Consider the following 114344-nt stretch of genomic DNA (forward strand, 5'->3'; position numbering starts at 1 on the left):
TTCCTCGCAACCGAAGTGGCGCGGCGCATGATCGCGCGCAAGCAGCCGGGCAACATCGTCAACATCGCCTCCGTGCTCGGCACCGGCGTCTTGAAGGCGCTCTCGCCTTACGCGATCTCCAAGGCCGGCATCATCCAGGCGACGAAAGCGATGGCGCTCGAGCTCGCTGGCCAGAACATCCGCATCAACGCGCTTGCGCCCGGCTATATCGATACCGAGATGAACCACGCCTTCTGGTCGACGCCGGCAGGCGAGCGCCTCGCCAAGCGCATCCCGCAACGCCGCGTCGGCGCCGAGTCCGATCTCGACGGCGCGATTCTGCTGCTGGCATCGAATGCGTCGCGCTACATGACGGGCAGCGTGGTGACCGTGGACGGCGGGTTCTTGCTGAGTTGAACGTGTCTTCGCCTCTTCCCGCGTGCGGAGAGGCCGGAATTTGCGAAAGCAAATTCCGGGTGAGGGCGAGCCTCCGCGATTCGAGACGGCGAGTACACGCGTCGCTCAATCCGCGTCGTCATTGCGAGCGTAGCGAAGCAATCCAGAATCCCACCGCGGAAAGACTCTGGATTGCTTCGCTGCGCTCGCAATGACGGAAAACGACTTAGCGCATCTCTCCACGGATCATATCCGCCGCCTTCTCCCCGATCATGATGGTCGGCGCATTGGTGTTGCCGCCGATCAGCGTCGGCATGATCGAGGCGTCGACGACGCGCAATCCTCCGATGCCATGCACCTTCAACGCCGGATCGACCACGGCCATCGCGTCGGTGCCCATCTTACAGGTGCCGACGGGGTGATAGACGGTGTCGACACGCGCGCGCAGAATGGCGCGGATGTCCTCGTCCGTCTTCACGTCGGATGTGAACATGTCCTTCTTCTGCAGCGCCCGCATCGCAGGTGTCTCCATCAGTCGCCGCGTCGTCTTGAAGCCGGCGACCATCGCCTCGAGATCCTCCGCCTCGCCCAGAAAGTTCGGGTCGATCATCGGCGCTGCGAGTGGATCGGCGCTCTTCAGCCAAATGCTGCCGCGGCTCTTCGGCCTGAGCAGACAGAAATGGCATGAGAAGCCCGCCTCCTTGTGCTTCTTGCGGCCGTGATCGTCGAGCATCGCGATGACGAAGTGGAACTGGATATCAGGCACGTCGAGATCAGGCCGGGTTTTCAGGAAGCCGCCGCATTCGGCGAAATTGGTGGTCATCACGCCGCGCCGCTCGCGGCGATATCGCTGGATACCGCGCAGCAGGGATGGCAACCGACTGATCGAGGCGTGAACGAAGTGCGGATAGTCGGAGGCGTAGACGAACACGAAGTCCGGATGGTCCTGCAGATTGCGCCCGACGCCCGGCAGGTGATGCACGACGTCGATGCCGTGGGCGGCAAGCGCATCGACATCGCCAATGCCCGACAGCATCAATAGCTGCGGCGACTGGAAGGCGCCGGCGGCGAGGATCACCTCGCGGCGGGCGCGCAGCTGCCTTGTCTGCCCGCCCTGCACATATTCGATGCCGACGGCGCGCCCTGCTTCGAACAGGATCTTCGTTGCCTGCGCTCCCGTCTCGACCCGCAGATTCGGCCGCTTGCCGAGATGAGGAGCCACATAAGCCCGCGCCGCGCTCCAGCGCTCGCCGCCCCGCTGGGTCACCTGGTAGCTGCCGAGCCCTTCATGGTCCTCGGCATTGAAGTCCTCGCGGATGCGGAACTGCGCCTCGCGCGCGGCCTGATGGAAGACGTCATGGATCGGATTGTCCGAGCGCAGCCGGTTGACATGCAGCGGGCCGCCCTTGCCGTGATATTCGCCGTCGAAATCGGCGTTGTCTTCCGAACGTTTGAAATAGGGCAGCACGTCCGCATACGACCAGCCGGCATTGCCGAGCGCGGCCCAATGGTCGTAATCCCATTTGTGGCCGCGGATATAGACCATGGCGTTGATCGCCGAGGACCCACCGAGGCCCTTGCCGCGCGGCTGATAGCCGATGCGGCCGTTCAATCCCTTCTGCGGCACGGTATCGAACGCCCAGTTGGCCGCGGCGTAGGGCAACGCGAGCCCGAATGGCGTCGTGATCCGCCAGGTGTCGTTGCGTCCCCCTGCATCGAGCAGCGCGACGGATGTGCCCGCATCCTCCGACAGCCGCCCCGCAACGGTGCAGCCGCCCGAGCCCGCGCCCACGACGACGAAATCGAATGTGTCGGTCAATGTTGTTTCCCCCCCGTTTACCGTCATTCTGGGGCGCGCGAAGCGCGAACCCGGAATCTCGAGGTTCGCTTCGCCTCCCGGAACGGCACCCCGGCGTTTTCGGCCTTAATCTTGTTGCCGCAGGCTGGCCGTTTGTGGAACTTCTGGCAAGAGCGCGCGGAACGGCGCGGAAACTCGTCCATCCCCCTGTCACAAAGTCGAAAAAAACGTTCCCGCAGCCCTTTCCAAAGGCAGCCCGCCTTGTTACATACCCCCCGCACCCGACGGGCATTGCCCGGGGGTCGCCTTCCAAGGAAGCCTTTGGGACGGAAGCGAAAAGCCAGCGCGGCCAGCGCCGGCCCTCAACCGACCGTCCCCAGGATTTAACCGAAGGCGCGCAAAGGTTTAACGCGGGGTGGAGCAGCCCGGTAGCTCGTCAGGCTCATAACCTGAAGGTCATAGGTTCAAATCCTATCCCCGCAACCAAATTCGGATTGACCGGATCCGAGACGGAAACGGCCCGCGTGAAGCGGGCCGTTTTTGTTTTGGCGATGGGATCGCCGCGCTACCTCGCCGCGGTCTGCCAGGCGAGTAGCCGCTGCTCGACCAGTGACATCGCAATCGACGTCAAATATCCGGTCGCACCGAGCAGGATGACGCCGGCGAAGAGGTCGGCGGACCGGAACGCGCGTGCCGAGAGCAGCACCCAGTGACCAAGGCCGTCGAGGCCGGCCAGGATCTCGCAGACCACCGAGAGGATCAGCGCAACCGTCAGGCTGAGCCGCATGCCCGCGAGAATATCCGGCAATGCCGAGGGCAGGGCGATCTTGGCGATGATTGCGGTGCGCGACATCTGCAGCGAGCGGGCGACCTCATAGAGCCGCGGCTCGACGGCGGCAAAGCCGTGAATGGTGGCGAGCATGATCGGCCAGATCGCGCCGAAGGCGATCACGAACAGCGCCATGCCTTGCGTCAGCCCGAGCATCGCGATCGCGACCGGGATGATCGCCGAGACCGGCAGGGGCCGCAAAAATTCCAGCGACGGCGCGACATAGGCGCGCATCATCCGGGACGAACCGATCAGCGCGCCAAGCGCAATGCCGGCGATCGAGGCGGCGAACCAGCCATAGGCCATGTGCTCCAGCGTGCCGATGAGCTTGCCCGCGAGATCGCCGCTGGAAAAGCCGCGCACCAAAGCGGCCCAGGCGCGGTCCGGACCGGGCAGGAACACCGGCGACACTAGCTTCAGATTGGCGACGAGTTGCCACGCCGCGATGAAGCCGGCTGCGACGAGGGCGCTTGCGACACGCCAGAGGATCGCGGTGCGCTTCATGGATTGTCTCCGGCGAGCGCGGCGCGGCCGAACAGACGGCGCTGGGCGGCGATCAACAGCATGTTCAGCGCGTAGCCGATCGCGCCGATCCAGACGAGATAGGCCAGCATCAGGTCGGCGCGCAGGGCCTGCTGTGCCAGCATGATGCCGGCACCCAAGCCGATCGGGTTGATGGCGATCTCGACGGTGACCGCGACGATCAGGGCGATCCCGGCCGACAGGCGGAAGGCGACGAAGATCCGCGGCAGTGCGGCCGGGATCACGATCTTCGCGATCCGTTGCGGCGCGCTCAGCCGCAAGGCCCGCGACACTTCCATCAATCGCGGCTCGATGCTGCGCACCGCGCTGCGGGTCATGATCAGCATCGGCCAGACGCAGGCGAACGCCACGATCACGATCTCCATGCGGTAGCCGAAGCCGAGCGCGATCAACGCAATCGGCAGCAGCGCGATCGAGGGAATCGGGCGAATCGCCTCGACCGTCACCTCCATCAGCCGGTCAAGCGGACGCGAAATGCCGAAGGCGATGCCGAGCGCAAGCCCGATGGCGCTGCCGATGGAAAGACCCGCGAAGGCAGCGAACAGCGTGTCGCGGGTCGCGATCGGGATCGAGAGATCGGCGAGCGCCGTGGCCAGCGCCGCGAGGATTGCGCTCGGCGGCGCCAGGCTGTCGCTTTGCAGATGGGTGAGGCGCGCCCAGAGCTCAAACGCCAGCACCAGCGCCAGCGGCAGCAGCAAGGGCTTGGTGCGATCGAGGCTCAATGCTCGGTCGCCTTGATGAAGTCGAACAATTGCCGGCGCAGCCGCAGGAATTCCGGATGCTCGCGGGTGGCAAGCTGGTCGCGCGGACGCGGCAGGTCGACGTCGAGTTCGATCCCGATCCGGCCCGGATGCGGCAAGAGGCCGATGACGCGGTCGCCGAGATAGATCGCCTCGTCGAGATCGTGGGTGACGAAGATCACGGTGGTCTCGCTCGCCTGCGTCAGCGACAGGACCTCGTCCTGCAAGCCCTGCCGCGTCATTGCATTCAGCGCACCGAACGGCTCGTCCATCAAGAGCGTGGTCGGCTCCTGCGCAAGGCAGCGCGCGATCTGCAGGCGCTGCTGCATGCCCCCGGACATTTCGGCCGGATATTTGTCGGCATGGCCGGGCAGTCCGACCTTGCGCAGCAGCGCCTCGATGCGCGCGCCGCGTTCGCGCGCCGGCACACGCGAGGCTTCCAGCGCCAGCGAGATGTTTCCGGCCGCGGTCCGCCACGGCAACAGCGCCTTGCCGTAATCCTGGAACACGATCGCGACCTCACGCCGCGGCTCGGTGATCTCTTCGCCGTCAAACGTCACCGCGCCGCTCGTGGGGCGATAGAGGCCTGCGGCGAGCCGCAGCGCCGTGGTCTTGCCGCAGCCGGAGGCGCCGACGATGCAGAGGAATTCGCCCGGCCGCACCTGGAGATCGAGGTTCTCGATGATGATCTTGCCGCCGAGCCGCAGCGTCGCGGCGTTGAACGCGATCAGCGGTTTCTGCGGCCGCGCGGCGCGCACCTCGCTGAGCCTTGCAACGACGCTCATGATTGCTCTCCGCCCACCTGCGGATAGACGAAATCGATGGTCGAGTGCAGATGCGCCGCCAGCATTTTTTGCGCGGCGGCCACGTCGCGGGCGAGCACGTGGTCGGCGAGCATCTGGTGACTGCGGATGAATCTCTCGCTGCTGTCGATGGCGCCCATCATCACGCGGCGATAGCGGTAGGCCTGGTCGTAGAGGTCGGAGTGGGCGGCCAGCATGCGCCGCGAGCCGCAGGCGGCGAGCAGCGCGGTGTGGAAGCCCTTGTGCAGCCGGTCGAACTCCGCCGCGCCCTCGCGGAATTCGTTGCCGGTGCGTTCGATGTGTCGGCGCATCTGGTGCAGCGCGCTGATGATGCCGGCCTCCCAGGCGGCATCGCCGTGGAGGATGGCGAGCCTGACAGCCTCGATCTCGACCGCGGTCCGCATGCAGGTGATGTCGGCGAGATCCTCGCGGCTGACCTCGGCGACCCGAAAGCCGCGCTGGCCGATGCCCACGATCAGGCCGCGCGACATCAATCGCGACAGGCCTTCACGCAGCGGCGTGGCGCCGATCTCGTAGCGCTGCACGAGGTCGACGATGCCGAGCCGCGATCCCGGCGCGAGATCTCCTGCCAGGATGTCCTGCTCGATGAGGTTTGCGGCACGTTCGCTCAAGGTGCCGGCTTCCGTCGGCAGGCGTTCGAGAGTGCGCTCGGGAGCTGGCATCGTCGATATCCCTTAGTTCAGCACCAGTTTCGCGGTGTCGAGCTTTGATTGCAGCATCTTCTGCGACGACATCACCTCGATCCACCAGCTGAGGTTTTGCGGCTTGAGGTTCGGCTCGGACTGGTTCGGCGGCGTTGCCTTGACCAGCTCGAGCGGCTGCTTGGTGAACTTGGCAATCGAGGCCGAGGCCTTCTCGCGGTCGCCGTTGACGATCGCGGCCGCCTCCGCGACGGCTTCGCGGAATTTCTTCACGGTGGCCACATTCTTCTCCGCCCAGTCGCGCGAGGCGGCATAGAAGATGATCGGATCGGTGCGGCCGAGCTCGGCACCGTAGCGCGCGCCGACCGAGCCGAGCCCCGCATTGCTCATGCGCGTGACGAACGGCTCGGCCGTGAGCACGGCATCAACGCCGCCCGACTTGATGATGTCGGCCATGGTGGGGAAGGTGACTTCGACGAAATTGACGCTTTTGGGATCGACGCCTTTTTCGACCAGCCATTTCACGAACAGCACATGGAGAAAGGCGTTCAGGCCGGGCGCGCCGACCTTCTTGCCGATGAAATCCTTGGGATCCTTGATGGTGATGCCGTTGCGGACGAAGGCGGCGATCGCGGTGTTCGAGGTCGGATTCATGACCGAGGCGCCGGCGATCGCGACCAGGTCGAGGCCGCCGTCGACGGCCTGGAGGAAGACGGTGGAGGTGGGGCCGCCGACCTGAATCGAGTTCGACAGGATCGCCGCCGGGATGTTGGAGTTGATCGCGATCGGCGTCATCTCGACTTGCAGCCCGTGCTTTTTGAAGATGCCTTCGTCGACCGCGACCATGGCCGAGGCGCAGTCGGAGGTCGCGGTGCAGCCAATCTGGATCTTGGCTTGGCCCAGCGCGGGTGCCGTCAGGCCAGCAGACATCCCGAGCACGAGGCCCGCCAACATCGTTCTGCTCGTTCGCCTCACTGCGCTCTCCCCGTTTTGTATTTTTCAGTCTTGTTTATCGATATTTTATCTGATCATATATTTGAAACGATGACAAGGGGTGCCCAAGGTGAAGCTCGCAACGTTCAGATCGGCCGGCCAGGAGAAGATCGGAGCCGTCCATAGCAATGACAGCCAGGTGCTTGACCTCGCCGCCGCGGCCGCACGGGACGGCGGAGCCGATCCGGCCTTCGGCTCGATGCTGGCGCTGATCGACGCGGGGCCCCGCGCGCTCGATCGGGCCCGGGCCCTGCTCGACAAGCACGGAAAGGACGCGACGCTGTCGGCGGCGGTCACCACCGTCGACATCCTCGCGCCGGTGCCGGAGCCGAGGCAAATGCGCGACGGCATGTCGTTCCCCTTGCACATCCTGCAAGCGCCGCGCGGGCAGCTGAAGCTCGCCGCGCGTGCCAAGGGCGACATGGCAGAGTTGGCGCGCATCGACGCCGAGCCGCTCGGCGAATTGCCCGAGGTCTATCGCAAGCAGCCGATCTTCTACATCACCAACCGCTTCAGCGTCCGCGGCACCAACACCACAGTGAAATGGCCGCGCTACAGCAAGGTGATGGACTACGAGCTCGAATTCGGGATCATGACCAAGAACAAGGGCGCGAACATTTCCGCCGCGAAAGCCAAGGATCACATCTTCGGCTACACCATCTTCAATGATTTCTCCGCGCGCGACGCCCAGCGCATCGAGATGGAGGGACGGCTCGGCCCTGCCAAGGGCAAGAGTTTTGACGGCGGCAACGTGATGGGGCCCTGGATCGTGACACCGGACGAGATCGGTGATCCCTACAAGCTGAAGATGGAAGCGCGCGTCAACGGCGAGACCCGCTCGAAAGGCGTGAGTGAGGGCATGCTGTTTTCGTTCGAGGAGATCATCGCGCACGTCTCCCAGGACGAGACGCTGATGCCCGGTGAATTCATCGGCTCCGGCACGGTCGGCAATGGCTGCGGCCTCGAGCTCGGCTGGTTTCTCGAGCATGGCGATACGATCGAGCTCGAGGTCGAGAAGATCGGCATTTTGAAGAATCGCGTCGAGCGGCAAGAAACCTGAAGGGGGCGTCTGAAGGCGCGCTTGAAGCGACGCCTGACTGCCGCCAACGAGAACAATCAACGAGGAAGCGCCATGACGAGCAAGCTGATCGACATCTCCGTCCCCCTCCAGAACGACGTGCCGGCCGACCCGCCTGGCAATCATCCGACGATCCAGTACATCAATCATCAGCAGGGCCTGCCGCGCATGCTGCAGTTCTTCGATGGACTGAAGGCCGAGGATCTGCCTGATGGCCAGGGCTGGGCGGTGGAGCAGGTCAGTCTCTCCACCCACAACGGCACGCATCTCGATGCGCCCTGGCATTTTCACCCGACCATGAATCGCGGCGAGCGGTCCTGGACCATCGACGAGGTGCCGTTGGAATGGTGCTTCCAGCCCGGCGTGAAGCTCGACTTCCGGCACTTGCCGGACGGCTATGTCGCAACGGCCAAAGACGTCGAGGCCGAGCTCAAGCGCATCGGCCACGAGCTGAAGCCGCTCGAGATCGTCGTGGTCAACACCAGCGCCGGCGCCAAATACGGCCGGCAGGACTACGTCACCTCGGGCTGCGGCATGGGCTATGAGGCAACCATGTACCTGCTCGAGCGTGGCGTGCGCCTGACCGGCACCGACGGCTGGAGTTGGGACGCGCCGTTCGTTCACACCGCGAAGAAATATGCCGAGACGAAAGACGCCAGCCTGATCTGGGAAGGCCACAAGGCCGGACGCCATATCGGCTATTGTCATCTCGAGAAGCTGCACAATCTCGAACAACTGCCGCCAACCGGCTTCAAGGTGTCATGCTTCCCCGTGAAGATCGAGCGAGCCTCGGCGGGATGGACGCGAGCGGTCGCGATTTTGGAGGGGTAGCTTCTGGAGGCCTGCGTTGGGCGCCAATCAATTGCGGTGACAGTGCACAAAAATTGGCCCGGATCAGCGCTTCAGATAGCGCTCTGCAATCAGCCGTTTCGCGCCTGGAAGACCGCAGAAGGCTGCACCTCGATCCGTCTGGCGATAGCGTCGGGCGCAGGCGCGACCCTGAAATAGATTCCGCAGCAAAAACAAAGTGATCTCTACTGTGCATGGGGTTGTTTTCGCACTCTTTGATGCGAAGCCCTCGCGCCTCACGTCAGAAACGCCCGAAACCGCCGCAGCGCGATCGCGAAGAAGACGCTGCCGATCACGGCGAGCGCGAGGAGCTGCGGCCAGACCGCCTCCAGGCCCGCGCCGCGAAACAGGATCGCCTGCGCCAGCATCACGAAATGCGTGTTGGGCGCGGCCAGCATGATGTCCTGGACGAATTGCGGCATGCTCTCGCGCGGCGTCATGCTGCCCGAGAGCGTCTGCAGCGGCAGCAGGGTCATCATCAGGAGCAATCCGAACTGCGGCATCGATCCGGCGACAGTGGCGAGGAAGATGCCCATGCTGGTGGTCGCAAACAGCTGCAGCGCCGCGCCAAGCAGGAACAGCGCGACCGAGCCGTCGATCGAGACCGCCAGCCATCCCTTGACGACGAAGACGATCGACAGCGCCGAGGCCGCCAGCACCACCAGCCCCATCGACCACACCTTGCTGACCATGATCTCCAGCGGCGTGACCGGCATCACCAGCAAATGCTCGATCGTGCCGTGCTCGCGCTCGCGGATCAGCGCCGCGCCCGTCAGGATGATCGAGAGCATGGTGATCGAGGTGATGAGCTCGTCGACGGCGCCGAACCAGGCTTTCTTCAGCTCCGGATTGAAGCGGGCCCGCAAGGTGAGCTCGATCGGCGCGGTCTGCGCATTGCGGGTCCGCGCCAGAAACTCTGCGATCTCCGCGCTGACGATCTGCTCGATATAGCCGCCGCCGTTGAACGCCTGCGAGATTCGCGTCGCGTCGATGTTGAGCTGAATCGCAGGCGACTTCCTTGCCAGCAGGTCGCGCTGGAATTCCGGCGGAATGTTCAGGGCAAAAGTGTCGAGCCCCGCGTCCATCCGCCGGTCCATCTCATATTGCGAGATCAGGCGCGGCTCGGAGAAGTAGGGCGGCGTGAATGCCAGCTCGATGCGGCTCGAAACCGGGGAGCGATCCTCATCGACGATGGCGATCGCGGCGCGGTTCAAGGTTTCCGGCAGCGCCTTGGCTCCGGCATAGATTGCGAGCGTGAAGGAATAGACGATGAGCCCGAGCAGCATGGGGTCGCGTACCAGGCCGCGCAATTCCTTGATGCCGAGCTGGATCACGTGGTCGAAGCGCATGGTCATCGAGCCTGTTTCTTCAGCAGCATCGCGCCGGCAATCACCAGGATGGGCACCATGACGCCGAGCGCCAGCAGATCGTTGTGGAGCGTGTCGAAGCCGAGACCCTTGGAGAAGGTACCGCGCGAGATCGTGACGAAATAGGTGGTGGGATAGAGCCGGCCGATCGCCGCTCCAAGGCCTTGGAGCGACGACACCGGATCGATCAGCCCGGAATATTGGATCGCGGGAATCAGCGTGATCAGCACGGTGCCGAACAGCGCGGCGATCTGGCTGTTCATGAAGGCCGAGATCACCAGTCCCATGCCGGTGGTGGCCGTGACGTAGAGCAGCGCGGCGAGCGCATAGGTCGCAAAGCTTCCGGTGAAGGGGACGCCGAAGACGGTGAGCGCGAAACCGACCAGGAGCAGGAAATTGGCGAATGCCAGCACGACGTAAGGCAACTGCGTTCCGAGCAGGAACTCCAGCCGCGTCACCGGCGTGACGTAGAAGTTGACGATCGAGCCCAGCTCCTTCTCGCGCACCACCGCGAGTGCGGCGAGCACGGCCGGAATCAGGACCAGCAGCAGCGGGATGATCCCGGGCGCCATCGCGACGACGCTGACGACGTCGGGATTGTAGCGGTAGCGTACCTGGAGCTGGTAGCTGCCGGCGATCGCCGCCTCGCCATAGAGCTCGCGGGCCTTCTGCGCGAGCCAGGTCGCGTGGATCGCCTGCGCGTAGGAGCGCAGCGTCTCGGCGCGCGTCGGGTTGGCGCCGTCGACCCAGGCGCCGATCTCGACATGGCGGCCGCGGCTGACGTCGCGGCCGAAGCCGGGCGGCAGCTCGATGGCAAGGCCGATCTCGCCAGCGCGCATGCGACGGTCGAGGTCGGCATAGTCGGTGATCGGTGCTTTCTCGGTGAAATAGCGCGAGCCCGCGATCTGAAGGCTGTAGTCGCGGCTAATCGCGCTGTCGTCACGGTCGAGCACGGCGAAGGTCAGATTCTCGACGTCCATGCTGATGCCGTAGCCGAGCACGAACAGCAGCAGCACGCTGCCGAGGATCGCGAGCGTGGCACGGATCGGATCACGCCGCAGCTCGAGCGTCTCGCGCCGGGAATAGGCGAGCATGCGGGTCAGATTGAAGGTCGCGCTGCGCCGCCGGGCCGGCGCGGGGGTTGCGGATGCAGGAGGCGGTGATGCGACCGCCGTCTGGCCGGCCGGCTCGGCCGTGTCCGCGATCGCCTCCTCCAGGCACGCGATGAAGGCCTGCTCCAGCGTGGCGGTGCCACGCGCGGCCGTGATCGCGGCGGGTGTGTCTGACATCAGCACCTTGCCGGCATGCATCAGCGAGATGCGGTCGCAGCGCTCCGCCTCGTTCATGAAGTGGGTCGAGACGAAGATGGTGACGTTGTCGTTGCGGGAGAGCTCGGCGAGGATCTGCCAGAAGCGGTCGCGCGCGACCGGATCGACGCCGGAGGTCGGCTCGTCGAGGATGAGGATGTCGGGCCCATGGATCATGGCGACCGCCAGCGACAGGCGCTGCCGCAGCCCCAGCGGCAGGGCACCGGGCAGGACGCCTGCGACCTCGGCGAGATCGAACCGGGCGATCATCTCGTCGATGCGCGCGGCGATCGTGTCCGGCGGCAGCTCGAACAGGCGCGCGTGCAGGTCGAGATTTTGCGCGACCGTGAGCTCGGAATAGAGCGAGAAGCCCTGCGACATGTAGCCGATGCGCCGCCGCACCGACATGTCGCGGGCGTCGATCGCCTTGCCGAACAGCTGCGCACTGCCCTCGCTCACCGGCAAGAGGCCGGTCAGCATCTTCATCGTCGTGGTCTTGCCGCAGCCGTTCGAGCCGAGAAAGCCGAAGATCTCGCCTTTCCTGATGCGGAAGCTGACGTCGTCGACGGCAACGAAGCCGTTGAACCGCCGGGTCAGGTGGTCGGCTTCGATCGCGATCTCGTCATGGTCCGCGCTGCGCGGCGGGATCACGACGCCAGTATGGTGGCTACGATTCTCCTTCGGCAGGAGACGGATAAAGGCCTCATCAAGCGTGCCGGCAACGGTCTGTCGCAGCAGCGCGGCGGGCGTTCCGGTCGCCAGCACCTGACCGCCGTTCATTGCGACGAGAAAATCGAACTGCGCGGCCTCTTCCATGTAGGCGGTCGAGACGATCACGCTCATGCCAGGCCGGGTCTTGCGGATCGAGCTGATCAACTCCCAGAACTGGCGGCGCGACAGCGGATCGACGCCGGTGGTCGGCTCGTCCAGGATCAACAGCTCGGGATCGTGGATCAGCGCGCAGCAGAGGCCGACCTTCTGCTTCATGCCGCCGGAGAGTTTTGCCGCCGGCCGATCGACAAAGGGGGTGAGCCCGGTGTCACGCAGCAGACCCGCGATCCGCCTGTGCCGCTCCGCCTTGTCATGTCCGAACAGGCGGCCGAAGAAGTCGATGTTCTCGAACACCGACAATGTCGGATACAGATTCTTGCCGAGCCCCTGCGGCATGTAGGCGATCTCGGGGCACACGTTGCGACGGTGGCGCGCGCTCGCCATGTCGCCGCCGAGCACGTGGACGCGGCCCTGCTGGATCGCGCGGGCACCAGCGATCAGCGAAAGCAGGCTCGATTTGCCGACGCCGTCGGGGCCGATCAGTCCGACCATGCAGCCGGCCGGCAGATCGAGCGTGATGGACTCGAGCGCCCGGGTCTTGCCGTAGCTCAGGCCCACGCCTTCCAGATGCACCACGCTGCCGCCGGCAGCCAGTGCTTCCGCTGCGGCTTGCGCACTCATCTCGTCAGCTTGATGGTGAGGTCGCCGGGCCATTGCGCGGCGGGATCGAGCCGCACATAGGCCATGCCAGGCAGGCCGGTCTTCACCTGCTCGATGTGCTGGCGCAGCAGGTCGGGCGCGATATGCGCCTTGATGCGGAACATCAGCTTCTGGCGCTCCTCCTCGGTCTCGACGGTCTTGGGCGTGAATTGCGCGACGTCGGCGACGAAAGTGGCCTTGGCGGGGATCACATATTGCGGGATGGCGTCGAGCACGAGGCGGACCTCGGCGCCGATCGCGACGCGGCCGGCATCGGCCGTCGGCAGGAAGAACGTCATGTAGACGTCGCCGAGATCGACCATGTTGAGGACACGGCCCCCGGCGGCGAGCACCTCGCCGGGCTGCGACACGCGATATTGCACGCGTCTATCGCGCGGCGCCTTCAGCACACTGTCGTTGAGGTCGGCGTTGATGCTTTCGATCGCGGCCTTTGCCGCGTCGACCGCGGCGCCGGCATCGATCACCATGGCGCGGGAGGAGCTGATCGCGGCTTCCGAGGCAGCGACCTGAGCCTGGGACGCGGCGAGCGCCGCTTTCGCCGTGGCGTTGGCGGAGCGGTCGTCATCCAGGACCTGCTGGGACACCGCACTCGTTCTGATCAATTGCTCGGAGCGGTCGAGCTTGCGGCTGGCGGTGTCGAGCTGGGCGATGCGCTGGTCGACCACGGCTTCGGCGGCCTTGCGCTCGGCCTCGCGCTGGTTCACCAGGCTCTTCGCGGTCTCGACATTGATCGTTGCGCGCTGCAGCTGCGCTTCGGCCTGGCGACGCTGCGCCTGCAGCTGCTCGGTGTCCATGCGGGCCAAAACCTGACCCGCGGTGACGAAATCGCCTTCGTTGACCAGGATCTCGCCGATCCGGCCGGGCGTCTTGGTGGCAATGTCGATCTCGACCGCCTCGATGCGGCCGTTGCCGCGGGCGAAGCCCGGTGGCAGCGCGCTCGAATCTCGGTGCTGCCAGTAGTAATAGCCGCCGCCGGCGAGCAGAATGGCGAGCGCGGCGACCACGCGACCGGGTGTAAAGTTCATCTGTTCATAACGCCGTGCGGCGGCGCCCATTGTTGAGACGTCAGCTCGGCCGCGGATCGTGCGGCTGGAGCGGCCTCAGCATTGCAGCGAATTTTGCATCGCAACTTGATGCAGATCAGACGCGGCGTGCTGCTGCCTCTATTTTGGGCCTGCGTCCAGTGCGCGGTGGCGGGCAGGATGGTCCGCTGACATCGGAGCTCGTCGCATCCGTCACGATCACGATCTATCGTGCTGCTTGGATAGCTCGATGACTGCGAGCGCGCTGGCCGAATTGACGCCGCCGGTCGCGCCGACTACGTTTTACGCAAACATCGCAAGCCTGCGAACGCAACGGCCTGGCCAACGCTCGCGCGGGCATCCAGGCAAATTCCACGGGGAAGAAATGACCGGCGACACCGCAGCCACCATCTCGAAAGCGCGCGAGCATTCCATCGGCGATCTCCTGCGCCGCTCCGCAGGCCGTGAGCCGAACAAGCTCGCGGTGAGCTGCGGCGATGTCAGCTGGAGCTTTGCCGAGATGGATGCGATCTGCAACCGGCTCGGCCGCGGCCTGCTCGGCCTCGGCGTTGGCAAGGGCGACCGCCTCGCCGTGCTCTCGCGCAACTCGCACGCCTTTGCTGCGCTACGCTTCGCGGCGGCGCGGATCGGCGCGGTGCTGGTGCCGATCAACTTCATGCTCAATCCGGACGAGATCAATTTCATCCTGAAGAGCTCCGGCGCCAAGCTGCTCGCGACCGGTCCCGATTTCGTCGGGCCGGCACGCGCGGCGAGCGCGAAGGATTGCGCGGTCGAGAAGATGATCTGGCTGCCGGGCGAGGATCCGGCCGCGGCGCCTGCCGACCTCACCACCTTCGATGATCTATTGCATCCCGACGGGTCGTTCCTGGACGCCTCGGTCGATAGCCGCGATCTCGCGCAGATCGTCTACACCTCGGGCACGGAATCGCTGCCCAAGGGCGCGATGCTGACCCATGAAGCCGTGATGTGGCAGTATGTCAGCTGCATCATCGATGGCGGCATGAGCGTGGACGACAAGTTCCTGCACGCTCTGCCGCTCTATCATTGTGCGCAGCTGGATGTGTTCCTGGGTCCGCAGGTCTATCTCGGCGCCTCCGGCGTGATCACGGGCAAGCCGACCGCCGACAACATCCTGGCGCTGATCCAGGCGCACAGGATCACCTCGTTCTTCGCGCCGCCGACGATCTGGATCGCGATGCTGCGCTCGCCGAACTTCGACAAGACTGATCTGTCGACGTTGCAGAAGGGGTATTACGGCGCCTCGATCATGCCGGTGGAGGTGCTGCTCGAATTGCAGCGCCGGCTGCCGGCCGTAAAGTTCTGGAATTTCTACGGCCAGACCGAGATCGCGCCGCTCGCGACCGTGCTGCGGCCGGAGGACCAGCTCCGCAAGGCCGGCTCCGCCGGCAAGCCCGTGCTCAATGTCGAGACGCGCGTGGTCAACACGGCGATGGAGGACGTCAAGGTCGGCGAGGTCGGCGAGATCGTGCATCGCTCGCCGCATCTGCTCTCCGGCTATTACAACGATCCGGTCAAGACCGCGGCGGCATTCACCGGCGGCTGGTTTCATTCCGGCGATCTCGCCACGGTCGACGAGGAAGGCCACATCACCGTGGTCGACCGCGTCAAGGATATGATCAAGACCGGCGGCGAGAACGTCGCGAGCCGCGAGGTCGAGGAGATGGTCTATCGCATCCCGGAGGTCTCCGAAGTCGCGGTCGTCGGCCTGCCCGATCCGCGCTGGATCGAGGCGGTGACCGCCATCGTCGTGGTCAAGACCGGGGCAAAGCTCGACGAAGAAACCGTCATCAGACATTGCGCCGGCCATATGGCCCACTTCAAGGTGCCCAAGCGCGTGATCTTCGTGGACGCCCTGCCGAAGAATCCGAGCGGCAAGCTGCTCAAGCGCGAGCTGCGCCAGCGCTTCGTCGGCGGCGAAACGCTCGACAAGGCGGTGCAGAAGAGCTTTGGGACGTAGCAGGCGCCGTTCCGGCACCGTCGCGGCGAACTCGCCTATTCGGCCTCGCCAGCCAGCTTCCTGACATCGTCGGGCGTCGCTCCGAAACGGCGGCGAAACGCGCGATGGAAGTAAGAGACGTCGTGAAATCCGGCGAGGTGCGCGATCTCGATGATCTTGCGGCTGCGCATCGCAGGATTTCGCAGCAGTCGTTCGGCGCGCAGCAATCGTTGCTCCAGCACGAAGCCGCTATAGGTGATGCCGGCCTTCTCGAACAGTAACTGGATCGTGCGCGCGCTGATGCGGTGCGTGGCTGCAAGGTCGGACAGCGACAATGCGGGGCTGTCCAGCTGCGCCAGGATGTCGGACTTGAGCGCTTCGAAGCGCGCCGCCGCAAGGCCGCGCAATTGAGCCTCTTCGGCGGCATCGCCGCGTGCGCCGAGCATCAGGACGGCGAGGTCGAACAGGTGCTGCGAGACCGCATCGAGCTCCGCCGGCGCGAGCTTGTCCGCGTGCGCATGCGCGAGATCGTAATATCGCAGGAACATCGATGTGATCGGGTTGGCGCCGGAGATCGACCCCGCGATCAGGTCCTCGGCATTCGGGCAGGCGCGCAGCAGGGCCTTTCGCGGCAGCAGCGCGGTCTGGAAATTACCATACGCCAGTTGCGTGATTTGGGCCCCCTTGATCGAGGGATCGCCGATCGTGATGTCGCCGGCGGCGACCTCCAGTGGCCGTTTCCCCATGGCCCCACGCAATGCCGAATTGGGCGACGTCGTGATCACCAACTCGTCGTTCGTTCCCAATGACACGAAGGACATCGGCGTGCCGAACGAGGCCGAGAGTCTGAGGCGGGGAAGAATGGCAGGCGCAATGGTTCGGTGAACGCGCCCTTCACCAACCGGCACGAAATCGACGTTCGCTACCTGACGGCAAAACTGCTCGCGCCATTGTTCATAGGCCGCACCGTTCGGGTCGCCATCGAATGAGAGCTGCGGCTGGGTCATCGATCGCCGGAACGCCTATTGCCGATTCATTGCGGTCCGCACTTTCGTCGGCGCGCCGGGGATGCGGCAACTAAAAAAGCGCCAGATTGCGCGAAAAACCACTCGCACCTACGCGCTGAGCCAGCGACGAGGTGCCGCAGCCTCCTTATTGGGCAATCGAGCACGCTGCGCCGCGACCGCCAGGCGCCGGAGAACCTCAATACTTCTTCACCGCCGCACTGAAGGCCAGCCACAGCGCGATCGACGCCAGGCCAAAGCCGCCGAGCAGCAGGAAGGTCGGCCCATAGCCGATCCATTGCGCGATCCAGCCGCCGAGAGCCGGGCTGAGGCTCGCGCCGACGCCCTGCACGGTGATCACGGCGCCCTGGCCGAGATTGATGCGGCCGGTGCCGTTGAGCGAGCGCGCGACCATGCCGGGGACGGCAACCGTCTGAAGCCCGGTGCCGATGCCGTCGAGCACCTGCATCGGCACGACGCCCCACCATCCCGTGACGAAGAAGGCGAGCACGCCCCGGATGGGCAGGAACATGAAGGAGACCAAGATGATCGGCCAGTAGTTGCGCTTGCTCGCGGCCTTCATCGCGATCAGCGAGGTCACGATCATCACGCCCTGTGCGATCACCACGGTGGTTGCGACGAAGCTCGGGCCGTTGGCCTGTCCCTCGGCGACCGCGGCAAGTCCGTACAGCGGCACGATCGCGGCATTGCCGAGGTGGAACAGCGCGAGGGCGAGAGCCAGCACGAGCAGCGCCTTGTGCTTCAGCAGCATCGTCATCGCATCCGGCGGTGCCTTAGAATCATCCTCCTTGCTGCCGCGCGCGGCGCGGTCGTCGATCGCCTTGGCTGGAATCATCATGACGCAGGCGATGGCGATGGCGCCGAACACGGCCGCCAGCGCGAACACGGCGACATAGCCGAACTTGTAGCCGAGATAGCCCGACAGCGCCGCGCCCACCATGTTGCCGGCGTGGTTGTACGCCTGGTTGCGGCCATTGAGTGCATTAAAGCCCTTCTGCTTGGCGATGCCGAGCGTGATGCCCGTGACCGCCGGCACGATTGCGGCGCTCGCCAGCGATTGCGCGACTTGCGAGAACGTCACCGCCCAGAAGTTTTGCGAGATCAGGATGATTGCAGACGCCGAGACGACGCAGATGCCGGGAATGATCACCCACAGCCGCTTGTTGCGGCTGGAATCGATGAAGCCGCCGATCGGAGTCGTGACCAGCATGCCCGCGACGTTGCCGATCGTCATTGCCGTGCCGATCAGGCCGGTCGCCCAGCCGCGTTCCTGAAGGAAGACCCCGACGAACGGCCCGATGCCCGACTGCATGTCGGCCATGAAGAAATTGAGCGCGAACAGGGGCCAGATGCGAGACGTTGAAGGGCGAGATGTCATCGAGACGCTGAACTTGATGCTGCCGATCGAATCGGATCTCGCATGATGCGGACTCGGCGGGCGGGTGCCCGGGCGGACCAGAACTTAACCTGCTCTCAACCCGTTGGTTCCGGTTGCTCTTGCGATCCGGCGAGTGCGACGTCATGTCTTGCAAGACTGGATCATGATGGATCAGCGCGATGCCCCTCTGGACCTGCGCAACCTGCGGCGCTCAATTCCCGGATAGCGGAAAACCCCCTGCGGCCTGTCCGATCTGCGAGGACGAGCGCCAGTTCGTCGGCTGGGACGGTCAAGCTTTCCTCACGCGCGAGGAGCTCGCGCGCAAGCACCGACTGGTGGGGCGCGACGATCTCGGCCTGACCGGGATCGGCATGGAGCCGAGCTTTGCCATCGGGCAGCGAGCGCTGCTGGTGCCCGACGGCGGCGGCTGCGTAATGTGGGACTGCGTTCCACTCGCGAGCGACGAGGCCATCCACCACGTCGCAGCACTCGGCGGCCTCAAGGCCATTGCAATCTCGCATCCGCATTATTATGGCGCGGCCGCCGACTGGAGCGACAGGTTCGGCGGCGTGCCGGTCTATCTGCATGCCGACGATCGCGCCTTCGTCACGCGGCCTCATCCGTCGATCGTGCACTGGACCGGCGACAGCCATCGCCTCTCCGGCGACGTGCTGCTGCTGCGCACCGGAGGCCACTTCGCCGGCGCCACCGTGCTGCATTATGCGCGTGGTGCGGACGGCAAGGGCGCGCTGCTCACGGGAGATATCGCGCAGGTGACGATGGACCGGCGCTTCGTCAGCTTCATGTATTCCTATCCGAACTACATGCCGCTCAACGCCGCCGCGGTGCGGCGGATTGCGTCAGCCGTCGAGCCGTTCGCCTTCGACCGGATCTATGGCGCCTGGTGGGGCCGCAACATCGCCAGCGGTGCCAAGGCGGCGTTTGCTGCGTCGGTCGCGCGCTATCTCGCGGCCATCGCCTGAGCCGGGTTGCGGACCGGATTTATCTTGCCGACCTCTAATTAGTGTACTATAAGTACATTATAAGGCCGGCCGCAAACGGCGCATCTGCGGGGGTCGGCATGATCGATGCATCGAGGAAGCCGTGAGGTCTAGCGGCCTCCGCGAGCGGGAGCTGGTTGCATGACGGCGCAGCGCGACTACGACATCTTCGAGGCTGGCGACGTCGCGCTCCAATCCGGGTCCGTGCTTTCCGCGCTGAAGCTCGCCTACAAGACCTACGGCACGCTGAGCCCGGCCAAAGACAACGTCATCCTCTATCCGACCTCGTTCAGCGCCCAGCACACCGACATTGAATGGCTGATCGGGCCCGACGGCGTGCTCGATCCCACGCACTACTTCATCATCATCCCGAACCTGTTCGGCAACGGCCTGTCGTCGTCGCCCTCGAACACGCCCGCGCCTTTCCCGGAAGTGAGCTATCACGATGCCGTCGCGGTCCAGCACCGGCTGCTCACCGAGCGCTTCGGCATCTCGAAGCTTGCGCTGGTCTATGGCTGGTCGATGGGCGGCATGCAGGCCTATCACTGGTCTGCGCTGCATCCGGACATGGTCGAGCGCGCCGCGGTCGTCTGCGGCAGCGCCCGCTGCGCACCCTACAACTACGTCTTCCTTGAAAGCGTGAAGGCCGCGCTCACGGCCGATCCCGCCTTCCGCGATGGTCGTTTCCTCGAAAAACCCGTCGCCGGCTACCGCGCCATGGGACGCGTCTATGCCGGCTGGGCGATGTCGCACGGCTTCTACCGCGACGAGCTCTGGCGCGAGGCCGGCTTCACTTCACTCGAGGATTATCTCGTCCGCGCCTGGGATGCGACCTTCGCGCGGCGCGATGCCAACGATCTTCTGGCGCAGATCGGCATCTGGCAGCGTGGCGACATCAGTCGGTGTGGGGCATTCGCCGGCGATCTCGATCGCGCGCTGGCGGCGATCAAGGCCCACATGCTGCTGATGCCGGGCGCGACCGACCGTTATTTCGACGTGCACGACAACGAGGACGAGCTCGGCAAGCTCGTCAACGCGAGATCGGCGGTGCTGCATCCGATCCCGTCGCTGCATGGCCATCGCGCCGGCAATCCCATCAACAATCCCCGCGACCAGGCCTTCATCAAGGCCGAGATCGCCGAGCTTCTCCGCAAGTAGGGCACGCAACCGACCATGAGCGACGCAACCATTCCGGACGCCGGCCATCGCCTGAAGCCCCTGACGCCCACCACGCTGCGCGAATTGTCGGTTCGCTCCAACATCAGAGGTGCGGTGCAGAGCCTCGGCCATTACAGCGTGATTGTGCTGGTGGGCGTGCTGATCTGGACGGTTTCGTCGAGCTGGGGCGCGCTCTGGGCGCTGCCGCTGATGGTGGTGCAGGGCTATGTCGTTGCCTTCCTGTTCATGGCGGTGCACGAGACCGCGCACAAGACGGCATTTAGGAGCCGGGGCCTCAATCTCGGCGTCGGCTATCTCTCGGCGTTCATCATCGGGCTGCCTTACGAATATTACTGTCTGTTTCACTGGGACCATCATCGCTTCACGCAGGACCCGGAAAGGGATCCCGAGCTGATCGTTGGCGTGAAGCCGACGTCCGACACCCAGCTTGCGCTCGCCTATAGCGGCCTGCTCCAGGTCGCCGGCCGTCTGCGGCTGATGCTCGGCCACGCGATCACCGGCAAGGTCGTCGTGCCATGGATTCCCGAGAGCAAGCGCAGCACCATCGTTGCCGAGGCGCGCGCCTATGTCGCGCTCTACGCCCTGCTGTTCGCGCTGTCGCTGTGGTTCTCTTCAGCGCTGCTGCTCTGGGTCTGGATCGTGCCGCTCGTGATCGGGCAGTTCTTCCTGCGGCCCTATCTCTACGCCGAGCATACCGGTTGCGACCGCACCCGCAGCGCCTTTCAGAACACCCGCACGACTTACACCGGTGCCATCGTCAAATGGTTCGCGTGGAACATGCCGTATCATGTCGAGCACCACGCTTATCCCTCGATCCCCTTTCACGCCCTGCCGAAGCTGAACGCGATCGTCGACGGCGAGATCGTCCATCGCGGCCGCGGCTACATCAGAACGACGCGCGAGACCTGGGCCTGGTTTCGCCGGCAGCGGCAGGCCGGCTAGCTCAACGCAAAACTCCGGCCGCGATGCGACCGGAGCTTTGTCGTGACATCGAGATATCAGTAGATCCCGTAGGCGCAGACGTTCACGACGCGCACGCGCAGGCCGTGACGGGTCCGGACCAGGCGCTCCTGATAGCAATTGCTGACGCCGGTGTTGAGGTAGATACCGCCAAAGCCCCAGCCGGGACCCCAGTGGTGATGACCATGATGGTGATGGAAGCCGCCGGCCGAGGCCGCGGTGGGGGCGAGAGCGGCAACGCCGAGCGTGCCGGCGGCGATCAGACCAAGTGCAAGCTTACGAAACATCTTCATTCTCCATTCGGCGCTAGGGCCATTGTTGCGTCCCTGCATTTCCGTCGAGACGAGACGCGATCGCGTTCATGGCAAGCGGGAAGAATCGTGTTTCAGGAATGTTTCGTCGGCTGCGGCAAAATGCGCCGCGATCAGGCTTTCCGCGCCGCGCGATAGCGCACGGCCATCGCCTGCGTCAGCTCGACCATCTTGTCGCGGAGATCGGCCGGTTCAAGGACTTCGGCTTCCGGGCCGAGCCGCAGCAGTTCGGCCGCGGCGTGCCACGATGTCTTTCCGACCGGCACGCGCGCAATGCGCCAGCCGTCTGCATCGGTTGTCTCCTCGAGCTGCGTGCGTGCCTTGACATAGGGCTGGCTGAGCGCGTCGAGCAGCTTCACGCCGAACGGCGACAGGCGGACGATCGCGACATTGGGGTGCATCTCCGCTTCGAGCCGCAGCGTCGCGGCCCGCCAATGGGCGGCGAGGTCGAAGCCGGCCGGACGATCGAAGCGGTCGCCGAGGGCTGTGCAGGCGAGCACGCGTGCGACGCGATAGGTGCGCACGCTGCCGTCGACTTGTCCTGCGAGATACCAGCTGCCGCCCTTCAGCACGAGGCCGAGCGGCGCGACGCGGCGCTGCTTCTCGGATCGCCAGCTCTGGTACCGAATCCTGATCAGCGTCCCGCGCAGCACCGCGCCGGCGATGGTGCGCAGGTGCTTCGGGTCTTCCGCTTCGCCGAACCAGCCGGGCGCGTCCAGGTGGAAACGCTCCTGCATCCGCCCGGCATCCTCACGCAAATTCGGGGGCAGTGCCGCCATCAGCTTGTTTTGGGCGGCGATCATCGCAGCATCGAGCCCGAGTGCGGCGGCTGGGCCCGGCAATCCCGCCAGGAACAACGCGCCCGCCTCGCTCTGCGACAGCCCGTTCAGCCGCACGCGATAGCCGTCGAGCAGCCGATAGCCGCCTTCCGCGCCGCGGTCGGCGTAAACGGGAACGCCGGACGCCGCGAGCGCGTCGATGTCCCGATAGATCGTGCGCACCGACACTTCGCAGGCCTCCGCCAGCTCGGGCGCGGTGACCTGTCCCCTGGCCTGGAGGGTGGTGAGGATCGACAGCATCCGACTCGCGCGCATGATCCCTTAGACCATACCTGACACAAGATGTCAGGTATGGTCCGCTACAAGCAGCGCCATCGCCAGCCGGCCAGATGGAGACTGCCATGACCGATCCAAACCGCATCACCCTGTTCTATTCGCCGCAGACGCGCGCCACCGGCACTCGCGTGCTGCTGGAGGAGCTGGCGGCACCTTACGATCTCCATGTCCTCAATATGAAGGCCGGCGATCAGCGCAAGCCCGCCTATCTCGCCCTCAACCCGCTCGGCAAGGTGCCGGCGATTCGCCACGGCGAGGCGCTGGTGACCGAGCAGGTCGCGATCACCATCTATCTCGCCGACCTGTTCCCGCAAGCGGGGCTGACCCCCGCCCTGAACGATCCGCTGCGCGGGCCTTATCTGCGCTGGATCGCCTATTATGGGTCGTCGTTCGAGCCTGCCTTGATCGACAAGTTCATGCAGCGAGAGCCGGCGCCGATCACGCAATCGCCCTATGCCGATTACGATACGATGCTGGGTGCGCTCGAGGCCCAGCTGGCGAACGGGCCCTATCTGCTCGGCGAGCGCATGACGGCGGCCGACGTATTGTGGGGCGTCGCGTTCAGCTGGACCATGATGTTCGGCATCGTGCCGAAGAAGGATGTCTTCGTCCGCTATGCGGAGCGCATGACAGCGCGGCCGGCGTTCCAGCGCATCAATGCCGCAGATGCGGAGATGGCGGCGCAGCATGCCGCCGCGGCGGGTGGATGAGAGGGCGTCAAAATCGCGGTGCCCGCTTGTCGGCGAACGCCTTGATGCCTTCCTTGATCTCGTCGCCGCGCATGCTGTCGCGGTGGCGCCGGTCGGCGGCGCCTTCATCGAGCTCGCCGCGGGCGAACTCGTTGATCGCGCGCTTCATGCCGCGCATCGCTTGGGGGGCGTTGCCGGCGAGGATCGCAGCGAGCGTGTCGACCTCCTCGTCCAGGAATTCCAGCGGCACCATTGTGGTGAGATAGCCGATGCGCAGCATCTCCGGGGCGTCGATCTTCTGCGCGGTGAGGAACAGCTTCTTCGCATTGTCGACGCCGAGGCGGGTCACGTAGCGTTTGATGCCGCTCGGGTAGTAGTGCAGCCCCAGCCGCGCCGCCGGCATGAACATTTCCGCGGTATCGACGCCGACGCGGAAATCGCAGGCGAGCGCGAGGTCGGTCGAGCCGCCATAGACGCCGCCATTGAGCCGGCAGATGGTCGGCACGCCGAGATCCTCGAGCCGGTTGACGACGGCCTCGAAGGCCGAGCCCGCGCTCTGCTGCTCGCCCGCGCTGACGGCGCGTTCCGCGACCGAATTGAGATCGTAGCCGGCGGAGAAGGCGCGCCCGGTTCCGGTCAGCACCAGCACGCGAATATCGGGATCGGCCTCGACCCGGTCGAACAGTCTCGTCAGCTCGTCGAGATCCTCCGCCTGCAGCCGGTTGAGATGTTTCGGCCGGTTGAGGCGGATGGTGGCGCGGGCGCCGATGATTTCGAGCAGGGGGCTAGATGCTGCGTCGGCTGTGTCCGACATTCTCGTCTCCGTTGTCGGCGCCAAAGTGCCCGCCCGGGCGGAGGCCGTCAACGACGGCGCCGGTCGTTTGCCGCGCCGCTGCAGCGGGCCTGCCGTCCACGCCGCCGTCCCTGGCGGGGTGCCTTACCTGAAATGTGGCGGCTCGTCGTAGCCGCGGCGGCTGCTGAAGAACAGCAGCACCATCAGTCCGACGCCGACAATGACGGAAAACCCCGCGCCCAGCGCCAGTGCCACATAGCCTTCCGTCGGGATCGGCTCACCTTCGACCGCCATTGCGGAATAGGCGAAGTAGCCGGCCGCCGCCAGCATTGCCAGAAGGAGGATGATGAGGAGTGCACGCATGCCGCGTTCTCCGGTTGCAACCGGAAACCAACGGTTGCGGGTGGGCAGGGTTCCAGACGACCGGCAGCGATCGGTCGGGAGCATAGCCTCACTCTCGTCTCGGACGCAGCGCAGCACCACAAGCGCGTTTACGCGCGTCTTCGACGCGCTGTGATGATGCGCTGCAGAGCCGGGGCCCATCGAGCAGCGGAAACTGCGGCTTCTGAGTCCCGGCTCAGCACCGCAACGCCTTCGGCATTGCGGCATGTCCGGGACACGAGCGTGGTGGGTGGGTTGCTCAATCCGGCGGGGTCAGGCGCTCTGGGCGGTCTTCACCACCACGACATTGCTATCGTCCGACGGAGCCGGGCCGGCATCGCGTACCGTCGTGTCGGCTTCGCCGGCATGACGTTTCAGATAGTCGCGGCGCATGCCGATCTCGTCACGGACGAATTCGTAGCCGAGCTTGAAGGTGTCGAGCCCGTCGGTACTGATCGTGCCGTCCCTGAGGCCGATGACGGCACCGCGCAAGATGGTCTCGAGCTCATCCTGGAGACATTCGAGCTGATCCAGCGAATGGGCGTGCTCGATCCGCTCGCCGATGTCGAGGATGGCGGTCGAGAGCTCGCTGGCCTTCTCCGGCGCGATGCGGGTGATCTTGGCGTAGATCGCGGCGAAGATCGACCCGATGACGCTGAGCGCCGCGACGCCCAGATACATCAGGTCGCTGTACTTATCCACGAACGACTTGGTGTCGTCGTTGATGTAGTCGGCGGCGCCCCGATGCGCGACCACGAAGGCGTCCTTCTCGACCGAGGCCGGCTCGATCCTGGTGGCAAAGCCGTTGTCGAGCCCGAGCGCCGCCTTGTTCTCGTAGACGATGCGGGCGAGCTCGCCGGCCGTGCTTGGGGACATCCGGGATTGCGCGACCAGCAGCCATTCGAGACCGATCGTGTCGAGATCGTCGTCGGGAATCTGCGGGGATGTCGACACCGAGCCGGCTGTCACGGTCTCATCGGAAATGCCGGGAAATTTGCGCGCCAGCGTCTTGGCTTCTTCGATGGTGTTCAGTGTGAAGCCGCCGCGCTTGGCGGCTTGCTCATAGGATTTGTCCCGGACCGCCTTCGAGGCGTGGACGATCGCGATCACCGCGCTGAAGCCGTTTGCCGGGGCGAACAGCTTGTCGAGCGTCGCGCCCTGCGGCGCCATCTGGATCTTCGCAGCCTCAGGGCCATCGGGGACGTCGAGGATGCTGCGGACGAAGGCGAGCGAGGATTCGTTCTCGGCGACGACCGCGACCTTCTTCTTCTTCAATTCGGCCAGCGACTTGATCTTCTTGTTGCCGGGACCGAGCAGGAGCACGAGATCGTGCTCGAGGATCGCGAGCGTGCGCGCCCGCAGCGGCACCTTGGCGTCGGTGCGCAGCACGGCGAGGTCGGCCTGCCTGCGGTCGAACTGCGCGAGCGCCTTGGCATTGTCGGCGTTGTTGACGATGTTGATCCGCAAGCGCGAAGCGTTGTTCTTCAGGAGGGCGGCGAGCTTGGCCGCGAACAGCGCCTCATCGCTGTTGGGGCCGCCGACGGCAAAGGTCAGCGTCTCCGAATTGTGCACCAGCGTGCGGCCGGCCCAGACGGTGGCGAACGACAGCAGCAGGGTCAGCACGACGTAGAGGAGAACCTGCTGCTGGTTGGTCTTGATCACCTTGGGGCGCCGGGGCGGCGGCATGGTCGGCGATGCGATGGGGCCTTCGGTACTCATGGCGGCACTCTGGCCTTATCGTTTGGCTGGCGGCGGCGCGTGGCTTGGAAGCGCGGCGGGCCCGGTAATTCGTAAACGCCTGAAAAAAGAACGATATTCCCGATCGCCGATGATAGCGCGAAGGCAGCGGAATGCAAATTTCGAGCCGGAGGTAACCTTAGTCGATATGTCCGCGGCGATTGGCCATCCTATCACCGGTTAGCCACACTTGGCGATTTTCCGGTTCCACCCGGCTGCATTCCGCCGCGGGAGATGTCATAAATTGCGCGTCCCGGCGATTTGACCGGTCCAAGAAGAAGTTGCGCTGAACGCTCCAATTCTTCTCGTCACGTCAATGAGGGCGTCAGCTTTGTCGTTTCCACCCATGTCATCGGCGATTCCGGTTGAAGCGCTCATTGGCTGGATGTTGCTGCTCACCTTCAAGCACGTCATCGCCGATTTCGTTCTTCAAACCGCCTGGATGGCGCACGGCAAGGACCAGAAGCATGGCTGGGCCCTGCCGCTCCTGGTGCACTGCCTGGTCCACCTTGCCGTCGCGCTGCCGCTGATCGTGATCGTGGCGCCGCGATTCTGGTTCGTGGCCTTCTTCGACTTCCTGATCCACATCACGATCGACCGCGCCAAGGGATACGTCTCCGCCAATTTCGGCGTCGACCTCGCCCATCCCTGGTTCTGGACCCTGATCGGCGTCGACCAGGCGCTGCACCACCTGACCGGCTTCGGCCTCGCGATCTTCATGGCGGCGAACTGAAGGTCGCCTTTGGGCCTTTCGGGGAGAGGCAATCGCCATCAGCACGAGGGATCATCATGCCCGGGCTTGTCCTGGGCCTCCACGTTCTTCGTGCCTCCTGGCTTTCCGTGGATGGTCGGGACAAGCCCGGCCATGACGCCGCGGAAGTCTTTGAAAACCCCACCAAGGCGTCCCGCCGATTCGCGGCCGACGCGCAACCACCCCGGGTGACTACCGGGCAGCGTGGTTAACCTTTCGTTAGAGAATTGCGCTGCATCTTCCTTACACGAGGGAGAACTGCAATGTTTTCAAGCCGCGACGCCTTTGAAAGCGATTTCTGCCCGGTCCGCGACGAGCTCCTTGGCGAGATGTATCGCGCCAGCGAGAGTGGCTTGCCGAGGCTGGTTGAGAGTGTTTCCCCTGACGTGCGCGCCAGGCTGGCGCTGTTCTGCTACCGCCGTAGCCATTTGCACTCGCTGGCGGTCGCGATCGCAGCGAGCTGCAGCGAGCGCGACCTGATCGAGAATGGCGGCCGCGTCGGCTCGACGCTCTTCGCGCTGTCGCGCGAAGGTACCGCGAAAGCTTCGACGTCGCTGACGGGTGGGCGCAAGCCGATCACGCTGTCGACCAAGCCGCTCTCGGTGCTCGCACCGCTCGATGACGAGCTCGACGACGAGATCGGCGAAGCCGTCCCCGCCTAAGCGGCCTCGATAACGGGCAGGCCGAACTTCCGCCGCGCCATCGCGCATTCGGCGTCACCAGGCATGCAGGTGCGGCACACCTCCGGCCGCACGTCATAGATGCCGCAGGCCGTCATCCTTCCGATCTCGCCTTGCAATGCCGCGCAGCGATCGCCCTCGCAGCGCATGCCCGATTGCCGGTCGTTGACGAGCGCCTCCGGGATCAGCGCAAGCTCCTCGTCGCTCTCGATCGAGAAGCGCGGCCAGTTCTGCGAATAGCCGCAGCAGGCGCCGCAGCCCTGGCAACAGCTCGACAGCTCGGTCTCGTCCATCGTTCTCACGTGTCCTTCGGCGGACCCCAGACCAGGCTCTGCCGCCATCTCGCGCGCAGCACGTCGCGCCGTTCCGGATATTTCTCGTCGAGATAGGTCGCCTCGACCACGCGGTCGGTGCGGAAGCTGCGGAAGTCGCCGCGCAGCTCGCACCAGGCCGCCAGCAGCCGCACGGCTTCGAGATAGCCGACCGAGATCGGCCAGATCATGCGCTCGCTGGGGCGGCCCTGTTCGTCGCGATAGCGCAGCATGATCTTCTTGCCTTCGTGGATCTGGGTCCGGGTGCGCGCCATGTCCAGGCGGTCCGGTTCCCGGTTCCAGCTCGGACGCGCCCGGCTCGCCGGCTCCAGTACGAAGGGGCGCAGGCGCTCCGGGACGGTATCGGCGATCTTGGCCATCAAGTCTTCGGCCGCGCGCGCCAGCGCGGAATCGGCGTGGCCTGCGACCCATTGCGCGCCCAGCACGGCCGCCTCGATCTCGTCCGGCGTCAGCATCAGGGGCGGCAGGTCGAAACCCTTTTCGAGGATGTAACCCATGCCGGCTTCGCCGCGGATCGGCACGCGCTGGCCGATCAGGGTTGCGATGTCGCGATAGATGGTGCGCTTCGAAGTCTCGAGCTCGGCCGCGATCGCGTCTGCCGTCAGCGGCTTACGCGTGCGCCTTAGCACCTGGATGATTTGAAACAGCCGGTCGGCGCGTCTCATGACAATTCTCTTCTCGAACGACGGATCAGAAATCGGCGCGCGGCTGCTGACAGGATGTTGGCAGCAGGGGGGTTCTATACCGGGACAACACATCGACTGAAGAGGATTTGTCCATGATCATTCCAACCCATTTCGGCCAAGCCGGTCCACTGTGGCGGGCGCAGCTGTGGCACGGCCAAATGTTGCGGGCTTGGGCGTTTGGCCGCCTCGTTCCGCTCGATCTCATGGCCGTTGATCTCCGATTTGCGCTCGCAAGCGTGGTGACACGCTCGCTGAACCATGCCGCGGATGCGCTGGTCCGCCATCTGATGGGCCGCGCCTGGCGCGGGGCCCGCTTCGCAGAAGATATCACGGCTGCTGCCACCATGGTGGCAGCAGCCGGCCGCTAGGTTCCTTCCACTCGTTCGACAGGTTCAGGAGAGCTTGCATGATCACGCTTTACGGCTTTGGCGCCGGCTTCGGCCTGCCGGAAATCAGCCCCTTCGTCACCAAGACCGAGGTGCAGCTCAAGATGGCGGGACTGCCTTATCGGAAAGAGCGGGCGATGCCGCCGGCCTCGCCCAAGGGGCAGCTGCCCTTCATCGACGACGGCGGCGAAGCAGTGGCCGATTCCACCTTCATCCGGGCCCATATCGAGCGCCGCTACGGCTTCGATTTCGATGCCGGCCTCACCTTGGCCGAGCGTGCGCAGGCCTGGGCGTTCGAGCGCATGATCGAGCACCACGTCTATTGGGCGCTGGTGGGCGCGCGCTGGGTCGATCCGGTCAATTTCGCCAAGGGGCCCGCGCATTTCTTCGACGGTGCGCCGGAGCACAATCGCGAGAAGCTGCGCGAGGACGCTCAATTCCGCGTCGCCGAGAACTATCTGCTCTCTGGCCTCGGCCGCCATGCGCCGGATGACGACGTCGATCTTGCCGTGCGTTCGCTGTTCGCGCTGTCGGTGCAGCTCGGCGACAAAGCCTACCTGATGGGCAACAGGCCCTGCGGCGTCGATGCCACTGCGTTCGGCATGCTCGCCGGCGTTCTCTCGCCGTTCTTCGAATCCGCTTTGCGCGAGCGGGCCGAGGGATTTCCGAACCTCACCGCTTATGTCGACCGCATGATGGACGACTATTATCCCGAGTTCGCCTGGACGCCGCTGCGGCAGGCGGCGTAGCCGCGGTGCATCGGCTGACTCGGTGCAACCTCTCCCGCTTGCGGGAGAGGTCGGCGCGAAGCGCCGGGTGAGGGTTTTCTCCTCTAGGGGGTTTTCTCCGTAAGTCTCGGAGGGTCCCAACGCGGAGGCACCCTCTCCCCAACCCTCTCCCGCAAGCGGGAGAGGGGCGCACCTGCGCCGGTGCCGCAGCTCACGCCATTGACCAAACAGAAGAGCCGGCCCATCGGGCCGGCTCTCGTTGTCTCAAATCTTCGCAGCGCCTACTTCACCAGCGTGTACTTGCCGTCCTTCACCGTGAGCAGGATGCGCGAGCGCTCGTCGAGGCCGTAGCGGTCCTTTTCGGTGAAGTTGTAGACGCCCTGGCTCGCCGCCAGCTCCTTCTCCGTCAGCAGCGCCTGGCGGATGGCCTCGCGGAATTCCGGCGTGCCGGGCTTGGCCGTCTTCAACGCCGCCGGAATGACGCGCTTGAGGATCTCGAACGCATCAAAGGAATGGCCGGCGAACTGGCTGCGGCTGTTGGGGCCGTACTTTGCCTCGTAGGCGGAGTTCAGCGCGAGGCCGGGCTTCTTGGTCAGCGCGCTGTCCGGCTGTTCCTCGGGGGCCATGACGGGACCCGAGGCCATCAGCACGCCTTCCGCTGCTTTGCCGGCAATGCGGATGAAGTCCATGCTGGCGGCGCCGTGGGTCTGGTAGATCAGGCCCTTGTAGCCGCGCTCGCGCAGCTCGGTCTGCGGCAGCGCGGCCGCGGTGCCGGACGCGCCGACCAGGATGGCGTCGGGATTGGCGGCGACGAGCTTCAGCACCTGGCCGGTCACCGAGGTGTCGGGACGAGCGAAGCGCTCCTCGTCGACGATGGTCATCCCCATCGGCACGGCCTGCGCCTTCAAATCGTTGAACCAGAGGTCGCCGTAGGAATCGGAATAGCCGATGTAACCGAGCGTCTTCACACCCTTGGCCTTCATGTGGTCGTACAGCACCTTGCCGACGATCGGAATCGGTTGCGGCATCGCCACCGACCACTTCATGCGCTCCGGCGTGATCGGGAAGGGTGCCAGACCGAAGTGCGGGATACCGGCCTCGTTGGCGACATTGGAGACCGCGATGGTCGGCGGCGTCAGCGCCGAGCCCATGATGATGTCGGCCTTGGATTCGGTGACGAAGCGGCGGGCGTTGGTGGTGGCGGTGGTGGGATCGCCGCCGTCGTCGAGCACGATCACCTTCAGCGGCACGCCGCCGATCTCCTTCGGCACGAATTCCAGCGCGTTGCGCTCGGGAATGCCGAGTGCCGCACCCGGGCCGGTCGTGGTGGTGGTGATGCCGATGGTGACTTCGCTGGTCTGGGCCAGCGCGGGCAATGCCGGCAGAGCCAGCGCGGCCGCAGTGATGGCAGCGGTCAAATAAAAGCGTTTCATCTATTCCTCCCTTGACGTGTTTATTTGAAAGCAGAAATCGGGGGGTAATTCAGCCCCCTCTTTTGGTGATGCGGCGATTTAGCTTCCCGTGAACTTGGCTACCATTTCCGCCGGGAACGGTGCCGATTTCAACTTGTCTGGGTTAACGGGATCGCGGCCGACCAGGACGCGGGTCTCGAAACCCTCGATCGCGAGCGCCCCGCCTTTGTAGACGTTGTGCTTCACCTCGAAGCTCGAGCGCTTGATGCTCTCGATCTTGGTTTCAATGGTGATCCAGTCGCCATAGGTCGAGGGGATGTAGAACTTGGCACGCGTGTCGACCATGGGTATGCCCACCAGGCCGTATTTGCGGACCAGGTCCTGCTTGGAGAAGCCGGCGGCCTCGAACAGGGTCGAGGTCGAATCGTCGAACATCGCGAAATAGCGCGGGTAGTAGACGATGTTCGCAGGGTCGCAATCGCCCCACTGGATCTGGACCTCGCGCTGGTTCACGAACATCTGGCTGGCCTTAATCCGCGAATTTACTTCGGCGCCATGCGCAGCGAACCGTCGAGGCGCACCACTTCGCCGTTCAGGTAGGCATTCTCGACCATGTGCAGCGCGAGCGCAGCGAACTCGTCGGCCTGGCCGAGCCGGCGCGGGAACGGGATGGCGGCGGCGAGCGAGTCCTGAGCCTCCTGCGGCAGGTTCGCCAGCAGCGGCGTCAGGAACAGGCCGGGGGCGATCGTCAACACGCGGACGCCGAACTGCGCGAGCTCGCGCGCGATCGGCAGCGTCATGCCGACGATGCCGCCCTTGGAGGCCGAATAGGCGGATTGGCCGATCTGGCCGTCATAGGCGGCAACGGAGGCGGTGTTGATGATGACGCCGCGCTCGCCTGTCGCCTGCGGCTCCAGCTTGGACATTTCGGTGGCGGCGAGGCGCAGCATGTTGAAGGTGCCGATCAGGTTGACCTTGATCACCTTGTCGAAATCCGAAAGCGCCATCGGGCCGTCGCGGCCGACCACGCGCTTGGCGACGCCGATGCCGGCGCAATTGACCAGCACGCGGGCCGGGCCGTGGGCCTTGGTGGCCTGCGCGATCGCGGCTTCAGCGGAGGCGGCATCGGAGACGTCGCAGGTGACGGCCACGCCCTTGATCTCCGCCGCGACCGTTTCGGCCAGCTTGGTGTTGAGGTCGCACACCGCGACCTTGGCGCCCTGCGCGGCCAGCTTTCGCGCGGTGGCCGCGCCCAGTCCCGATGCGCCGCCGGTGACGATGGCTGCCTGATCCTTCAACAACATGGCGTTCTCCTTTGGCGATATTTTTCTAGGTGACCGATATCACACGGTTCGACGGATTGGCAGCGTAGAGCTCCTCGATCAGCTCGCCGCGATGCTCCAGCACTGCGCGCTGGTTGATCGAGCCCTTGTCGGTGACTTCGCCCTTGTCGATCGAGAGCGGCGTGTCCATCAGGATCGCGCGCGTGATCCGTGTCGAGGATCCCGTGGCCTGGCCGAGGAAACGGGTCAGACGCTCGCGGAACGCCTCGCGCACCAGGCGGTCGCGCGTCGCGACGACGAGATCGTCGGGCGGCAGCGTCGGGTTGATCAGCCGGCAGCCGTCGAGATCGAGCACGACCAGCGCGGAGATCTCGTCGCGATTGATGCCGGCGATGACGACGTCGCGCACCAGGGGCGCGCAGGCCGCGGTGAGGCGCGCGCGCAGGGGACCGACGCTGACCCAGGTGCCGCTCGCGAGCTTGAAGTCCTCGCTGACGCGGCCGTCGAAATCGAAGCCGGCGTTGAAATCATCGGGATCGGCGGGCTTGAGCGCATCGCCCATCTTGTAGAATCCTTCCTCGTCGAAGGATTTTGCCGTGATGTCGGGTTGGCGCCAGTAGCCGGGCATCACGTTCGGCCCCTTGGCGCGCACTTCCAGCTTGCCGTTGTTCGGCACCAGCTTGGCGTCGTTGCCGGAGACGGGCAGGCCGACATGGCCGGAGCGGCTGGTGCGCGGATTGACCGACATGAAGAACGGCGCGGTCTCGGTCGCGCCGAGACCGGTCAGCATCGGCACGCGATAGCCCTTCTCCTTCGCCGCGAGCTCATCGAGGCTGTCCCAGACGAACGGCGACAGCGCCGCGCCGGAGAAGAACATCGCATGCAGCCGGTCGAAGAACTTGGCGCGCAAGCCCTGGTCGTCGCGCAGATAGGGCAGCAGCGATTCATAACCTTTGGGCACGTTGAAATAGACCGTCGGTGAAATCTCCCGGAGATTGCGCACGGTCTCCTCGATGCCCCCAGGCACCGGCTTACCGGCGTCCAGATACATCGAGCCGCCGTTGTAGAGCGTCAGGCCGATGTTGTGATTGCCGCCGAAGGTGTGATTCCACGGCAGCCAATCGATGATGACCGGCGGCTCGTCCTTCAGGAAGGCGAGCGTCTCGCGCAGCATCACCTGATTGGCGCAGATCATACGCTGGGTGTTGACGACGGCCTTGGGATTGCCGGTCGAGCCCGAGGTCAGCAGAAATTTTGCGATCGTGTCAGGGCCGATCCTGCCGTGAACGTCGTCGAGATCGCCACGGATCGGCGTCGCCATCAGGTCGGCGAGCAGGGTCACGTCGCGGCCCGGCACGTGCCCATAGGACGCGGCGATCTCGGTGCCGAGCGAGACGTTGGCGGCGAGCGCATCGGCGAACTTGTCGGCATCGTCGGCGAAGACGAGGCCCGGCGTGAGCAGCTTCATCAGATAGGACAGCTTGCCGTAATCCTTCGACACCAGCGAATAGGCCGGCGACACCGGGCAGAACGGAACGCCGGCATAGAACGCGCCGAACGCCAGGAGCGCGTGGTCGATCGAATTACCGGAGAGGATGACGATCGGCCGCTCGGCCGACAGGCCGCGCTGGATCAATGCGGAGGCGATGTGACGGCTCGCGGTGAGCAGCTCGGCATAGGTGATCTTGCGCCAGCCGCGGCCGCCCTCGCGCTCGGCCATGAAGAGGCGGTCCGGCGTCGTCGTTGCCCAATGATGCAGGCGGTCGGTGATGCGGACCGGATAGTCGCCGAGCGGCTGCTTTGGCCGCAGGTAAATCGTGCCGTCGTCGCGCCGCTCGATGTTGACGACGGGATCGCCGAACGAGATGGGCCGCAGCGGGAAATTACTCGCGCCGCGCTCGATGCCGGAAGAGGACGGCTGCGCGCTCATGACTTTACGCTCATGGCTTGGGCTTCACCTTCGCGGTCTTGTGCTCGAGGAATTCGCGGATCCGCCGCTTGGCCTCCTTGTCGCTCTGCGCGACGGTGGCCATCAGCGACTCCATCAACAGGCCGGTCTGCGGATTGGCCTCCGCGATCATCGGCAGCGCCTGGAGCACGGCGAAATTCGTCAGCGGGGCGTTGGACGCCACCTTGGTCGCAAGCTCCAGCGCTTTGCCGAGCCCGTTGCCGGCCTCCGTCAGATATTGCGCAAAGCCGTAGGACGCGCCCTCGGTCGCGCTGTAGACGCGTCCCGTCAGCATCATGTCCATCATCCGGGCAACGCCGATCAGCCGCGGCAGCCGCACCGAGCCGCCGCCGCCGACGAAAATGCCGCGCTGCCCCTCCGGCAGCGCGAAATAGGTCGAGGGCTCGGCGACGCGGATATGGGCCGCGCAGGCAAGCTCCAGCCCGCCGCCGATCACGGCGCCCCGGAGCGCTGCGATCACGGGCACGCGGCTGTACTGGATGCGGTCGAACACCCGGTGCCACATCTGGGAGTGCAGGAGCCCGCCGGTGGCGTCGTGCTCGGTCAGCTCGGAGAGGTCGAGGCCACTGGAGAAATGGTCGCCAATACCGTGGATGACGACCGCGCCGATATCCTCGGGCAGGTTCGCAAAACACTCGCCGATTTCCAGGATGATGCCGTCATTGAGCGCATTGCGCTTGGCCGGCCGGTTCAGACCCACGGTCAGAACCCGGTCCGCCCGCTCGATCCTCAACAGCCCGGAGGGACCCGCATTCGCGGTCTCGGCGTTTCCTTGTGTCATTTGCGTCCTTGTCAGAATAGTTATGTTGTATAACGAATTTTGGGGGAGTCAAGGTGGGGCAAGGCCAGGTGGCCGTGACCCCACCCTCCCGGGAGGCCGAGGCGAGCGCAGGGCTATCGCATTTGAGATTTCCCTGCGGCCATCCTTCGAGATGCCCGCTTGAGGCGGGCTCCTCAGGATGAGGTCGGAGTGCGCGGCAGCAGTTTCAACGGGCACTGACGCCGATTTGCCTCATCCTGAGGAGGCGCGTCAGCGCCGTCTCGAAGGACGAGGCGTGCGCGCAGACCGCCGCCACAAGTCATATGCGATAGCCCTGGGGACGAGCGAGAAAGCGGTGCAGGCCTACTCTCGCGTCACAAACTTCGCGAACGCATCCGCGTAATCCGGATGCCAGCGCGACAATGGCGGGCGGTTCTCGACGATATCGCCGGCCGCCCAGAGCATGCGCTTCTCGTCGAGCGCGCGCGGCACGTCATTGTCCGGGCAGAGAATGTAGAAGTCGCCGGCCTCCAGCCGCGCCAGCATGAAATCGACCGTCTGCTCCGGCGTCCAGGCGCCGGCCGGCTTCTCGGTGCGTCCCTTTGCGGTCAGGCCGGTGAAGACGAAGCCCGGGATCAGCAGGTGCGCCGTGACGCGACAGTCATTCGTGTTGCGCAACTCGTGCTGGAGCGCCTCGGTGAAGGCCTTCACGCCGGCCTTGGAGACGTTGTAGGCGGGATCGCCGGGCGGCGTGGTGATGCCCTGCTTGGAACCGGTGTTGATGATGAGGCCGCGCCTGCCACGGGCGATCATGTTTGGCGCGAAGATGCGCGAGCCGTTGATGATGCCCCACATGTTGATGGCGATGATGCGTTGCCAATTGTCCGGCGCGTCGAACAAGGTGCTGCCGGGCTGAATGCCGGCATTGTTCATGAGAACGTCGGTGCCGCCGAACCGCTCTTGGACGGCGCGCTCGAGTTCCGTCACGCTCTCGATCTTGCTGACATCGACGGCCGAGGTCATGACGTTTGCGGCCGATGTTACGGATGACAATTTTGTTGCAGCTTCTGCCAAGCGTGTCTCGTCGACATCCGCGATACACACCTTCATTCCAGCGCGCGCAAATGCCGCGGCGGCGGCAAATCCGATGCCGGCTGCGCCACCCGTGATCACGGCAACATTGTCCTTGACGATGGCGGGATGTGACATCGAGCGTCTCCCTGGAAAGCCTTCAGCCGAGCTATAGCATGGCAGTCGTGCGACCCTGCACAAGTCGGCATGGGAGGTCTTCGTTCCGCGCTGCCTTTACGCTGATCAGGCACGGCTGTATCCTCGGCCAAACGATCCCGCCCAGATCGAACCAATCAATCACCTGACAGGGAGTGCAGCCATGGCTGTGTCGCAGGCTATTCCGATCACGCGCCATCCGTTCGCCAACGGGTCCTACAAGCAGATGCTGATCGACGGCAAGTGGGTCGATGCAGCCTCGGGCAAGCGCTTCGAGACCCGCAATCCCGCCACCGGCGAGCTGCTCGCAACCGTCGCCGAAGGCGACAAGGAAGACATCGATCGTGCGGTCGCGGCCGCGCGTCGCGCTTTCGAAGGCCCGTGGAGTAAGGTCAAGCCGTTCGAGCGGCAGAACCTGCTCCTGAGGCTCGCCGATCTCGTCGAGAAGAATTTCGACGAATTGTCGCAGCTCGACACGCTCGACATGGGCGCGCCGCTGAGCCGCACCCGTGCCTACCGCCTGCGCGCCGTCGGCATGCTGCGCTATTACGCCGGCCAGACCACCGCGATTCACGGCGAGACCATCGAGAACTCGCTGCCCGGCGAGATCTTCTCCTACACGTTGAAAGAGCCGGTCGGCGTCGTCGGCGCCATCATTCCCTGGAACGGTCCGCTGACCGCGACGATCTGGAAGATCGGCCCGGCGATCGCGACCGGCTGCACCGTGGTGCTCAAGCCGGCCGAAGAGGCGCCGTTGACCTCGCTGCGCATCGCTGAGCTCGCGATGGAAGCGGGCGTGCCGCCCGGCGTCATCAACGTTGTCCCCGGCTATGGCGAGACCGCGGGGGCGGCGCTCGCCTCGCATCACGACGTCGACAAGGTCGCCTTCACCGGCTCGCATGTCACGGGGCAGTCGATCATCCGTGCGTCCGCCGGCAATCTCAAGCGCGTCTCGCTCGAGCTCGGTGGCAAGTCGCCGGACATCGTGTTCGCCGATGCCGATCTCGACGCCGCCGTGCCCGGCGCGGCGATGGCGGTGTTCGCCAATTCAGGGCAGATCTGCAGCGCCGGAACGCGTCTGTTCGTCGAGCACTCGATCTATGACGAATTCGTCGGCCGCGTCGCCGAGTTCGGCAAGAAGCTGCAGGTCGGCAACGGCCTCGATCCCAACGTGCAGATCGGGCCGCTCGTCTCGGAGCAGCAGCTCGAGCGCGTCACCGGCTATCTCGACATCGGCCAGAAGGAGGGCGCGAGGGCGCTTGCCGGCGGCGGCCGTGTCACCGAAGGCGCGCTGTCGAAGGGCTTCTTCGTCTCGCCGACGGTGTTCGCGGGTGTCGAGGACAACATGCGCATCGCGCAGGAGGAGATTTTCGGCCCCGTCATCTCCGCAATCGCGTTCAAGGACATGGACGAGCTGGTCAAACGCGCCAACAACACCACGTTCGGCCTCGGCTCCGGTCTGTGGACGCGCGACGTCAGCAAGGCCCATGCGGTGGCGAAACGCTTGCGTGCCGGCTCGGTGTGGGTCAACTGCTACCAGGCGATGGATCCGGCCGTGCCGTTCGGCGGCTACAAGATGAGCGGCTACGGCCGCGAATCCGGCAAGCAGCACGTCGAGGAATATCTCAACGTGAAGGCCGTCTGGATCAAGACGGCGTAAGGCCGGCTCTCCTTCGCCTCTCCCCGCTTGCGGGGAGAGGCGGAATTCGCGCAACGCGCGGATTCCGGGTGAGGGGGACTCTCCGCGAGTCCACTCTCACCGCGATTGCCGAGGCAGCCCCTCACCCCAACCCTCTGCCCGTAAGAACGGGGAGAGGGAGAACAACCACCGCCTTCAGGCGGTCAGTCTCCCTCACAATCATCTGCATCCTTTAAAAGACATCCGGGGACCACATGAAATTCGAAGCCTTGTTCAAGCCGTTGCAGGTCGGTCCCTACCAGCTCGCGCATCGCGTCGCGATGGCGCCGCTAACGCGCATGCGGGCCGAGCGCGACACTTTCGCGCCGCGGCCACTCAACGCCGAATATTACGGCCAGCGTGCGACGAAGGGCGGCCTGATCATCGCCGAAGCCTCGCCGGTGCTCTCGCACGGCCGCGGCAACCCGGCGACGCCCGGCATCTATTCGGAGGCGCAAGTCGCGGGCTGGCGCGAGGTGACGGATGCCGTGCACGCCAAGGGCGGCGTCATCTTTCTCCAGCTCTGGCATGTCGGCCGCGTCTCTCATTCCTCCTTCCACGGCGGCGAGCTGCCGGTTTCGGCCTCGGCAATTCCGATCAAGGCCGAAGGCATGAAGGCGATGACGGCCGACGGAAAGATCGCCGACTACGAGACGCCGCGCGCGCTGGAGACTGATGAGGTGAAGGGCATCGTCGAGGCGTTCCGGCAGGGGGCCAAGAACGCGCTCGCCGCCGGCTTCGACGGCGTCGAGATCCACGGCGCCAACGGCTATCTGCTCGAGCAATTCCTGCAATCGCGCAGCAACCAGCGCACCGATCAATATGGCGGCGGAATCGAGAACCGTGCGCGCCTTCTGCTCGAGGTCACGCAGGCCGCGATCGACGTCTGGGGCTCGAACCGTGTCGCTGTGCGGCTGTCGCCCTACGGCATCGCCAATGATTCCGGCGAGCCCGATCCGATGCCGCTCTATACCCATGTCGTGAAGGCGCTCGAGAAGCTGGGTTTGGCGTACCTGCATTTCATCGAACCGCGCTCCAGCGGCTCGGGCCGCGCCGAGGTCAACTGGCAGAACGTGCCATCGGCGATGGTGCTGTTCCGTCCGCTCTACAGCGGCGTGCTGATGACCGCCGGCGGCTTCACCGGGGAGACCGCGAATGCGGCGATCGCCGACGGACATGCGGACATCATCGCCTTCGGCCGCATCTTCATCTCCAATCCTGATCTGCCGCGTCGTCTCGAGCACGGCTACCCGATCACGCCGTATAATCGCGCGACGTTCTACAGCGGCGAGGAGAAGGGGTACACGGATTATCCGGTGTATGACGAGCTGACGCCGGCTTGATCTGTCATTCCGGGGCGCGACGAAGTCGCGAACCCGGAATCCATCGGGCCGCATACCTGGACGTGGGATGGATTCCGGGCTCGATGCTTCGCATCGCCCCGGAATGACGAGCTTGCTTCGCTGCGCTAGCGATGACGACGGAGAGACGTCCATGGCCAAAGCCGCAGCCGCCGCAGGGATCGCCACCGGCCAATGCCTCTGCGGCAAGGTCGCCTTCGAGATCGACGTGCCCGCGCGCTGGGCCTGGCACGATCATTCCGCTGCCAGCCGCCGCGCCCATGGCGCGGCCTACGCCACCTATGTCGGAAGCTGGAAGAAGCGCTTCCGCATCACCTCAGGCAAATCCGCGCTGACCCGCTACGAGGATAAGGCGACGAAGATCGCGCGCAGCTTCTGCTCGCATTGCGGCACGCCGATCATGTACGAGCGCCCGCGCGGGCCGCACATGGTCAACATCCCGCGCGCCCTGTCAACGAGCGCACCGGCCGCCAGCCGCTCTATCACATCGCCATCGAGGAGCTGCAGGAATGGGCCTATACCGGCGAGCCCCTGGTGCCGCTGAAGGGCTTTCCCGGCGTCGTCTGGCAGCGCTCGAAAAGGAAGAAGCGCGCTGGCGGGGACGACCCGTTCGAACTCGGGCGGGAGGAGATGTAGCGCCTCTCCCGCGCAACGCAGCCATGACCGCGCTTCCTTGCGCCTCTGCCAGCATCTCGGCCATCATGCTTTCGGTCCTTGCGGCAACGGTCCGCTCCTGGAGGAAACATGAAGAACAAGATCACCGGCCGCTCCGCCTTTCTCGCGCTGCTCAAGGACGAGGGCATCACGCATCTGTTCGGCAATCCTGGAACCACCGAGCTGCCGATCATGCATGCGCTGAAGGACCATCCCGACCTCACCTATGTGATGGCGATGCAGGAGAGCCTGGTGGTCGCGATCGCCGACGGCTACAGCCGCGCCTCGGGCAAGCTCGTCGCGTGCAACGTCCACGTCGCACCCGGCCTCGGCAATGCCATGGGCTCGCTCTACAACGCCCAGTTCACGGGCACGCCGATGATCCTCACGGCCGGCCAGCAGGAGCAGGGCCACGGCCTCATGGAGCCGGTGCTCTATGGTCCGCTGGTGCGCATGGCCGAGCCGCTGGTGAAATGGGCGGTCGAGGTGACACGGCTGGAGGACCTGCCGCGCATCGTGCGCCGTGCCGCCAAGGTGGCGATGACGCCGCCGACCGGGCCGGTGTTCATCTCGCTGCCCGGCGACATCCTCAACAGCGAAGCCGGGATCGATCTCGGTCGTTCCACCCGCATCGATGCGCGCACGAAACCTTCGGACGAGGCGCTGAAGGCCTTTGCCGCACGCCTGCTCAAGGCTGAGCGTCCCGTGATCGTCACCATGGACGAGGTGGTCAAGAGCGATGCTTTGACGGAGGCGGCTGAACTGGCCGAGCTGCTCGGCGCTGCGGCCTATCAGTCCTCGACGCCCTACGGCTCGCACTTTCTGTCCGAAAGCCCGAGCTTCGTCGGCACGCTCGCGCGCGTGCAGAAGGTCGCCCGCGATACGCTCGCGCCCTACGATCTGCTGATCGCGCTCGGCGGCGATCCCTTGCGGATGTCGGTCTATAGCGAGGTCGATGCGCTGCCTGAGGGCCTCGGCATCGTGCAGATCGGCCTCGTCGATTGGGAGATCGCCAAGAACTACGGGGCCGAGATCGCGCTGAAGGCGGATCTGAAGGAAACGCTGCGCGCGCTGATCCCGGTACTCAAGGAGATGGGCGGCGCAGCCCTCGCGAGCCGCGCGAAGCAGCGTCTCGCCGAGCTCGCGCCGAAGAACTGGACCGCGCGCCGCGCGGCGCTGGTCGAGCAGATCGGCAAGAGTGCCGGCCGCACACCGATCGATCCGGACTTCCTCGTGCTGCAAATGGTCGAGGCGATGCCTGACAACGCCATTCTGGTCGATGAAGGTCTCACCTCCAGCCGCCAGATCACGGCCCTGTATCCGCATCGCGACCGCTACGGCTATCACGGGCTCGCCTCCGGCGGCATCGGCTGGGGCCTGCCGGCCTCGGTCGGCGCCAGCATTGCCAATCCCGATCGCCCCGTGGTGTGCTTCTCCGGCGATGGCAGCGCGATGTACTCGATCCAGTCGCTCTGGACCGCGGCGCATCACAAGCTGCCGCTCAACGTCGTCATCGCCAACAATGGCGGCTATCGCATCATCAAGCAGCGCCTGCTCGCCTTCCACGGCGATGACAATTACGTCGGCATGGATTTCGTCAATCCGCCGGTCGATTTCGCCGGCGTCGCCAAGGCACTCGGCTGTGAGGCGATCAAGGTCAGCGATGTTAGCGAACTGAAGGCAACGCTGACGTCAGCGTTCAATCGGCCGGGAACCAAGCTGATCGAGGTGATGGTGGACGGGAAGGTGTAGCCCCGCAGTCGTCCCCGCGAAGGCGGGGACCCATACCGCGTGATCTATCGACTGCGGCTGGTAGGCGTATCGAGCTCCCGAGTCTTCGCCAAACTACTTCCTGTGGTTATGGGTCCCCGCCTTCGCGGGGACGACAGCCTGGCTGTGGCGCGATCTTCCGCCTACCCCTTCTTCCCCACGCGATACTCCGCCGCGGGATGCGGCGCGTCGAGGCGCGCGCGGCCCTCGCCGAACAGTTTTTCCCGCAACGTGCCCTTGGCGTACTCGCTCTTGTACCTTCCGCGCCGCGTCAGCTCGGGCACCAGCATGTCGGCGATATCCTCGAAATCGCCGGGCGAGATCGCGAACGCGACGTTGAGGCCGTCGACATCCGTCGCCTCGAACCATGCTTCGATCTTGTCTGCGACCATCTCGGGCGTGCCGACCACGACCGGGCCAGCGCCGCCGATGCCGACATGCTCGATGACGTCGCGCACGGTCCAGACGCGGTCAGGGTCGGCGCGGGTCACGTTGTCCATCGCGCTGCGGCCGGCATCGTTCTGGACGTGGCGCACCTGCTGGTCGAGGTCGTAGCCGGAGAAGTCGACGCCGGTCCATCCCGACATCAGCGCCAGCGCGCCTTCTGGGCTGATGTGGCGGCGGTAGTCGGCGTATTTTTCCTTCGCCTCGGCTTCCGTCCGTCCGAGGATGATCGTCATCATCGAGAACATCAGGATCTCCGCCGGATCGCGGCCGAGTGCGGCCGCCTCCTGCCGGATCGCGGAGACGCGCGGCGCGATCACCTTGGCTGACGGTCCCGACATGAACACGCACTCGGCGTGCCTGGCCGCGAACTGCCGGCCGCGCGGCGAGGTGCCGGCCTGGTACAGCACGGGCGTGCGCTGCGGCGAGGGCTCGCTGAGGTGAATGGTGTTGTTGATGCGGTAGTTCGCGCCCGCATGATTGACGCGATGAACTTTTGCCGGGTCGGTGAAGATGCCGCGCTTGCGGTCGCGCAGCACGGCATCGTCTTCCCAGCTGCCTTCCCAGAGCTTGTAGACGACCTCCATATATTCGTCGGCGATGTCGTAGCGGTCGTCATGGCCGGTCTGCTTGTCCTTGCCGGCACCGCGCGCGGCGCTGTCGAGATATCCGGTGACGACGTTCCAGCCGATCCGCCCCTCGGTGAGGTGATCGAGCGTCGACATCCGCCGTGCGAACGGATAGGGCGGCTCGAAGGACAGATTGCTGGTGACGCCGAAGCCGAGATTTTGCGTCACCGCCGCCATCGCCGACAGCAGCAGCAGCGGCTCGTTCGACGGCGTCTGCGCTGCATTGCGCAAGGCTGCGTCAGGGCTGTTGCCATACACGTCATAGACGCCAAGCACGTCGGCCAGGAACAGCCCGTCGAAACGGCCGCGCTCCAGCGTCTTGGCGAGATCGATCCAGTAGGACAGGCGGTTATACTCGGCGGTACGGTCGCGCGGATGGGTCCACAGGCCCGGTGATTGGTGTGCGACGCAATTCATCGCAAAGGCGTTGAGCCTGATCTCTTTGGCCATGCTGGTCCCTCGGCGCCCTGTACTGAGCGCTCTTCGAATGATAGATGTGCGCCCCAACTTGGCGAAGTTCTTGCATATAATTGGCCCTTGGCAAGGGCCAAGAATAGAAGGCTTGCGCTTGGCAAGGCCAAAGTCAGCGTCGCAGCTGCGCCTGCCAGGCCAGTCTCAAGAAGCAAGAACGAAATCCCAAGAGGACCACGAGAAGAGACCTACAAGAAGAGAACTACAAGAACTATCCAAGTCCCCGCCACTTTCGAAGGCCAACCCGCCTCAGGTAAGGTCCTTCGTCTCACAGTCTCGAAAAGCAAGCATGACCAGAGCCGACGCCATCGCCCGCGCCCGTGAGGATTTCAAGTCCGGCGCGTTCCTCGCTGAACTCGACCGCCGCGTCGCCTACAGGACCGAGAGCCAGAATCCGCAGCGCGGCCCCGAGCTGCGCGCCTATCTGGAGCAGGAGATGCAGCCGGCTTTCGCCGCGCTCGATTTTTCCAGCCGCATCGTCGAATCCCCGAGCGGCAAGGCGCCGTTCCTGTTCGCCGAGCATCACGAGAGCGCCTCGCTGCCGACCGTGCTGGTCTACGGCCATGGCGATGTCGTCGACGGCATGGAAGGCGAGTGGCGTGATGGCCGAGATCCCTGGCGCACCAATGCTTCCGGGACGCGCCTCTATGGCCGCGGCACCGCCGACAACAAGGGGCAGCACAGCATCAATATGGCCGCGCTGCGTGCGGTGCGCGAGGCGCGCGGCGGTAAGCTCGGCTTCAACGCCAAGTTCATCATCGAGATGGGCGAAGAGATCGGCTCGCCCGATCTCGGCAAGGTCTGCGATCTCCATCGCGACGCGCTCAAGGCCGACCTGTTCATGGCCTCCGACGGGCCGCGCCTCTCGGCCGATCGGCCGACGCTGTTTCTCGGCTGTCGTGGAGGCATCCGCATCCATCTCGACGTGAACTTGCGCGACGGCGGTCACCATTCCGGCAATTGGGGCGGCGTGCTCGCCAACCCCGCGACCATCCTGGTCAACGCGATCTCTACCCTGGTCGACGGCCACGGCCGTCTGCAGCTCGATGCCTTGAAGCCGCCGCGGCTGACCAACCAGATCCGCTCCTATCTCGCCGACGTCGAGGTGGTGCCGACTGCCGACGAGCCGGCGCTGGCCGAAAATTGGGGCGAGGAGGGGCTTTCGGCTGCTGAACGGCTCTACGCCTGGAACACGCTGGAAGTGCTGGCGATGTCCTCAGGCAATATCGAGAAGCCGGCCAACGCGATCCCCGGCCAGGCCAGTGCCGTGCTGCAACTGCGTTTCGTGGTTGGGACCAAGGTTGAAGGGCTGATCGACGCTGTCCGCGCACATCTGGTCGGACGCGGCTTTCCGATGGTCGAGGTGCGCGCGGCGCAGAGTTTTGCTGCATCGCGCACCGATTTCGACAGTCCGTGGATCAAATGGGCGGCGGATTCGGTGCGAGCGACCACCGGCAAGGCGCCGGCCGTCCTGCCGAATTTCGGCGGTTCGCTGCCCAACGACGTGTTCTCCGAGATCCTGGGCCTGCCGACGATCTGGGTGCCGCATTCCTATCCCGGCTGCTCCCAGCATGCGCCCAATGAGCACATCCTGCTGCCATTGACCGAAGAGGCCTTGACGGTGATGGCCGGGCTGTTCTGGGATCTCGGCGAGTTGCCAAAGCTACTGACAGGCCCGTTAACCTGAGCCGACAATCCAGCCGAAAGTTACATTCTAATCCGGCCCGATTTGTGCTTGCATCCGGGCCGCATCATCCGAAAGGGGAAGAAAAACGTGAAACATTTCCGTCACATCGGGCTCGCGCTCGCCGCGACCTTCGTCGTCAGCCAGGCCGGGGCCCAGGAGCTGACCGGCACGCTGAAGAATATCAAGGACACCGGCGCGATCACGCTCGGTTTCCGCGATTCCTCGATCCCGTTCTCCTATCTTGACGACAACCAGAAGCCGGTCGGCTTCGCGATGGACATCTGCTACAAGATCGTCGACGCCGTGAAGAAGGAGCTCAAGCTCGACAAGCTCGAGGTCAAGCTCAACCCGGTGACCTCGGCGACCCGTATCCCGCTGATGGCCAACGGCACCATCGACCTCGAATGCGGCTCGACCACCAACAATGCCGAGCGCCAGAAGCAGGTCGCCTTCACCAACACCCACTACCTGACCGCCAGCCGCTATGTCTTCAAGAAGTCGAGCGGCCTGAAGTCGATCGATGACCTCAAGGGCAAGACCGTGGTTTCGACCGCCGGCACCACCAACATCAAGCAGCTCACCGAAGCCAACGCCGCCAAGGGCCTCGGCGCCAACATCATTCCGGCCAAGGATCACGCCGAAGCCTTCTTGATGGTCGAGACCGACCGCGCGGTCGCCTTCGTCATGGACGACATCTTGCTGGCGAGCCTCGTCGCCGGTTCGAAGAACCCGGGCGACTACGTTATCTCCAAGGATGCGTTCTCCAAGCCGGAGCCCTACGGCATCATGCTGCGCAAGGACGATCCCGCGTTCAAGAAGGTCGTCGATGCGGCCACGGCTGCGCTCTACACCTCCGGCGAGGCCCAGAAGATCTACGATAAGTGGTTCACCCAGAAGATCCCGCCGAAGGGCCTGAACCTCAACACGCCGATCTCGGCCGAGCTGAAGAACGAGTTCGCCAAGCCGACGGACTCGCCGAACCCGGACGACTACAAGTAAGATAAAACCTCGATCTTTCGATCGGGATCATGTCCGGCCACTCTTGACACTGGGGTGGCCGGACATTTGCATAGGCGCTCAAGACGTCCAATGACGGGCGCGTTCGCGCGGGGGACACGTGAACTACAACTGGAACTGGGGAATCTTCTTCCAGCCGAACCCGATGGGGACCGGCACCTACCTCGACATGCTGCTGTCGGGGCTGGCGCTGACCCTCAAGACCGCGGCGCTGGCCTGGGTGATCGCGCTGATCACAGGCTCGATTGTCGGCGTCATGCGCACGCTGCCGTCGAAGGGCGCCAATTGGTTCGGCTTCGCCTACGTCGAATTCTTCCGCAACATGCCGCTTCTGGTGCAGCTCTTCCTGTGGTTCTTCGTGCTGCCGGAGATCCTGCCGAGAGCCGCGGGCCTGTGGCTGAAGCAATTGCCGAACGCGCCGTTCTGGACGGCTGCGATCGGCGTCGGCTTTTTCATGTCGGCGCGCGTGGCCGTGCAGCTGCAGGCCGGCATCTCCTCGCTGCCGCGCGGGCAGAAGATGGCGGCGACTGCGCTCGGCCTGACCACCGTGCAGGGCTATCGCTACGTGCTGCTGCCGATGGCCTTCCGCATCATCCTGCCGCCGCTGACGTCTGAATTCCTCAACACCATCAAGAACACCGCCGTCGCCATCACCATCGGCCTGCTCGAGCTGACCGGACAGGCGCGCTCGATGCAGGAATTCTCGTTCCAGGTGTTCGAGGCCTTCACCGCCGCGACCATCCTCTATCTCCTCGTCAACGCCGTCGTCGTGACCGCGATGCGCTTCCTCGAGCGCTGGGTCGCGATCCCCGGCTACATCACGGGGAAATAAGCGATGCTCGGCAATCTCGATTTCGACGTCATCCGCCGCGCGCTGCCGTATCTGTTCTACGAGGGCATGACGTTCACACTGACGCTGACCTTCCTCGCAGCTCTCGGCGGCCTCATCTTCGGTACGGCGCTCGCCCTGATGCGCCTGTCCGGATTCAAGATTCTGGGCCGCATCGCCGGCATCTATGTCGACTTCATGCGCTCGCTGCCGCTGGTGCTGGTGATCTTCTGGTTCTACTTCCTGGTGCCCTATATCGGGCAGTGGGTGACAGGCGCCTCGCGTCCGATCAGCGTCGGCGCGTTCACGTCCTCGCTCGTCACTTTCATCATGTTCGAGGCGGCATATTTCTCCGAGATCATGCGCGCCGGCATCCAGTCGATCTCGCGCGGCCAGCCGGCCGCGGCGAGTGCGCTGGGGCTGACCTACGCCCAGAGCATGCGCTACGTCGTGCTGCCGCAGGCCTTCCGCAACATGCTGCCGGTGCTGATAACGCAAACCATCGTGCTGTTCCAGGACACCTCGCTGGTCTACGTCCTGTCGATCACCGACTTCCTGGGCGCGGCGAGCAAGGTGGCGCAGCGTGACGGCCGCCTGGTCGAAATGTATCTGTTCGCCGCCGTGGTCTACTTCACCATCTCCTGTATCGCGTCCTACGGCGTCCGCCGCCTCCAGGCGCGCATCGCCATCATTCGCTAGGGCTCCCCGCTCATGATCGAAATCAGCCACGTCAACAAATGGTACAGCCCCACCTTCCAGGTGCTGACCGACTGCACCACCAATGTCACCAAGGGCGAGGTCGTCGTGGTCTGCGGCCCCTCCGGCTCGGGCAAGTCGACGCTGATCAAATGCGTCAATGCGCTGGAGCCGTTCCAGAGCGGCGACATCCTCGTTGACGGCACCAAGGTCAACGACCCCAAAACCGATCTGCCGAAGCTGCGCTCGCGCGTCGGCATGGTGTTCCAGCATTTCGAGCTGTTTCCGCACCTCAAGATCATCGACAATCTCTGCTTGGCGCAGGAGAAGGTGCTGGGCAGGGGGCATGACAAGGCGCAGGCCAAAGGCATGCAGCTGCTCGAGCGCGTCGGCTTGAAGGAGCAGGCGCAGAAATTCCCGGCGCAGCTCTCCGGCGGCCAGCAGCAGCGCGTCGCCATCGCTCGCGCGCTCGCGATGGATCCGATCGTGATGCTGTTCGACGAGCCGACCTCGGCGCTCGATCCGGAAATGGTCAGCGAGGTGCTCGACGTCATGGTCGATCTCGCCCGCGAGGGCATGACCATGATGGTCGTCACCCACGAGATGGGTTTTGCCCGCAAGGTCGCCAACCGCGTCATCTTCATGGACCGCGGCGAGATCGTCGAGGACGCAGCGAAGGACGATTTCTTCGGCAAGCCCCGCAGCGACCGCGCGCAGAAGTTCTTGTCGAAGATTCTTTCGCATTAATCACCGCCACCGTCATTCCGGGGCGCAACGCAGTCGCGAGCCCGGAATCCATAACCACCATCGGGGGTATGGATCCTCAGGTGCGCAATTGCGCACCATAGCTCGCGCTACGCGCGTCCCGGGATGACGAGGGTAGGGTTTATCCAGCCCGCCAAATCCCCTATACCGGTGGCCAAATCCCTTCCCTCCCCAGGAGATCTGCCTTGGACTCGATCGCCTACGTCAACGGCTCATTCGTCCCGCTCTCGGAAGCCAAGATCTCGGTGCTCGATCGCGGCTTCCTGTTCGCCGACGGCATCTACGAGGTCTCGGCCGTCCTCGATGGCAAGCTGGTCGACAATGCTTCGCATCTGGCGCGGCTGGAGCGGTCCGTCGGCGAGATCAAGTTGAAGCTGCCGGAGACCATCGAGCGCATCACCGAGCTGCAGAAGGAGCTGATCGCGCGCAACAAGCTCGTAAACGGCCTCGTCTATCTCCAGGTGACGCGCGGCGCCGACAAGGGGCGCGACTTCCCGTTTCCCAAGTCCGACGTCAGGTCGAGCCTGGTGATGTTCACGTCCGAGAAGGACATCATCAACGCCGCGGTGGCCAAGACCGGCATCAATGTCATCACGGTGCCCGACATCCGCTGGGAGCGCCGCGACATCAAAAGCGTGGCGCTGCTGGCGCAGGTGCTGGCAAAGCAGGCCGCGGCGGAAGCCGGCGCCGGCGAAGCCTGGATGCTGCAGGATGGCTATGTGACCGAAGGCGGCTCGTCCACGGCGTTCATCCTGACCAAGGACGACGTCATCGTCACCCGCCAGAACTCCAACGCGATCCTGCCCGGCTGCACCCGCAAGGCCGTGATCGCGCTTGCCGAGGAGCGCCAGCTCCGCGTCGAGGAGCGTTCCTTCACGGTCGCCGAAGCGCTCGCCGCCAATGAAGCCTTCATCACCAGCGCATCCTCCTTCGTGCAGCCGGTGGTCGCCATCGACGGCAAGACGATCGGCGACGGCAAGCCCGGCCCGATGGCGACGCGTCTGCGCGAGATCTACGTGGACTTCGCCAAGGCGACGGCGGTGTAAGCGGCATACGTCGCTGTCGTAGGGTGAGCAAAGGCGCGGTTGCGCCGTGCCCACGCCTTCTCACGTTTTTGCTGAAGAATGGTGGGCGCGCGTACGTTTTGCCCACCCTACGAGACTGTCCGTTGCCGTCGGTTTAAGCCACTGACGCCTTCACCTTCACCGGATGCACGGCGCGGAATGCGATCGCGATCCTGTTCCAGGCATTGATGGCACCGATCAGCATGGTCAGGTTCACCGTCTCCTCCTCGGAGAACTGCGCACGGACCTGTTCGTAAGTCTCGTCGGGCGCATGCGTCTCTGAGATCAGCGTCACCGCTTCGGTCCAGGCCAGCGCGGCGCGCTCGCGGTCGGAATAGAGCGGGGATTCGCGCCAGGCATTGAGCAGGTAGATGCGCTGCTCGGTCTCGCCGCGCTTGCGGGCGTCCTCGGTGTGCATGTTGATGCAGAAGGCGCAGCCATTGATCTGCGAGGCCCGGATCTTGACCAACTCGATCAGCGATTTCTCCAGGCCCGTCGACTGGATCTGCGCCTCCAGCGCCATCAGCGCTTTGATCGTATCGGGTGCGGCCTGATAGTAGTTCATGCGGGGCTTCATGGTCGTTCTCCTTTTCGTTGGTTGATCAGTGGGCTCCGCCGGCCGAGACCTGGCCAGGCCTCTTCAGAAAGAATACGGCGATGAGAGCGACGATCAGCGCCATGCCGAGCAGGTAGAACGTGTCGCTGAAGGCGAAGATGAAGGCCTGCTTCTGTACGGTATGGCCGATCGCGACATAGGCGCGATGCGCGGCGTCCGCACGGTCGATAACGCCGTGATTGACGAAATATTGCGTGAGCTGCTCGAGCCGCGTGCGCGTGGCCTCTTCGAACACAGAGACCGACTGCATCAGCACGTTGGAGTGATATTGCTCGCGCTTGGACAGCACGGTTTGCAGCAGCGCGATGCCGACGGCGCCGCCGAGATTGCGCATCATGTTGAACAGGCCGGAGGCCGAGCCCGCATTCTCCGCTTCGATGCCTGCGGTCGCGACCGCCGACAACGGCGCCATCACCAGCGCCTGGCCGATGGCGCGCACGATATTGGGCCACAGCAGCTGGTCGGCGGCATAGTCGTTGGTCATGTTGATGTTCATGAAGTTGGATGCTGCGAACAGAACGAAGCCGACGCCGATGATGATCCGCGCATCGAACTTCTGCATCAGGCGCGGCACCAGTGGGATCAGCACGAGTTGCGGCAGCCCGGTCCAGGCCAGCACCATGCCGATCTGCTCGGCATTGTAGCCCTGAATACGCGCCAGATATTGCGGCAGGATGAACACGGAGCCGTAGAGTGCAATGCCGAGCAGGAAGTTCGCGAGCATGCCGAAGCCGAAATTGCGACGCACGAGCAGACGCAGATTGAGCAGTGGCTTCTTCACCGTGAGCTCGATGATCAGGAATGCCGTCAGCGCAACAGCGGCGATGATCGAGAGCTTGACGATGAACGGCGAGCCGAACCAGTCGTCCTTGTTGCCTTCCTCCAGCACGGTCTGGAGCGCGGACAGGCCGATCGCCATGGTGATGATGCCGGCCCAGTCGCCCTCGCGAAGCAGCGCCAGCTTCATCGGCTTGGGCTCGAGCGCGTACCAGAGCATGCCGACCATGATCGCGCCGGGAACCAGGTTGACGTAGAAGATGTATTGCCAGCCGAAATTCTCGGTGAGATAGCCGCCGATGGTCGGGCCGATCGCCGGCGCGAAAGTCGCCGACAGCGCGAACAGCGCAAGGCCGACCGGCTGCTTGGCGCGCGGCAGCAGCATGATGATCAGCGTGAAGGCCATCGGGATCAGCACGCCGCCGGTGAAGCCCTGGATAGCGCGCAGCACGATCATCTGCGACAGATCCTGCGCCAGTGCGCAGGCCGCGGACAGAACCAGGAACAGGATCGCGTTGGTGAGCAGATAGATGCGGATCGAGAACACCTGCGCGAGCCAGCCCGACAGCGGGATGACCACGATCTCGGCGATCAAATAGGAGGTCGAGATCCAGCCGCCGTCGTCGATGCCGGCGCCGATCGCGCCCTGAATGTCCGCGAGCGAGGCGTTGACGATCTGGATGTTCAGCACCGCCATGAAGGCGCCGAGGGTGGCGCCGATCACCGCAATCCAGGTCTTTGTGGACACCGCCGTGGGCGCAGCAGCGGCGGGGAGATTGGCGGAGGTAGCGTTGAGGGCCGGTTGGAGCGTGCCCATGGCTTCAACCCCCATTCGCGCGGGACGTATTGTCGGCAAGGCGCTTGGCCGTCTCGCGCTCGGCCAGCACCGCCTGTTTGGTGTCGACGGTCGGCACCGCGGACATGCCGGGCCGCAGCAAGCCGGTGAGGCTGTGGTCGTCGAGGACGATCTTCACCGGAACGCGCTGCACGATCTTGGTGAAATTGCCGGTGGCGTTGTCGGGCGGCAGCAGCGCGAATTCGAGCCCGCTCGCCGGCGACAGGCTGTCGACATGGCCGCGCAGGCTGATGTTGCGGAAGCTGTCGACGTGCAGCTCGACCGGCTGGCCCGGCCGCACATTGGTGAGCTGGGTCTCCTTGAAATTGGCGACGACGTAGACGGCGTCGAGCGGCACCACCGCCATCAATTGCGTGCCGGCCTGCACGTATTGGCCGACACGCAAGCTGCGGGCGCCGACCGTGCCGTCCACCGGCGCGGTGATCTCGGTATAGGACAGGTTCAGCGCCGCCTGCTGCGCGACCGCGCGGGCGCGTTCGAGCTGGGCGGTGGCCTGGGCGCGCTGGGTGGTGAGCACGTCGACCTTGCGCTGCGCGGCGACGAGGCCGGACTTGGCATGCTGCAATTGCGCGCTGCTGGCGCGCAGCGCCGCGTCGGTCTGCTGCGCGCGCTGGATCGTGCCGGAGCCCGACTTCATGAGGTCGTCGTAGCGGGCGCGCTCCTCCTGCGCGAATTTCAGATTGGCTTCTGCAGCGGCGACGTCGGCGGTGCTCTGTTCAATGATCGGCTGCTGCAGTTCGAGCTGGGCGTCGATGTTGCGGACCGAGGCTTCGCCGGCAGCGACGTCGGCTTTCGCCTGGTCGAGCGCCGCCTTGAAATCGCGGTCGTCGATCTTGGCCAGCAGCTGGCCCGCCCGAACCTTCTCATTGTCGCCGACCAGCACCTTGGCGATGTAGCCGGAGACTTTCGGCGCGACGATCGTGGAGTCCGCCTTCACATAGGCGTCGTCGGTGGATTCGAGGTAGCGGCCGTTGGTCCAGTAATCGTGTCCGTAGTAGGCCATGGTTGCAGTGCCTGCGAGCAGCGCGAGCACCAAGGCCGCGCGCCGGACCCTGTTCCGGGCCGGCATAGCGGGCGGCGCCTTGGCGTAATCGCGCGTGATTTCAGTGGCTTGCTGGAAGGTCTCGGTGCGGGGCATTTCGGACATTGCAGTCTCCTGTCGGCTCGCTGAGACTATCGGTCTTGCTGGCCCGGATGATAATTGGCTAGATTCTGGAAGGATTATCCATTCAAGGTGGATAATCTGAGCGGTCACCCTGGTTCGTGATGTCTACCGGGTCAGGCGAGCGGCTACGCAAGCGCGATTGCCGCGCGATTGCTGCTGAGGCGCACATCCCAGTCAAGGAAAGCCATGGATCGATTGACCAGCCTCGAAGTGTTCAGCCGGGTGGTCGAGACCGGCGGCTTCTCCGCAGCAGCCCGCAAGCTCAACATGTCGACCACCATGGTGAGCAATCACGTGCAGGCATTGGAAGACCGGCTCGGGGTGCGGCTGCTTCACCGCACCACGCGCAAGGTCAATCTGACCGAGATCGGGAAGGCCTATTACGACCGCTGCGTCCAGATTCTCGCCGATATCGAACAGGCCGACGACATCGCGAGCGAATTGCAGTCGGTGCCGCGCGGCACGCTGCGCATTCACGTCGCCACGCACATGGTGCCGTTCGTCGCGCCCATTGCGGCCAAACTGCTGTCGACCTATCCGGAGCTCAAGATCGATCTGCGCATGGGCGAGGCCGAGGTCGACCTCATCGAAGAAGGCTATGACGTTGCCCTGCGCATGACACAGCCACCGGATTCAAGCCTGATCGTGCGCAGCCTTGCCACCTGGCGCCACGTGCTGTGCTGCTCCCACGATTACATCGAGAAGCACGGCCGGGTGCAGAAGCTCGACGAGCTCACCGGGCACAATTGTGGTCGGCACTTGAACTATCCGTTCGGCGACGAATGGCGCTTCCTCGATCGCAAGGGCACGCCGGCCTCGGTGCGCGTCTCCGGCAGCTTCGTCACCAATAGCGGAGAAGCGCTGCGCGAGGTCGCGCTGGAGGGCGCCGCAATCTGCCTGATGGCGGGGTTCCTCATTCAGGATGATCTCGAAGCTGGCCGCCTCGTGCGCCTGTTGCCGGAATATCGGACGGTCGAGCTCTCCATGAACGCGGTCTATCCGCATCGTCATCATCTGTCGGCGAAAGTGAGGACCTTCATCGACCTGCTCGTGCACCACAGCGCCGAGCAGCAGAAGCTGATCAACCCGTATTCATGAGACCTTTCACCGCCGGCTCCACGTGCGGCAGAAAGCGTGTTGACAACGCCGAGTTGCCTGCAACAATACAACCTGAGATATGAATGATGTATTTGGGACCGAGGCATTCGGTTCGATCCTTTTTTGATACGACGTTTCGTCCAGGCCAGCTTTCTAGCTTCTCCTCTTCCATCTGTTGCTCTTCCATGTTTGACCGATCGACCGGGGGCAAGCCGGTCAACGTTCGCTTGCGTGAGAGCTTCGCAAGGGATTGGCGGCATCATCCTGTGATGGAGCTGGATGGCTTGGTCTGGCCCGACTGCGGCTCTAGGGAGGCTTCGATGACCATTGCCAGAACAGGATGGATTGCGACTTTGCTGCTCGGCCTCGTGATGGCGGGTGGCGTGCAGCCTTCTCCTGCTGCGGCCGACGATGTGTGGCCGGTCAAGAACAAGCTGATCGGCAAGGACGGAGGCAAGTCGAAGGATGTCAGCGGCATCGCCTGCACGACCGCTGATGGGTTTCCCCGTTCGTGCCTCGTTATCGACGACAATCTCCAGGGCGCTCAATTCATCGAATTGACCGACGGCAAGCTCGTCGCCGGCAGCCCCGTGAAGTTGATCGACAACACGTTCAATGGCAAGGCGCTCGAACTTGATGGCGAGGGCGTCGCCTTCTCCAAAGGGCAGTATTACGTCATCGGCTCGCATGGCCATCCGCGGGACAAGGACCACAAGCTCGACCCCAAGAAAGATGCCGATAAGATTCGGGCGAGGATTGCCGCAAGCAGCCAGATCGTTCGGTTCCGCACGACGGGGGCAGATGGCAATGCGTCGGGCATCGAGCGTACAGGGCAATTGCGAGAGGTCATCGCGGCCGAACCTGCGCTTCTCGAGTTCATGGATATCAGGCTGGAGAAGAACGGCTTGACCATCGAGGGCCTGGCGATCAAGGACGATCGGACGTTGCTCGCGGGATTCCGGGGCCCCGTCTTGAACGACAATCGCGCCGTCGTCCTCTCGGTAGAGATAGACGCGCTGTTCGGTGATCGAAAAAGCACGACTCACCGGCTGTTCCGACTTCCGCTCGGTGACAACAGGGGTGTACGCGATCTCGCCGCGTTCGGCGATCGCACCCTCATCCTGGCCGGTCCTGTTGCGGACGGGCCGGGAGCCTACGCAATATATTCTTGGGACGGAGCGTCCGAGACCGTACGGCTATTGAAGGAACTCCCGTTCGATCCAAAGCGAAAGCCGGAGGGACTGCTGCCGTTGGGCGCGACTTCCGCCGGACTGCGGGTCCTGATCGTATTCGACAGCGATAAGGAAGGTACGCCCACCCCCATCGAAATACCACGATGAACGGGATCGGACCTCCCCGCCTTGTCCAGCCGGCCGAACGAACGAGGCGCCACCTTCCAGCATTTCCGGAGGGAGTCCGTCAGCGAGCCGGTGGCGGCAAGCGCCCGAACGCAGCCTCGAGCGCCATGCCGATCGCGAGCAGGCGGGGATCGCTGCCGGCGGGGCCATCGAGCTCAAGCCCGATCGGCAATCTGCTGCTGGCGCCGAGCGCGATCGGGATCTGGATGCCGGGAATCCCGGCATTGCTGCCTGGGTCCGTGTTCTGAATGAACAGGCCGAAATTCTCGAGGCTGCTGGACTCCGGATTGGAGGGAATGGCGACGCGCGGCGTGGTCGGGAAGGCGATCGCATTGAGCCGGTTGTCGGCAAAGCTCCTGGCGTACAGCGCCTGCAGCGCGGGGCGCGCAATCGCGATCGCGGCGTCGTAGATCGGCTTGGCGTCGACCAGGGTGCCGTCGGGACCAGGCAGCTTGCGCGGGATCACCAAGCCGTCATAGGTGCCCTTCACATCGGCGCTGGCGATCTGCTCCGCCAGTGCCGCGATGGAGAGGCCGGTGCCGGTGTGCCTGAGATAGGCGACCAGATCGTCATAGGCCTCGTACAGCGCGACGGGAAAGCTGACCTGGGCGTCGAGCTCTGCCAGTTGCGGCATCTCGATCCCGACGACCGTGACGCCTTGCACCTTCATTTTCGCGACGGCTTCCTGGAACGCGGCCTCGGTGTCGGCATCGAGATTGGCCAGCATCGATCTCGCGAGGCCGACGCGGACCTGCGTCAGATCCGCCGGCGCAAGCGCATCGCCACCGGCGATGACGCGGTCGAGCAGCGCGACATCCGCTATGGTCGCAGCCATCGGGCCTGCGGTATCGCGGGTGTGCGAGATCGGTGCGATGCCGTCTTGCGGGTAGCGGCCGACCGTCGGGCGCAGCGAGGCGCATCCGTTCAGGGCGGCAGGCACCCGCACCGATCCGCCGGTGTCCGTGCCGAGCCCGCCGGCGACGATCCGTGCGCCGATCGCCGCGCCCGTGCCTGACGAGGAGCCGCCGGCGATCAAAGTGCGATCATAGGCGTTGCGCACGCCGTACTCGGCGCCGGTCTTGAACGCGGTGTTGTAGCCGGAGATGCCGAAGGCGAGCTCGTGCATGCTGGTCTTGCCGATGATGACCGCCCCGGCATCGCGCAGCTTTGTCACGACAGGCGCGTCGGCCTTCGGAATGTAATCCTTCAGCGCCGGTGTGCCGGCACTACAGGGCAGTCCCGCGACCTCGATATTGTCCTTGATCACGATGGGTACGCCGCCGAGCGGCTTTGTCTTGTCGCCTGCCGCGTCGAACGCGGCCGCGGCCTTCAAGGCGCCGGCTTCGTCCAGGGTGACAAAGACATTGAGTTCGGCGTTGGCCTTGGCGCGGGCCAGGGCTTCCCGGGTGAGTGCGGTGCTCGTGAATGTCCCGGCGGCGAGGCCGGCCGCGGCCTCGGTCAGTGTCAACTGGTCGAAATCCATGATGCATCACCCGATCGCAGGAGGCCATCAGAGCGTCCCTTAAGGAGCAGAGGCTGAAGCGTCCGCGGCGCCGCGTCAACCGGTGGCGTGCATCCTTGCCGGCGATGGCGTGTCCAGTTCGGCGAGCAGCCGCTCGACGTCGGCCTTCACCTTCAAAATCGCGATGTCCTTCACCGGGCCATAGCCGCGGATATCCATCGGGCCTTTGGCGATCGCCACGAGATTTGGCAGATGCGCCGCATCGAGCTCGCCCAGCATCCGCTCGACCAGGCCTTCATACCAGGCGATCAGTTCACGCTCGGCGCGCCGTTCCGCGGTGTAGCCGAACGGATCGAACGGCGTTCCACGCAGTGCTTTCAAGCGCGCGAGCATGGCCAGAGGCACCTGAATCCACTGGCCGAAGGCGCGTTTGCGCGGACGTCCCCGTGCATCGCGCCGCGACTTCAGGAACGGCGGGGCGAGGTGGTATTGGATGCTGAAGCCGTCCTCGAATTCACGCTTCAACTCGTCGAGAAAGCCGCTTCGCATGTGGAGCCGCGCCACCTCGTACTCGTCCTTGTAGGCCATCAGCTTGAACAGGCCGCGAGCGACCGCCTCGGTCAGCGCCTCGCTGTTCAGCTTGGCCTCGGCATTGCGGACCTTTCCGACCATCGCCCGGTAGCGCGCCGCGTAGGCGTCGTTCTGATAGGCCGTGAGGAACTCGGCGCGCCGGGCAATGATCTGGTCGAGCGTCTCGGCTTCAGGTGCCTTGTCCGAGTTCGGCAGAAAATCCGGATCGGCAGCGGCGATCCGGCCCCAGGCAAAGGCCTGCTTGTTGCGTTCGACCGCGACGCCGTTGAGCTCGATCGCGCGGAGCAGCGCCTGCAGCGAAACAGGGACGAGACCGCGCTGCCAGGCAAAGCCGAGCATGATGATGTTGGCGTAGACGGCATCGCCGAGCAGGCGTTCGGCCAGCGCATTGGCATTGAACGTGTCGAGATTGTGCTCGCCGATGACCTGACCGATTGCGCGCAGGCGGCTTGGCGCAGCGAGATCGGCGTCGCGGAAGCGGACCACGTCGCCGGTCGGCATTTCCGCGGTGTTGACGGCGGCACGGGTGCCGCGGCGATATGTGCCTGAGGCTTTGGGCGAGGAGCTGACGACGAGGTCGCAGCCGATCAGCGCATCGGCCGCGCCCTGGTCGATGCGGACCTGGTGCAGCGCCTCAGGGCTCGCGGCCAGGCGAATGTAGCTCAGCACAGGCCCGAATTTCTGCGCAAAGCCCGTGAAGTCGAGCACCGAAACGCCGCGGCGTTCCAGATGCGCGGCCATGCCGATCAGCGCGCCGACGGTGATCACGCCGGTGCCGCCGACGCCGGTCACCAAGAGATCGTAGGGCCGCTCGAGCGTTGCGGGCGCGGGCAGGGGTAGCGTGGCGGCGCGGCCGGCCGCATCGATCCGGCTCGCGCTCTTCTTCCGCCGCGTCGCGCCTTCGACCGTGACAAAGCTCGGACAGAAGCCGTTGAGGCAGGAGAAATCCTTGTTGCAGGCCGACAGATTGATCTGCCGCTTGCGGCCGAACGGCGTCTCCTTCGGCTCGACGCTGAGGCAGTTGGATTCCACCGAGCAGTCGCCGCAGCCTTCGCAGACGAGGTCGTTGATGTAGGCGAACCGCTTGGGATCGGCGATCTGCCCGCGCTTGCGCCGGCGCCGCTTCTCGGTGGCGCAGGTCTGCTGGTAGATCAGGACCGAGACGCCGGCAAGCTCGCGCAACTCGCGCTGCACGGCATCCATCTCCTCACGCGGATGGATGGTCACGCCGGATGGCAGGTCGGCCGGCCTGAATTGCGCGGGATCGTCCGACACCAGGGCGATGCGCTCGACACCCTCGGCGCGGACGCTGTGGGCGATGGCATGGACGCTGACGGGCCCGTCGACCGGCTGGCCGCCGGTCATGGCGACCGCGTCGTTGAACAGGACCTTATAGGTGATGTTGGCCTTGGCCGCGATCGCCTGCCGGATCGCCATCGAGCCGGAGTGATAATAGGTGCCTTCGCCGAGATTCTGGAACACGTGCTTGCGGCCGGTAAATCGCGATGAAGCAGCCCAGTTCACGCCCTCGCCGCCCATCTGGATCAGCGAGGAGGTCTCGCGGTCCATCCAGCTCGCCATGAAGTGACAGCCGATGCCGGCGAGCGCCTTCGATCCTTCCGGCACTTTGGTCGAGGTGTTGTGCGGACATCCCGAGCAGAAATAGGGCGTGCGCGTCGCGCCGCTGACATTGATCGTTCGCGCGGCTTCCGGCATCAAGGCGGCCGCGCGCGCGGCGAGATTGAGACCCGGAAACATCGGATCGAGCCGGCGCGCGAGCACGTTCGCGAGCGCGCGAGGCGACAATTCGCCGATCCAGGAGATCAGCCGTACGCCGGTTTCGTCGTGCTTGCCGACCATGCGCTCGGGCTTGCTGCCGGGATAGTCGTAAAAATACTCCTTGAACTGGCTCTCGATGATGCCGCGCTTCTCCTCGACCACCAGGATCTCGCGCTTGCCTCTCACGAACTCCATCGCGTCGTGCAGCGCCAGCGGCCAGACCATGCCGACCTTGTAGACGTCGATGCCGATGCGGCGACAGGCCGCTTCATCGAGGCCCATCAGCCGCAGCGCTTCCATCAGGTCGAGATGCGCCTTGCCGGTGGTGACGATGCCGTAGGTGGCGCTGGGGATATCGTAGATGTGCCGGTCGATCGGGTTGGCCTTGGCAAAGGCGTAGACCGCGTGCTTCTTCGCTTCCAGCCGTTCCTCGATCTGCGGGCCCGGCAAATCGGGCCAGCGATAGTGCAGGCCGCCCGGCGGCGGCGTGAAGTCTGGCGTGCGGAAGACGCGCGGCGGGCGTAGCGCGATGGATGCGCCTGATTCCACGATCTCGGAGATCGCCTTGAAGCCGACCCACATGCCGGAGAAGCGGCTCAGCGCGTAGCCATATTCGCCGAACGCCAGATATTCGCCGACGTCCGAGGGGTGCAGCGTCGGCATGAACCAGCTCATGAAGGCGACGTCGGACTGGTGCGGCATCGAGGAGGAGACGCAGCCATGGTCGTCGCCGGCGACCACCAGCACGCCGCCATGCGGCGAGGAGCCATAGGCATTGCCGTGCTTGAGCGCATCGCCGGACCGATCGACGCCCGGGCCCTTGCCGTACCAGAGCCCGAACACGCCATCGACCTCGCGGTCGCCTTGCGTCTCGACCTGTTGCGAGCCGAGTACAGCTGTCGCCGCGAGGTCCTCGTTCACGGCGGGAAGGAATTCGATGTGATCCCGCTTGAGCCGCTGCTGGATGCGCCAGAGCTCGAGATCGATGCCACCGAGCGGCGAGCCGCGATAGCCGGAGATGAAGCCGGCGGTGTTGAGCCCGGCCGCACGGTCTCGTCGCGCCTGGTCGAACGCGATGCGGACGATGGCCTGCGTGCCCGTGAGGAAGACGCGGCCCTCCTCGCGCTCATAGCGATCGGAGAGCTCGTACGTGTCGATTGACGGAATGGCGTCCATGGCGGACCTCGCGCGGCATCCTGCCCAGTGCTGGAAGGTTATGCCCGGGCCGCTGGTAGGTCTTACCTATTCATCCCTTCTGTTATGGAAATCCGGTAGAATTTTGCATGCAGGCGCCCAATCTGGTAGACCTGCTCGAATTGGAGCCTCCCATGATCGAAGAGCAGGACACCCGCATTCTCGCCCATCTCCAGCGAGATGGCCGCGCCACCAACCAGCAACTCGCCGACGGGGTCGGCATGTCCACCTCGGCCTGCTGGCGGCGGGTGCGGGCGCTGGAGGAGAGCGGCGTCATCCAGGGCTATGCGGCGCTGGTCGCGCGCGAACGGGCAGGCTTTGCGATGTCCGCCATCCTCCACGTCTCGCTGGAGCGGCACGATGCGAAGTTCGTCGATGAATTCGTGGCGAGGGTCACGAAGCGCCGCGAGGTGCTGGAGTGTTTTGCGACCACCGGGGACGCCGATTATCATTTGCGCGTCGTCGTGCAGGACATTGCGGCCTACAACCGCTTCCTCGACGAGTTCATGTTCCGCATCCCCGGCATCCGTTACGTCCGCAGCAACGTGGTGCTGAAGGAGATCAAGACCAGCGTGGCGCTGCCGTTTTGAAGGAGGTGCTACGGCACCGCGATATCTACCTCCCGTAAACCAACACAGGCTGCAAACTGGTAGACGGAACATGCCATTCGTCGGCGGTTCGGCGTCGCAGCGGTATTCCGGTCAGTTTTGTCGCGCTCGTTCGCAGCTCGTTCACTTTGATCGACGGTTTGCGCCGCGCAATAACGACCACTTAGGCGATCGCCGCGCATAAAGGCCCCGGGATAAATAGGCAGAAATGCCCGGGAGCTGAGATCGTGCCGACGACACTCGCGCGCACCTTTGCGGCGTTGAGCGCCATCAATGAAGCGATCCTGTACGCGAGATCGCCGGAGGAGCTGTACCAGAAGGTCTGCGACGCCGGGTTTTCGAGCGGGGATTTTCTGGCCGTTGCCGTTTTCCTGGTCGAGCCGGACGGCCGAAGGCTGCGCTACGCGGCCGGTTGTGGCGATGACGTTGCGCGGCTCCGCTCGATCGTGATCACGACGGAAGCCGGCACGCCAGAAGGAGCCGGCGTCGGCGGCGAGGCGTTTCGCGATCAGAAGCTGTGCGTCAGCAACGACTATCTGAACGATCCGCGCTCGCTGGCGTGGCGCGAAGGCGCCGCCAAGGCGCATATCGGTGCGGCCGCGGCGCTGCCGCTGCTCTGCAATGGCCAGAGCGTCGGCGTATTGTATGTGACGCGGAGCGAGGCCAACTCGCTGAACGAGCAGATGGTGTCACTGTTCGAGCGCATGTCGGCGAACATTTCCTACGCGCTGGACAATTTCGCCCGTGAGACCGCGCGGCAGACCAGCGAGCGGGCGACGCGGCGGCTCAACCGCATGTTCGGCGCCATCAGCGCCACCAACGAAGCCATCCTGCGCGCCAAGACCGAGCGGGAGCTATACCAGCTCGTGTGCGACGCTTCGGTCCACAGCGGCAAGTCGCTGGCGACCATCGTGCTGCTTCGCGAGCCGGACTCGCACTGGATGAAGCCTGTCGCCGCCACCGGGCAGAACCTCGATCTCGTCACCCAGGCACGCTATTCGGTCGATCCGGACAATCCTTACGGCAAGGGTATCTCGGGCGAGGTGTTCCGGACGCAGAAAGCCATTGTCGAGGACGATCTCGCCAGCCGCACCAGGGGCACGCCGTGGGAGCAGGCCAACGTCAACACCGGCGTCGCCGCCTGCGTGGTCGCGCCGTTGATCAGGCACGGCGAGAGCGTCGGCGTGCTGCTGTTCTTCATCAGCCGGTCCTGGGCCAAAGACGAGGAGATCGTCGCGCTGCTGCTGCGCATGGCCGAGAACGTCTCCTTCGCGATCGAGAATTTCGGCCGCGAGGCCGAGAAAGCCCGGATCTCCGCCGAAGAAGAGTGCCTGGCGCGCATGTATGCAGCGCTCAGCGCCACCAACGAGGCGATCCTGCGGGCACGGTCGCGGGCTGAGCTGTTCGACCTCGTCTGCGAGGCGACCGCAACGGGAGCAAAGTTCACCTCAGCCACCGTCGCGCTGGTCGACGATCGGACCGGGCTGCTGCGCGTCGTCGCCTGCTACGGCCCGAATGCGGATCAGGTTCGCAACTTCACGTTCTCCACCTCCGACCAGGTGCCCGAAGGGCGCGGCTTGACCGGCACCGCGTTTCGCACGCGCCAGCCCGCCGTCAGCAACGACGTGCTCGCCGACGACCGCATTGCGCCCTGGCAGGCCAGCGCCCGCCGCACCGGCATCGCATCCTCCGCGGCCTTGCCGCTGTTCAACGGCGACCGGGTCGAGGGCGTCTTTCTGTTCAACTCCCCGGAGCGCGGCACCTTCACGCCGGAGCTCGTCGAGCTGCTGCGCAAGCTTCAGGCCAACGTCGCCTTCGCGCTCGAAAGCTTCGACCGTGCCGATGAGAAGGCGCGGGCGGACAAGCAGCGCAATCGTCTGAGCGGAATGTTCGAGGCGCTGAGCGCGACCAACGAAGCCATCATGCGCGCCAAGACGCGCGAGGAGTTGTTCGACGCGGCCTGCCAGGCGGCCGTGCTCGGCGACCTGTTCGCCTCGGCGACGATCGGCATCATCGACGAAGCACGCGAACTCGTCCGCGTCGTTGCCGTCAAGGGACGCTTGCAGGAGCGCATGAGCGGGCGTACCTGCATCATTTCCGCCGACCATCCCGAGGGCCAGGGCATCATCGGCACCTCGCTGCGGACGTGCCGGCCCAGTGTGATGAACGATTATCTGAACGAGCCGCGCTCCGCATATTGGCGCGCGCAGGCCATCGAGGATGGAACGCGGGCTGCGGCGAGCTTCCCGCTTCTGAGAGCGGGACGGGAACCGGTCGGCATTCTGCTTTTCCTCGCACCGGAAGAGAATACGTTCACGCCCGATCTGGTCGAGCTGCTCGGGCGGCTCGCGGAGAACGTCTCCTTCGCACTCGACAATTTCGAGCGCGCCGAGGAGAAGGCCCGCACCGAAGCGCAGAAGGAGCGCCTGACGCGCATGTTCGCGGCGCTGAGCGCGACCAACGAGGCGATCATGCGCGCGAAGTCGCGGGCCGAGCTGTTCGACCTCGTCTGCCTTGCGGCGTCGAACGGCGCCAAGTTCACTTCGACCACGATTGCCCTGGCCAGACCCGGCACGGACCAGCTCGAGATCGTCGCCGCCGCAGGTCCCTCCGCCGGCACCACGCGCAATGTCCGTCTTTCCGTCGATCCCGAACGGCCGGAAGGGCGCGGCATGAGCGGCACGGCGTTCCGCACGCGCCAGCCCTGCATCAGCAACGATTATCTCAACGACGACCGCGTCCGTGTCTTCCACCCCATCGTGCGCGCGGACGGCGCGCGGTCGGGCGCCGCGTTTCCGCTCATCGTGCACGACCAGGCGGTCGGCGTCATGATCTACATGTCGACCGAACCGGCGACCTTCACGCCCGAATTCGTCGAGCTGTTGCAGCGCCTCGCCGACAACGTCTCCTTCGCGATGGAGAACTTCGATCGCGCCGACGAGAAGAACAAGGCTGACGAGCGCATCGAATACCTCGCCTCGCACGACAGCCTGACCGATCTGCCGAACCGCGAGACCTTCAACGCCCTGCTGCGCGAGGCGATCGATGCGGCGCAACGCCACGATCACCGCTTTGCGGTGCTGTTCATCGACCTTGACCGCTTCAAGGTCATCAACGATTCGCTGGGTCACGAGGCGGGCGACCTGCTCCTGCTCGAGGTGGCGAACCGTCTGCGCGGCGCCCTGCGGGCGAGCGACGTGGTCGCGCGGCTCGGCGGCGACGAGTTCGTGGTGATCCTCGACCAGTGCGGCGAGATCGAGGACGTCCAGCGCATCGCCACCGGGCTGCTCGCCGCGCTCGCCGAGCCCATGCAGCTGGCCGGCCACGAGTGCCATTCCACCGCCTCGATCGGCATCGCGATGTATCCAGCCAACGGCTCCGACGCGCAGACGCTGACCAAGAACGCCGACATGGCGATGTACCTCGCCAAGGAGGACGGCAAGAACGGCTATCGCTTCTTCTCCAACGAGGTGAAGACGCAGTCGATCGAGCGGCTGTCGCTGGAGAGCGCGCTGCGCCGCGCGCTGGAGCGCGAGCAGTTCTCGCTCAACTACCAGCCCAAGGTGGACATGGCGACGGGTCAGATCACGGGCGTCGAGGCGCTACTGCGCTGGGCGCATCCTGATCTCGGCAACGTCTCGCCGGCACAGTTCATTCCGCTTGCGGAGGAAACCGGGCTGATCGTGCCGATCGGCCGCTGGGTGCTGAAAGAGGCCTGCGCGCAGGCCATGGCCTGGCAGCGCCGCGGCCTGCTGCCGCTGTCGATGGCGGTCAACCTGTCGCCGCGGCAGTTTGCCGACGAGCATCTGTTGCAGGACGTCGACGAGGCGCTGGCGGCCTCCGGCATGTCGCCGGTGCTGCTCCAGCTCGAGGTCACCGAGAGCATGATGATGCGCAATGTCGGCCGCGCGCTCAAGGTGCTCGACTCCATCCAGAGCCGCGGCATCCGTCTCGCCATCGACGATTTCGGCACCGGCTATTCGTCGATGTCGCTGATGAAGCACTTCCCGATCGACACGATCAAGATCGACCGCTCCTTCGTGCGCGACCTGCCGCAGGATTCGGAGGATCAGGCCATCGCGCAGGCGATCATCAGCATGGGCAAGGCCCTCGGCATGACCGTCGTCGCCGAAGGCGTCGAGAACGCCGAGCAGGAGGCATTCCTGCGCGCCCATGGCTGCGACGAGATGCAGGGCTTCCTGATCTCCAAGCCGCTGCCGGCGCGGCAGATGGGCGAGCTGCTGCGGCCCATGGCGCTGCCCGTCGCGCCGCCGCTCCAGCCGGAAGCGGCCGACGAAGACGCAGCCTCAGGGCTGAAACGCGCTGTCGTCTGACGGCTGCGGGTGCAGCTCGCGCACCTCGTGCTCTTCCCCCTCGGCCTTGCTCGGAAAGTCCTGGGGACCGGTCAGTGACGTCTGCTCGGTGAACAGCGCGAGAATGGCGCGCGCGCCCTCGGCGAAGCTCGTCCCTTCGCTCACGTTCAACGCGCAGGAGCTTGTTGCGCTCATCGGCTCCTGGTCGTCGACCACGGCCATCGCGGGCCCCCACCACCAGGCGGGCGCGGGCGAACGCTCGTTCTCCGGCACCACATGCCAGCGGACGAACTCCTCCATCACGCGCTCGAATTCCAGGCGGGCAGCCTGATGCATGTGGTCGATGCTCCCGGAATCGCGTCCGACGACGGGTCGACACGCTGACTAGATCGTCACGTCGCTCGGAAAAATCGGCTCGTGCAAGCGAACCGAACCATGAAAGGCCGACATGGCCGTCGGCAATGCGGATCGCGCGGCTGTCGGCAATGTGCCGGCGCAGCCGCGACAAGTCGTTCTAGCCGCTGCAGGGCACGGCAAGCAAGCGATCGGAGCCGCGATTGCCTAACGCGGCCTGAACGGATGCGCCTTCTGATGCCAGGCCCAGGCCGTGCGGACGATCGTCGGTAGGTCGGAGTGACGCGGAACGAAGTTCAGCACCTTTCTTGCAGCAGAGGGATCGGCGACCAGAAAGGTGGGATCGCCGGCGCGGCGCGGCTTGATCGTGTGCGGCACCTCGCGCCCGGTCTCCTGCCTGATGGCGTCGAGGATCTCGCGCACGGAAAAGCCGGAGCCGGTGCCGAGATTGAAGCTGCCGCCGGCATGGCCTTGCTCCAGAAGCCTCAAGGCCGCCACATGCGCCGCCGCAAGGTCCGTGACGTGGATGTAGTCGCGGATCGCGGTGCCGTCGGGCGTGTCGTAATCGTCGCCGAACACCGCGAACTCGACATGGCCCTGAAGCGCCATCATCGCGCGGGGAATGAGGTGGGTTTCGTTGTCGCGCAGCTCGCCGATGCCGCCGGCCGGATCGGCGCCGCTGGCGTTGAAATAGCGCAGGCAGAACGCGCCGAAGCCATAGGCCGTGCGGTAGTCGGCGAGCATGCGCTCGATCATCAATTTCGACGCGCCGTAAGGATTGATCGGCGCGCAAGGAAAGTCTTCCGGCAGCGCCTTGGAATCGGCGTTGCCGTAGACGGCGCCGGTCGAGGAGAACACGATGCGATGGCAGCCCGCGTTGCGCATCACCTGCAGCAGCGACAGCGTGCCCTGGACGTTGTTGATGTAATATTTCTGCGGGTCGGTCATGGATTCCCCGACGAGGCTCGCCGCCGCGAAATGCATCACCGCCGTGATCTTGTGGTCGGCGAAGGCGCGCGCCAGCGCCGCGCCGTCGAGCAGATCGCCCGTCACCAGCGGGCCCGATACGAAGCTGCGATGACCTGTCGAGAGATTGTCATAAACGACGGGCTGATAGCCGGCGGCGGACAATGCACGGCAGGCATGCGAGCCAATATAGCCAGCGCCCCCGGTGACGAGGACGGTCGGTCGGTCGGTCATGTCGTATTCTGCTCTTCTCTTAACGGAGGGGCCGGTTGCGGCTGAAGAGAAGATAGAGCGCGCGGGGGTTGGTGGTCAAATAACGCCAGAGCAGACGGCGCGGCTCGAGCAAGGTGCGCCAGGCCCATTCGAGCCCGATCTTCTGCATCCATTGCGGCGCGCGGGAACGACTGCCTGACAAGAAGTTGAACAATCCGCCGGATGTCTTGATGACGCCAACATTGGTCAGATGCGGCGTGAATTCCTTCACGAATGCCTGTTCGTTGGGCACACCGAGCGCGACCCACAGATAGTCCGGTGCCAGGGCGTTGATCTCCTCGACCTTGGCACGCAGCGCCTCGCCGCGCAGATAGCCGTGGCTGTGCCCGACGATCTTGAGATGTGGATACATTTTCTGGACGTTCGCGACCGCCGCGGCGTTCTCGGCCTCGCTTGCGCCGAACATGTAGAAGGTGCGGCCGGCGGCTTCGGCCTTGCGCGCGACGACGTGGAACAGGTCCGTGGTTGCGACGCGCTCCGGCAGCGGGAACCAGGATTGCAGCTTTGAAGCGGCGACCAGCGGCTGTCCGTCGGCGTTGATCAAATCGGCGGCACGGAACAGGTGCTCGGTCTGCGGCTCGGTCGAGCAGCGCGCCAGCACCTCGCCATTGGCCGAGGTCAGGAACAGCGGACGGCCGATGCGATGCTCGGGATTCGTCGCCTCGATCATGAAATCGGCGGTCTCTTCCAGGTCGATCGCGGCCATGCGAAGTCCGCCAACGGTGATTCTCGGCACGTCGGCAGTTGCTGCCCGTCCCTCGAGGTTGACGCGGCGCTCAAGCATATTGTCTGCCTCGCTGGCGCGTTTGCATTGCAGGGGTGAGCTCGTCGAGCACGACGCCGACGAGCTTGCGCTCGGCCGGGCCGAGCGCGGTCAGGATCTCTTCCAGGCTGTCGTTGACGTCGAGGCTGGTCGGCAGCACGGCCACCAGCGAGTCGATGTCGTCGAGCAGCTTGCGGCCGCCGGCCGCGAGCGGAATGGCCGGGCCGTCGAGGATCACGAGATCATAGCCTCCCGCGGAACGGGCCTGCGCAATCGCCTTGTGGATGGCATCGGCGGCCTTGCCGGCGTCGCCTTCGGCGGCCGGCAGCACCGAGATGCCGTTGACCGTCTTGATCTCGCGCGCGTCCTTGCTGCCGATCGAGAGCCAGCCGAGCCTGCTCGGCTCGCTCTTGCCGGGACGGATGACCCTGTTCGAGAGCGAGTGCGCCTGATGGTCGGCATCGATCATCAGCACGCGGGCGCCGTCGCGTGCGGCCGCCAGCGCGAAGTTCAGCGCGGCCACGCTGCGGCCGCTGGTCTTGCCGGTGCCGACGAGCGCGACGACCGGCATCGCCTTGCCGCCGGCGCGCCGCGTCAACGCGGCGCGCATGTCGCGCCAGGCGTTGAGCAAGCTCGTCATGGGAAAGCCGGGGCGCAGCGTCGGCCAACCCAGCCGTGTGAGATCGACGCCGCCGCCGGTGGGAAGTATTGCGCCGAGCGTATGGATGACGTCGGCCTCCTGGAAGCGTGCGATCAGCGGCTTCTCGATCACTGGCTGCTCGACCATCGAAGGCTGCAGCGGGGGCGCGTCAAGTTCCGGCGTCGACGGCGCAGCTTCAGGAGCGCGCGGGGCCTGGCGCGGCGGAGCAACCTCCGCAGCGCGCGGGAGCTCCGGTGCTCGGGACGCCTGCGGCGCCGGCGAGCGGTCACGCCGGGCGGGCGTCGGCGCAGCAGGCGCGGTTACGCCGGCGAACAGCAAATCTGCCACGACGAACCAGCTCGATGCGGCGATCGCCCCGAAGATGAAGCCGATCATGGCGAACAGGCTCATGGCCGGCGGGAACGAGCGCCGCTGCGGCACCGTCGCCTCGCCGATGACGCGGGCGGCCGAGGTGTTCAGGCTCTCCTGCTCCTCGGTCTCGCGGGAGCGCTTGAGAAAGGACTGATAGACGTCGCGGCTGGCATCGGCTTCGCGCTCGAGCTCGCGCAGGCGCACGGCGGCCTGGCTGAGCTGGACGCTCTGCCGCTTCTGCGCTTCCAGCGCGCGGTTGAGCGAGGCCTCGAAATCGCGGGCGCGCGTCAGGTCGTTCTTGGCGGACTGAGCGAAGCGGTCGATCTCCTCGTTGATGGTGCGCTTGAGATCCTCGACCTGCTTCTCGGTCTGGCGCAGCGCCGGATGGCGCGGGCCGAGCTCACCGGCCTGCTCCGCATATTTCTTCCGGGCGTCGGCATATTGCGCGCGCAAATTCGCAATGGTCGGCGATTGCAGCGCCTCCGGAATCGCGCCGGCATCGGCAGCGGTGCGGCGGCTCGCCTCGATCTGGTCGAGCCGCGCCTGCGCGTCCATCGTCGCCGCGCGGGCCGCGGAAAGCCGCTGGTTGCTGGCGGAGAGCTGCTGATCGCTGATCAGCGCATCCTGGGTGCCGACGAAATTGTTCTGGGCCTTGTAGGTCGCCAGCGCGGTCTCGGCGTTCCGCAGCCGGTCGCGCAGCTCCTTCAGGCGGCTGGAGAGATCGTTGGTGGCGCGCCGTGCCGCCGAAGCCTGCGACTTGCGGGATTCGGCGAGATAGGCGTTGGTCAGCGTGTTGGCGAGCATCGCCGCCTTGGCGGGATCCGTCGACCATACCTCGATGTCGACGATGAAGCTTTTCTCGGTTTTGCGGATCGTGATGTGCTTGTTCAACGCATCGAGCGCCGCGAGCTCCACTTCCCTCTTCTCCGCAGCGGAGGGCGCGCGCGGTTGCAGGCCGATCAGGCCGAGCAGCGACGACATCAGGCTGCCAGCCTCACCGCCTCCGAATTCCGGATCCTTGTCGAGACCGGCCTGCTGGATCACCTCGAGCAGTACGCTGTTGGAGGTGATGAGGCGCGCCTGGCTCTCCACCACCATGGCCATGCCGGTGACGTCCTGGGCCCGGGGCGTGAGCTCGCGGTCGACGAGCTGAAGCTCGCGCGGGTCGACATAGAGCTGAGCGGTGGCGGTGTAGCGGGGCGTCACGCTCTTGCCGATGGTGACGGCAAGCGTCGCGCCGAGCAGGGCGGCCGCGGCGATCGCGACCTTCCGCCGCCAGAGCAGATTGGCGAGCTCCAGCACGTTGAAGCCGGCCTGAGGCTTGCGTTGCGAGGTCTCCGGTCTGGCTCGATCGATCGGCTGGTTATAATCAAGCATGATCCCCAGCTTTCATTCCAAGTGCCGCGGGCTGAGGGGTTACTCTTCGCTTTACGCCACGCACCCGGGATATAGGTGCCCAATCAACGCAACAGGGAAAATTAACCATACTCATTGAGGGACTATTCACCGAAATGGCAAAGAAAGCGTTTAAGCGTAGGCCATCCCTCGGCGCCTTCCTGTGAACCTCGCGATACCCGCTCCTTAACGGTTCGTTACCGCGCGCAGCATGGCCGCGAGCCGTCGTTCGTCCGTTGATGGGCCGCGCACGTGCCATCGCCGTCAGATCCTCCGAAGGATGACGTGATAGTCGCCGCGGCGGACGTCGGTGCCGCGCGGCAGCACGGCGTTGAGCACCGCGGCCCCGGCGTCGACCAGGGCCGCAAACAGCGGCTTGCGCCGGCGCATCTCGGGATAGCGCGGACTCTCGACCTCACGGCGATAGATCATCTCAAGGCCGTTGGCGGCCGCGAATGCTTCCAGCCGCGGCAACGTCACCAAGGGATGGAAGAACGTCGGGAACGGCGGCTCGCCCGGCAGGCCGGCGTCCTTGATGCCGCGGATGTGCCGGTAGAACCAGACGTGAAACCAGTGCGGCGAATATTTGGTGACGAACCCGGAGAGCGAGCGCGGATTCGGTGCGCCGATCAGGATCATCCCGCCGCGCCTCAGCGCATCGCGGAAGTTCAAGAGCGCGGCGTCGACATGGGGCAAGTGCTCGATCACGTTGTAGCAGATCACGAGATCGAAGGTCTCGCGGGCGAAGCTGTAGGTCTGGACGTCGCCGAGGATCGCCTCGTCGGCGTAGGTGTTGTTGCGGACCTGGTCCTCGTCGATGTCGACCACGGTGACCTTGCTGCGGCTCAGCAATTCCGGTGGCAGAACGCTGCACGAGCCGCCGCCCGCCTCATAGATCGCGAGGCGGCCCTGCGGCAGCTCGCGGCACAGCACGTCGTGGACGGCGAGCAGGCTGTCGCGGGCTTCGCCCGGAACGAGATCATGGAGCGCCTCGGCATATGGTGCAGCCGCGGGGAATTGGATCGCCGTGGCTGTCGCGAAATCGATCGGGGCTGGCTTGTTCATGGATTCTGACCGCGCTTGTTCTATTCAAATTTACAGGAAAAAATGCGCCTGCCCGAAGAGCAAATCCGATGCCGCACCGTCTCACCGGTCGCAGTGCTTACGGCCCGGTTAATGCGCATGCGCATTAACTACGGTATTGTTCATGTTGGAGCGTTGTCGGCGCATGGACCGCCAATTGCAGCACGACGCGCGGCGAACTTGGTGGCTATGTGCCGCGCGGCAGCCGTTCATTTTGAAACGCATCTGTCCCGCGGCGATGTGCCGTCGTGGGACGCGCGATTGAAGCAGGGATTCTTCAATACATCTCGGACATCTAGATCTCATGACATTGATCCCGACAGACCTGTCTGCGGCCCGGATCGCGGATGCCGTGCGCGATCCCAACCGGGAGATCGTGGCGAGCTCTCGCGTCATCGACCTGTCGGTCGACATCGTCGTCTGCGTTCCATGCTTCCGTCGTCCGCAACACCTGCGCCTGACGCTGGAGTCGCTCGCGAACCAGCGCACCCCGCGTTCCTTTGCCGTCGTCATGGTCGAGAACGATGCGGTGCGGCGCGAAAGCGCGCCGGTTGCCGCGGAGTTCTTGGCCGATGGGAGGCTTCAGGGCGTCTGCCTGATCGAGAAGCGACAGGGAAATTGCCAGGCGATCAATGCTGCCTTCGAGACGGCGCAGCAGCTGTTTCCCGCCGCCACCCGTTTCCTGATGATCGACGACGACGAGATCGCATCAAGCGACTGGCTCGAACTGATGGTCCGCACCGCGGAGGCGACCGGCGCCGAAGTGGTTGGCGGGCCGGTGCTGCCGGTCTTCGACGACGACAGCAAGCCCTGGCTTTCGCGTCATCCCGCCTTCTGTCCCGCCTACGACTACAGCGGTGCGGTGCCGCTGATCTACGGCTGCGGCAATTGCCTGATCACGCGGGCCGCCTTCGAGCGGTTCGACCGTCCCGCGTTCGACCTGCGCTTCAATTTTCTTGGCGGCGGCGATTGTGATTTCTTCGTGCGGTGCCGTGACGCCGGTATGCTGTTCCACTGGACGGCGGAGGCCGTCATCACCGAGACCGTGCCGCGTAGCCGCACCAGCCTCGGCTGGATCGCAAAGCGCGGCTTGCGCATCGGCGCGATCAATTATCGTGTGCAGTACAAAGCCGCCCCGAGCGCAGCAGCGCGGGCGCGGGTGTTTGCGCAGATGCTGGGCCGCTTGCCGCTGTCGCTGCTTCGCGCCGCCGCCTTGTTGCCGTCGTCGAAAGCCGTCGTCGCGATGCATCCCGTGATGGTTGCGTTTGGCGCCGCCCTGGCGGCCCTCGGCCTCGAGCCGAAGCCTTACGAGGCCTCGAAGATCGCGTCCTGACGCGGCGAGGATTAGATACCGAAACGGGCGAGGGCGACCCGGATTGCCGAGCGTGGCAGCGATTTGAGCGACTGCCGGCCGATCATCGCGAGATAAGCGAACGCCTGGCGATACCTGCCGAAGCGGACCGCTTGCATCGCCGAGTAGGTGACGAGATGAATCTCGGCGGCAAGGCGCAGCCCGGCTGTCATGTGCTCGGGCAATCTCGCCAGGATCAATCCGTCATCGAACACCCGCGCGATGGCCGGGAAGAAGTCCTTCGGCGTCCGGATCGCGGCGTTCATGGTGTTGGTGGTGTGAAGACGATAATCGAGCAACAGCTCTGGCGCGAACGCGAACTCCCCGATCGCAGCGAGGCGGCACCAGCAATGCCAGTCCTCGCAATATTTCAGGGACGTATCGAAGCCGCCGATGGCGCGGAAAGCTTCCGCGCGTGCGAGCGCGATGCCGCCATTGACGATGAAATTGCCGGCGGCGAGCCGCGTCAGCACGTCTCCGGACGGCTTCCGGCGCCCCTTCAAGAGGCCGCGCCGGCCGATCTGGCGGCCTTCGCTGTCGATCGTGTTGTAATCGCCATAGACGAGGACGGCGCGCGGCGCGCCACGCGCAGCAGCGAGCAGCGCCGCCACCGCGCCTGGGCGCAGGCGGTCGTCGGCATCGAGGAAGAGCAACCACTCGCCGCTTGCCTGTCTTGCGCCGAGATTGCGTGCGGCCGATACGCCCGCGGAATCGTTGTGGAACAAGTGCAGCCGCGGGTCACGCATGCCGCGGACGATCGCAACGGTTTCGTCGTCCGAGCCGTCGTCCACGACGATCACCTCGGTCACCTCGCGCTGCGCCAGAGCGCTGGCAAGCGTTTCGCCGACATAGGCCGCAACGTTCTTGGCCGGAATGACGACCGATACCGGTGTGGTCGAGCCGACCTGAAGCGGCAAGCGCGCCGGCGCTGCCGCGCGGGAGGCGGCTGGCAGTTCGAGAACCTCTTCGGCGGTGATCAAGCTACGGCTCGCCTTTAATGATCCGTTAACCAGGACCCCATGTGCCGCGCTGGTAACGCTGGCGATCTGCAAGTCCGGCGTGCGCGCATGATACTCGCATTCCGCTCGAACCGTTGCCGAGAAGGGCCGTGTGCCGCCGGTTTCGTAGAATAACGTTAAGCCGCTGGCATTAAGCCTGTGGCAAATTTGGAAGAGTGCGGCGGACTGCCTCGTGCGAGAATGCGCATCGGACTGCCGCGGATGGAATCCCGTGCCCGCAAACACGTTCGAACACGCCCCCGATACGATGATCCTGAACCTCTTTTACGAGGACAAGGATGACCGCTGGTTTCCGGGCGACAGGCATCTGCGTCGCATCGCCCGCCGGTTGTTGCTCGGCGAGCCGCGCATGAGTGGCCAGCTGCGCGTGTTCCTCAATCTCTGTGCGGGGCTCGACCGGCTCGGCATCCGCTACCGCGTCAACGATTACGGTTACATCGCGGAACATCCCCACGAGCTTGCCTGTATCGTCGGGCGCACGTTCCTGCTCGACAAGTTCCTATGGAAGAACCCGATCCTGCTCGGCGCTGCCGTCCACAATCATCCGCTCGACGACCCTGATCTATTCAAGCGTCTGCCGGTGAAGAAGGTCGTGGTGCCCGGTCCCTGGTACGTCGATATGTACCGGCCATATTGGCCCGAGACCGAGGCCTGGCCTGTCGGCATCGACACGAATCTCTGGGCGCCGTCGGCTCGAGCGCAAAAGACCGTCGATGTCTTGATCTACGATAAGGTCCACTGGGACCGCGAGCGCTACACGTCGGAGATGATTGAGCCCGTGCGCGCCCGGCTCGTTAAGGAAGGCCGCTCGTTCACGGAGCTGCGCTACGGCAGCTACAAGGAAGCCGATTTTCAGGCGGCGCTCGCGCGTTCGCGCGCGATGATCTTCCTGTGCCAAAGCGAGAGCCAGGGCATCGCCTATCAGCAGGCCTTGTCCTGCGGCGTGCCGGTGTTTGCCTGGGATCCGGGCGGGCCATGGCGCGACCCCGACTATTATCCGCATCGCGTGCAGTTCGCGCCGGTGTCGTCGGTGCCGTACTGGGACGAACGCTGCGGGGTCAAGTTCACCGACATCGCCGGCTTCGAGACGGGCTGGGACAATTTCTGGGCCGGGTGCACCGCGGGCGCGTTCGATCCGCGCGGCTACATCCTGGACAATCTCACGCTGGAGCAACGGGCGCTGCAATATTACGAGATCGCGCGGAGCATCATGCGGCAGCCCGCGATGTCGCAGACCTCCGCAAGACCCGTTGACGAAGCCTCGGAAGGGTTGAGCCGCGACCCCAAGCTTCACTGGCGTTACCGAATGTCTTGAGCCATGGACCGCAGTGCCGCCAACATGACCGACGTCGGGGCCCGATCGTTCGGCCATATCCTGCGTGATCGCCTCGCAGGGCTCGATGCCGTGCAGGTGGCGCGCTGCCTCGTCGCGGTCGGGGCGCTGCTGCTGGTGCTGGTGACACTCGATCCGTTCCCGGACCTGCGCAATCCCGACGTCACCATGATCGTCGGCGGACGAATGGCGCTGACCTATATCGCCTGGGGTCTGCTGGCTGCGCTCGCTATACTGTGTGTCGCTGCCACCGATGCGCTCGCGCTGAAGAGCCTGGTGACGCCGCTGCATCTCTGCCTGCTGGTCTGGCTTGTGATCAACATCGTGTTCTCCGAAAGCCGCGGCGTTTCGATGCAGCGATTCGTGCTCACCGTTAGCGTGACGTCGCTCGCCATCGTGTTGCCGTTGCTGCCGCCGACGCGGCGCAGCTTCAACCTTTGCCTGGGCGGCGCCGCGCTCGTGCTGCTCGCGCTGTGCTATCTCGGCGTCTTCCTCGCGCCGCAATATGCGGTCCACACGGCGCTCGACGTCACTGAGCCGCAGCTTGCCGGCGACTGGCGCGGCAGCTTCGGCCACAAGAATATCGCCTCCGCCGTGATGACCATCCTGGTCTATGTCGGCATCTACCTGTCCGCCGTCGGCTCGTTCGTGATGGGGCCTGTGATCGCCGTGCTGGCCGGCACCTTCCTGATCTTCACCGGCGGCAAGACGTCCTCGGTGCTGTGCCTTGCGATCTACGTGCTCGCTTCGCTGGTCTATGTCACGCCAAGCCTGTGGCTGAAGCGGCTCATCTGCTTCGTGCCGCTGGTTGCGATGAACCTGTTGACCGTCGGCAGTGTCGTCAGTCCGGTGCTGGCGGCGATGACACGGCTGCTTCCGCTCGATCCCACCTTCACCGGACGCTCCGCGATCTGGGACTTCGCGCTCGCGGCCGTCGCGGAGAAGCCGATCATCGGCCACGGCTATTCTGCGTTCTGGGACGACGTGAGTGCGCGGGCCACCGCGGAAGGAGCCGAATGGGCGACATCGGCGGCGCACAGCCACAATAGCTACCTCGATCTCGCGGTCACGATCGGTCTTCCGGGGCTGCTGCTGGTGATCCTCATCTTCGTGCTCGCCCCGCTCCGCAATTTCCAGACGGCGCAGGCTCACAGCCGCAGTGGCGCACTGGCCAAGCTGTTCCTGACCGTGTGGCTGTTCGGCCTGTACTACGGTGCCACCGAGACCTTCCTGCTCGAACGACAGAATCCGATCTGGTTCATGTTCGCGCTGGCGGCGGCCGGCCTGCACTTCCTGGCGAGGTTCCAATGTATCGAGCAGACCGAGCCCCGCGCATGACCTTCCTCAGCGTTGATCAGCCCGACGATCTTGCGTCCAGCGCGTCGGCCATCGCGGTCGATTTCCTGCGTGACTGGCGGCACGCGGCCTCGCGCCTGAGCGCCGGGCACCGCACCGCCTTCCAGCATGCCGACTGGCTCGGCGCCTGGTACGAGTCGTTTCACGACGTCGCGCCACTGATCGCCGTGATCTCCGATGCTGCCACCGGCAAGGACATCGCAATCGTGCCGATGATCAGCCATGTCAGGCGCGGCATCCGCATCGTCGAGTTCGCGGACCTCGGCGTCTCCGACAACAACGCACCGATCCTGGCGCTCGATGCCGCGTTGGATGCGGGCGCGACGGACGCGATCAACACGGCGCTGATCGGCGCGCTACGCGCTCTGCCCGACCGTTTCGATCTGCTCCGCCTGAAGAAGATGCCGGCGGAGGTCGGCGGCAAGCCGAACCCGCTGGTATCGCTCGGCCGGATCGGATCCTCCTCGCTCAACGGCAATCTCGTGTTGATGGGCGACGACTATGGCGGCTATCAGGCCGCGATCAAGCGCCTGCAGATGCCGCGCTGCTGGCGGGTCTTCAGCCGTCTTGCCGGTGCGCGGTTCGAGATCGCCGCCGATGTCGGGCGTGCGCACGAGCTGTTGGACGTGATGGATCTCCAGCAGCAGGCACGCATGCAAAAGCTCGGCTCGCGGTTCGTTCTCAACGACGAGACCCATGCGCGATTCTATCGCGCAGTCGTTCACGACGGGCTCGCGGAAGGTTATGCCATGGTGTCGGCGCTGGTCTGCGACGAAGGCGTCGTTGCCACCGCATTTGGCGTCAAGCACGGTGCGACCTATGTCTTGCTGCGCATCAGCCATGCCGGCGATCCATGGTCGAACTGCTCGCCGGGTCTGCTCGTCATCGAGCGCACCATGGCTGCGCTGCATGCACTGGGCGTGCGCCGTTTCGACCTCAGCGTCGGCAATCAAGCCTACAAGCGCCGTTTCGGCGCCGAGAGGGTGCCGCTGACCGATGTCAGCGTCGCGCTGTCCTGGCGCGGCCGGCCCTTCGCCTGGCGCGATCACGCCGCGCAGGGCCTTCGGCGCTATCCGAAGCTCGCCTCCCTCGCGGCGAGGGCGATGGGCAAGGGAGCGCGCTGACGGGCGCCGTCTGTTTCGCCATCACCTCGGAAGGCCCGCCCGGAAAGCATCCAGCAACGCGCGTCCTTGCGGCCAGTCGCCGAGCCCGCTCGCGGCATTGATGTGGCCGAGCGCGCCCGGCACGATCAGGCCGGACTGCCAGTCCTGCGCCCGCCGCCGTGTCACCTCGAGCGCTCCATATGGATCATTCGTGCTCGCGATGATCAGCGCGGGAAAGCGCAACGCGCCGCCGGGGACCGGCTTGAACGCTGCGGCCTCCGCGGGAAAATGGCCGCCATCGGGATCGGGCACGGCGACCAGAAAGGCGCCCGCAATCGCGGAAGGGAAGCGCGCGGCCCAGTGCGCCACCAAAAGGCAGGCGAGGCTGTGTGCGACCAGGAGGGGCGGCCTGGCGCAGCGCGCGACCACGTGCTCCAGGGCTTGCTCCCAGTCGTCGAGCTCCGGCTGGTCCCAGCTCGCCGGCTGGAATCGCGTGAAGCGCGCGTCAGCGAGCTCCCATAGCGTCTGCCAGTGGGTATCTCCGGAGCCGCCGAGCCCGGGCAATGTGATGATGTCGTGCATGAACGTCCCGTGATATCTGAGGTGACCGCAGTGTGACCGATCGCGGTCCTGCATCACATGGCAAGTCATCGGCGAAATCGACCATCTGCCGATGATCTCAAGGTGGAACGGAGAATTGAGTTTGGATCGCTTCGGGAGCATCGATGCCAAGGATTTGAAGATCCTCGAGGCGCTGCAGGCCAATGCGCGCGTGCCGTTGTCCGAGCTCGGCCGTTCCGTCGGGCTGTCCCAGCCGGCCGTGTCCGAACGCGTCAAGCGGCTCGAGGAAGCCGGCATCATCGAGGGCTATGGCGCCCGCATCAACCCGCGCGCTCTCGGGCTCGGCCTGATGGCGCTGGTGCGCCTGCGCACCTCGCACGAGCACATTAAGACCTGCCTCAAGCGGTTCAGCGAAATCCCTCACATCATCGAAGTCCATCGCGTCACGGGCGATGACTGTTTCGTGCTCAAGGTGCTCGTTCCGGCGCCGGAGGATCTCGAGACCATCGTGGATCGCATCGCCGGTTTTGGTGCTGTGACGACCTCGCTGGTGCTACGGAGCGAACCCGTGCGGCCGATCGGCAAGGACCTCGTCAGGAAGAAAATGGAACGGAGTTGAGGCGTGGCTACGCGCCGTCACAAAGGCCGCGATTGCGCAAGCCTTCCGATGATCGTCCTCGTTGTGTTATCGTCGCTTCCATTCCGCGGAGGCGACATGGAAGACCGTTCGGCAAAATATCGTGCATTCTATGCGCAGTTGATTTGCGGTGCTGCGAAGGCTGCAGACCCTCGCCTCGAACAGGCCTTTCGGACCATCAGGCGCGAGCCGTTCGCCGGGCCCGGGCCGTGGTCGATCTGTCTCGGCGGTCATCCCTATGTGGTCACGCCTGACGATGATCCCGCCTTCCTCTATCAGAACGCGCTGTTGGCGCTGGACCCGGCGCGCGGTCTCAACATCGGCATGCCCGGTGCGCACGCTTATTGGCTCAGCGGCTGCGCCGTGAAGGAAGGCGAAACCGTGGTCCAGATCGGCGCCGGCAGTGGCTATTACACTGCGATTCTCGCGCATCTCGTCGGTCCCGGCGGTCGCGTTCACGCCTATGAGATCGATGAACGTCTGGTGGGACTTGCGCGCGACAATCTGAAGGACGTCGCCCATGTGGACGTGCGCGGACGCTCGGGCATCGCGGCGGATCTGCCGGCGGCCGACGTGATCTATGTCTGCGCGGGCGCGGCACAGCCGGCGGCGGAATGGCTCAATGTGCTGCGGCCCGGCGGGCGGCTGGTGTTTCCGCTCGCGCCCGAAGGCATGCTCGGCGGCATGTTGATGATCACCCGGCCGGATGACGGTGCGATCTGGCCGGCGAAATTCCTCAGCCGCGCCCAATTCATCGGCTGCGCGGGATTGCAGGATGCCGAGGCCGGCCGGCGATTGGGCGAGGCGTTCACGAAAGGTTGGGAAGGGGTGCAGTCGTTGCGGAGAGAGGGCGTCCCCGACGAGACATGCTGGTTTGCCGGCGAGGGCTGGTGGCTTTCGACGGCGCCCGCACCTCTACCGACGGAGCCGGTTCGGCCTCACGCCGACATCACGCAGATTTAATGGTGACCGTATCCCGATCCCGGATTGGGGCGGCATTCCCGGCTGAGAATGCCGCCCGGGTCGCATCATCCATGCAGCTTTTTGGCGGTCTCCGCGATCTGGCGGCCCTGATAGCGCGCGCCGGCGAGCTCGTTGGCGCTGGGCTGGCGGCTGCCGTCGCCGCCGGTGATCGTGGTGGCGCCATAGGGCGCACCGCCCGTGACCTCGTCGAGCTTCATCTGGCCGGCAAAGCCGTAGTTCATGCCGACCACGACCATGCCGAAATGCAGCAGGTTGGTGATGATCGAGAACAGCGTGGTCTCCTGGCCGCCGTGCTGGGTCGCGGTGGCCGTGAAGGCACCGCCGACCTTGCCGTGCAGCGCGCCCTTGGCCCAGAGCCCGCCGGCCTGGTCGAGGAAGTCCGCCATCTGCGAGGCCATGCGGCCGAAGCGGGTGCCGGTGCCGACGATGATCGCGTCGTAATTGGCGAGGTCCTCGATCTTGGCGACCGGCGCGGCCTGGTCGAGCTTGTAGTAAGAGGCTTTCGCGACCTCGGCCGGCACCAGCTCGGGCACGCGCTTGATGTCAACGGTCGCGCCGGCCTCGCGCGCGCCTTCGGCGACGGCATTGGCCATCGCTTCAATATGGCCATAGGCGGAATAATAGAGGACGAGAACTTTTGTCATGGTGGTCTCCGTTGGGATTGGGTGAGGTGATTGGTTGCTTGTTCGTCACGCCGCGTCGACGAGCACGAGCTCGGAATCTTCGAGCGCCGTGATCTTCAGCTTGGCCTCGTCGCGGATCGCAGCGCCGTCGCGGGCATTGACGCGGACGCCGTTGATCTCGACGGCGCCTGCCGCCGGCACCAGGTAGAGATGCCGCGACGTCTGCGGCTCATACTCCGCGCTCTCGCCCGCCTTCAGCGTGGTGGCGAGCACCCGGGCATCGGCGCGGATCGGCAGTGCGTCCGTGTCGCCCGCAAAGCCGCTCGCGATGGTGACGAGCCTGCCGGAGCGGTCTGCCTTCGGAAACGGCTTCGAGCCCCAGGTCGGCTGTCCGCCGCGCATCGCCGGCTCGATCCAGATCTGGAAGATCCGCGTCCTGGTCGGCTCGAGATTGTACTCGGAGTGGCGGATGCCGCTGCCGGCGCTCATCACCTGCACGTCGCCCGCTTCAGTGCGGCCCTCGTTGCCGAGGCTGTCCTGATGGGTGATCGCGCCTTCGCGCACATAGGTGATGATTTCCATGTTGGCGTGGGGATGGGCGGGAAAGCCGGTGTTGGGCGCGATCTCGTCGTCATTCCACACCCGCAAGGCGCCGTGGCCCATGTTGTTCGGGTCGTAATGGCCAGCGAACGAGAAATGATGCTTGGCCTTGAGCCAGCCGTGATCGGCGCCGCCGAGCTTCGCGAAAGGTCTGAGTTCGATCATCTGTGCAATTCCTTGATGTCGGATTGACCTGTTGGATAAGCCTTCGCCTGTGGTATAGAAATAGAAACTGTCGAAACGCATTGTTTCCTTAAATGCCCCATCAGGACCGGCTGCCATGGCAAAACTTCCAGATTTCGAAGCGCTCGCGATCTTCGCCAAAGTCGTGGAGCTGCGATCATTTGCGGGGGCTGCGAGCGAGCTCGGGATGTCCAAGGCCACGGTGTCCAAGGCGGTCACGCGATTGGAGGAGCGGCTCGGCGCGCGGCTGTTCAACCGCACCTCGCGCCGGCTCGCGCTGACCGATGCCGGCCACAAGCTGGCCGAACGCGCGACGCGCCTCTTGGCCGACGGCGAGGCCGCCGAAAACGAGGCGTTGGCGCAGTCGGTGGCGCCGCGCGGCCTGGTGCGGCTCGCCGTCCCCATGACGTTCGGCATCAAGGCGGTGGCGCCGCTGCTGCCCGAGTTCTTCCAGGCCTATCCGGAAGTCTCCGTCGATCTGCATTTGAGCGATGCGACCGTCGACCTGATCGGCGAAGGTTTCGACATGGCGGTGCGGATCGCGCGGCTGCCGGACTCTTCGCTGATCGCGCGGCGGCTCTTCACCATGCCGCGCTACACGGTCGCCGCGCCGTCCTATCTCAAGAAGCACGGCCGGCCGACGCACCCGATGCATCTCGCCGCGCACAAATGCTTCAGCTACGCCTATCTCTCCACGCCCAACGCCTGGCACTACACCAATTCGGCCGGCGAGCAGGCCAGCGTGCGCCCGGGCGGCCAGCTTCGCGTCAACAACGGCGAAGCCGTGATGCCGGCGTTAATCGCGGGGCTCGGCATCGCCGAGCTGCCGGAATTCATCGTCGGCGAGGCGATCTCGTCAGGCGAGGTCGAGGTCATCCTGAAGGACTGGAAACAGGCCGAAGGCGCCGTGCACCTCGTGACCCCGCCCGGCGGCCCCCGCCCCGCGCGCGTCGAAGCGCTCGCCGATTTCCTGGCAGCGAAGCTGCCGGGCACATGCAAGCGGCGGCCGCGCGGGAAAAGCAAAGCGTCGTAGGAGCGCGCGCGGCTTCAACGCTCTCCGTCATTGCGAGCGCAGCGAAGCAATCCAGCATGTCTCCTCGGAGAGATTCTGGATTGCTTCGTCGCAAGAGCTCCTCGCAATGACGAACTACGACACCTTCACGCCATGGATCGCGACGACGCGCAGGCTTGGCTTCAGCGTCCCCTCCAATTGCGCCTTCAATTCGTGAACGCGTGGGTCGCTCGATCGCGCCGCACACACACCATATTGATGGACGGATCGCGCCAGCGCGCGCCGCGCTTCCGGCGTTCCCGTCAATTCGGGCGTCGAAAGCCGCAACACGATCGCTGCGAGATTCACCAGCATCTCGTCCAGCGCAACGTCGATAGTCGCCAGATTCCGCATCATCCACTCTCCCTGGGAAGGCAACAGCGGGCCCGGACATGCGTTCCTGAAGGAGCCCGATATGGCTAACGCTTCGTAAACGTCTTGTTCTTGCCGCCTGGCGCGTTAGCCTGGCAGCGAAACAAGAAAATCAGGCGAGGGCAAATCATGGATCGACGCGGTCTCTTGCGTGCGGCTGCGGCATTGCCGCTGACGGAGTTTTTGCCCAGGCAGTTTGCCAAGTTGAAGAAACGCTAGGGCCCTCGCGTTGCGGTCATGAACTTTGTTGTCTATACCCGCGCCGCGTTCTGTTTCCTGCTTCCCGTTTCTCAACAACCCGACGACCGCTACATGATGCTTCGTCTTATTTGCCTCTTCCTCTTCGCACTGTGCCTGGCCGGCCCCGCGCAGGCGCAAACCAACCAGCCGGCGACGGTTGCCAAGCCGGCAAAGAACGCGCCTCCCAAGCCGGCACCTGCTTCGCAGTCCACGCCGCAAGCTGCAGGACCGTGCGTCGGCGTGATATCGCTGCTGGGCGATCGCTTCATCGTGAAGAAGATCGGCGTGACCGTGTTCGGCAACGAGAACAAGGAGGTTCCGGTCGACGGTTTCGGGCTCGATGACCTCGTTGTCGAACGTGTGAGGGCCGCGGTCGGCTCTGGTTTTGTCGTCCGCAGGATCGCTGCCGATAGATCCGCATTCAGTTCCTACGATCCCGGGCTTGGCATGTTCGTTCGCAGCGACAAGGCCGGCGCCATCGTCCGCCAAGTTGCCGGTCAGGCCGGATGCAAACGCTATGTCGTCGTGATCAAGGGAATACGCCAGGGTGGATTCTTCGGCATCGGTGTCATGAAGGTCAGCCCGCTGTACGACATCGCCGACATCTACGCGGTCATACGGATCTACGTTCATGACGGGCAAAGCTTCGATATTCTGAAGAGCGGCGAAGGCTCGATCAGCGGAAGCAACTTTATGACCGGGCCGCCGACCCTGCGTATCGATTGGGCGCAGTGGCCAGAACCGCCGGAAGCCGCCAACAATCCAGTGATGCGCGCGTCGACGCGGCAACTGCTCGGCAACGTCCTCGACAAGAGCCTGCCCACCCTGTTGCAGTCGCAGTAGTTGGGGAGATGCGGCCAACCGGCCGCCCCCTCCAGGCCCCGCCGGGGAGGGTGCAAGCGCACGGCTATCGCAACACAATCCATTCCGGTTAGGCTGCCTCCCAATCACGAAAACAATCGGGGAGGTACCCACCAATGAACCGCCGCGAACTTCTGAAGGCCGCTGCCGTGCTGCCCCTCGCACAGGCCGCTTGCTCTCGATCAAGCTTTGCCCAAGCTCTTTACCCCTCGCGTAACATCACCATGATCGTGCCGTTCCCGGCCGGCGGACAGGCCGATCTCGCTGCGCGACCGGTCGCGACGGCGTTGGAGCGAATTCTCGGCAAGCCTGTGATCGTCGACAACCGGGCGGGAGGCGGCGGCGGATCGGTCGGCAATGCCGCGGCCGCGCGTGCCGAGCCCGACGGTTACACGCTGCTGATGACGCTGTCCTCGCTCGTGGTGCTCCCTGAGGCCGACCGGCTGTTCGACCGACCCGTCGCCTACGAGGTGTCGCAGTTCATGCCGATTGCGCGCGTGCTCGCCGATCCCACGCTGCTCGCGGTGCCGGCCTCGGCGCCCTGGAGAACCGCGCAGGATTTCGTCGAGGATGCGAAGAAGCGGCCGGGCCAGATCGCCTATGGCTCGTCCGGGCCGTACGGCACGCTGCATGTGGCCATGGAGATGTTCGCGAGCAGCGCCGGCATCAAACTGCTGCACGTGCCGTTCCGCGGTGCAGGTCCTGCGCTGACCGCGATCCTCGGCGGCACCGTGCAGGCGATCACCGCTGCACCCGGCACGCTGAAACCGCAGGTCGACGACGGCAGGCTGCGCGTGCTCGGCAATTGCGGCGCGCAGCGCATCGCAAGCTTCCCTGATGTGCCGACCTTCCAGGAGCTCGGCTACAAGGATGTCGAGTTTTACATCTGGGCCGGGCTGTTCGCGCAGAGCGCTCTCCCTGCGCCGATCGCGATCCGCCTGCGCGAGGCGATGACGCAGGTGATGACGAGCCCTGATGTGCTCAAGGCATTCGAGACCTCGGGCAGCCTCGTCGCCTATCAGGACGCGCCGGCCTTCTCTGAGTTCGTCGCGACCGACAGCAAGCGGCTGATCGCGGCGGTGAAGAAGATTGGCAAGGTGGAGTAGGGCCGCTCAGAATTCGCTGCGGACCAGGCCGCGCAGCGTGTGACGGTCGTATCCCGGCGCGAACGCGCCCTCGTACGAGGCCTTGAACGATGTCGCGGTCGTCAGGTCCCACCGGATTTCGGCGCCGGCAAGCGCCACCGTGCGCGCGCGCTCGACGCCGGTGATCGCGAACGGAATGCCGGGTGCGCCTTCCAGCGCCGCCGTCGTGGTTGCCGCGCTGCCGGTAAACTCATGACGAACGGCAATGGTCGCGCCGAACTGTGCCGCGTGGCCATTCGGCATCATCATGCGCTGGCTGCCGCGCAGGCCGGCCGTGCCATAGCCGAGGTCGAAACTGCCGCCTCGCACCAGCTGATTGACCCCCGGCGCACCTGCCTCTGAAAAACTGCCCTGGCGTGTCGCGTACCAATCAGCCTTGGCAAAGGGCTCGGCGACAAGACCCCATCCGGTCTGGAACGGTCGCGAGATGCCCAGCGAAGCGGCAAAGGTGTTTGCACGCGAGGCGGCAGTTGCCGTCTCGCCGAGGAACGCGATCGTGCGCGAGGAGTCGAGCGCCGCAAAGGAATAGCTGATCGCCGATGCGAGATTGAAGCCGCCGGCTTCGCCGCGCGCGTAGACGCCGGCATGCCCGGCATTGGCCTCGATACGGTCGGCGCGGCCGGTCATTCGCAGTTGGCCGGTCGATGCGCCGACCGCGAGGCCTGCCGTAAAGCCCGGCATGTGCCAGAGGTCGGCACCGAGCGCGGCGCCGGCGATGGTCGTGTTGGTTCCGAAGGCAATGTCGCTCGCGGCCACCTTGTCCCAATTGCCATAGCCGCCAAACCAGACGCTCTGCATCGGCGCCGCGCGGCGGCGGTTCAGCGCCTTGCCGATCGGGTCCCTGGGCTCCGGCGCGTAGGCGGACGCGGTCATCCGAACGGTCTCGCCGCGCGACTGCGTCCCGGCATTCCACATGAAGCTCTGGAACATGTCGGCCTGATCCGCAACGAAGCGGCGTCCATCGGCGTGGATTTGACCGGCCAGGTCGTCGAGGCCGGCCTTGATGCCTGGCGTATTGAGCGCGGCGAGTGTGTTGATCGCAGTGGCCAGCGGTCCCGATGCGCCGCCGAGCTGTGCCTGGTCGAGTGCGCCGGCCACCGCAGCCTGGTTCGGCGTCAGCGCCGACAACGTTCCGAAGCCGCCGATCTGCTTCAGCAGGAAATAGACGTTGTTGGCATCGTAGCTGAGCTGCCCCGTGAGCAGCGGGCTGCCGGAGCTCGTGAGCGCCGCGAACGTGCCGCTGACGCCGCCGGCCGCCGAGAGGATGGTGTATTGCGTATTGGCGATAAAGCCCGCGCCGAGCGGCACGATCTGCACCGTGCCGCCGTTGAGCGTCGCGGTCCCGGTCGCTGCGATCCTGTCGGACTGGCCGCCGGGGTTGATCTCGACCTGAAAGGTCGAGCCGGCATTGAAGGCGACGTTGCCGTTGACGTTGAGCGTCCCGATCGAATTGCCGGGCGCGACCATGCCGCCATTGTTGACGACGATTCCGCCGACGGTGCCGGTGCCGCCGAGATAGCCGCCATTGATCGTGACGACCGAGGGCAATGTGCCGTTCACGATCAGCCCGCCCGCGTCCACTGTCGTCGCGCCGTTGAAGGCGGTGGTGTCGGTCAGCGTCCAGACGGAGTTGCCGTTCTTCTTCAGTTGCTCGAACTCGTCATATTGCAGGCCGGGGCCGAGATTGCCGAGGTCGAACGTGGCGCTGCCAATGCTGCCGAAGTTCAGCGTGTCGGTACCGCTCCCGCCGCGAACATTCCCGGTGATCGTCGCCCCCGGAGCGAGGCCGAGCTGATCATCGCCGCCATTCAGCTCGATCGCTCCGCTGCCGCCGCCCGAGATGGTGCCGGCGTTGAAGATGGTGTCGCTGCCGGAAGAGCCCTGGATGGCGATGAAGAAGCCGCCGGAGATCGTGCCGCCATTGACGAGCGAATTGCCGCCGGCGATGAATTGCACGCCGGTATGGCCGCCGCCGATCGATCCGCTGTCATAGACGAGGACGACATTGCCGCTCGACGTCCCGCTGATCCGCAGTCCCGTCGTGTTTCCTCCGGTGCCGACGGCCGTCCCGCGAATGTTGAGGAGGTTGTCGTTCGAATTGTCGATGACGATGGCTGCTTCGGCGTTGCCCGTACCCTCCGCGATCGCACCGGCGGCGACCGTCACATTGTTGTGGGTCGATCCGTTGGAGAGCAGAACCGCTCCGCTGGAGGTCGAGACTGTCGCCTGATTGTTGACGGTGACATGCGAGGCGATGGTGCCGTCGAAAACGATCGCAGGTATGCCGGCGCCGGGCAGCAGCGATGTCGTGGTGCCGTCGCCGACATTGACGGTGACGTTGGTGCGGCCGGTGGCGTTGATGTGATCGGTGTTGCCGAGGCCGGTGCAGGTTGCGACATCGCCCGAATTGAGTGCGCCGATCGTGCCGGTGCCTGCCACGGTGCAGGCGGCGCGCGCCGGGCTGGACGTCAGGACCGGGAAGGCCAGCACGAGGGGCGCCAGCGCGGTGGTGACCAGCAGCTTGCGGCGAAAGATTGCGGCCGTGGCGACGTTTTGCGCACAGACCGGTCTTGCAGTCGGCATCGACATTCCCCTCATTGCAGCCCATTGCTAGCGGGAGCGCCGTGATGATTCTTGGCGTCAGGCGAAATGCCTTATGGCGAAAGGCGCAAGAGGCCGGTTTGCTTCTGCCCTGTTGCTGGGGCGCCACGGACCAAGGCGTCAGCGGGAGCTGCCATGGTTCCAGTCGCGCTTTTCACATTTTGTTGTTGGTCCAGAACAAGCTCGCGTCTCATTGATTGAAGAGAATTCGAGAGAGTTGGGAAGGATCTGGACATGCGAACAGAGCGGATCGCGCTAGGTGTGGCGCTTGCGGTCGGCGGCATCGTGGCGCACAGCGCTGCATCCGCGCAGGAATACCGCGGCACGATGGAACAGCAGATGGCATGTACACCTGATGTGTGGCGCCTGTGCAGCGATCAGATTCCCGATGTGAACCGCATTGTGGCCTGCTTGCAGCAGAACACGCCGCAGCTCTCGAGCGGCTGCCGCGCGGTATTCCAATCCAACAATCAGATGCCGCCGCAGCAACAGGTTCCGCGCGGTCGCGCCGCGCCACCACCACGCTACATTGCTCCGCCGCCTCCACAGCGGCCTTACGACGAGGACGAATAGCCCCGCTCAGGGCCTGTGCTCGCAGACGTCGACCCATTCAGCCGCGGTCAGCTCGGCCATCCGCTCCGGCGTGATGCGCACCGCGCTATGGGTCGAGCCGGCAGCCGGCACCACGACATCGAAGGCCTTCAGCGAGACGTCGCAATAGATCGGCAGCGGCGACTTCAGGCCGAAAGGGCAGACGCCGCCGACCTCGTGTCCAGTGATGTCGGCGACTTCCTCCAGACCCAGCATCTTCGGCTTGCCGCCGAACTGCGCCTTGACCTTCTTGTTGTCCATGCGCGAGGTGCCGGCCGCGACGATCAGGATCACGCGCTCGCCGATCCGTAACGACAGCGTCTTGGCGATCATTCCGGGCTCGACGCCATAGGCTTCGGCCGCCAGCGCCACGGTCGCGGAGCTGATCGGGGATTCGATGACGGAGATGTCGGGGGCTTTCTCGGCGAAGAAGGCGCGAACGGATTCCAGGCTCATTCCGGGCAGCTCATTCCAATCTTACAGCGGGCGACGACCCCTAAGCGATTCCCGGCAGCTCGGAGAGGGCGCGGACGCGATGATCCGGCGCAAAGCCGAGCTCGTCCATCTGGGTGCGGATCGCCTTGAACATGGTGAGCGGTGCCACGAGTTCGTTCTCGACGCAAGCCAGCGCCATCGCTTCGGGCGTCACCCGCTCGATCCAGGCAACCTTCAGTCCGAACGATTTTGCCCCGGCGGCGTCCCAGGGATTGGAGGAGACGAACAGAACCTCATCAGGCGCGGTGCCGAGCACCTCGCCGATCAGCTCATAGGCCTGTGGGCTCGGCTTGAAGATCTTTTTCGCGTCGACGCTGATAGTGGCATCGAGCAGGCGGTCGAGCCCGGAATTGCGTACCAGCGCATTGAGCATGTCCGGGCTGCCGTTGGAGAGGATGGCGAGCTTGCGCGGTCTTAAGGCCGCGAGCGTTTCGGCCGCATCCGGATAGAGATCGAGATGCAGATATTTCTCGATGACGCGCTCGAATGTCTCGCTCTCATAGGCGAGCCCGAGCACACGCAGCGTATAGGCGAGCGAATCGCGCGTGACCGCGTCAAAATCCTGGTAAGCTTGCATCAGCGAGCGCAGCCAGGTGTATTCGAGCTGCTTGATGCGCCAGACCTGCGTGATGATCGCGCCATAGCCCGGAAACGCATCCTCGGTGACGTCCGCGACCGACTGGATGTCATAGAGCGTGCCATAGGCGTCGAAGACGACGGCTTTGATGGGCATGAATTGTCCTTTCGGCCCGTTGAGAACTCCGATCGGGGAGTGCTCATCATGTCAGCTTACCAAATCACTGCGGACGTCTGCCACTGCCCGTCCCGGGCGAATATTTCCCGCCCCGCAGCAAGCAGCGCTTGCCGGGTTGCTTCCGCATATTCCTCACGGCGCGTTCGTTGGTCATTCGCAGCCTTGTTCATAGGCCACTTCCGCTGCCAAATTGTCCTGCCAAGTTTTCCCGAATTTCTATTAGGGGACGTATCGACGAACTGCACATCCTGAAATTGTGAATCTCTTAAGAGTTGTTCTGGCAGAAGCACTCTCCTGGAATGTGAGAATGCCCAATGAAAGAAAGCGATGAGGCTCTTTCGCAATCGCTTCCCTCTGCGCTGGTCGAACCGCCGCAGTTTGACCCGTCACTGTCGTTACTTCGGCTGAATTGGGCGCTTATCGCTGCACTTGCCGCACTATTCGGCGCTGGCGTTCTCCTGACAGGCTTCAGCATCAAATGGGGCGGATATCTCACAGTAGGTGGGGTGGCAGCGGTTTACGGACTTGTGGGGCAATTCAGCGCCAGATCCTCGACCGCCAGTCCCAGGGTCTATGCAACGCTTCTGCTGCCAGCGCAGACCGTCCTATTTCTCATCCTTCTCGTATCCCTCGGCTACATTGCCGCCTCCGCGAATCTGCCAATGCAGGAAGCCAGGCTGCTGGCGTTCGATCGCATGCTGGGATTGGACTTCCGGGCCTATGTTCACTTTGTGAACGAGAGGCCGGGCTTGCTGCATGCGTTCGCGCTCACCTATGATTCCATCAATAAGCAGATGCTTCTGTTGATTATCCTCCTGCCGCTGTTCGGATTCCATCAGCGGGGGACGGAGTTGGTGCTCGGCTTGGCCGTAGCTCTCATCGGAACCACCTTCATCTCGACGCTCGTTCCTGCGACGGGAGCGTATGAAGCCGCAGGACTTGATCTCTCCGACCACCCGAACTTCGAGCCGGTTTGCTATTACGCGACTTTGCGCGAGTTGCCATTGATCCGGCAGGGCGTCACCAGGGTGATCGATGTGTACGCCTTGGCTCCCGTTCTGACCTTTCCCAGTTTTCACGCCGTTTTAGCTGTCCTCTATGTGTGGGCGATGTGGCCGATCCGGTGGTTGAGAATTCCGGGCGCGCTGTGGAACGCGGTCATGCTGGCTGCGACGCCGATCGGAGGCGGTCATTTCTTCGTCGATGTCATTGCCGGGGCCGTCATCGCTTTGCTGACAATAGTTGCCGTTCATTGGCTTGGACGTCGCTTGTCCCGCAACCATAAGATGGCGAAGCCGGCACCGCTGCCGCTCACGACCGCGGCGGCGGCCCATGCGTGACCAGTCTTTTCTGCACCTAGCAGATCACCAGATGCAACGTCCCCGTCACTCCCTCGTAGCGGCAGAACTCCCGCCGCAGGGCGAGACTTACTGCGATGGTTCGGCCAGACGCCAAGCTTCTAAAACGCCGCAGGTGTTCGCGGGTATACAGGCAATGCGCGGCATTGCGGCGCTGTCGGTAGTCTGCGGGCATGCAGTCAGTGCGAGACCCGATATGGTGGGCCCGGAGCTTGCCGAAGGAGCGATGACCATTCTTGCGAGCGGTGTCGACATTTTCTTCGTTATCTCCGGCTTCATCATCGCAACAACAGCGGCGGCACAACACAACCCTTTCAATTTTGCGTTCAGACGAGCCCTTCGAATTTATCCGGTCTATTGGCTCGTGTTGCTGGCGGCGTTCGCCAGCTCCTACTGGATCATACTGGCGCCGGGGGAACGTCCGGCACTCGACGCCGGAACGATCTTCGCGTGGACATATCCGAACTGGTACATAGGGCCAGCATGGTCACTCGCTTTCGAGCTGCACTTCTATGCTGCAGTCGCAATCATCCTTGCGATTAAGCCGAACCGTCTATTCGAGACCCTTTTCGCGTGGCTCGGCATGGTCGTCGTCGCATCCTTCTTCCAAATTCAGCTCGGCATCTACTCCCACCCGCTGGTGCTGGAATTCGGTGCCGGCGTTGGCATCGCCTATCTCTTGAAAGAACGCGGATTGCGCTTTTCGCCCCGTCTCATAGCTTGTTCAGCGGGCCTGTTCTTTGCCGGCTGGTACTGGATTTTTGTGCAGGGAGCGACCGATCCACAGTTTGCCCGCGTACCGACCTATGGCTTAGGCGCGGGATTGCTCATGTATGCGGTGGTATCTGCCGAGATCGAAGGGCAATCCTTCTCGCCCGTCCTGCAATACCTGGGCAAGATTTCGTACTCGCTGTACATGGTCCACTACCCGTTGGTGAAATGGATCGCCAATTTTGACAGGCCGTGGCTGCTGTCAGTCGCCGGGACAGTTATCGCACTCATCCTGCTCTCTGTCGGTCTTGCCATTGTCTTGCACGTCCTCATTGAAGCGCCAATCCTCTCTTGGGGAAGAAGGTTGAGCCTGATGCGCCGGAGCCAATCAACGTCGGACACAGGCAAGCGGGAAGGGACCGTGCATCCAGCAAGTATCGAGTGAACAAACTCTCTTCCGCAGTCGGCGTCGGCAAACGGCTCACGGGGACTCAAGGCGAATTGCGCCAACGCTGCGATCAGGGGCGGACGAAGTGCAGCGGAAGCTAGCCGGTCGGCTGACGTCCTGGCCGCGTCCAGGTCGCCCGCTCTGCGAACACCCGGCTGACCTCCGCCATGTGCTCGGTGCCCCACGTGCAGAGCGGCACCAGCGCTTCGGCGAGGCTCTGGCCCAGAGGCGTGAGGCTATAGTCCACCCGCGGCGGCACCTCCTTGTAGTCGGTCCGCTTCACCAGGCCATCGGCCTCCAGCTCCTTGAGCTGCTGGATCAGCACCTTGTCGCTGACGTCGCGTATGGCGCGCCGAAGCTCGCCGTAACGGGTCGGTCCGTCCTGGGCGACGAAGTACAGGATCAGCGGCTTCCACTTGCCCGAGACGACCCGCAAGGTCGCATCCAGGCCGCAGGTGAAGCCGGGCAGATTCGGCGTGCAACGTTGGACGTCTGCTTGGGCTTGCGCCGGTGGGGAGATGAGGTCTGAACGATCTGACGACATTTTTTGGGCACTTACCAAAAGGTGCATACTTGTCGATAGGTGGGTACGCCGCCAGCTCAGTGCAACCTCAATGAAGGAGCACATCATGAGCAGACTACAAGGCAAGACGGCGGTGGTGACGGGCGGCGGAACGGGCATCGGGCTCGGAGCCGCCAAACGGTTCGTCGATGAAGGCGCATTCGTCTATCTCTTCGGGCGACGGCAGGAGCCGCTCGATGCTGCGCTCGCGCAGCTGGGGTCCTCGGCGCGTGCCGTCAGGGGTTCGGTCACCGATCTGTCCGACCTCGACCGACTGTATGCGACGGTGAAAGCCGAACGCGGCAATGTCGACGTTCTGTTCGCCAATGCCGGGACCGGCGCGTTTGCGCCGCTCGGCCAGATCACGCCCGAGCACTACGATCAGATCTTCGATGTCAACGTGAAGGGGCTGGTGTTCACCGTGCAGAAGGCCCTGCCGCTGATGCGCAGAGGATCGTCGATCATCCTGACCGGCTCGAGCACGGGCGTGATGGGGACGCCGCAGTTCAGCATCTACAGCGCGACCAAGGCGGCGATCCGCAATCTGGCGCGCAGCTGGGCGCTGGACCTGCGCGGCACGGGCATCCGCGTCAACGTGCTGTCGCCGGGGCCGACCAAGACGGGGCTGGCGCTGGAGGTCGTGGGCGAGGAAGCCTTCGATGCACTCGGCAGCGCCACGCCCATCGGGCGCGTCGGCGACCCCAGCGAGACCGGCGCGGTGGCCGCATTCCTGGCGTCCTCGGACAGCAGCTACATGACCGGCGGCGAGGTCTTTGTCGATGGAGGCTTGGCTCAAGTCTGAAGCCTTCGTCTGAGTGCGAGGGCTTTGGTCAATGGGATCGAAGCCCTCATGCGCTGCGATGAGGATACGATTAGAGCGAAATGGCTTTAGGTTGAATTGATCGGTGGGGCTCGTTCACCTCTCCCGCTTGCGGAGAGGCATAGGCGGCCTCTGGCCGCCGTTCTCTAAGACGCCGATGCTTCGCATCGGCTATGGCGCCGGGTGAGGGCTTTGTCCTCTTGGGGATTGTCCCATTGCGGAAGCACCCTCTCCCGACTCGCTCCCGCAAGCCTGCGGGAGAGAGGGCACCTCTGTTGTTGCAGCGATCAAGCACTCGGCGAGCCATACGTGATGCCGCTGTCCGATCAGATGCGTCATGAGAAAGCTCCCCGCATCATCTTCGGTGGCGCCCACGCAGAGCCCGCCGTTGCGTCATACTATTGCGTGGTCCCATCCGCCGTAATGCGCGGCGCTACGGGTGCCGCGTGGCAGGCTCAGCCCGATGAGGAGGACACCGGTTGCAACGTTGGCTATCGTCGCGATTGTCGTGGCGCCGTCGAGGACAAAGGGGGAGATTGCCACCCATGCTCCGAGCGCGACGTTGGCGAACCGCGCGGCACGCGCCACCTCCGCCATCGCCGTAACGGCGACGAGGATGACAAGGCAGCCGGTGATATGGTCGCTGAAGTAGAGGATCGGGCTCGTGCCGAAGGCAAGCGGCGTGATCATCAGCAGCATTCCAAGGAAAGAGCTCGCGACCAGCGTCCAGGGAAAATTGACGCCGCCGGTGACTATGTCGCGCAGCACCGCCGATAACGGGCGGTCGAGATCGGGCGTCGGCGCCTGCTTCTCGGAGAGCGCCGGGCCACCGCGCCAGAAAGTGCGCCAGAACGGCTGGCCCGCCTGCTTCGCGCCCCAAAGATACTGACAGCTCGCCAGTACCTCATCTATCGAATAGGGGATGAGCACTATCGTGATCGCGGCCTGGATGATGCAGAGCGTACACAGTGCACCGATCAAAGGGGCCTGGATAATGATGAAGCTGACGCTCACGAGCCCGAGCGGGATAACCAGTAGGCCGAACAGAATCACCATCCATGGCATTGTGCGCCAGCGGCGACGGTCGCCGATCGCGCCTGCCAGGGCATCTAGCGCGTAGGCGAAGGCGCCAAACCCGGCATCGGCGACCGGAAAGCCCTTCGAGACCCAGGAGGTCACCACCGCCTCGCTGCCATTGGCGACCGCTGCATCACCTGGGCCGAAGAAAGGATCCCACAACCCGTCGATATGACCGAGTTGATAGGCGGCGAGATAGCGCGAGACGAACAGGCCGACAAAGGCCAGAGCAATGATGTGGAGGCGCTGGCTGAATGTGGATGGCGAGTAGGTCCAGCCGAGGGGGCGATCATCGTCGGCGGCGAGGGCTTGGCGGCTGATGCCCGGTGTTGGAGGAACCATCACCGCGAGCGTCACGATCAGCATGCCAGCAAGCGTATCGGTGGCGTAGGCTCCAGCGCTCGTGGTCCAGAACACGAGAGGTGCGAACATGACCCATATGCCGACGGCAGCGGTGAGCCACTGCAACCAGCGCCAGCGCCGACGCATGCCGATGAGTGCGAACGCGACGACAAGAATGCCGGACACGATCTCGCTGATGCCGAGCCTGCCGTCACGTGTCTCGGGCGAAGCGATCTCATGTCCCAGCGCCGGCGGAATTGGCGCCGCGGATGGATCGAAGAGACCAAGCGTGACAGGCGAGGCGACGAGCCACAGTCCAATCGCTGCATTGGTCAGCGGCGCCCAGAGCGTGCGCGCCCGATGCCGTTCCGTCTCGGCCTCAACCTCATCTTTCGAAGGCTCCAGCGATTGCCGCAGTCTCTCCGCGGCCTGGTCGAGCTCGGGTTCGGAAGCGGCGACCGTCGCAGGATGAAGTTTGTTCGTCTCGTACCAGTCCGTCGGGTCGACCTTAAGCCGCCGGATCATTTCGGGCAGCGTGGCGGTCAGACTGTGTCGGGGTTTCCACCCCAAGAGGCTCCTCGCTCGCGAAGTATCGATCTCATAATGGTCGTCGGCATTCTCGATCATCCACGACTTGATGTCGGTATCCTGATCGAGAACCTTCTCCTGCATCCAAGTGCCGAGCTTCGTCATCTCTTTCGGGAGGGACATCGTCCGCCATCTCTCCCCATGCACAAGCTGGCCAATCCGCCTCTGCATCTCGTCGTAACTCGGCGTTTCCTCTTCGCCAATGAGCAGTGTCGTTTCATCAGCAAGATCATTGCGTCGATCGACCACGCGTACCACGGCCTCGACGAGGTCGTTCTTGTGGAGATAGGGCTGGCCAGTGGTGATGTCGCCGGTGAAGAGATAAGCGGTCGGCAAGCGCTCGAAGATGCGGGCGATCTGCTGCGCGATGAATGCCGCACGGCAATCCTCGTCATAGACACCTGCAAGCCTCAGGATCGCGACCTTGATGTTGCCATGCTCGTTCAGGATCAGGGTCTCGGTCTTCGCCTTTGACTGCGGATAGGCCCAAGCTGGTTCGATCGGCGAATCTTCATCGATCTTTCTTCCCTTTGCTGAGCTAGGAGCATGCACGAGCAGCGTGCTCGAGAAGACGAACTGCTTCGTGTCGAATGCCTGAAGGGCCGCCAGCAGTCGGCGCGTTCCCTGAACGGTCACGGCATCGTATCTCGGGTTGTCTTCGCCGGTCGTGTCGTAATAGGCGGCAAGGTGAATGACCGAGGCGATCCGACCGCCTGTTCGCGCACGAACCTGGTCCAGCGCCTTCGCCACGATTGCATCCGAGGTGAGGTCGATCTCAATTGTCTCGATGCCGGACAACGGCTTCTTAGGGCGGCTGACATCGAGGCCGATGACCTGGTAACGATCCATCAAGCCGCGCGCGATCGCCTGGCCGAGAAAGCCGCTGCTGCCGGTGATCAGGACGGTGGGGCGAGACATGGCATTCGCTGCTCAACGTGTCTTAGCGAACGACCCGGGTACCCGAAAGTTTCCCTCCAACCTGCTTTTGCGTCCTGGATCGCCGGAGTATCACGCGCCCCATCCACCTACTTCGACGCCGCTGGTGAGCAGCCCAAGCTTGAATCGGGTGGAATCACACAACGTCGTGAGGTCGATGTGGACCGCGGCCCGGCCGCCAGCCTGAAAGAACTGTGGGTACGATGTCGGTCGCTCTGACGTACCCAGAGGATCCGGAGCAGGCGGCGCGCGTCGTGTTCGAGGTACTCTACGCGCCGTCCGAATCCGGACCAGAGATGGAAGGGATACGCTAGGCTACGCCAGCCGAGATGTACCCCGTGGCCAAACCTAGTTGCATGCCGGTTTCATGGAAGCGGATCGTCTAGATCCCCAGCAGCTTGCGCGCGTTCGCCTTCAACACCTTCGGCCGGATTTCGTCGCGGATCTCGATCTTGGCGAAATCGGACAGCCAGCGGTCCGGCGTGATCACCGGCCAGTCCGAGCCGAACAGCATCTTGTCCTGGAGAATCGAGTTGATGTAGCGCACCAGGATCGGCGGGAAATACTTTGGCGACCAGCCCGACAGGTCGATGTAGACGTTCGGCTTGTGGGTCGCGACCGAGAGCGCCTCTTCCTGCCAGGGGAAGGAGGGGTGGGCGAGGATGATCTTGAGGTCGGGGAAATCGGCCGCGACGTCGTCCATGTACATCGGGTTGGAATATTTCAGCCGCATGCCCATGCCGCCGGGCATGCCGGAGCCGACGCCGGTCTGGCCGGTGTGGAACAGCGCGATCGCGCCGCCATTGTTGATCTCCTCATAGAGCGGATAGGCCATGCGGTCGTTGGCGTAGAAGCCCTGCATGGTCGGGTGGAATTTGAAGCCGCGCACGCCGTATTCCTCGATCAGCTTGCGTGCCTCGCGGGCCCCGAGCTTGCCCTTGTGCGGGTCGATCGAGACGAAGGGGATGAGCACGTCGAGATGCTCGGAGGCGATCTCCAGCATCTCCTCGTTCTTGTAGCGGCGGAAGCCGGTCTCGCGCTCGGCATCGACCGGGAAGATCACCGCGGCGATGTTCTTGGAGCGGTAATAGGCCGCGGTCTCCGGCACGGTCGGCGGATGCTTGTGCGGCGACTTGAAATACTCCGCCATCTGCGCCTGGAAATCGTCATAGCCGTCGTCGGGATGGGTGCCGCAGGGCTCCTCGGCATGGGTGTGGATGTCGATGGCGACGACTTTGTCGATATCAGGCAGCTTCAGCTTCGGCATGGGTGTCCTCCCGACGGGTTGCCGAATTGATTATAGGATATAACGAATTTGGCAAGGCGCTGGTTTCGGCGAAAGCGCAGGTAGCGACAGTCTTTGCCGCGCCTGACCTCCGATGCGCCGGATCGGGCCGATCCGGCCGCTTCTACTGTGCATGGGGTTGTTTTCGCGGTTTTGCTCGTTGGGAGCCGGGCAGTTAACATTGACATGACCTCCCGCCATGCCTTAAGAACCGCTCCGTCCCGGGCGGTCGGTCCGCCAGCGGGAAAAATCTCATTTTGCCACATTCGCGCGTGCCGAAACGGTAGTGCCGAACACGGCCTTTCGAACGTTCAGGATTCTGCCATGAAGGTCCGTAACTCGCTGAAATCGCTGCGCGGTCGCCATCGCGCCAACCGCCTGGTCCGCCGCAAGGGCCGGGTCTATGTGATCAACAAGGTGCAGCGCCGCTTCAAGGCGCGCCAGGGCTGATCTGAGCGGCTGATCACGCCCTGCCGGGAGCCTTCGCGCGCCCCGCAAGATCACGGTCTCACACGAGTTTGACGCCGCCTTTGCTTTGCAAGGGCGGCTTTGCGCGTTTAGACTTCCACCATGGCAGTGAGATTCCGTTTCGCGCGCACCCTGTGTCTGGCCCTCGTGCTGGGAACCGCCGGCCTTGCGCCGGCGGCCCTGGCCCAGCAGGTCGAGCCGCCCGGCAAGCAGAAGAAGCTGCCCGAGGCGCCGTCGAAGCTGCCGAAGGTCGACCGCAGCAAGAATCTCGATTTCCTGTTCGGGGCGCTGAAGGCGGCGCCCGACGAGGTCAGCGCCAAGCATGTCGAGGCGCGGATCTGGGCGATCTGGCTGCAGACCCCGAGCGACACCGCCGCGCTCCTGATGTCTCGCGCCAAGACCGCCGTCGATGCGAAGAAGATCGACGTCGCGATCAAGCTCCTGGATTCGATCATCAAGCTCAGGCCCGATTACATCGAGGCCTGGAACCGGCGTGCGACGCTCTATTACATGCAGAACGATTATGGCCGCTCGCTCGCGGACATTCAGCAAGTGCTGATCCGAGAGCCCCGCCATTTCGGCGCGCTCGCCGGCCTCGGCATGATCATGCAGGAGGTCGGGGACGAGAGGCGCGCGCTCGAGGCCTACCGCAAGGCGCTCGCCGTCAATCCGCACCTGGAAAAGATCCCCGACCAGGTCAAGGCGCTGACCGAGAAGGTCGAAGGCCGCGACATCTAGCTATAACTCGATCATTTCTTGAGCGATCGCGGCCGGCGCGGATTAACCACGATCCGAGCCGGGGCGTTGCAAGGACTATTGCGGGGCCTGTTGCAGGCCTACCTGCATGGCAGGAGCGAAAGCCATGAAGCATTTGATGGTCGCAGCGACGTTGCTGCTCGCGTCGGGGACGGTGAGCTTCGCCGACGGACTGTTCTGGGTGGTCGGCAACCGTGCCACCGGCAAATGCGCCATCGTGACCAGCAATCCAGTCATCATTGGCGACATCTGGTTCGGCGACGGTCCCTACAAGTCCAAGGCCGATGCCAAGCTTGCGCGCTCGACGATTCGCGTCTGTCCCCCGGTCACGCCCGAGGAAGAAAAGCAGGAGGAGGGGGCGAACTAGGCTGCGCTTAATGCAGCACGCTGCTGCCGCGCTCGACCAGGCCGCGGTCGGCGGCTGCGGCGTAGGCCTTTGCCAGCTCGGTCTCGAGATGCTCGTTGATCAGGAGCAGCGCCCGCACCGCACCGCGCAGGTCGCCGTTGCAGCTCGCGACGATTTCGTCGATTGCAGTATCGTTCGATCTGAAGCTCATCGAAATTCTCCGGTTCAAACCAGGACAATCCTGCCGGTCTTTCCCGCATCCCCCTGATGTTGCGGTGAGGATCGGCGCCCACCCGCGCCTAGATGGCGGAACCGACCATGGCGATTATATGGAAGCTGCGATGACGCCCGCATGAAGCTGGTCCGAAGCTTGCGTGCGGCTTAGGATGGCTCTGATTTCATTGAGTTTTCTCGATCAGCAATTATGCACATATCCACAGCCCCAGCATTTTTGGTGGAAGCGCGCACCGCCGGCGGCGAAACTGCCGGCCGAGCAGACCCGTAACTGCCCCGTGCCCAGGATCACCCGGATTCTCTCCATGATCGTGATGTCAGTCGTGACGGCGCTGGTCCTGCTGGCGCTGCTCACGCAGGCCGGAATCGTCGCCGTGCAGCGGGCCTTTCCGCCGCAGGGGCGCATGGTCGAGGTCGAGGGCGCCGCGCTTCACGTCGTCGAGATCGGCCCGCGCGAGGCCGCCCCGCCGATCGTGATGCTGCACGGCGCGAGCTCCAACCTCGAAGCGATGCGGCGGCCGCTCGGCGATCTCCTCGCCCGGGATCATCGCGTGATTCTGATCGACCGCCCCGGCCATGGCTGGAGCACGCGCGCAAGCCGGCAGGATTCGACGCCGCAGATTCAGGCGCGCATGATCGACGAGGCGCTCGGCAAGCTCGGGATCGATCGCGCGGTCTTCGTGGTGCATTCCTGGAGCGGCGCCCTCGGCGCGCGGATCGCGCTCGATCACCCGCGCCGCGTGGCAGGTCTCGTGATGCTCGCGCCCGTCACGCATCCCTGGCGGGGCGGTGTCGGGCGCTACAACGAGATCATCGCAACGCCCGTGATCGGCCCGCTGCTCGCCTACACCATCACGCTGCCGCTCGGCTATTTCATCACCGAAGCCGGGGCCCGCAACGTGTTCCTGCCGCAGATCATGCCGGATGGTTTCGTGCAGGACTCCGCGACACCGCTCTTACTGCGCCCGCGCGAGTTCATCGCCAATGCCTATGATCTGGTGACGCTGAAGGAGTCGGTCGCCGCGCAAGTCGCGCGTTATGGCGCGATTACGGCGCCTGTTACGATCATCGCCGGCGAGCCCGACAAGACGGTGAGAACCAATATCCACGCGCGTCCGTTCGCCGCGGCGGTGTCGAATGCAAAGCTGATCGTGCTGCCCGATCTCGGCCACATGGTGCAGAACGCGGTGCCGGATCTCGTGAAGGCGGAGATCGAGACGATGATCGGAAACATCGCCCCGGCGCAGGCGGTCGCCGACTAAAGCGTTCTTCGAGCAAAGTGGAAACCGGTTCGCGCGAACAAACGCGTCAGAACAAGAAAGCCAGAGCTTCGATTCTGGTCCGATCAGAACCGAAGCTCTAGCGTCCGCCTCGTGCGCGCTTACTGCTTGATCTTCCCGTCCTTGTCGTATTGGGCAAGGAAGGCCCAGAGATTGTTGATCTCGGTCTCGTTCTTGATGCCGGCGAACGCCATCTTGGTGCCGGGGATCTTGGCCTTGGGATCCTTGATGTATTCCTTGAACGTGGCCTCGTCCCAGGTGATGCCGGAATTCTTGTTGGCGTCCGTGTAGCTATAGCCCTCAACCGCGCCCGACTTGCGGCCGTTGAGGCCGTTGAGCTCCGGGCCAACCTTGTTCTTGGCGCCTTCGCCGATCGCGTGGCAGGCCAGGCACTTGTTGAACGATGTCTTGCCGGCCGCGACATCCTGCGCCATCGCGGCGGGTGCGGTGGCAATGACGGTGAGGATTGTCACCGCGCCGAAAGTCAGTTTTGTCATAAGTGTGCTCTTCGTCTCTTCCCGGGTCAGATGGAGGGTCGTGGTTTTGGCAGGTCCGGTGCAAGTGGACAAGCCGCGAAACTCTGACAGGTTTCCTGCTAGCAGACTTGCCCCAGAGAGAACTTGCGCTGCAACAAAGCAATGCGACCTTCGGAGGACCTACCCAAAGTCCGCAAGACATGATTGATTTGCCGAGATAATTCCATCCGTCGGACGAAGGCTTCTTAAAATGGCCATCATGATGCCCGCAAGCGACCTGGCCGTGCTGGCGCGTCGCAGCGAAATCGTCGCCGCCTTGCGCGCAATCGTGCCGGGCGAGGGCGTGATCGACAGCCTCGCCGAGATGCGGGCCTATGAATCCGACGGGCTGACCGCCTATCGGCAGCCGCCGATGGTCGTGGTGCTGCCCGATACGACCGAGCAGGTCTCGCTCGTCCTGAAATATTGTGCCGCGCAAGGCATCAAGGTGGTTCCGCGCGGCTCCGGCACCTCGCTGTCCGGTGGCGCGCTGCCCCTCGAGGACGGCGTGCTGCTCGGCCTCGGCAAGTTCAAGCGCATCCGCGAGATCGATTTCGACAACCGCGTCGTCGTCACCGAGCCCGGCGTCACCAACCTCGCAATCAGCCAGGCGGTCGCCCATGCCGGCTTCTATTACGCGCCCGATCCGTCCTCGCAGATCGCCTGCTCGATCGGCGGCAACGTGGCGGAAAATTCCGGCGGCGTGCACTGCTTGAAATACGGCATGACCACCAACAACGTGCTCGGCTGCGAGATCGTGCTGATGAGCGGCGAGATCCTGCGCATCGGCGGCAAGGGCTGCGAGAATCCCGGCTATGACCTGATGGGCGTCATCACCGGTTCCGAGGGCCTGCTCGGCGTCATCACGGAGATCACGGTGCGCATCCTGCAGAAGCCCGAGACGGCGCGCGCGCTGATGGTTGGCTTCGCGCAGGTCGAGGCGGCCGGCGAATGCGTGGCGCGCATCATCGGCGCCGGCATCATCCCCGGCGGCATGGAGATGATGGACAAGCCCGCGATCCACGCCGCGGAGGCCTTCGTCCATGCCGGCTACCCGCTCGATGTCGAGGCACTGCTCATCATCGAGCTCGACGGGCCCAAGATCGAGGTCGACGAGCTGATCACGCGCGTCGAGGCCATTGCGAACGCCTGCGGCTCGACCACCTGCCAGATCTCGACTTCGGAGGCCGAGCGCAACCTGTTCTGGGCCGGCCGCAAGGCCGCGTTCCCCGCCGTGGGCCGCATCTCACCCGATTATCTCTGCATGGACGGCACCATCCCGCGCGGCGCGCTGCCGAAGGCGCTGGCGCGCATCCGCGAGCTCTCGGAAAAGTACCAGCTCGGCTGCGCCAACGTGTTCCACGCCGGCGACGGCAATCTGCACCCCCTGATCCTCTACGATGCCAACAAGCCCGGCGAGATCGAGCGCGCCGAAGCCTTCGGCGCCGATATCCTGCGCGCCTGCGTCGAGTTCGGCGGCGTGCTCACCGGCGAGCACGGCGTCGGCATCGAGAAGCGCGACCTCATGCCCGACATGTTCAGCGAGATCGACCTCAACCAGCAGCAGCGCCTGAAATGCGCCTTCGACGCGCAGGGCCTGCTCAATCCCGGAAAAGTATTTCCGACCCTGCACCGCTGCGCCGAGCTCGGCCGCATGCACGTCCACGCGGGCAAGCTGGCGTTCCCGGATTTGCCGCGGTTCTAGGCTCCACCGTGACGGGTGCAACCTCTCCCAGCATGACGGATTTGATGCTCGGGACGACAGCGGCGTGTTGGTCGCCTACTGCGCCAGCGCCAGGATGCCGCCGGCAAATGCGTGCCACGCCGCCGTTTCGCTGACCGGCCAGTTGAGCACCTTCACCGCCAGAAGCGCGAGCGTGCCCGTGATGTATACCGGATGCACGCGGCCCTCGGCGCGCCAGTCGCGCACCATGGCGACGACAAGCAGAAGGGAGGCGACCACAGCAGGCGCGATCGTCACGGGCACCGGCGGCGGGCCGGGCGGTCCTGATGGTGCGAGGAAGGTCAGGAACCAGCGCGCGATCGCGGCGTCGAGGATCGAGACCGCCGCGAGCAGCATCAGGCGCTTGTGAACCTCGAGCCTGCGCGCGTTCATGATGGCGAGCGCGAACACCACGGCAAAGAATGCGATGCCGCTCAGCGGCACGATCGAGAAGGCGATGCCTGCATCGGCCTGTCCGAGCGCCGCGGCCTTCTTCATCGACGTCACGGACGCGAAGAAGCCAGAAATGACCATCGCGGTCGCAAGCGAGACGCCGACGATGCCGAACGAGCGGTGATTGACCACACGGCCGGAGGCTGCGAGCCAGGTCTGGAGCACGAAATAAAGCGACCAGGTGAAGAACAAGAGTCCGTGAAAATGGATCACCGGGCTTGTGGACAATGTCCGGTGAGCGAGCGGCACCCAATAGGTCGGTGCGAAGCCGAGAAAGGCAGTCGCAGCGCAGGCGAGCGCCATGTGGAGATAAAAATATCGTGCAGGCGACGCATCACGCGCGCGTACACGACGGTCGTCAATCAGGGTCGTCATCAGGGGTGAGTCTGGAGAGGCGGGGTTTGGTTCAAGCTGCGGGATGCTGTGTGTGACTCGGCGCACATTGCAGAGCGCCCAAACTCTTGTCGGGACGACAGCGGAGAGACATCATCCGCCCGCGCTCAATTCTGCGCGATCGAGCTCCTCCTCGAGCCGATGAAACGCATCGTCGCCGATCACCTCGGTGGCGCGCAGGTCGAAGATCGCCTTGCGCGCGGCCTCGATAGCGCGGCGGCGCAGGGGATCGGCGGGCAGTTCGCCGTTGCTGATGCCGCCGTTGGGATCGGTCTCGGCCTGCATCAGGATGGCGCGATATTCGAGCCGCAGGATTTCCGCCTCCTCCGACGGATCGCTCTCGATCGCATCGAGCGCGGCGCGATAGGCCACGGCGCGGCCGCGGGCGACCTCGATGCCGACGGGATCGTCGTCCTTGAGGTTGAAAGCGAGGATCAGCGGCCGCAGCGTCAGGCCCTGGATCACCAGCGATCCCAGCACCACCGCAAACGCGATGAAGACGATGAAGTCACGATAGGGAAAGTTTTCCGGCAGGGCAAAGGCGGTGGCGAGCGTGACGAGGCCGCGCATGCCGCACCAGGAGATGATGAGCCCGCCCTTGGGCGAGGCCACCTGCTGCGGATCCTTGGGATGATAGAGCCCCTGCGCGATCAGCACCCGCAGGCTCGTGCGATAGAACGTCACCCAGAACAGGCGTACCAGGATCACCGTAAGCAGGATCCAGGCGGCGGCCACGCAATATTCCCAGCGCACGTCCGCATCCAGCCGCGTCCAGATCGGCCGCATCTGCATGCCGATCAGCATGAAGGCGAGCACGTTGAGCACGAACACGGTCGTCTCCCACACCGCATAGGACGGCACCCGCAGCCGCGCCGGGATGCGCGCCGGTGCGGTGCGTGCGACCGTGATGGCGTAGACCACGATGGTGAGGATGCCGGAGAGACCGAGATGCTCGGCGGCGATCCAGACCATGAAGGTGGTGGCGAACTGCACGATGATGGCGCTCGGCGCCTCCGTCACCCGCTCCATGAACAGCGGAATGATGCGGCCTGCGGCCAGACCCGCGATGACGCTGCCGACCAGCGCCAGCGCCATGGTCGGGGCGACCTGGCTCCAGGTCAGATGCTCGGTGGCGACCGCGCCGACGGCGATGCGATAGATCAGCAGCGCGCTGGCATCGTTGAGCAGGCTTTCGCCCTCCAGCACCTTGACCATGCGGTGGGGCAGCTTGACCTGGCTCAGGATCGCAACCGCAGCGGCCGCATCCGGCGGCGCCACGATGGCGCCGAGCGCGACCGCGGCGGGGGCATGTCGGGCATCAGCCGGTGCGCGACATAGGCCACGGCGGCCGTGGTGAGGCCGACCGCGGCCACCACCAGGGTCGACACCGGAACCCAGTTCTTGCGAAGGTCGCGCAGCGACGTGTCGAAGGCGGCATCGAGCAGGACCGGCGCGACAAAAAGGGCAAGGGCGAGGTCCGGCTCCAGCGTCCAGGACGGGCTCGACGGCACGAAGGCGATCAGCGCGCCGCCGATGGCGAGAAAGGTCGGGTAGGGCACCTTGATCCGCCGCGCCAGCGCCGATAAGCCAACCGCGCCGAGCAGCAACACAATGATCCATTCGAATGTCGACACGATGATCCCCGAAGCCGATTTCAGCGGCGCCACAAGCTAGCACCAATCCGGCCGTATGATGGATAGTGCGGCTTCAAGGCAAGAGCTTAACATCGACGACAAGGCTTCGACTGCAACGCATGCGTTTTCTCATTCAGCTGATCGGCGCCGGACTGCTCTATGCGCTATCGTTCGCCCCGGCCGATGCCGCGACCGGCGGCGAGCCGGTGGCTGTGACGCAGGTCGATGTCGCGCCCTGCCTCGCCGCGGCCGCAGCCGATGACATGGACAAGGCCGCCACGGCCTGCGCCGAAGTGATCGACAACGAGAAGACGACGAAGGCCGATCTGATCAAGGCTCTGATCGCGCGCGGTGCGCTCTATGCGCGGCACAATCAGGTCGACCATGCCATCGCCGACGACAGCCGTGCTCTTCTGCTCGATCCCGGCCTTGCCGACGTCTTCAATGCGCGCGGCGAACTCTGGCTGAAGAAGGGTGACAAGCCGAAGGCGGTGCAGGATTTCGGCGCAGCGCTCAGGATCGATCCGAACCACGAGAAGGCCAAAGCCAATCACAAGGCGATGGCGCGCGAGATCGAGCGGATCGGCGCGCAGATGGCGGTCGCCGGCAAGCCCAGCTTCAATTGCGGGCGAGCGCGTCGGGCGGTGGAACGGGCGATCTGCGGCAATCGCGAGCTCGCCGATCTCGATCGCGAGGTCTTTGCCTCCAATGCCCGTGCGATCCGGGAGGCGCGCAATGCGGCCGAGGCCAAAGCGCTCCAGCGCGAGCAGGTCGAGTTCATCGCGCGCCGCAATGCCGATTTCGGCCGGCCGGGATACGACCTGAAGAAGGCGATGCAGCAGCGCTTGCAGCGGCTGAACGGTGTGGATGGATATTGAGATTTTCGCCTCTCCCCGCAAGCGGCAGGGCAATCGCATTTGAATATTGCAGGGGTCGTCATGCCCGGGCTTGTACCGGGCATCCACGTTCTTTGTGCCGTGTGAAAAGACGTGGATGGCCGGGACGAGCCCGGCCATGACTCTGTGGAGACAGCCGGTGCCCATAGCCACATCTCATATGCGATAGTCCTGCCCAAGCAGGGCGAGGGAGAGCCGGCAGCGCTCCGTCCCTCCCAGGCCCGGTTTGAACCCATCGCTTGCCAGCTGCGACAACGGTGAGAACCCGACGTCACGGAGCCCTATGTCATGTGCGGCACTCACGCCTCCGCGCAAGCGCTTTCGCCTGCCAAAATCTCGCTTCGCGCCCTCTTTCTCGGCGCGGCCATGAGTTTCGTTCTCGCGGCTCCCGCCGCGGCGAGCACCGAGTGCGTGCTGGGAAGCAAGGCCGCCCCGGTCGAGTTGATCTCCGCGTGCAGCGCCATCATCGACCAGACCGCCAATTCGGCCGCCGAGCGAAGCGCGGCCCTCGTCGTCCGCGCCGAAGCCAATGCGCAAACCCTTGGAGGCCAGTCACAGGCGCTGCGGGATCTCGACCGCGCCATCGCGCTCGACGGCAAGAACGCGAAGGCCTGGCGCGTGCGCGGCGATCTCCTGCGCGAGGCCGGCGGCGACCTCAATCGCGCCGCGGCGGATCTGACCAAGGCGATCGAGCTCGACCCGCAGGATGCCGAAGCTTACGAGCTGCGCGGCGTCGTCTACACCAATCAGCGCCGCCTCGACCGCGCACTCGCCGATTACGACCAGGCGATCAAGCTGAAGCCGGACGATGCGCAAGCCTGGTCCGACCGTGGTGTGGCCTATTATCTCGGCGGCGACAACGAGAAGGCGATCAGAAATTTCGACGAGGCGCTGCGGCTCGATCCCGACCGCGCGCGCACCTACACCAACCGCGGCGCGGCCTACAAGAAGCTCGGCCAGCTCGAAAAGGCGGTCGCCGACGACGGCGAGGCGATCAGGCTCGACCCGAAGGTGCCGGAATATTACGACAACCGCGGCCTGACCTATGCTGCGATGGGCGAGTACGACAAGGCGATTGCCGATTACGACCAGGCGATCCGGCGGGAACAGCGCGCCAACTTCCTGACCAACCGCGGCGACTCCTACCAGTTCAAAGGCGAGCTCGGGGCGGCGCTGAGCGACTACGAGGCTGCGCTGAAGCTCGATCCGAATTTCGCGAAGACCTACAACAACCGCGCGGTGCTCTACAAGAAGATGGGCGAGCGCAAGAGGGCACTTGCCGATTATGAGACGGCGCTGAAGCTGGATCCCGGCAATGAGAATGCAGCGAACGGCCGCCGCAGCATGATGGCCGAGATCGCCAGGTTCGGCGCGGCGTCGCCGGGCCCAATGCATGCGCGCTCAGCCGACGATAGCGGTCCCTCCTTCAAGTGCGCCACCGCCAAGCGTGAGGTCGAGAAAGTGATCTGCGCCGATCCGCAGCTCGGCGTGCTCGACCGTCAGATCGCCGAGACCTATGAACGCGTGCTGAGGGCTTCCAAAGGACGTTCCGCTAGCGACCTGCGCAAGACCCAGCGCGAGTTCCTCACGACGCGCAATGCGAGCTTCCGCCGCCCCGGATACGATCTGAAGAGGATCATGCAGGACCGCTTGCAGCGGCTGAACGCGATGGAGAGCTGAGAGGCGAAGGAGCTGAAGCCTTGCGACTGGCTCCGTAACCTCTCCAGCCTGCGGGAGAGGTCGACGCGCTCGGAGAGCGCGGCGGGTGAGGGCTCTCTCCTCTCTTGGGGACCTCATGAATCTTGCACGATCCCAACGCGGAGACACCCCCACCCCAACCCTCCCTCGCAAGCGGGAGAGGGGGCCGACTGCCGATGCCGCGCAAGCTTCACACCCCTCCGCCAAAAAAACCCATCCTTTTCAGCTTGAACCGCGGCCCGTTCCCGGGAAAATGGCTCCAAACAAGGCCGGCAATTGATCCTTGTCATGGCGGGGCGCCTGTCCTGCCACGAGGTTCAAGCCAGGTGAATCAAGGGAACGGGAGCGCGGGAATGAATATCCAGGGCAAAAGCAGCTATCATGAAGTCCATGCGCGCTCGCTGGCTGATCCCGAGAGCTTCTGGGCCGAGGCGGCGAAAGAGATCGACTGGATCGAGCCTGCGACGAAGATCTTCGATCCCTCGCAAGGAACCTACGGCCGCTGGTTCGCCGGCGGCGTCGTCAACACCTGCTACAACGCCCTCGACCGCCACGTCGAACGGGGGCGCGCCGACCAGGTCGCGCTGATCCATGATTCGCCGCTGACGGGCTCGGTCACCAAGTTCACCTATGCCGAACTGCTGAACGAGGTCCAGGCGCTCGCCGCAATCATGCAGGATTTCGGTGTCGCCAAAGGCGATCGTGTCATCCTCTATATGCCGATGGTGCCGGAGGCGGTGGTCGCGATGCTCGCCTGCGCGCGGCTCGGTGCGGTGCACTCGGTGGTGTTCGGCGGCTTTGCCGCGAAGGAGCTTGCCACACGCATCGACGATGCGCAGCCCAAGCTGATCCTGTCCGCCAGCTGCGGCATCGAGGCCGGCCGCATCGTGCAGTACAAGCCGCTGCTCGACGAGGCGATCAAGCTTGCCAGCAGCAAGCCGAAGGCCTGCATCGTGCTGCAGCGTCCGCAGCTCACCTGCGAGATGACGCCGAGCCGCGATTACGACTGGGCCAGCCTGCGCCGCAAGGCGCTGAACGACGGCAAGCGCGCGGCGTGCGTGCCTGTCGCCGCGACAGACCCGCTCTACATCCTCTATACCTCGGGCACAACAGGCGTGCCGAAGGGCGTCGTGCGCGACAATGGCGGGCATCTCGTCGCGGTGAAATGGTCGATGTTCAACCTCTATGGCGTCAAGCCGGGCGAGGTCTGGTGGTGCGGCTCCGACATCGGCTGGGTGGTCGGCCACAGCTACATCGTCTACGGCCCGCTGCTGCATGGCGCGACCACGATCATGTACGAGGGCAAGCCGGTCGGCACGCCCGACGCCGGCGCGTTCTGGCGCGTGATCTCCGAGCACAAGGCGGTGGCCTTTTTCACCGCGCCGACGGCCTTCCGCGCCATCCGCAAGGAAGACCCGGAAGGGAAATTCATCCGGCAGTACGACCTCTCGAAATTCCGTACCCTGTTCCTCGCCGGCGAGCGCGCCGATCCGCCGACCGTGGAATGGGCGGAGCAGCAGCTGAAGGTACCGGTGATCGACCATTGGTGGCAGACCGAGACCGGCTGGTGCATCGCCGGCAATCCGGTCGGCCTCGGCATGCTGCCGGTGAAGCACGGCTCGCCGACGGTGCCGATGCCAGGCTATCAGGTCGATGTCGTCGACGAAGCGGCAAAGCCGGTCGGCCCCAACACCATGGGCTCGATCGTCATCAGGCTGCCGATGCCGCCGGGCTGCCTGCCGACGCTGTGGAATCAGGACGCGCGCTTCAAGGAGGCTTACCTGAGCGAATTCCCCGGCTATTACAAAACCTCCGACGCCGGCTACAAGGACGAGGACGGCTATATCTTCGTGATGGGCCGCACCGACGACATCATCAACGTCGCCGGGCATCGCCTCTCCACCGGCGGCATGGAGGAGATCCTGGCCTCGCATCCCGATGTCGCCGAATGCGCCGTGCTCGGCGTCAAGGACGCGATCAAGGGCGAGGTGCCCTGCGGCTTCCTGGTGCTGAAAGCGGGCGTGAAGCGCCCGCCGGCCGAGATCGAGAAGGAGATCGTCGCGCTGGTGCGCGACAAGCTCGGCCCGGTCGCCGCGTTCAAGCTCGCCATCACCGTCGGCCGCCTGCCCAAGACGCGCTCCGGAAAGATCCTGCGCGGCACCATCAAGAAGATCGCCGACGGAGAATCCTGGACCATGCCGGCGACGATCGAGGATCCCAAGGCACTCGAGGAGATCGGCGAGGCGCTGAAGGGACGGATGTGAGGCGAAGCGTCATCCCGGGGCGGGAAGGGCGTTGCTCACCGCTCTCCACTGTCATCGCCCGCCTGTGCGGGGAACGACAGCGAGCGTGGAACGGCGTCCAGGGACTTACAATCTCCGCATTCCGCGCTAAACAGGGCCGGCCGATAGGGAACCTCGTATGCCACTTGCCGCCGCGCCACGCCTGCTGACCGCCTTAGCTCTCGCCGTCGCTCTCTCCGCCTGCTCGGCACGCTACCAGAATCCGGTGGCGGCGAGCGGCGATGATGACGACGCCGTCTGCCAGAGCCGCGGCTATGCGCAGGGCTCGCCGGATTACGTGGCTTGCCGCAAGGACCGCGACGTCCAGCGCAACGCGGCCACCGCGCGCGCCGACCGCCGCCAGCGCGATCTCGGCGAGTACATGCTGAACAACCCCGTGCGCCCGTGATGTGAGCTGCGGCACTATGCTGCCGCGCCACCCGCTTTGCATTCGCGGTTTCCGTGACACATCTGCAACGCCGGGGCCAAATCGCGTCGCGATAGTCCTGGTTTGATCGGCATCAAATCCTTCACCATTCTCTTTCTGCTCTGACGCTGATGTCGCGCAACGACGCGTCGACATGGTTGAAGGGGATTGAAAATGGATGGAACGATAAGAAACTTGGCGCGGGTCGCGACGCTCGGCGCGATGCTCGTGGGCACTTTTGCATCAGTGCAGGCGGCAGATCTGCCGGTCTACAAGAAGGCGCCGGTGCCGGTGGAGGCGTTCAATCCGTGGATGATCCGCCTGCGGGTGCTCGGCGTATTGCCGGATGCGGGCGGGAGCACCGTCAATGTCGCGGGCGTGCCTTCGCTGTCGTCGCCGACTTCAGGCCCGTCGATCAGCGACCAGGTCGTGCCCGAGCTCGACATCAGCTACTTCTTCACCAAGAACATCGCGGCCGAATTGATCCTGGGCGTGACCAGGCATTCGATCAGCGGCACCGGCTCGCTCGCGAACCTGCCGATCGGCAAGACCACGCTACTGCCGCCGACGCTGACGCTGCAATATCACTTCGACCAGTTCGGCGCGTTCAAGCCGTATGTCGGCGCCGGCGTGAACTACACCGTGTTCTTCAACAATTCCGCGGCCAATGCGCCTTCCGCGATCGCCGGTCCGCCCGCGATCGTCGCCACCACCACCAACCTGCACGTCAGCAACGCCTGGGGCGGCGCCGTCCAGTTTGGCTTCGACTACATGATCGACCGGCACTGGGGTCTCAACGTCGACGTCAAGAAGCTCTGGCTGCGCCCGAACTACAGCGCCATCGTCTCCGGCCTGCCGGTCACCGGCACCGCGCATATCGATCCGTGGCTGGTCGGCGCGGGTGTGACCTACAAGTTCTGACCTGAAGCCCAGCTCGGGCGTACAAACAAAACGCGGCAGGTTTTCCTGCCGCGTTCGCGTTGATGGTGGATGAACGGGAGGAATTACTCCTCCTCGTCCTCGTGCTTCTTGCCGCCGAGCGTCTTCAGCTTGGCAAACACGGCGTCGACGTTGAGGTCGTCGCTGGACTTCTCCGCGGGCTCGTACTCGTCCTTGCGGGTGGTCTCGGAGGCCGGCAGCAGGGTGGCGCCGCCATAGGCTGCGTCGATCGGCTTCTCCTTCGCCGCGCGCTGCACCTCGAAATCGAGCTCGATCTGCGAGCACAGGCCGAGCGTGACCGGGTCGATCGGGGTCAGCGCCGAGGTGTTCCAGTGGGTACGGTCGCGCACGCTCGCGATCGTGCTCTTGGTGGTGCCGACCAGGCGCATGATCTGGGCGTCCTTGAGCTCCGCATGGTTGCGCAGCAGCCAGAGGATGGCGCTCGGGCGCTCATGGCGGCGCGAGACCGGGGTATAACGCGGGCCCTTGCGCTTGGGCTGGGGCGGCAGCACCACCTTGCTCTCCTGGAGGCGGAGCCGGTAGTCCGGGTTCTTCTCGCCCTTCTCGATTTCCTCGCGGGTCAGCTGGCCATTGGAGAGGGGATCCATGCCCTTGATGCCCTGGGCGGCGTCGCCGTCGGCGATGGCGCGCACCTCGAGGGGATGCATCTTGGTGAAATCGGCGACCTGGTCGAAGGTCAGCGCGGTGTTGTCGAGCAGCCAAACGGCGGTCGCCTTGGGCATCAGAGGTGCGTTGCTCATGGCAAATCTCCTTTGTGCTTCGCCCACCCCTCTGGAGGCGAAACCGGTGGTCATCAGCGATGACAGGGAATTCGCGCTATATAAGCCCGGAGGGGGTAGCCATGCAATGGTTCTGCTATAGATAGTGCCTTGACACCGCCCGAAAGGGGGCCCAATTCCCTTTGAACCGCTGTAAGGTTCAAGCCGACAGTTTTAAGCCAAATTCCCATCCATCGACCGCCCCGGCAGAACGCGATCGGGTGATTCGGTCCCGAGATCGCTCAATGTCAGCCAAACCAGACCTCAAGATCGTGCTTTGTTCTCCCCGCGGCTTCTGTGCCGGGGTGGTCCGGGCGATCGACACCGTGGAACGGGCGCTCGATAAGTACGGCGCCCCCGTCTATGTTCGCCACGAGATTGTGCACAACAAGTACGTCGTCGATGGGTTGAAGAAGAAGGGCGCCATCTTCGTCGAGGAGCTCGCCGAAATCCCCGAGAATACCACCGCCCCGGTGGTGTTCTCGGCCCATGGCGTACCGAAATCGGTTCCGGCCGACGCCCAGTCCCGCAACCTGTTCTCGCTGGATGCGACTTGCCCGCTGGTGACCAAGGTGCATCGCGAGGCCGCGATCCATTTCAAGCGCGGCCGCGAGATCTTCCTGATCGGCCATTCCCACCATCCCGAGGTAGTCGGCACGCTCGGTCAGCTGCCGCCCGGCGCAGTGACCCTGATCGAGACCGCCGAGGATGCCAAGACCATCACGCCGAAGGACCCCAACAACCTCGCCTTCGTGACGCAGACCACGCTGTCGATCGACGACACCGCGGAGATCGTCGCGCTGCTCAAGGAACGCTTCCCCAACATCAACGGGCCGCACAAGGAAGACATCTGCTACGCCACCACCAACCGCCAGCTCGCGGTGAAGAAGGTGGCGCCGGTGGTGGACGCGCTCATCGTGGTCGGTGCTCCCAACTCGTCGAACTCGCAGCGCCTGCGCGAGGTTGCCGAGCGCGAGGGCTGCAAGATCGCGGTGCTGGCGCAGCGCGCCGCGGACCTCGACTGGACCAGGTTCGGCAACATCAAGAGCCTTGGCATCACCGCTGGCGCGTCCGCGCCTGAGGTGATCGTCGAGGAGATCATGGACGCCTTCGCCGAGCGCTACACGCTGCACGTGGAGACGGTCTCGGCCGCGGAAGAGAACGAGTTCTTCCCGTTGCCGCGTCAGGTGCGCCCCGAAGCTGCCGCCGAGTAGACCTTGATGGCGGTCTACACCGACGTCGCCGCCGACGAGCTTGCGGATTTCCTGAAGCAATACGATCTCGGCGAATTGCTCTCCTACAAGGGCATCGCCGAGGGCGTCGAAAATTCCAACTTCCTGCTGCACACAAGCAAAGGCTCGTTCATCCTCACGCTGTACGAAAAGCGCGTGGCAAGGAACGATCTGCCGTTCTTTCTCGCGCTGATGACGCATCTGGCCGAGCACGGCGTCAATTGTCCGCTGCCTGTGAAGGCAAGAGACGGCGAGGCGCTGCGCGAGCTGGCAGGCCGGCCCGCAGCGATCATCACCTTCCTCGAAGGCGTCTGGCCGCGCAAGCCGAACGCGACCCATTGCGCCGGGGTCGGCGAGGGGCTGGCGAAGATGCATCTGGCAGGCGCGAATTTTGCGATCAAGCGCACCAATGCGCTCTCGGTTTCCGGCTGGCGACCGCTGTTCGACGCAGCTTCAAGCCGCGCCGACGAGGTGCAGCCCGGTCTGCGCGATTTTCTTGCCGCCGAACTTGATTATCTCTCGAGCGGCGTCTGGCCGAGCAACCTGCCCGAAGGCGTGATCCACGCCGACCTTTTCAACGACAACGTCTTTTTCCTCGGCGACAAGCTCTCGGGGATCATCGACTTCACCTTCGCCTGCAACGACATGCTGGCCTATGACGTCGCGATCTGCCTCAACGCCTGGTGCTTCGAGCCGGATCATTCCTTCAACGTCACCAAGGCGCGTGCCTTCCTCAACGCCTATGGCCGGGTGCGCAAGCTGAGCGAAGCCGAAGAGGCCGCGCTGCCGCTGCTGGCGCGGGGCGCGGCGATCCGCTTCCTGCTGACGCGGCTGGTCGACTGGCTCAACGTGCCCGCAGGCGCGCTGGTCAAGCCGAAGGATCCGCTCGAGTATGTCCGCAAGCTGCGCTTCCATCAGAGCGTGACGAGCGTGCGCGATTATGGGCTGATGCCGTC

101 protein-coding genes, 1 tRNA gene and 2 pseudogenes (2 of these 104 only partly in view) are annotated in these 114344 nt (G+C 64.7%); 52 read left to right on the forward strand and 52 right to left on the reverse strand.

Going from position 1 to position 114344, the window contains the following annotated elements; all coding sequences use genetic code 11:
* Positions 1-396, forward strand: the 3' portion of a protein-coding gene (locus XF30_RS07180; protein ID WP_109142293.1) for an SDR family oxidoreductase. The gene continues 366 nt to the left of window position 1, outside the view; the window shows 396 of its 762 coding nt (coding positions 367-762); the start codon falls outside the window, past its left edge; the stop codon is at positions 394-396.
* A gap of 205 nt (positions 397-601) precedes the next feature.
* Here XF30_RS07180 and XF30_RS07190 read toward each other — a convergent pair whose 3' ends face one another.
* Positions 602-2194: a GMC family oxidoreductase gene (locus XF30_RS07190; protein WP_192893060.1), complete on the reverse strand. Its 1593-nt coding sequence runs from the start codon at positions 2192-2194 to the stop codon at positions 602-604.
* 388 nt (positions 2195-2582) lie between these two features.
* Between XF30_RS07190 and XF30_RS07195 the strand changes: the two genes are divergently transcribed.
* Positions 2583-2659, forward strand: a tRNA-Met gene (locus tag XF30_RS07195).
* Positions 2660-2738: 79 nt separating this feature from the next.
* Here XF30_RS07195 and XF30_RS07200 read toward each other — a convergent pair.
* The 5 genes from XF30_RS07200 to XF30_RS07220 are packed head-to-tail and all read right to left on the reverse strand — an operon-like array spanning position 2739 to position 6704.
* A complete protein-coding gene (locus XF30_RS07200; protein WP_109142296.1) occupies positions 2739-3506 on the reverse strand; it encodes an ABC transporter permease in 768 nt (255 codons plus the stop codon).
* Positions 3503-4267 carry an ABC transporter permease gene (locus XF30_RS07205; protein WP_109142297.1) on the reverse strand — a complete coding sequence of 255 codons (765 nt, stop codon included), beginning with the start codon at positions 4265-4267 and terminating at the stop codon, positions 3503-3505. The genes XF30_RS07200 and XF30_RS07205 overlap by 4 nt, the downstream gene beginning before the upstream one ends.
* Positions 4264-5070 carry an ABC transporter ATP-binding protein gene (locus XF30_RS07210; RefSeq protein WP_109142298.1) on the reverse strand — a complete coding sequence of 269 codons (807 nt, stop codon included), beginning with the start codon at positions 5068-5070 and terminating at the stop codon, positions 4264-4266. The genes XF30_RS07205 and XF30_RS07210 overlap by 4 nt, the downstream gene beginning before the upstream one ends.
* A complete protein-coding gene (locus tag XF30_RS07215; protein ID WP_109142299.1) occupies positions 5067-5771 on the reverse strand; it encodes a GntR family transcriptional regulator in 705 nt (234 codons plus the stop codon). Before XF30_RS07215 ends, XF30_RS07210 begins: the two co-directional genes overlap by 4 nt.
* Before the next feature lie 12 nt (positions 5772-5783).
* The gene (locus tag XF30_RS07220) at positions 5784-6704 is read right to left on the reverse strand and encodes an ABC transporter substrate-binding protein (RefSeq protein ID WP_244608879.1); all 921 of its coding nucleotides are present in this window, start codon (positions 6702-6704) and stop codon (positions 5784-5786) included.
* 109 nt (positions 6705-6813) lie between these two features.
* On the opposite strand from XF30_RS07220, the gene XF30_RS07225 reads away from it, so the two are divergent.
* Both XF30_RS07225 and XF30_RS07230 read left to right on the forward strand, forming a co-directional pair.
* On the forward strand, positions 6814-7803 hold the full coding sequence (locus XF30_RS07225; protein WP_109145607.1) for a fumarylacetoacetate hydrolase family protein: 990 nt from the start codon (positions 6814-6816) through the stop codon (positions 7801-7803).
* A 72-nt stretch (positions 7804-7875) separates the two neighbouring features.
* A complete protein-coding gene (locus tag XF30_RS07230) occupies positions 7876-8652 on the forward strand; it encodes a cyclase family protein (protein ID WP_109142301.1) in 777 nt (258 codons plus the stop codon).
* Positions 8653-8906: 254 nt separating this feature from the next.
* Here XF30_RS07230 and XF30_RS07235 read toward each other — a convergent pair whose 3' ends face one another.
* The 3 genes from XF30_RS07235 to XF30_RS07245 are packed head-to-tail and all read right to left on the reverse strand — an operon-like array spanning position 8907 to position 13860.
* Positions 8907-10019, reverse strand: coding sequence for an ABC transporter permease (locus tag XF30_RS07235; protein WP_109145608.1), 1113 nt, complete (start codon positions 10017-10019; stop codon positions 8907-8909).
* 2 nt (positions 10020-10021) lie between these two features.
* A complete protein-coding gene (gene rbbA / locus XF30_RS07240; RefSeq protein ID WP_192893061.1) occupies positions 10022-12796 on the reverse strand; it encodes a ribosome-associated ATPase/putative transporter RbbA in 2775 nt (924 codons plus the stop codon).
* Positions 12793-13860 (reverse strand): HlyD family secretion protein, encoded by a 1068-nt coding sequence (locus tag XF30_RS07245; RefSeq protein ID WP_109145609.1) that lies wholly within the window; start codon positions 13858-13860, stop codon positions 12793-12795. The genes rbbA and XF30_RS07245 overlap by 4 nt, the downstream gene beginning before the upstream one ends.
* A 382-nt stretch (positions 13861-14242) precedes the next feature.
* Between XF30_RS07245 and XF30_RS07250 the strand changes: the two genes are divergently transcribed.
* Complete coding sequence (locus tag XF30_RS07250) at positions 14243-15856, forward strand: acyl-CoA synthetase (RefSeq protein ID WP_109145610.1); 1614 nt, start codon at positions 14243-14245, stop codon at positions 15854-15856.
* Between the two features lie 35 nt (positions 15857-15891).
* Here the strand turns inward: XF30_RS07250 and XF30_RS07255 are convergent, their stop codons facing one another.
* Together XF30_RS07255 and XF30_RS07260 are read right to left on the reverse strand one after the other, a co-directional pair.
* A complete protein-coding gene (locus XF30_RS07255) occupies positions 15892-16842 on the reverse strand; it encodes an AraC family transcriptional regulator (protein WP_036021010.1) in 951 nt (316 codons plus the stop codon).
* A gap of 196 nt (positions 16843-17038) precedes the next feature.
* Positions 17039-18238, reverse strand: a complete 1200-nt coding sequence (locus tag XF30_RS07260) for an MFS transporter (protein ID WP_109142303.1) — start codon at positions 18236-18238, stop codon at positions 17039-17041.
* A gap of 179 nt (positions 18239-18417) precedes the next feature.
* Here XF30_RS07260 and XF30_RS07265 point away from each other — a divergent pair, with 179 nt between their 5' ends.
* The 3 genes from XF30_RS07265 (at position 18418) to XF30_RS07275 (ending at position 21360) form a co-directional block, all read left to right on the forward strand.
* Complete coding sequence (locus XF30_RS07265; protein WP_109142304.1) at positions 18418-19221, forward strand: MBL fold metallo-hydrolase; 804 nt, start codon at positions 18418-18420, stop codon at positions 19219-19221.
* A gap of 159 nt (positions 19222-19380) precedes the next feature.
* Entirely contained in the window at positions 19381-20397 is a 1017-nt protein-coding gene (locus XF30_RS07270; RefSeq protein ID WP_109142305.1) for an alpha/beta fold hydrolase, read from the forward strand.
* A 15-nt stretch (positions 20398-20412) separates the two neighbouring features.
* Positions 20413-21360 carry a fatty acid desaturase gene (locus XF30_RS07275; protein WP_109142306.1) on the forward strand — a complete coding sequence of 316 codons (948 nt, stop codon included), beginning with the start codon at positions 20413-20415 and terminating at the stop codon, positions 21358-21360.
* Between the two features lie 56 nt (positions 21361-21416).
* On the opposite strand, the gene XF30_RS07280 is transcribed toward XF30_RS07275, so the two are convergent.
* Entirely contained in the window at positions 21417-21665 is a 249-nt protein-coding gene (locus tag XF30_RS07280) for a hypothetical protein (RefSeq protein ID WP_035997328.1), read from the reverse strand.
* Positions 21666-21802: 137 nt separating this feature from the next.
* On the reverse strand, positions 21803-22783 hold the full coding sequence (locus tag XF30_RS07285) for a helix-turn-helix transcriptional regulator (RefSeq protein WP_109142307.1): 981 nt from the start codon (positions 22781-22783) through the stop codon (positions 21803-21805).
* 86 nt (positions 22784-22869) lie between these two features.
* Here XF30_RS07285 and XF30_RS07290 point away from each other — a divergent pair, with 86 nt between their 5' ends.
* Positions 22870-23514 (forward strand): glutathione S-transferase family protein, encoded by a 645-nt coding sequence (locus tag XF30_RS07290; RefSeq protein WP_109145611.1) that lies wholly within the window; start codon positions 22870-22872, stop codon positions 23512-23514.
* Between the two features lie 7 nt (positions 23515-23521).
* Here XF30_RS07290 and XF30_RS07295 read toward each other — a convergent pair whose 3' ends face one another.
* The 3 genes from XF30_RS07295 to XF30_RS07305 form a co-directional block, all read right to left on the reverse strand.
* Positions 23522-24307: an enoyl-CoA hydratase/isomerase family protein gene (locus XF30_RS07295; protein ID WP_036021024.1), complete on the reverse strand. Its 786-nt coding sequence runs from the start codon at positions 24305-24307 to the stop codon at positions 23522-23524.
* A 123-nt stretch (positions 24308-24430) separates the two neighbouring features.
* Positions 24431-24649, reverse strand: a complete 219-nt coding sequence (locus XF30_RS07300; protein ID WP_035997220.1) for a hypothetical protein — start codon at positions 24647-24649, stop codon at positions 24431-24433.
* Positions 24650-24940: 291 nt separating this feature from the next.
* Entirely contained in the window at positions 24941-26386 is a 1446-nt protein-coding gene (locus XF30_RS07305; RefSeq protein ID WP_109142308.1) for a TAXI family TRAP transporter solute-binding subunit, read from the reverse strand.
* Between the two features lie 403 nt (positions 26387-26789).
* Here XF30_RS07305 and XF30_RS07310 point away from each other — a divergent pair, with 403 nt between their 5' ends.
* Positions 26790-27137, forward strand: a complete 348-nt coding sequence (locus tag XF30_RS07310) for a DUF3307 domain-containing protein (RefSeq protein WP_050995827.1) — start codon at positions 26790-26792, stop codon at positions 27135-27137.
* 281 nt (positions 27138-27418) lie between these two features.
* On the forward strand, positions 27419-27817 hold the full coding sequence (locus tag XF30_RS38405) for a hypothetical protein (RefSeq protein WP_035997226.1): 399 nt from the start codon (positions 27419-27421) through the stop codon (positions 27815-27817).
* Here XF30_RS38405 and XF30_RS07320 read toward each other — a convergent pair.
* Positions 27814-28128, reverse strand: coding sequence for a YkgJ family cysteine cluster protein (locus XF30_RS07320; protein WP_035997229.1), 315 nt, complete (start codon positions 28126-28128; stop codon positions 27814-27816). The genes XF30_RS38405 and XF30_RS07320 overlap by 4 nt on opposite strands.
* Before the next feature lie 5 nt (positions 28129-28133).
* On the reverse strand, positions 28134-28832 hold the full coding sequence (locus XF30_RS07325; RefSeq protein WP_025033709.1) for a helix-turn-helix transcriptional regulator: 699 nt from the start codon (positions 28830-28832) through the stop codon (positions 28134-28136).
* A gap of 113 nt (positions 28833-28945) precedes the next feature.
* On the opposite strand from XF30_RS07325, the gene XF30_RS07330 reads away from it, so the two are divergent.
* Positions 28946-29221, forward strand: a complete 276-nt coding sequence (locus tag XF30_RS07330; protein ID WP_035997233.1) for a hypothetical protein — start codon at positions 28946-28948, stop codon at positions 29219-29221.
* 38 nt (positions 29222-29259) lie between these two features.
* On the forward strand, positions 29260-29988 hold the full coding sequence (locus XF30_RS07335) for a glutathione S-transferase family protein (protein WP_035997236.1): 729 nt from the start codon (positions 29260-29262) through the stop codon (positions 29986-29988).
* A 260-nt stretch (positions 29989-30248) separates the two neighbouring features.
* Here the strand turns inward: XF30_RS07335 and XF30_RS07340 are convergent, their stop codons facing one another.
* The 6 genes from XF30_RS07340 to XF30_RS07365 all read right to left on the reverse strand — a co-directional run bounded on the left by XF30_RS07340 (position 30249) and on the right by XF30_RS07365 (position 36600).
* Positions 30249-31400 carry an ABC transporter substrate-binding protein gene (locus XF30_RS07340; protein WP_035997239.1) on the reverse strand — a complete coding sequence of 384 codons (1152 nt, stop codon included), beginning with the start codon at positions 31398-31400 and terminating at the stop codon, positions 30249-30251.
* Between the two features lie 78 nt (positions 31401-31478).
* Positions 31479-31898, reverse strand: a complete 420-nt coding sequence (locus tag XF30_RS07345; protein ID WP_109142310.1) for an acyl-CoA thioesterase — start codon at positions 31896-31898, stop codon at positions 31479-31481.
* A gap of 23 nt (positions 31899-31921) precedes the next feature.
* Complete coding sequence (locus tag XF30_RS07350; protein ID WP_036036313.1) at positions 31922-32683, reverse strand: SDR family NAD(P)-dependent oxidoreductase; 762 nt, start codon at positions 32681-32683, stop codon at positions 31922-31924.
* A gap of 25 nt (positions 32684-32708) precedes the next feature.
* A complete protein-coding gene (locus tag XF30_RS07355; protein WP_109142311.1) occupies positions 32709-34592 on the reverse strand; it encodes a feruloyl-CoA synthase in 1884 nt (627 codons plus the stop codon).
* 10 nt (positions 34593-34602) lie between these two features.
* A complete protein-coding gene (locus XF30_RS07360; protein WP_109142312.1) occupies positions 34603-35412 on the reverse strand; it encodes a crotonase/enoyl-CoA hydratase family protein in 810 nt (269 codons plus the stop codon).
* 342 nt (positions 35413-35754) lie between these two features.
* Complete coding sequence (locus XF30_RS07365; protein ID WP_109142313.1) at positions 35755-36600, reverse strand: SDR family NAD(P)-dependent oxidoreductase; 846 nt, start codon at positions 36598-36600, stop codon at positions 35755-35757.
* Between the two features lie 181 nt (positions 36601-36781).
* Here XF30_RS07365 and XF30_RS07370 point away from each other — a divergent pair, with 181 nt between their 5' ends.
* The 4 genes and pseudogenes from XF30_RS07370 (at position 36782) to XF30_RS07385 (ending at position 42063) form a co-directional block, all read left to right on the forward strand.
* Entirely contained in the window at positions 36782-38278 is a 1497-nt protein-coding gene (locus XF30_RS07370; protein WP_109142314.1) for an aldehyde dehydrogenase family protein, read from the forward strand.
* Between the two features lie 233 nt (positions 38279-38511).
* Positions 38512-39639, forward strand: coding sequence for an alkene reductase (locus XF30_RS07375; protein ID WP_109142315.1), 1128 nt, complete (start codon positions 38512-38514; stop codon positions 39637-39639).
* Between the two features lie 151 nt (positions 39640-39790).
* Positions 39791-40293: pseudogene (locus XF30_RS07380) on the forward strand (GFA family protein).
* 108 nt (positions 40294-40401) lie between these two features.
* The gene (locus XF30_RS07385) at positions 40402-42063 is read left to right on the forward strand and encodes a thiamine pyrophosphate-binding protein (RefSeq protein ID WP_109142316.1); all 1662 of its coding nucleotides are present in this window, start codon (positions 40402-40404) and stop codon (positions 42061-42063) included.
* A gap of 161 nt (positions 42064-42224) precedes the next feature.
* On the opposite strand, the gene XF30_RS07390 is transcribed toward XF30_RS07385, so the two are convergent.
* Entirely contained in the window at positions 42225-43604 is a 1380-nt protein-coding gene (locus XF30_RS07390; RefSeq protein ID WP_036021046.1) for an LLM class flavin-dependent oxidoreductase, read from the reverse strand.
* 310 nt (positions 43605-43914) lie between these two features.
* Here XF30_RS07390 and XF30_RS07395 point away from each other — a divergent pair, with 310 nt between their 5' ends.
* The 6 genes from XF30_RS07395 (at position 43915) to XF30_RS07420 (ending at position 49665) form a co-directional block, all read left to right on the forward strand.
* Positions 43915-45312 (forward strand): M20 family metallopeptidase, encoded by a 1398-nt coding sequence (locus XF30_RS07395; protein ID WP_109142317.1) that lies wholly within the window; start codon positions 43915-43917, stop codon positions 45310-45312.
* A gap of 87 nt (positions 45313-45399) precedes the next feature.
* On the forward strand, positions 45400-46311 hold the full coding sequence (locus XF30_RS07400; protein ID WP_109145612.1) for an amino acid ABC transporter substrate-binding protein: 912 nt from the start codon (positions 45400-45402) through the stop codon (positions 46309-46311).
* 118 nt (positions 46312-46429) lie between these two features.
* Positions 46430-47161, forward strand: a complete 732-nt coding sequence (locus XF30_RS07405; protein WP_035997279.1) for an amino acid ABC transporter permease — start codon at positions 46430-46432, stop codon at positions 47159-47161.
* A 3-nt stretch (positions 47162-47164) separates the two neighbouring features.
* Complete coding sequence (locus XF30_RS07410) at positions 47165-47857, forward strand: amino acid ABC transporter permease (RefSeq protein ID WP_036021052.1); 693 nt, start codon at positions 47165-47167, stop codon at positions 47855-47857.
* 12 nt (positions 47858-47869) lie between these two features.
* Positions 47870-48601: an amino acid ABC transporter ATP-binding protein gene (locus XF30_RS07415; protein ID WP_035997285.1), complete on the forward strand. Its 732-nt coding sequence runs from the start codon at positions 47870-47872 to the stop codon at positions 48599-48601.
* A gap of 203 nt (positions 48602-48804) precedes the next feature.
* A complete protein-coding gene (locus XF30_RS07420) occupies positions 48805-49665 on the forward strand; it encodes a D-amino-acid transaminase (RefSeq protein ID WP_109142318.1) in 861 nt (286 codons plus the stop codon).
* A gap of 133 nt (positions 49666-49798) precedes the next feature.
* Here XF30_RS07420 and XF30_RS07425 read toward each other — a convergent pair whose 3' ends face one another.
* From XF30_RS07425 to XF30_RS07435, 3 genes are read right to left on the reverse strand one after another with little or no spacing between them, the layout of a single operon-like run.
* Positions 49799-50260, reverse strand: coding sequence for a carboxymuconolactone decarboxylase family protein (locus XF30_RS07425; RefSeq protein ID WP_035997291.1), 462 nt, complete (start codon positions 50258-50260; stop codon positions 49799-49801).
* Between the two features lie 25 nt (positions 50261-50285).
* A complete protein-coding gene (locus tag XF30_RS07430) occupies positions 50286-51893 on the reverse strand; it encodes an MDR family MFS transporter (protein WP_109142319.1) in 1608 nt (535 codons plus the stop codon).
* Positions 51894-51897: 4 nt separating this feature from the next.
* The gene (locus tag XF30_RS07435; protein WP_109142320.1) at positions 51898-53079 is read right to left on the reverse strand and encodes an HlyD family secretion protein; all 1182 of its coding nucleotides are present in this window, start codon (positions 53077-53079) and stop codon (positions 51898-51900) included.
* A gap of 204 nt (positions 53080-53283) precedes the next feature.
* Here XF30_RS07435 and XF30_RS07440 point away from each other — a divergent pair, with 204 nt between their 5' ends.
* Positions 53284-54195, forward strand: coding sequence for a LysR family transcriptional regulator (locus XF30_RS07440; RefSeq protein ID WP_035997299.1), 912 nt, complete (start codon positions 53284-53286; stop codon positions 54193-54195).
* Here the strand turns inward: XF30_RS07440 and XF30_RS37990 are convergent.
* Entirely contained in the window at positions 54179-54382 is a 204-nt protein-coding gene (locus XF30_RS37990) for a hypothetical protein (protein ID WP_158284333.1), read from the reverse strand. The two genes, XF30_RS07440 and XF30_RS37990, sit on opposite strands and share 17 nt — an antisense overlap.
* Before the next feature lie 133 nt (positions 54383-54515).
* On the opposite strand from XF30_RS37990, the gene XF30_RS07445 reads away from it, so the two are divergent.
* A complete protein-coding gene (locus tag XF30_RS07445) occupies positions 54516-55535 on the forward strand; it encodes a DUF3616 domain-containing protein (protein ID WP_158284334.1) in 1020 nt (339 codons plus the stop codon).
* A gap of 79 nt (positions 55536-55614) precedes the next feature.
* Here the strand turns inward: XF30_RS07445 and iaaH are convergent, their stop codons facing one another.
* Both iaaH and XF30_RS07455 read right to left on the reverse strand, forming a co-directional pair.
* Complete coding sequence (gene iaaH, locus XF30_RS07450) at positions 55615-57036, reverse strand: indoleacetamide hydrolase (protein ID WP_109142322.1); 1422 nt, start codon at positions 57034-57036, stop codon at positions 55615-55617.
* Positions 57037-57111: 75 nt separating this feature from the next.
* Positions 57112-60561, reverse strand: a complete 3450-nt coding sequence (locus XF30_RS07455) for an indolepyruvate ferredoxin oxidoreductase family protein (RefSeq protein ID WP_109142323.1) — start codon at positions 60559-60561, stop codon at positions 57112-57114.
* Positions 60562-60713: 152 nt separating this feature from the next.
* Here XF30_RS07455 and XF30_RS07460 point away from each other — a divergent pair, with 152 nt between their 5' ends.
* Together XF30_RS07460 and XF30_RS07465 are read left to right on the forward strand one after the other, a co-directional pair.
* Complete coding sequence (locus XF30_RS07460; protein WP_109145613.1) at positions 60714-61169, forward strand: Lrp/AsnC family transcriptional regulator; 456 nt, start codon at positions 60714-60716, stop codon at positions 61167-61169.
* A gap of 245 nt (positions 61170-61414) precedes the next feature.
* A complete protein-coding gene (locus XF30_RS07465) occupies positions 61415-65521 on the forward strand; it encodes a bifunctional diguanylate cyclase/phosphodiesterase (RefSeq protein ID WP_192893062.1) in 4107 nt (1368 codons plus the stop codon).
* On the opposite strand, the gene XF30_RS07470 is transcribed toward XF30_RS07465, so the two are convergent.
* From XF30_RS07470 to XF30_RS07490, 5 genes are all read right to left on the reverse strand, one after another.
* Positions 65495-65836, reverse strand: a complete 342-nt coding sequence (locus tag XF30_RS07470; protein ID WP_109142325.1) for a hypothetical protein — start codon at positions 65834-65836, stop codon at positions 65495-65497. The genes XF30_RS07465 and XF30_RS07470 overlap by 27 nt on opposite strands.
* Positions 65837-66061: 225 nt before the next feature.
* Positions 66062-67054 (reverse strand): UDP-glucose 4-epimerase GalE, encoded by a 993-nt coding sequence (galE, locus tag XF30_RS07475; RefSeq protein WP_109142326.1) that lies wholly within the window; start codon positions 67052-67054, stop codon positions 66062-66064.
* A gap of 19 nt (positions 67055-67073) precedes the next feature.
* The gene (locus tag XF30_RS07480) at positions 67074-67877 is read right to left on the reverse strand and encodes a WecB/TagA/CpsF family glycosyltransferase (protein WP_109142327.1); all 804 of its coding nucleotides are present in this window, start codon (positions 67875-67877) and stop codon (positions 67074-67076) included.
* Positions 67870-70245, reverse strand: coding sequence for an exopolysaccharide transport family protein (locus XF30_RS07485; protein WP_109142328.1), 2376 nt, complete (start codon positions 70243-70245; stop codon positions 67870-67872). The genes XF30_RS07480 and XF30_RS07485 overlap by 8 nt, the downstream gene beginning before the upstream one ends.
* 282 nt (positions 70246-70527) lie before the next feature.
* Positions 70528-71328, reverse strand: coding sequence for a class I SAM-dependent methyltransferase (locus tag XF30_RS07490; protein WP_109142329.1), 801 nt, complete (start codon positions 71326-71328; stop codon positions 70528-70530).
* A gap of 322 nt (positions 71329-71650) precedes the next feature.
* Between XF30_RS07490 and XF30_RS07495 the strand changes: the two genes are divergently transcribed.
* The gene (locus XF30_RS07495; RefSeq protein ID WP_109142330.1) at positions 71651-72679 is read left to right on the forward strand and encodes a glycosyltransferase family 2 protein; all 1029 of its coding nucleotides are present in this window, start codon (positions 71651-71653) and stop codon (positions 72677-72679) included.
* Positions 72680-72690: 11 nt separating this feature from the next.
* Here XF30_RS07495 and XF30_RS07500 read toward each other — a convergent pair whose 3' ends face one another.
* A complete protein-coding gene (locus XF30_RS07500) occupies positions 72691-73677 on the reverse strand; it encodes a glycosyltransferase (protein ID WP_035997380.1) in 987 nt (328 codons plus the stop codon).
* A 250-nt stretch (positions 73678-73927) separates the two neighbouring features.
* Here XF30_RS07500 and XF30_RS07505 point away from each other — a divergent pair, with 250 nt between their 5' ends.
* The 3 genes from XF30_RS07505 to XF30_RS38410 are packed head-to-tail and all read left to right on the forward strand — an operon-like array spanning position 73928 to position 77529.
* Complete coding sequence (locus XF30_RS07505) at positions 73928-75031, forward strand: glycosyltransferase (RefSeq protein WP_036021091.1); 1104 nt, start codon at positions 73928-73930, stop codon at positions 75029-75031.
* Between the two features lie 3 nt (positions 75032-75034).
* A complete protein-coding gene (locus XF30_RS07510) occupies positions 75035-76387 on the forward strand; it encodes an O-antigen ligase family protein (RefSeq protein WP_109142331.1) in 1353 nt (450 codons plus the stop codon).
* Positions 76384-77529 (forward strand): GNAT family N-acetyltransferase, encoded by a 1146-nt coding sequence (locus XF30_RS38410; RefSeq protein ID WP_192893063.1) that lies wholly within the window; start codon positions 76384-76386, stop codon positions 77527-77529. Before XF30_RS07510 ends, XF30_RS38410 begins: the two co-directional genes overlap by 4 nt.
* 21 nt (positions 77530-77550) lie before the next feature.
* Here the strand turns inward: XF30_RS38410 and XF30_RS07525 are convergent, their stop codons facing one another.
* Positions 77551-78090 carry an RBBP9/YdeN family alpha/beta hydrolase gene (locus XF30_RS07525; RefSeq protein WP_109145614.1) on the reverse strand — a complete coding sequence of 180 codons (540 nt, stop codon included), beginning with the start codon at positions 78088-78090 and terminating at the stop codon, positions 77551-77553.
* Between the two features lie 121 nt (positions 78091-78211).
* Here XF30_RS07525 and XF30_RS07530 point away from each other — a divergent pair, with 121 nt between their 5' ends.
* Positions 78212-78688 (forward strand): Lrp/AsnC family transcriptional regulator, encoded by a 477-nt coding sequence (locus XF30_RS07530; protein WP_036021132.1) that lies wholly within the window; start codon positions 78212-78214, stop codon positions 78686-78688.
* Positions 78689-78784: 96 nt separating this feature from the next.
* Positions 78785-79669 carry a protein-L-isoaspartate O-methyltransferase family protein gene (locus XF30_RS07535; protein WP_192893064.1) on the forward strand — a complete coding sequence of 295 codons (885 nt, stop codon included), beginning with the start codon at positions 78785-78787 and terminating at the stop codon, positions 79667-79669.
* 65 nt (positions 79670-79734) lie between these two features.
* Here XF30_RS07535 and wrbA read toward each other — a convergent pair whose 3' ends face one another.
* A complete protein-coding gene (gene wrbA, locus XF30_RS07540; RefSeq protein ID WP_109142333.1) occupies positions 79735-80334 on the reverse strand; it encodes an NAD(P)H:quinone oxidoreductase in 600 nt (199 codons plus the stop codon).
* Between the two features lie 45 nt (positions 80335-80379).
* Entirely contained in the window at positions 80380-81078 is a 699-nt protein-coding gene (locus XF30_RS07545; RefSeq protein ID WP_035997400.1) for a pirin family protein, read from the reverse strand.
* A 115-nt stretch (positions 81079-81193) separates the two neighbouring features.
* On the opposite strand from XF30_RS07545, the gene XF30_RS07550 reads away from it, so the two are divergent.
* Positions 81194-82129, forward strand: coding sequence for a LysR family transcriptional regulator (locus XF30_RS07550; protein ID WP_035997402.1), 936 nt, complete (start codon positions 81194-81196; stop codon positions 82127-82129).
* Positions 82130-82243: 114 nt separating this feature from the next.
* Here the strand turns inward: XF30_RS07550 and XF30_RS07555 are convergent, their stop codons facing one another.
* The gene (locus XF30_RS07555) at positions 82244-82501 is read right to left on the reverse strand and encodes a hypothetical protein (protein ID WP_036021169.1); all 258 of its coding nucleotides are present in this window, start codon (positions 82499-82501) and stop codon (positions 82244-82246) included.
* Positions 82502-82756: 255 nt separating this feature from the next.
* On the opposite strand from XF30_RS07555, the gene XF30_RS07560 reads away from it, so the two are divergent.
* Both XF30_RS07560 and XF30_RS07565 read left to right on the forward strand, forming a co-directional pair.
* The gene (locus XF30_RS07560; RefSeq protein ID WP_146207665.1) at positions 82757-83602 is read left to right on the forward strand and encodes a hypothetical protein; all 846 of its coding nucleotides are present in this window, start codon (positions 82757-82759) and stop codon (positions 83600-83602) included.
* Positions 83603-83736: 134 nt separating this feature from the next.
* The gene (locus XF30_RS07565) at positions 83737-84726 is read left to right on the forward strand and encodes a tripartite tricarboxylate transporter substrate binding protein (RefSeq protein WP_109142334.1); all 990 of its coding nucleotides are present in this window, start codon (positions 83737-83739) and stop codon (positions 84724-84726) included.
* Positions 84727-84732: 6 nt separating this feature from the next.
* Here XF30_RS07565 and XF30_RS07570 read toward each other — a convergent pair whose 3' ends face one another.
* The gene (locus XF30_RS07570) at positions 84733-87348 is read right to left on the reverse strand and encodes an autotransporter outer membrane beta-barrel domain-containing protein (protein WP_158284336.1); all 2616 of its coding nucleotides are present in this window, start codon (positions 87346-87348) and stop codon (positions 84733-84735) included.
* A 252-nt stretch (positions 87349-87600) separates the two neighbouring features.
* Here XF30_RS07570 and XF30_RS07575 point away from each other — a divergent pair, with 252 nt between their 5' ends.
* On the forward strand, positions 87601-87939 hold the full coding sequence (locus tag XF30_RS07575) for a hypothetical protein (protein WP_109142336.1): 339 nt from the start codon (positions 87601-87603) through the stop codon (positions 87937-87939).
* 6 nt (positions 87940-87945) lie between these two features.
* Here the strand turns inward: XF30_RS07575 and XF30_RS07580 are convergent, their stop codons facing one another.
* Together XF30_RS07580 and XF30_RS07585 are read right to left on the reverse strand one after the other, a co-directional pair.
* Positions 87946-88413: a YbaK/EbsC family protein gene (locus XF30_RS07580; RefSeq protein WP_036021146.1), complete on the reverse strand. Its 468-nt coding sequence runs from the start codon at positions 88411-88413 to the stop codon at positions 87946-87948.
* 40 nt (positions 88414-88453) lie between these two features.
* Positions 88454-89185, reverse strand: a complete 732-nt coding sequence (locus XF30_RS07585; RefSeq protein WP_109142337.1) for a haloacid dehalogenase type II — start codon at positions 89183-89185, stop codon at positions 88454-88456.
* Between the two features lie 335 nt (positions 89186-89520).
* Here XF30_RS07585 and XF30_RS07590 point away from each other — a divergent pair, with 335 nt between their 5' ends.
* Positions 89521-90546 carry a phosphatase PAP2 family protein gene (locus XF30_RS07590; RefSeq protein WP_109142338.1) on the forward strand — a complete coding sequence of 342 codons (1026 nt, stop codon included), beginning with the start codon at positions 89521-89523 and terminating at the stop codon, positions 90544-90546.
* Positions 90539-91720, forward strand: coding sequence for an acyltransferase family protein (locus XF30_RS07595; protein WP_109142339.1), 1182 nt, complete (start codon positions 90539-90541; stop codon positions 91718-91720). Before XF30_RS07590 ends, XF30_RS07595 begins: the two co-directional genes overlap by 8 nt.
* Before the next feature lie 100 nt (positions 91721-91820).
* On the opposite strand, the gene XF30_RS07600 is transcribed toward XF30_RS07595, so the two are convergent.
* Positions 91821-92192 (reverse strand): winged helix-turn-helix transcriptional regulator, encoded by a 372-nt coding sequence (locus XF30_RS07600; RefSeq protein ID WP_036021178.1) that lies wholly within the window; start codon positions 92190-92192, stop codon positions 91821-91823.
* Between the two features lie 160 nt (positions 92193-92352).
* Here XF30_RS07600 and XF30_RS07605 point away from each other — a divergent pair, with 160 nt between their 5' ends.
* Positions 92353-93087 (forward strand): SDR family NAD(P)-dependent oxidoreductase, encoded by a 735-nt coding sequence (locus XF30_RS07605; protein ID WP_192893065.1) that lies wholly within the window; start codon positions 92353-92355, stop codon positions 93085-93087.
* A 411-nt stretch (positions 93088-93498) separates the two neighbouring features.
* Here XF30_RS07605 and XF30_RS07610 read toward each other — a convergent pair whose 3' ends face one another.
* Both XF30_RS07610 and XF30_RS07615 read right to left on the reverse strand, forming a co-directional pair.
* Positions 93499-96030, reverse strand: a complete 2532-nt coding sequence (locus tag XF30_RS07610; RefSeq protein ID WP_109142341.1) for an NAD-dependent epimerase/dehydratase family protein — start codon at positions 96028-96030, stop codon at positions 93499-93501.
* Between the two features lie 400 nt (positions 96031-96430).
* Positions 96431-97315, reverse strand: a complete 885-nt coding sequence (locus XF30_RS07615) for an amidohydrolase family protein (RefSeq protein ID WP_036021159.1) — start codon at positions 97313-97315, stop codon at positions 96431-96433.
* A gap of 342 nt (positions 97316-97657) precedes the next feature.
* Here XF30_RS07615 and ykgO point away from each other — a divergent pair, with 342 nt between their 5' ends.
* The 3 genes from ykgO (at position 97658) to XF30_RS07630 (ending at position 98924) form a co-directional block, all read left to right on the forward strand.
* Positions 97658-97783: a type B 50S ribosomal protein L36 gene (gene ykgO, locus XF30_RS07620; protein WP_006611362.1), complete on the forward strand. Its 126-nt coding sequence runs from the start codon at positions 97658-97660 to the stop codon at positions 97781-97783.
* A gap of 120 nt (positions 97784-97903) precedes the next feature.
* Positions 97904-98539: a tetratricopeptide repeat protein gene (locus tag XF30_RS07625; RefSeq protein ID WP_109142342.1), complete on the forward strand. Its 636-nt coding sequence runs from the start codon at positions 97904-97906 to the stop codon at positions 98537-98539.
* A gap of 124 nt (positions 98540-98663) precedes the next feature.
* Positions 98664-98924: a hypothetical protein gene (locus XF30_RS07630; protein WP_036021163.1), complete on the forward strand. Its 261-nt coding sequence runs from the start codon at positions 98664-98666 to the stop codon at positions 98922-98924.
* 7 nt (positions 98925-98931) lie between these two features.
* Here XF30_RS07630 and XF30_RS07635 read toward each other — a convergent pair whose 3' ends face one another.
* Positions 98932-99114 carry a hypothetical protein gene (locus XF30_RS07635; RefSeq protein ID WP_028180446.1) on the reverse strand — a complete coding sequence of 61 codons (183 nt, stop codon included), beginning with the start codon at positions 99112-99114 and terminating at the stop codon, positions 98932-98934.
* Between the two features lie 328 nt (positions 99115-99442).
* On the opposite strand from XF30_RS07635, the gene XF30_RS07640 reads away from it, so the two are divergent.
* A complete protein-coding gene (locus XF30_RS07640; protein ID WP_036021165.1) occupies positions 99443-100399 on the forward strand; it encodes an alpha/beta fold hydrolase in 957 nt (318 codons plus the stop codon).
* A gap of 119 nt (positions 100400-100518) precedes the next feature.
* Here XF30_RS07640 and cycA read toward each other — a convergent pair whose 3' ends face one another.
* A complete protein-coding gene (gene cycA, locus XF30_RS07645; RefSeq protein WP_035997470.1) occupies positions 100519-100914 on the reverse strand; it encodes a cytochrome c-550 CycA in 396 nt (131 codons plus the stop codon).
* A 229-nt stretch (positions 100915-101143) separates the two neighbouring features.
* On the opposite strand from cycA, the gene XF30_RS07650 reads away from it, so the two are divergent.
* Positions 101144-102637, forward strand: coding sequence for an FAD-linked oxidase C-terminal domain-containing protein (locus XF30_RS07650; RefSeq protein WP_109142343.1), 1494 nt, complete (start codon positions 101144-101146; stop codon positions 102635-102637).
* 75 nt (positions 102638-102712) lie between these two features.
* Here XF30_RS07650 and XF30_RS07655 read toward each other — a convergent pair whose 3' ends face one another.
* On the reverse strand, positions 102713-103483 hold the full coding sequence (locus tag XF30_RS07655; protein WP_109142344.1) for a hypothetical protein: 771 nt from the start codon (positions 103481-103483) through the stop codon (positions 102713-102715).
* A 111-nt stretch (positions 103484-103594) separates the two neighbouring features.
* A pseudogene (locus XF30_RS07660) lies at positions 103595-105168 on the reverse strand (cation:proton antiporter).
* 86 nt (positions 105169-105254) lie between these two features.
* Here XF30_RS07660 and XF30_RS07665 point away from each other — a divergent pair.
* The 5 genes from XF30_RS07665 to XF30_RS07690 all read left to right on the forward strand — a co-directional run bounded on the left by XF30_RS07665 (position 105255) and on the right by XF30_RS07690 (position 111359).
* Complete coding sequence (locus XF30_RS07665; RefSeq protein WP_109142345.1) at positions 105255-106013, forward strand: tetratricopeptide repeat protein; 759 nt, start codon at positions 105255-105257, stop codon at positions 106011-106013.
* Positions 106014-106319: 306 nt separating this feature from the next.
* Positions 106320-107711, forward strand: coding sequence for a tetratricopeptide repeat protein (locus tag XF30_RS07670; protein WP_109142346.1), 1392 nt, complete (start codon positions 106320-106322; stop codon positions 107709-107711).
* A 371-nt stretch (positions 107712-108082) separates the two neighbouring features.
* A complete protein-coding gene (locus XF30_RS07680) occupies positions 108083-109993 on the forward strand; it encodes a propionyl-CoA synthetase (RefSeq protein WP_109142347.1) in 1911 nt (636 codons plus the stop codon).
* Between the two features lie 157 nt (positions 109994-110150).
* The gene (locus XF30_RS07685; protein ID WP_057028262.1) at positions 110151-110420 is read left to right on the forward strand and encodes a hypothetical protein; all 270 of its coding nucleotides are present in this window, start codon (positions 110151-110153) and stop codon (positions 110418-110420) included.
* Positions 110421-110612: 192 nt separating this feature from the next.
* Entirely contained in the window at positions 110613-111359 is a 747-nt protein-coding gene (locus tag XF30_RS07690) for an OmpW/AlkL family protein (RefSeq protein ID WP_109142348.1), read from the forward strand.
* An 83-nt stretch (positions 111360-111442) separates the two neighbouring features.
* Here XF30_RS07690 and XF30_RS07695 read toward each other — a convergent pair whose 3' ends face one another.
* Entirely contained in the window at positions 111443-112138 is a 696-nt protein-coding gene (locus XF30_RS07695) for a DUF1013 domain-containing protein (protein ID WP_035997500.1), read from the reverse strand.
* A gap of 263 nt (positions 112139-112401) precedes the next feature.
* Between XF30_RS07695 and ispH the strand changes: the two genes are divergently transcribed.
* Both ispH and XF30_RS07705 read left to right on the forward strand, forming a co-directional pair.
* Positions 112402-113370, forward strand: a complete 969-nt coding sequence (gene ispH, locus XF30_RS07700) for a 4-hydroxy-3-methylbut-2-enyl diphosphate reductase (RefSeq protein WP_036021214.1) — start codon at positions 112402-112404, stop codon at positions 113368-113370.
* 6 nt (positions 113371-113376) lie between these two features.
* Positions 113377-114344, forward strand: the 5' portion of a protein-coding gene (locus XF30_RS07705) for a homoserine kinase (RefSeq protein WP_035997505.1). Its footprint extends 16 nt past the window's final position; the window shows 968 of its 984 coding nt (coding positions 1-968); its start codon is at positions 113377-113379; the stop codon falls past the right edge of the window.

The organism is Bradyrhizobium sp. SUTN9-2 (assembly GCF_003122645.1).
In the GTDB taxonomy this organism is placed as follows: Bacteria; Pseudomonadota; Alphaproteobacteria; order Rhizobiales; family Xanthobacteraceae; genus Bradyrhizobium; species Bradyrhizobium yuanmingense.

Coding starts and splice junctions, on each gene's coding strand:
- XF30_RS07200 (WP_109142296.1), bottom strand. CDS start 3,506: ATGAAGCGCACCGCGATCCTCTGGCGTGTCGCAAGCGCCCTCGTCGCA.
- XF30_RS07210 (WP_109142298.1), bottom strand. CDS start 5,070: ATGAGCGTCGTTGCAAGGCTCAGCGAGGTGCGCGCCGCGCGGCCGCAG.
- XF30_RS07215 (WP_109142299.1), bottom strand. CDS start 5,771: ATGCCAGCTCCCGAGCGCACTCTCGAACGCCTGCCGACGGAAGCCGGC.
- XF30_RS07220 (WP_244608879.1), bottom strand. CDS start 6,704: ATGTTGGCGGGCCTCGTGCTCGGGATGTCTGCTGGCCTGACGGCACCC.
- XF30_RS07230 (WP_109142301.1), top strand. CDS start 7,876: ATGACGAGCAAGCTGATCGACATCTCCGTCCCCCTCCAGAACGACGTG.
- XF30_RS07235 (WP_109145608.1), bottom strand. CDS start 10,019: ATGCGCTTCGACCACGTGATCCAGCTCGGCATCAAGGAATTGCGCGGC.
- rbbA (WP_192893061.1), bottom strand. CDS start 12,796: ATGAGTGCGCAAGCCGCAGCGGAAGCACTGGCTGCCGGCGGCAGCGTG.
- XF30_RS07245 (WP_109145609.1), bottom strand. CDS start 13,860: ATGAACTTTACACCCGGTCGCGTGGTCGCCGCGCTCGCCATTCTGCTC.
- XF30_RS07250 (WP_109145610.1), top strand. CDS start 14,243: ATGACCGGCGACACCGCAGCCACCATCTCGAAAGCGCGCGAGCATTCC.
- XF30_RS07255 (WP_036021010.1), bottom strand. CDS start 16,842: ATGACCCAGCCGCAGCTCTCATTCGATGGCGACCCGAACGGTGCGGCC.
- XF30_RS07260 (WP_109142303.1), bottom strand. CDS start 18,238: ATGACATCTCGCCCTTCAACGTCTCGCATCTGGCCCCTGTTCGCGCTC.
- XF30_RS07265 (WP_109142304.1), top strand. CDS start 18,418: ATGCCCCTCTGGACCTGCGCAACCTGCGGCGCTCAATTCCCGGATAGC.
- XF30_RS07270 (WP_109142305.1), top strand. CDS start 19,381: ATGACGGCGCAGCGCGACTACGACATCTTCGAGGCTGGCGACGTCGCG.
- XF30_RS07275 (WP_109142306.1), top strand. CDS start 20,413: ATGAGCGACGCAACCATTCCGGACGCCGGCCATCGCCTGAAGCCCCTG.
- XF30_RS07280 (WP_035997328.1), bottom strand. CDS start 21,665: ATGTTTCGTAAGCTTGCACTTGGTCTGATCGCCGCCGGCACGCTCGGC.
- XF30_RS07285 (WP_109142307.1), bottom strand. CDS start 22,783: ATGCGCGCGAGTCGGATGCTGTCGATCCTCACCACCCTCCAGGCCAGG.
- XF30_RS07290 (WP_109145611.1), top strand. CDS start 22,870: ATGACCGATCCAAACCGCATCACCCTGTTCTATTCGCCGCAGACGCGC.
- XF30_RS07295 (WP_036021024.1), bottom strand. CDS start 24,307: ATGTCGGACACAGCCGACGCAGCATCTAGCCCCCTGCTCGAAATCATC.
- XF30_RS07300 (WP_035997220.1), bottom strand. CDS start 24,649: ATGCGTGCACTCCTCATCATCCTCCTTCTGGCAATGCTGGCGGCGGCC.
- XF30_RS07305 (WP_109142308.1), bottom strand. CDS start 26,386: ATGAGTACCGAAGGCCCCATCGCATCGCCGACCATGCCGCCGCCCCGG.
- XF30_RS07310 (WP_050995827.1), top strand. CDS start 26,790: ATGTTGCTGCTCACCTTCAAGCACGTCATCGCCGATTTCGTTCTTCAA.
- XF30_RS38405 (WP_035997226.1), top strand. CDS start 27,419: ATGTTTTCAAGCCGCGACGCCTTTGAAAGCGATTTCTGCCCGGTCCGC.
- XF30_RS07320 (WP_035997229.1), bottom strand. CDS start 28,128: ATGGACGAGACCGAGCTGTCGAGCTGTTGCCAGGGCTGCGGCGCCTGC.
- XF30_RS07325 (WP_025033709.1), bottom strand. CDS start 28,832: ATGAGACGCGCCGACCGGCTGTTTCAAATCATCCAGGTGCTAAGGCGC.
- XF30_RS07330 (WP_035997233.1), top strand. CDS start 28,946: ATGATCATTCCAACCCATTTCGGCCAAGCCGGTCCACTGTGGCGGGCG.
- XF30_RS07335 (WP_035997236.1), top strand. CDS start 29,260: ATGATCACGCTTTACGGCTTTGGCGCCGGCTTCGGCCTGCCGGAAATC.
- XF30_RS07340 (WP_035997239.1), bottom strand. CDS start 31,400: ATGAAACGCTTTTATTTGACCGCTGCCATCACTGCGGCCGCGCTGGCT.
- XF30_RS07345 (WP_109142310.1), bottom strand. CDS start 31,898: ATGTTCGTGAACCAGCGCGAGGTCCAGATCCAGTGGGGCGATTGCGAC.
- XF30_RS07350 (WP_036036313.1), bottom strand. CDS start 32,683: ATGTTGTTGAAGGATCAGGCAGCCATCGTCACCGGCGGCGCATCGGGA.
- XF30_RS07355 (WP_109142311.1), bottom strand. CDS start 34,592: ATGAGCGCGCAGCCGTCCTCTTCCGGCATCGAGCGCGGCGCGAGTAAT.
- XF30_RS07360 (WP_109142312.1), bottom strand. CDS start 35,412: ATGACACAAGGAAACGCCGAGACCGCGAATGCGGGTCCCTCCGGGCTG.
- XF30_RS07365 (WP_109142313.1), bottom strand. CDS start 36,600: ATGTCACATCCCGCCATCGTCAAGGACAATGTTGCCGTGATCACGGGT.
- XF30_RS07370 (WP_109142314.1), top strand. CDS start 36,782: ATGGCTGTGTCGCAGGCTATTCCGATCACGCGCCATCCGTTCGCCAAC.
- XF30_RS07375 (WP_109142315.1), top strand. CDS start 38,512: ATGAAATTCGAAGCCTTGTTCAAGCCGTTGCAGGTCGGTCCCTACCAG.
- XF30_RS07385 (WP_109142316.1), top strand. CDS start 40,402: ATGAAGAACAAGATCACCGGCCGCTCCGCCTTTCTCGCGCTGCTCAAG.
- XF30_RS07390 (WP_036021046.1), bottom strand. CDS start 43,604: ATGGCCAAAGAGATCAGGCTCAACGCCTTTGCGATGAATTGCGTCGCA.
- XF30_RS07395 (WP_109142317.1), top strand. CDS start 43,915: ATGACCAGAGCCGACGCCATCGCCCGCGCCCGTGAGGATTTCAAGTCC.
- XF30_RS07410 (WP_036021052.1), top strand. CDS start 47,165: ATGCTCGGCAATCTCGATTTCGACGTCATCCGCCGCGCGCTGCCGTAT.
- XF30_RS07415 (WP_035997285.1), top strand. CDS start 47,870: ATGATCGAAATCAGCCACGTCAACAAATGGTACAGCCCCACCTTCCAG.
- XF30_RS07425 (WP_035997291.1), bottom strand. CDS start 50,260: ATGAAGCCCCGCATGAACTACTATCAGGCCGCACCCGATACGATCAAA.
- XF30_RS07430 (WP_109142319.1), bottom strand. CDS start 51,893: ATGGGCACGCTCCAACCGGCCCTCAACGCTACCTCCGCCAATCTCCCC.
- XF30_RS07435 (WP_109142320.1), bottom strand. CDS start 53,079: ATGTCCGAAATGCCCCGCACCGAGACCTTCCAGCAAGCCACTGAAATC.
- XF30_RS07440 (WP_035997299.1), top strand. CDS start 53,284: ATGGATCGATTGACCAGCCTCGAAGTGTTCAGCCGGGTGGTCGAGACC.
- XF30_RS37990 (WP_158284333.1), bottom strand. CDS start 54,382: ATGGAAGAGCAACAGATGGAAGAGGAGAAGCTAGAAAGCTGGCCTGGA.
- XF30_RS07445 (WP_158284334.1), top strand. CDS start 54,516: ATGACCATTGCCAGAACAGGATGGATTGCGACTTTGCTGCTCGGCCTC.
- iaaH (WP_109142322.1), bottom strand. CDS start 57,036: ATGGATTTCGACCAGTTGACACTGACCGAGGCCGCGGCCGGCCTCGCC.
- XF30_RS07455 (WP_109142323.1), bottom strand. CDS start 60,561: ATGGACGCCATTCCGTCAATCGACACGTACGAGCTCTCCGATCGCTAT.
- XF30_RS07460 (WP_109145613.1), top strand. CDS start 60,714: ATGATCGAAGAGCAGGACACCCGCATTCTCGCCCATCTCCAGCGAGAT.
- XF30_RS07470 (WP_109142325.1), bottom strand. CDS start 65,836: ATGCATCAGGCTGCCCGCCTGGAATTCGAGCGCGTGATGGAGGAGTTC.
- galE (WP_109142326.1), bottom strand. CDS start 67,054: ATGACCGACCGACCGACCGTCCTCGTCACCGGGGGCGCTGGCTATATT.
- XF30_RS07480 (WP_109142327.1), bottom strand. CDS start 67,877: ATGCTTGAGCGCCGCGTCAACCTCGAGGGACGGGCAGCAACTGCCGAC.
- XF30_RS07485 (WP_109142328.1), bottom strand. CDS start 70,245: ATGCTTGATTATAACCAGCCGATCGATCGAGCCAGACCGGAGACCTCG.
- XF30_RS07490 (WP_109142329.1), bottom strand. CDS start 71,328: ATGAACAAGCCAGCCCCGATCGATTTCGCGACAGCCACGGCGATCCAA.
- XF30_RS07495 (WP_109142330.1), top strand. CDS start 71,651: ATGACATTGATCCCGACAGACCTGTCTGCGGCCCGGATCGCGGATGCC.
- XF30_RS07510 (WP_109142331.1), top strand. CDS start 75,035: ATGGACCGCAGTGCCGCCAACATGACCGACGTCGGGGCCCGATCGTTC.
- XF30_RS38410 (WP_192893063.1), top strand. CDS start 76,384: ATGACCTTCCTCAGCGTTGATCAGCCCGACGATCTTGCGTCCAGCGCG.
- XF30_RS07525 (WP_109145614.1), bottom strand. CDS start 78,090: ATGCACGACATCATCACATTGCCCGGGCTCGGCGGCTCCGGAGATACC.
- XF30_RS07535 (WP_192893064.1), top strand. CDS start 78,785: ATGGAAGACCGTTCGGCAAAATATCGTGCATTCTATGCGCAGTTGATT.
- wrbA (WP_109142333.1), bottom strand. CDS start 80,334: ATGACAAAAGTTCTCGTCCTCTATTATTCCGCCTATGGCCATATTGAA.
- XF30_RS07545 (WP_035997400.1), bottom strand. CDS start 81,078: ATGATCGAACTCAGACCTTTCGCGAAGCTCGGCGGCGCCGATCACGGC.
- XF30_RS07550 (WP_035997402.1), top strand. CDS start 81,194: ATGGCAAAACTTCCAGATTTCGAAGCGCTCGCGATCTTCGCCAAAGTC.
- XF30_RS07555 (WP_036021169.1), bottom strand. CDS start 82,501: ATGCGGAATCTGGCGACTATCGACGTTGCGCTGGACGAGATGCTGGTG.
- XF30_RS07560 (WP_146207665.1), top strand. CDS start 82,757: ATGAACTTTGTTGTCTATACCCGCGCCGCGTTCTGTTTCCTGCTTCCC.
- XF30_RS07565 (WP_109142334.1), top strand. CDS start 83,737: ATGAACCGCCGCGAACTTCTGAAGGCCGCTGCCGTGCTGCCCCTCGCA.
- XF30_RS07570 (WP_158284336.1), bottom strand. CDS start 87,348: ATGCCGACTGCAAGACCGGTCTGTGCGCAAAACGTCGCCACGGCCGCA.
- XF30_RS07575 (WP_109142336.1), top strand. CDS start 87,601: ATGCGAACAGAGCGGATCGCGCTAGGTGTGGCGCTTGCGGTCGGCGGC.
- XF30_RS07580 (WP_036021146.1), bottom strand. CDS start 88,413: ATGAGCCTGGAATCCGTTCGCGCCTTCTTCGCCGAGAAAGCCCCCGAC.
- XF30_RS07585 (WP_109142337.1), bottom strand. CDS start 89,185: ATGCCCATCAAAGCCGTCGTCTTCGACGCCTATGGCACGCTCTATGAC.
- XF30_RS07590 (WP_109142338.1), top strand. CDS start 89,521: ATGAAAGAAAGCGATGAGGCTCTTTCGCAATCGCTTCCCTCTGCGCTG.
- XF30_RS07595 (WP_109142339.1), top strand. CDS start 90,539: ATGCGTGACCAGTCTTTTCTGCACCTAGCAGATCACCAGATGCAACGT.
- XF30_RS07605 (WP_192893065.1), top strand. CDS start 92,353: ATGAGCAGACTACAAGGCAAGACGGCGGTGGTGACGGGCGGCGGAACG.
- XF30_RS07610 (WP_109142341.1), bottom strand. CDS start 96,030: ATGTCTCGCCCCACCGTCCTGATCACCGGCAGCAGCGGCTTTCTCGGC.
- XF30_RS07615 (WP_036021159.1), bottom strand. CDS start 97,315: ATGCCGAAGCTGAAGCTGCCTGATATCGACAAAGTCGTCGCCATCGAC.
- ykgO (WP_006611362.1), top strand. CDS start 97,658: ATGAAGGTCCGTAACTCGCTGAAATCGCTGCGCGGTCGCCATCGCGCC.
- XF30_RS07625 (WP_109142342.1), top strand. CDS start 97,904: ATGGCAGTGAGATTCCGTTTCGCGCGCACCCTGTGTCTGGCCCTCGTG.
- XF30_RS07630 (WP_036021163.1), top strand. CDS start 98,664: ATGAAGCATTTGATGGTCGCAGCGACGTTGCTGCTCGCGTCGGGGACG.
- XF30_RS07635 (WP_028180446.1), bottom strand. CDS start 99,114: ATGAGCTTCAGATCGAACGATACTGCAATCGACGAAATCGTCGCGAGC.
- XF30_RS07640 (WP_036021165.1), top strand. CDS start 99,443: ATGATCGTGATGTCAGTCGTGACGGCGCTGGTCCTGCTGGCGCTGCTC.
- cycA (WP_035997470.1), bottom strand. CDS start 100,914: ATGACAAAACTGACTTTCGGCGCGGTGACAATCCTCACCGTCATTGCC.
- XF30_RS07650 (WP_109142343.1), top strand. CDS start 101,144: ATGGCCATCATGATGCCCGCAAGCGACCTGGCCGTGCTGGCGCGTCGC.
- XF30_RS07655 (WP_109142344.1), bottom strand. CDS start 103,483: ATGACGACCCTGATTGACGACCGTCGTGTACGCGCGCGTGATGCGTCG.
- XF30_RS07665 (WP_109142345.1), top strand. CDS start 105,255: ATGCGTTTTCTCATTCAGCTGATCGGCGCCGGACTGCTCTATGCGCTA.
- XF30_RS07670 (WP_109142346.1), top strand. CDS start 106,320: ATGTGCGGCACTCACGCCTCCGCGCAAGCGCTTTCGCCTGCCAAAATC.
- XF30_RS07680 (WP_109142347.1), top strand. CDS start 108,083: ATGAATATCCAGGGCAAAAGCAGCTATCATGAAGTCCATGCGCGCTCG.
- XF30_RS07685 (WP_057028262.1), top strand. CDS start 110,151: ATGCCACTTGCCGCCGCGCCACGCCTGCTGACCGCCTTAGCTCTCGCC.
- XF30_RS07690 (WP_109142348.1), top strand. CDS start 110,613: ATGGATGGAACGATAAGAAACTTGGCGCGGGTCGCGACGCTCGGCGCG.
- XF30_RS07695 (WP_035997500.1), bottom strand. CDS start 112,138: ATGAGCAACGCACCTCTGATGCCCAAGGCGACCGCCGTTTGGCTGCTC.
- ispH (WP_036021214.1), top strand. CDS start 112,402: ATGTCAGCCAAACCAGACCTCAAGATCGTGCTTTGTTCTCCCCGCGGC.